The organism is Rhodococcus sp. JVH1, assembly GCF_000280725.2.
GTDB lineage: Bacteria > Actinomycetota > Actinomycetes > Mycobacteriales > Mycobacteriaceae > Rhodococcus_F > Rhodococcus_F jostii_A.
This window is the reverse complement of the sequence record NZ_CP166289.1, coordinates 1,033,196-1,146,684: the sequence shown is the minus strand read 5'-3', so window position 1 is coordinate 1,146,684 and position 113,489 is coordinate 1,033,196. Positions and strand designations below refer to the sequence as shown.

At 68.5% G+C, this 113,489-nt stretch carries 111 protein-coding genes, 2 pseudogenes and 2 riboswitches (2 of these 115 running past the window's edge); of the genes and pseudogenes, 77 read left to right on the top strand and 36 right to left on the bottom strand.

Annotation, left to right across the window (positions count from 1 at the left end; all coding sequences use genetic code 11):
* Positions 1–237, top strand: the final stretch of a protein-coding gene (locus JVH1_RS05490) for a zinc ribbon domain-containing protein (RefSeq protein WP_371112943.1). 1,575 nt of this gene lie to the left of the window's left edge; 237 of the gene's 1,812 nt are visible here — the last part of the coding sequence; its start codon lies off the left edge, out of view; its stop codon occupies positions 235–237.
* Positions 238–392: 155 nt separating this feature from the next.
* On the opposite strand, the gene JVH1_RS05485 is transcribed toward JVH1_RS05490, so the two are convergent.
* Positions 393–845 carry an Lrp/AsnC family transcriptional regulator gene (locus JVH1_RS05485; RefSeq protein WP_009479382.1) on the bottom strand — a complete coding sequence of 151 codons (453 nt, stop codon included), beginning with the start codon at positions 843–845 and terminating at the stop codon, positions 393–395.
* Positions 846–926: 81 nt separating this feature from the next.
* On the opposite strand from JVH1_RS05485, the gene ddaH reads away from it, so the two are divergent.
* From ddaH to JVH1_RS05450, 7 genes are all read left to right on the top strand, one after another.
* A complete protein-coding gene (gene ddaH / locus JVH1_RS05480) occupies positions 927–1,844 on the top strand; it encodes a dimethylargininase (RefSeq protein ID WP_043782131.1) in 918 nt (305 codons plus the stop codon).
* 6 nt (positions 1,845–1,850) lie between these two features.
* Positions 1,851–3,077: an ornithine--oxo-acid transaminase gene (gene rocD / locus JVH1_RS05475; RefSeq protein WP_009479384.1), complete on the top strand. Its 1,227-nt coding sequence runs from the start codon at positions 1,851–1,853 to the stop codon at positions 3,075–3,077.
* A 168-nt stretch (positions 3,078–3,245) separates the two neighbouring features.
* Positions 3,246–3,689 (top strand): 50S ribosomal protein L13, encoded by a 444-nt coding sequence (rplM, locus tag JVH1_RS05470; RefSeq protein WP_005239728.1) that lies wholly within the window; start codon positions 3,246–3,248, stop codon positions 3,687–3,689.
* Positions 3,686–4,222: a 30S ribosomal protein S9 gene (gene rpsI / locus JVH1_RS05465; protein WP_005239729.1), complete on the top strand. Its 537-nt coding sequence runs from the start codon at positions 3,686–3,688 to the stop codon at positions 4,220–4,222. The genes rplM and rpsI overlap by 4 nt, the downstream gene beginning before the upstream one ends.
* 137 nt (positions 4,223–4,359) lie before the next feature.
* Positions 4,360–5,697 (top strand): phosphoglucosamine mutase, encoded by a 1,338-nt coding sequence (gene glmM / locus JVH1_RS05460; RefSeq protein ID WP_009479385.1) that lies wholly within the window; start codon positions 4,360–4,362, stop codon positions 5,695–5,697.
* 119 nt (positions 5,698–5,816) lie between these two features.
* Positions 5,817–6,452 carry a hypothetical protein gene (locus JVH1_RS05455; protein WP_237735294.1) on the top strand — a complete coding sequence of 212 codons (636 nt, stop codon included), beginning with the start codon at positions 5,817–5,819 and terminating at the stop codon, positions 6,450–6,452.
* Complete coding sequence (locus JVH1_RS05450; RefSeq protein WP_009479387.1) at positions 6,449–6,673, top strand: hypothetical protein; 225 nt, start codon at positions 6,449–6,451, stop codon at positions 6,671–6,673. Before JVH1_RS05455 ends, JVH1_RS05450 begins: the two co-directional genes overlap by 4 nt.
* A 9-nt stretch (positions 6,674–6,682) precedes the next feature.
* Here JVH1_RS05450 and JVH1_RS05445 read toward each other — a convergent pair whose 3' ends face one another.
* A complete protein-coding gene (locus JVH1_RS05445; protein ID WP_009479388.1) occupies positions 6,683–7,519 on the bottom strand; it encodes a dienelactone hydrolase family protein in 837 nt (278 codons plus the stop codon).
* A 97-nt stretch (positions 7,520–7,616) separates the two neighbouring features.
* On the opposite strand from JVH1_RS05445, the gene glmS reads away from it, so the two are divergent.
* Positions 7,617–9,479 (top strand): glutamine--fructose-6-phosphate transaminase (isomerizing), encoded by a 1,863-nt coding sequence (gene glmS, locus JVH1_RS05440; protein WP_011598168.1) that lies wholly within the window; start codon positions 7,617–7,619, stop codon positions 9,477–9,479.
* A 37-nt stretch (positions 9,480–9,516) separates the two neighbouring features.
* Here the strand turns inward: glmS and JVH1_RS05435 are convergent, their stop codons facing one another.
* Entirely contained in the window at positions 9,517–9,891 is a 375-nt protein-coding gene (locus tag JVH1_RS05435; protein ID WP_063711559.1) for a cupredoxin domain-containing protein, read from the bottom strand.
* Positions 9,892–9,943: 52 nt separating this feature from the next.
* On the opposite strand from JVH1_RS05435, the gene JVH1_RS05430 reads away from it, so the two are divergent.
* Genes JVH1_RS05430 through tsaD form a run of 7 tightly spaced genes read left to right on the top strand, consistent with a single transcriptional unit; the run spans position 9,944 to position 16,410 of the window.
* Positions 9,944–11,425, top strand: a complete 1,482-nt coding sequence (locus JVH1_RS05430) for a bifunctional ADP-dependent NAD(P)H-hydrate dehydratase/NAD(P)H-hydrate epimerase (protein WP_009479392.1) — start codon at positions 9,944–9,946, stop codon at positions 11,423–11,425.
* A gap of 17 nt (positions 11,426–11,442) precedes the next feature.
* Positions 11,443–12,645 carry an alanine racemase gene (gene alr / locus JVH1_RS05425; protein ID WP_009479393.1) on the top strand — a complete coding sequence of 401 codons (1,203 nt, stop codon included), beginning with the start codon at positions 11,443–11,445 and terminating at the stop codon, positions 12,643–12,645.
* A 3-nt stretch (positions 12,646–12,648) separates the two neighbouring features.
* Positions 12,649–13,713, top strand: a complete 1,065-nt coding sequence (locus JVH1_RS05420) for an alpha/beta fold hydrolase (protein WP_009479394.1) — start codon at positions 12,649–12,651, stop codon at positions 13,711–13,713.
* A complete protein-coding gene (gene tsaE / locus JVH1_RS05415) occupies positions 13,703–14,191 on the top strand; it encodes a tRNA (adenosine(37)-N6)-threonylcarbamoyltransferase complex ATPase subunit type 1 TsaE (protein WP_011598171.1) in 489 nt (162 codons plus the stop codon). Before JVH1_RS05420 ends, tsaE begins: the two co-directional genes overlap by 11 nt.
* A 49-nt stretch (positions 14,192–14,240) precedes the next feature.
* Complete coding sequence (gene tsaB, locus JVH1_RS05410) at positions 14,241–14,900, top strand: tRNA (adenosine(37)-N6)-threonylcarbamoyltransferase complex dimerization subunit type 1 TsaB (RefSeq protein WP_009479396.1); 660 nt, start codon at positions 14,241–14,243, stop codon at positions 14,898–14,900.
* Positions 14,897–15,376 carry a ribosomal protein S18-alanine N-acetyltransferase gene (gene rimI / locus JVH1_RS05405; RefSeq protein ID WP_009479397.1) on the top strand — a complete coding sequence of 160 codons (480 nt, stop codon included), beginning with the start codon at positions 14,897–14,899 and terminating at the stop codon, positions 15,374–15,376. The genes tsaB and rimI overlap by 4 nt, the downstream gene beginning before the upstream one ends.
* Positions 15,373–16,410 carry a tRNA (adenosine(37)-N6)-threonylcarbamoyltransferase complex transferase subunit TsaD gene (tsaD, locus tag JVH1_RS05400; RefSeq protein WP_009479398.1) on the top strand — a complete coding sequence of 346 codons (1,038 nt, stop codon included), beginning with the start codon at positions 15,373–15,375 and terminating at the stop codon, positions 16,408–16,410. The genes rimI and tsaD overlap by 4 nt, the downstream gene beginning before the upstream one ends.
* Here tsaD and JVH1_RS05395 read toward each other — a convergent pair.
* Positions 16,403–18,007: an Hsp70 family protein gene (locus JVH1_RS05395; RefSeq protein WP_043782092.1), complete on the bottom strand. Its 1,605-nt coding sequence runs from the start codon at positions 18,005–18,007 to the stop codon at positions 16,403–16,405. The two genes, tsaD and JVH1_RS05395, sit on opposite strands and share 8 nt — an antisense overlap.
* A 206-nt stretch (positions 18,008–18,213) precedes the next feature.
* On the opposite strand from JVH1_RS05395, the gene JVH1_RS05390 reads away from it, so the two are divergent.
* Complete coding sequence (locus tag JVH1_RS05390) at positions 18,214–18,750, top strand: potassium channel family protein (RefSeq protein WP_009479400.1); 537 nt, start codon at positions 18,214–18,216, stop codon at positions 18,748–18,750.
* Here the strand turns inward: JVH1_RS05390 and JVH1_RS05385 are convergent.
* Positions 18,747–20,465, bottom strand: a complete 1,719-nt coding sequence (locus JVH1_RS05385; protein ID WP_009479401.1) for a TIGR03767 family metallophosphoesterase — start codon at positions 20,463–20,465, stop codon at positions 18,747–18,749. The two genes, JVH1_RS05390 and JVH1_RS05385, sit on opposite strands and share 4 nt — an antisense overlap.
* A gap of 230 nt (positions 20,466–20,695) precedes the next feature.
* On the opposite strand from JVH1_RS05385, the gene groES reads away from it, so the two are divergent.
* A complete protein-coding gene (gene groES / locus JVH1_RS05380) occupies positions 20,696–20,995 on the top strand; it encodes a co-chaperone GroES (RefSeq protein ID WP_003940763.1) in 300 nt (99 codons plus the stop codon).
* Between the two features lie 92 nt (positions 20,996–21,087).
* Positions 21,088–22,701, top strand: a complete 1,614-nt coding sequence (groL, locus tag JVH1_RS05375) for a chaperonin GroEL (protein WP_009479402.1) — start codon at positions 21,088–21,090, stop codon at positions 22,699–22,701.
* A 96-nt stretch (positions 22,702–22,797) separates the two neighbouring features.
* Here groL and JVH1_RS05370 read toward each other — a convergent pair whose 3' ends face one another.
* From JVH1_RS05370 to JVH1_RS05360, 3 genes are all read right to left on the bottom strand, one after another.
* A complete protein-coding gene (locus JVH1_RS05370; RefSeq protein WP_009479403.1) occupies positions 22,798–23,517 on the bottom strand; it encodes an anti-sigma factor domain-containing protein in 720 nt (239 codons plus the stop codon).
* 1 nt (position 23,518) lies between these two features.
* A complete protein-coding gene (locus JVH1_RS05365; RefSeq protein WP_009479404.1) occupies positions 23,519–24,193 on the bottom strand; it encodes a sigma-70 family RNA polymerase sigma factor in 675 nt (224 codons plus the stop codon).
* Between the two features lie 123 nt (positions 24,194–24,316).
* Entirely contained in the window at positions 24,317–24,610 is a 294-nt protein-coding gene (locus JVH1_RS05360) for a WhiB family transcriptional regulator (RefSeq protein WP_005239766.1), read from the bottom strand.
* A 196-nt stretch (positions 24,611–24,806) separates the two neighbouring features.
* Here JVH1_RS05360 and JVH1_RS05355 point away from each other — a divergent pair.
* From JVH1_RS05355 to JVH1_RS05335, 5 genes and pseudogenes are all read left to right on the top strand, one after another.
* Positions 24,807–25,106 (top strand): annotated as a pseudogene (locus JVH1_RS05355) (MerR family transcriptional regulator); the annotation flags it as partial.
* Positions 25,107–25,226: 120 nt separating this feature from the next.
* A complete protein-coding gene (locus tag JVH1_RS05350; protein ID WP_371113086.1) occupies positions 25,227–25,874 on the top strand; it encodes a transcriptional regulator in 648 nt (215 codons plus the stop codon).
* A gap of 34 nt (positions 25,875–25,908) precedes the next feature.
* A complete protein-coding gene (locus tag JVH1_RS05345; protein ID WP_009479407.1) occupies positions 25,909–26,742 on the top strand; it encodes a hypothetical protein in 834 nt (277 codons plus the stop codon).
* A 160-nt stretch (positions 26,743–26,902) separates the two neighbouring features.
* Positions 26,903–27,481 (top strand): sigma-70 family RNA polymerase sigma factor, encoded by a 579-nt coding sequence (locus tag JVH1_RS05340; protein WP_005239770.1) that lies wholly within the window; start codon positions 26,903–26,905, stop codon positions 27,479–27,481.
* Positions 27,465–28,484, top strand: a complete 1,020-nt coding sequence (locus JVH1_RS05335; RefSeq protein WP_009479409.1) for an anti-sigma-D factor RsdA — start codon at positions 27,465–27,467, stop codon at positions 28,482–28,484. The genes JVH1_RS05340 and JVH1_RS05335 overlap by 17 nt, the downstream gene beginning before the upstream one ends.
* 85 nt (positions 28,485–28,569) lie before the next feature.
* On the opposite strand, the gene JVH1_RS05330 is transcribed toward JVH1_RS05335, so the two are convergent.
* Positions 28,570–28,974 carry a DUF5319 domain-containing protein gene (locus JVH1_RS05330; protein WP_005239778.1) on the bottom strand — a complete coding sequence of 135 codons (405 nt, stop codon included), beginning with the start codon at positions 28,972–28,974 and terminating at the stop codon, positions 28,570–28,572.
* A 243-nt stretch (positions 28,975–29,217) separates the two neighbouring features.
* Between JVH1_RS05330 and guaB the strand changes: the two genes are divergently transcribed.
* The 4 genes from guaB to guaA all read left to right on the top strand — a co-directional run bounded on the left by guaB (position 29,218) and on the right by guaA (position 35,502).
* On the top strand, positions 29,218–30,741 hold the full coding sequence (guaB, locus tag JVH1_RS05325; RefSeq protein ID WP_005570999.1) for an IMP dehydrogenase: 1,524 nt from the start codon (positions 29,218–29,220) through the stop codon (positions 30,739–30,741).
* A 33-nt stretch (positions 30,742–30,774) separates the two neighbouring features.
* A complete protein-coding gene (locus tag JVH1_RS05320; protein ID WP_009479410.1) occupies positions 30,775–31,914 on the top strand; it encodes a GuaB3 family IMP dehydrogenase-related protein in 1,140 nt (379 codons plus the stop codon).
* A 209-nt stretch (positions 31,915–32,123) separates the two neighbouring features.
* Positions 32,124–33,866 carry a GMC family oxidoreductase N-terminal domain-containing protein gene (locus JVH1_RS05315; RefSeq protein WP_011598180.1) on the top strand — a complete coding sequence of 581 codons (1,743 nt, stop codon included), beginning with the start codon at positions 32,124–32,126 and terminating at the stop codon, positions 33,864–33,866.
* A 64-nt stretch (positions 33,867–33,930) separates the two neighbouring features.
* Complete coding sequence (gene guaA / locus JVH1_RS05310; protein WP_009479412.1) at positions 33,931–35,502, top strand: glutamine-hydrolyzing GMP synthase; 1,572 nt, start codon at positions 33,931–33,933, stop codon at positions 35,500–35,502.
* Between the two features lie 61 nt (positions 35,503–35,563).
* Here the strand turns inward: guaA and JVH1_RS05305 are convergent, their stop codons facing one another.
* Together JVH1_RS05305 and JVH1_RS05300 are read right to left on the bottom strand one after the other, a co-directional pair.
* Positions 35,564–35,791 carry a hypothetical protein gene (locus tag JVH1_RS05305; RefSeq protein WP_009479413.1) on the bottom strand — a complete coding sequence of 76 codons (228 nt, stop codon included), beginning with the start codon at positions 35,789–35,791 and terminating at the stop codon, positions 35,564–35,566.
* Positions 35,784–37,241, bottom strand: a complete 1,458-nt coding sequence (locus JVH1_RS05300) for a PspC domain-containing protein (RefSeq protein ID WP_009479414.1) — start codon at positions 37,239–37,241, stop codon at positions 35,784–35,786. Before JVH1_RS05300 ends, JVH1_RS05305 begins: the two co-directional genes overlap by 8 nt.
* Before the next feature lie 68 nt (positions 37,242–37,309).
* Here JVH1_RS05300 and JVH1_RS05295 point away from each other — a divergent pair, with 68 nt between their 5' ends.
* The 6 genes from JVH1_RS05295 to JVH1_RS05270 all read left to right on the top strand — a co-directional run bounded on the left by JVH1_RS05295 (position 37,310) and on the right by JVH1_RS05270 (position 41,646).
* A complete protein-coding gene (locus tag JVH1_RS05295; RefSeq protein WP_371112942.1) occupies positions 37,310–38,692 on the top strand; it encodes a PspC domain-containing protein in 1,383 nt (460 codons plus the stop codon).
* Between the two features lie 155 nt (positions 38,693–38,847).
* Positions 38,848–39,351, top strand: a complete 504-nt coding sequence (locus JVH1_RS05290) for a YbaB/EbfC family nucleoid-associated protein (RefSeq protein WP_009479416.1) — start codon at positions 38,848–38,850, stop codon at positions 39,349–39,351.
* Complete coding sequence (locus JVH1_RS05285; RefSeq protein ID WP_009479417.1) at positions 39,348–39,662, top strand: WXG100 family type VII secretion target; 315 nt, start codon at positions 39,348–39,350, stop codon at positions 39,660–39,662. The genes JVH1_RS05290 and JVH1_RS05285 overlap by 4 nt, the downstream gene beginning before the upstream one ends.
* Positions 39,662–40,507 carry a hypothetical protein gene (locus JVH1_RS05280; RefSeq protein WP_009479418.1) on the top strand — a complete coding sequence of 282 codons (846 nt, stop codon included), beginning with the start codon at positions 39,662–39,664 and terminating at the stop codon, positions 40,505–40,507. The genes JVH1_RS05285 and JVH1_RS05280 overlap by 1 nt, the downstream gene beginning before the upstream one ends.
* The gene (locus tag JVH1_RS05275) at positions 40,504–40,947 is read left to right on the top strand and encodes an RDD family protein (RefSeq protein ID WP_009479419.1); all 444 of its coding nucleotides are present in this window, start codon (positions 40,504–40,506) and stop codon (positions 40,945–40,947) included. Before JVH1_RS05280 ends, JVH1_RS05275 begins: the two co-directional genes overlap by 4 nt.
* Positions 40,948–40,986: 39 nt before the next feature.
* Positions 40,987–41,646 (top strand): response regulator transcription factor, encoded by a 660-nt coding sequence (locus tag JVH1_RS05270; RefSeq protein WP_009479420.1) that lies wholly within the window; start codon positions 40,987–40,989, stop codon positions 41,644–41,646.
* Between the two features lie 12 nt (positions 41,647–41,658).
* Here JVH1_RS05270 and JVH1_RS05265 read toward each other — a convergent pair whose 3' ends face one another.
* Positions 41,659–42,870 (bottom strand): serine/threonine-protein kinase, encoded by a 1,212-nt coding sequence (locus JVH1_RS05265; protein ID WP_009479421.1) that lies wholly within the window; start codon positions 42,868–42,870, stop codon positions 41,659–41,661.
* 211 nt (positions 42,871–43,081) lie between these two features.
* Between JVH1_RS05265 and JVH1_RS05260 the strand changes: the two genes are divergently transcribed.
* The 9 genes from JVH1_RS05260 (at position 43,082) to JVH1_RS05220 (ending at position 50,581) form a co-directional block, all read left to right on the top strand.
* A complete protein-coding gene (locus JVH1_RS05260) occupies positions 43,082–43,921 on the top strand; it encodes a hypothetical protein (RefSeq protein WP_029539466.1) in 840 nt (279 codons plus the stop codon).
* Positions 43,918–45,471, top strand: a complete 1,554-nt coding sequence (locus tag JVH1_RS05255; RefSeq protein ID WP_009479424.1) for a DNA polymerase Y family protein — start codon at positions 43,918–43,920, stop codon at positions 45,469–45,471. The genes JVH1_RS05260 and JVH1_RS05255 overlap by 4 nt, the downstream gene beginning before the upstream one ends.
* Positions 45,464–46,066 carry a dihydrofolate reductase family protein gene (locus tag JVH1_RS05250; protein WP_009479425.1) on the top strand — a complete coding sequence of 201 codons (603 nt, stop codon included), beginning with the start codon at positions 45,464–45,466 and terminating at the stop codon, positions 46,064–46,066. The genes JVH1_RS05255 and JVH1_RS05250 overlap by 8 nt, the downstream gene beginning before the upstream one ends.
* Positions 46,067–46,210: 144 nt before the next feature.
* On the top strand, positions 46,211–46,594 hold the full coding sequence (locus tag JVH1_RS05245) for a VOC family protein (protein WP_011598190.1): 384 nt from the start codon (positions 46,211–46,213) through the stop codon (positions 46,592–46,594).
* 28 nt (positions 46,595–46,622) lie between these two features.
* Positions 46,623–47,408, top strand: a complete 786-nt coding sequence (locus JVH1_RS05240) for an alpha/beta fold hydrolase (RefSeq protein ID WP_009479427.1) — start codon at positions 46,623–46,625, stop codon at positions 47,406–47,408.
* Between the two features lie 152 nt (positions 47,409–47,560).
* A complete protein-coding gene (locus tag JVH1_RS05235) occupies positions 47,561–48,535 on the top strand; it encodes a R2-like ligand-binding oxidase (protein ID WP_009479428.1) in 975 nt (324 codons plus the stop codon).
* A gap of 36 nt (positions 48,536–48,571) precedes the next feature.
* A complete protein-coding gene (locus JVH1_RS05230) occupies positions 48,572–49,084 on the top strand; it encodes a hypothetical protein (protein ID WP_009479429.1) in 513 nt (170 codons plus the stop codon).
* 10 nt (positions 49,085–49,094) lie between these two features.
* Positions 49,095–49,673, top strand: coding sequence for a YdeI family protein (locus tag JVH1_RS05225; RefSeq protein WP_009479430.1), 579 nt, complete (start codon positions 49,095–49,097; stop codon positions 49,671–49,673).
* 29 nt (positions 49,674–49,702) lie between these two features.
* Complete coding sequence (locus JVH1_RS05220) at positions 49,703–50,581, top strand: sucrase ferredoxin (protein ID WP_009479431.1); 879 nt, start codon at positions 49,703–49,705, stop codon at positions 50,579–50,581.
* Positions 50,582–50,586: 5 nt separating this feature from the next.
* Here the strand turns inward: JVH1_RS05220 and JVH1_RS05215 are convergent, their stop codons facing one another.
* Together JVH1_RS05215 and JVH1_RS05210 are read right to left on the bottom strand one after the other, a co-directional pair.
* Positions 50,587–52,581, bottom strand: a complete 1,995-nt coding sequence (locus tag JVH1_RS05215; RefSeq protein WP_009479432.1) for an SDR family oxidoreductase — start codon at positions 52,579–52,581, stop codon at positions 50,587–50,589.
* 32 nt (positions 52,582–52,613) lie between these two features.
* Positions 52,614–54,734 (bottom strand): MMPL family transporter, encoded by a 2,121-nt coding sequence (locus JVH1_RS05210; RefSeq protein ID WP_009479433.1) that lies wholly within the window; start codon positions 54,732–54,734, stop codon positions 52,614–52,616.
* 100 nt (positions 54,735–54,834) lie between these two features.
* A riboswitch (cobalamin riboswitch) is annotated at positions 54,835–54,969 on the top strand.
* A 93-nt stretch (positions 54,970–55,062) separates the two neighbouring features.
* On the opposite strand from JVH1_RS05210, the gene JVH1_RS05205 reads away from it, so the two are divergent.
* From JVH1_RS05205 to JVH1_RS05175, 7 genes are all read left to right on the top strand, one after another.
* On the top strand, positions 55,063–56,058 hold the full coding sequence (locus tag JVH1_RS05205) for an ABC transporter substrate-binding protein (protein WP_009479434.1): 996 nt from the start codon (positions 55,063–55,065) through the stop codon (positions 56,056–56,058).
* Positions 56,055–57,143 carry an iron ABC transporter permease gene (locus JVH1_RS05200; RefSeq protein ID WP_009479435.1) on the top strand — a complete coding sequence of 363 codons (1,089 nt, stop codon included), beginning with the start codon at positions 56,055–56,057 and terminating at the stop codon, positions 57,141–57,143. The genes JVH1_RS05205 and JVH1_RS05200 overlap by 4 nt, the downstream gene beginning before the upstream one ends.
* Positions 57,140–57,916: an ABC transporter ATP-binding protein gene (locus tag JVH1_RS05195; protein WP_009479436.1), complete on the top strand. Its 777-nt coding sequence runs from the start codon at positions 57,140–57,142 to the stop codon at positions 57,914–57,916. Before JVH1_RS05200 ends, JVH1_RS05195 begins: the two co-directional genes overlap by 4 nt.
* The gene (locus JVH1_RS05190) at positions 57,909–58,649 is read left to right on the top strand and encodes a (2Fe-2S)-binding protein (protein ID WP_009479437.1); all 741 of its coding nucleotides are present in this window, start codon (positions 57,909–57,911) and stop codon (positions 58,647–58,649) included. Before JVH1_RS05195 ends, JVH1_RS05190 begins: the two co-directional genes overlap by 8 nt.
* A gap of 143 nt (positions 58,650–58,792) precedes the next feature.
* Positions 58,793–62,047, top strand: coding sequence for an error-prone DNA polymerase (locus tag JVH1_RS05185; protein WP_009479438.1), 3,255 nt, complete (start codon positions 58,793–58,795; stop codon positions 62,045–62,047).
* A gap of 23 nt (positions 62,048–62,070) precedes the next feature.
* Positions 62,071–62,964 (top strand): DUF4349 domain-containing protein, encoded by an 894-nt coding sequence (locus JVH1_RS05180; RefSeq protein WP_029539465.1) that lies wholly within the window; start codon positions 62,071–62,073, stop codon positions 62,962–62,964.
* Positions 62,961–63,269: a rhodanese-like domain-containing protein gene (locus JVH1_RS05175; RefSeq protein ID WP_005257071.1), complete on the top strand. Its 309-nt coding sequence runs from the start codon at positions 62,961–62,963 to the stop codon at positions 63,267–63,269. Before JVH1_RS05180 ends, JVH1_RS05175 begins: the two co-directional genes overlap by 4 nt.
* Before the next feature lie 21 nt (positions 63,270–63,290).
* Here JVH1_RS05175 and JVH1_RS05170 read toward each other — a convergent pair whose 3' ends face one another.
* Complete coding sequence (locus JVH1_RS05170; RefSeq protein ID WP_009479440.1) at positions 63,291–64,340, bottom strand: TDT family transporter; 1,050 nt, start codon at positions 64,338–64,340, stop codon at positions 63,291–63,293.
* Positions 64,341–64,429: 89 nt separating this feature from the next.
* Here JVH1_RS05170 and JVH1_RS05165 point away from each other — a divergent pair, with 89 nt between their 5' ends.
* Positions 64,430–65,374 carry a LysR family transcriptional regulator gene (locus JVH1_RS05165; protein ID WP_009479441.1) on the top strand — a complete coding sequence of 315 codons (945 nt, stop codon included), beginning with the start codon at positions 64,430–64,432 and terminating at the stop codon, positions 65,372–65,374.
* Here JVH1_RS05165 and JVH1_RS05160 read toward each other — a convergent pair.
* Positions 65,355–65,822: a tRNA (cytidine(34)-2'-O)-methyltransferase gene (locus tag JVH1_RS05160; RefSeq protein ID WP_025432262.1), complete on the bottom strand. Its 468-nt coding sequence runs from the start codon at positions 65,820–65,822 to the stop codon at positions 65,355–65,357. The genes JVH1_RS05165 and JVH1_RS05160 overlap by 20 nt on opposite strands.
* Positions 65,823–65,865: 43 nt before the next feature.
* Here JVH1_RS05160 and JVH1_RS05155 point away from each other — a divergent pair, with 43 nt between their 5' ends.
* The 3 genes from JVH1_RS05155 to JVH1_RS05145 are packed head-to-tail and all read left to right on the top strand — an operon-like array spanning position 65,866 to position 67,651.
* The gene (locus JVH1_RS05155; protein ID WP_009479443.1) at positions 65,866–66,471 is read left to right on the top strand and encodes a pentapeptide repeat-containing protein; all 606 of its coding nucleotides are present in this window, start codon (positions 65,866–65,868) and stop codon (positions 66,469–66,471) included.
* Positions 66,472–66,504: 33 nt separating this feature from the next.
* Entirely contained in the window at positions 66,505–67,365 is an 861-nt protein-coding gene (locus tag JVH1_RS05150; RefSeq protein WP_192817881.1) for a bifunctional methylenetetrahydrofolate dehydrogenase/methenyltetrahydrofolate cyclohydrolase, read from the top strand.
* A gap of 1 nt (position 67,366) precedes the next feature.
* The gene (locus JVH1_RS05145) at positions 67,367–67,651 is read left to right on the top strand and encodes a DUF3017 domain-containing protein (RefSeq protein WP_043782102.1); all 285 of its coding nucleotides are present in this window, start codon (positions 67,367–67,369) and stop codon (positions 67,649–67,651) included.
* Positions 67,652–67,682: 31 nt separating this feature from the next.
* On the opposite strand, the gene JVH1_RS05140 is transcribed toward JVH1_RS05145, so the two are convergent.
* A complete protein-coding gene (locus JVH1_RS05140) occupies positions 67,683–68,807 on the bottom strand; it encodes a homoserine O-acetyltransferase (RefSeq protein ID WP_043782105.1) in 1,125 nt (374 codons plus the stop codon).
* Positions 68,804–70,087, bottom strand: coding sequence for a bifunctional o-acetylhomoserine/o-acetylserine sulfhydrylase (locus JVH1_RS05135; protein ID WP_005257028.1), 1,284 nt, complete (start codon positions 70,085–70,087; stop codon positions 68,804–68,806). Before JVH1_RS05135 ends, JVH1_RS05140 begins: the two co-directional genes overlap by 4 nt.
* 114 nt (positions 70,088–70,201) lie before the next feature.
* Positions 70,202–70,322, bottom strand: a riboswitch (SAM riboswitch).
* Positions 70,323–70,596: 274 nt separating this feature from the next.
* Here JVH1_RS05135 and JVH1_RS05130 point away from each other — a divergent pair.
* The 5 genes from JVH1_RS05130 to yhjD all read left to right on the top strand — a co-directional run bounded on the left by JVH1_RS05130 (position 70,597) and on the right by yhjD (position 76,199).
* Positions 70,597–71,820 carry an NADP-dependent isocitrate dehydrogenase gene (locus JVH1_RS05130; protein ID WP_009479447.1) on the top strand — a complete coding sequence of 408 codons (1,224 nt, stop codon included), beginning with the start codon at positions 70,597–70,599 and terminating at the stop codon, positions 71,818–71,820.
* A gap of 198 nt (positions 71,821–72,018) precedes the next feature.
* Complete coding sequence (locus JVH1_RS05125; protein ID WP_009479448.1) at positions 72,019–73,242, top strand: MFS transporter; 1,224 nt, start codon at positions 72,019–72,021, stop codon at positions 73,240–73,242.
* Positions 73,243–73,277: 35 nt separating this feature from the next.
* Entirely contained in the window at positions 73,278–74,084 is an 807-nt protein-coding gene (locus JVH1_RS05120; protein ID WP_009479449.1) for an exodeoxyribonuclease III, read from the top strand.
* 52 nt (positions 74,085–74,136) lie between these two features.
* On the top strand, positions 74,137–75,171 hold the full coding sequence (gene trpS, locus JVH1_RS05115) for a tryptophan--tRNA ligase (RefSeq protein WP_011598206.1): 1,035 nt from the start codon (positions 74,137–74,139) through the stop codon (positions 75,169–75,171).
* Entirely contained in the window at positions 75,168–76,199 is a 1,032-nt protein-coding gene (gene yhjD, locus JVH1_RS05110) for an inner membrane protein YhjD (protein ID WP_043782109.1), read from the top strand. Before trpS ends, yhjD begins: the two co-directional genes overlap by 4 nt.
* 18 nt (positions 76,200–76,217) lie before the next feature.
* Here yhjD and JVH1_RS05105 read toward each other — a convergent pair whose 3' ends face one another.
* The 6 genes from JVH1_RS05105 to sdhC form a co-directional block, all read right to left on the bottom strand.
* Positions 76,218–77,498 carry a D-alanyl-D-alanine carboxypeptidase family protein gene (locus JVH1_RS05105; protein WP_009479452.1) on the bottom strand — a complete coding sequence of 427 codons (1,281 nt, stop codon included), beginning with the start codon at positions 77,496–77,498 and terminating at the stop codon, positions 76,218–76,220.
* Between the two features lie 118 nt (positions 77,499–77,616).
* Positions 77,617–78,612, bottom strand: a complete 996-nt coding sequence (locus tag JVH1_RS05100; RefSeq protein WP_009479453.1) for a malate dehydrogenase — start codon at positions 78,610–78,612, stop codon at positions 77,617–77,619.
* A 155-nt stretch (positions 78,613–78,767) separates the two neighbouring features.
* Positions 78,768–79,547, bottom strand: a complete 780-nt coding sequence (locus JVH1_RS05095) for a succinate dehydrogenase iron-sulfur subunit (protein WP_005256985.1) — start codon at positions 79,545–79,547, stop codon at positions 78,768–78,770.
* Positions 79,547–81,298, bottom strand: coding sequence for a succinate dehydrogenase flavoprotein subunit (gene sdhA, locus JVH1_RS05090; RefSeq protein ID WP_005256984.1), 1,752 nt, complete (start codon positions 81,296–81,298; stop codon positions 79,547–79,549). Before sdhA ends, JVH1_RS05095 begins: the two co-directional genes overlap by 1 nt.
* Before the next feature lie 15 nt (positions 81,299–81,313).
* The gene (locus JVH1_RS05085) at positions 81,314–81,757 is read right to left on the bottom strand and encodes a succinate dehydrogenase hydrophobic membrane anchor subunit (RefSeq protein WP_005239887.1); all 444 of its coding nucleotides are present in this window, start codon (positions 81,755–81,757) and stop codon (positions 81,314–81,316) included.
* A gap of 1 nt (position 81,758) precedes the next feature.
* Positions 81,759–82,163 (bottom strand): succinate dehydrogenase, cytochrome b556 subunit, encoded by a 405-nt coding sequence (sdhC, locus tag JVH1_RS05080; protein ID WP_005239889.1) that lies wholly within the window; start codon positions 82,161–82,163, stop codon positions 81,759–81,761.
* Positions 82,164–82,417: 254 nt separating this feature from the next.
* Between sdhC and JVH1_RS05075 the strand changes: the two genes are divergently transcribed.
* Genes JVH1_RS05075 through JVH1_RS05065 form a run of 3 tightly spaced genes read left to right on the top strand, consistent with a single transcriptional unit; the run spans position 82,418 to position 85,205 of the window.
* Positions 82,418–82,822 (top strand): cytidine deaminase, encoded by a 405-nt coding sequence (locus JVH1_RS05075; RefSeq protein WP_009479454.1) that lies wholly within the window; start codon positions 82,418–82,420, stop codon positions 82,820–82,822.
* Positions 82,815–84,110 (top strand): thymidine phosphorylase, encoded by a 1,296-nt coding sequence (locus JVH1_RS05070; protein WP_009479455.1) that lies wholly within the window; start codon positions 82,815–82,817, stop codon positions 84,108–84,110. The genes JVH1_RS05075 and JVH1_RS05070 overlap by 8 nt, the downstream gene beginning before the upstream one ends.
* Before the next feature lie 9 nt (positions 84,111–84,119).
* Positions 84,120–85,205 carry an adenosine deaminase gene (locus tag JVH1_RS05065; protein WP_009479456.1) on the top strand — a complete coding sequence of 362 codons (1,086 nt, stop codon included), beginning with the start codon at positions 84,120–84,122 and terminating at the stop codon, positions 85,203–85,205.
* 19 nt (positions 85,206–85,224) lie between these two features.
* Here the strand turns inward: JVH1_RS05065 and JVH1_RS05060 are convergent, their stop codons facing one another.
* On the bottom strand, positions 85,225–86,469 hold the full coding sequence (locus JVH1_RS05060; RefSeq protein ID WP_009479457.1) for a hypothetical protein: 1,245 nt from the start codon (positions 86,467–86,469) through the stop codon (positions 85,225–85,227).
* A gap of 179 nt (positions 86,470–86,648) precedes the next feature.
* Here JVH1_RS05060 and JVH1_RS05055 point away from each other — a divergent pair, with 179 nt between their 5' ends.
* A complete protein-coding gene (locus JVH1_RS05055) occupies positions 86,649–87,950 on the top strand; it encodes a peptidoglycan DD-metalloendopeptidase family protein (protein WP_009479458.1) in 1,302 nt (433 codons plus the stop codon).
* A gap of 3 nt (positions 87,951–87,953) precedes the next feature.
* On the opposite strand, the gene JVH1_RS05050 is transcribed toward JVH1_RS05055, so the two are convergent.
* Entirely contained in the window at positions 87,954–88,196 is a 243-nt protein-coding gene (locus tag JVH1_RS05050; RefSeq protein ID WP_009479459.1) for a YbaB/EbfC family nucleoid-associated protein, read from the bottom strand.
* A gap of 115 nt (positions 88,197–88,311) precedes the next feature.
* Between JVH1_RS05050 and JVH1_RS05045 the strand changes: the two genes are divergently transcribed.
* Complete coding sequence (locus JVH1_RS05045) at positions 88,312–89,454, top strand: RNA-guided endonuclease TnpB family protein (RefSeq protein WP_043782115.1); 1,143 nt, start codon at positions 88,312–88,314, stop codon at positions 89,452–89,454.
* Between the two features lie 203 nt (positions 89,455–89,657).
* Positions 89,658–90,281 (top strand): uracil phosphoribosyltransferase, encoded by a 624-nt coding sequence (gene upp, locus JVH1_RS05040; RefSeq protein WP_043782117.1) that lies wholly within the window; start codon positions 89,658–89,660, stop codon positions 90,279–90,281.
* An 8-nt stretch (positions 90,282–90,289) separates the two neighbouring features.
* On the opposite strand, the gene JVH1_RS05035 is transcribed toward upp, so the two are convergent.
* Both JVH1_RS05035 and JVH1_RS05030 read right to left on the bottom strand, forming a co-directional pair.
* Positions 90,290–91,879 (bottom strand): phospho-sugar mutase, encoded by a 1,590-nt coding sequence (locus tag JVH1_RS05035; RefSeq protein WP_009479463.1) that lies wholly within the window; start codon positions 91,877–91,879, stop codon positions 90,290–90,292.
* The gene (locus tag JVH1_RS05030) at positions 91,876–92,658 is read right to left on the bottom strand and encodes a purine-nucleoside phosphorylase (RefSeq protein ID WP_029539462.1); all 783 of its coding nucleotides are present in this window, start codon (positions 92,656–92,658) and stop codon (positions 91,876–91,878) included. Before JVH1_RS05030 ends, JVH1_RS05035 begins: the two co-directional genes overlap by 4 nt.
* A gap of 20 nt (positions 92,659–92,678) precedes the next feature.
* Between JVH1_RS05030 and JVH1_RS05025 the strand changes: the two genes are divergently transcribed.
* Genes JVH1_RS05025 through JVH1_RS05015 form a run of 3 tightly spaced genes read left to right on the top strand, consistent with a single transcriptional unit; the run spans position 92,679 to position 95,698 of the window.
* Positions 92,679–93,377, top strand: coding sequence for an enoyl-CoA hydratase-related protein (locus JVH1_RS05025; protein WP_009479465.1), 699 nt, complete (start codon positions 92,679–92,681; stop codon positions 93,375–93,377).
* A gap of 12 nt (positions 93,378–93,389) precedes the next feature.
* Positions 93,390–94,550 carry a M20 family metallopeptidase gene (locus JVH1_RS05020; protein WP_011598215.1) on the top strand — a complete coding sequence of 387 codons (1,161 nt, stop codon included), beginning with the start codon at positions 93,390–93,392 and terminating at the stop codon, positions 94,548–94,550.
* Positions 94,547–95,698 carry a M20 family metallopeptidase gene (locus tag JVH1_RS05015; protein ID WP_011598216.1) on the top strand — a complete coding sequence of 384 codons (1,152 nt, stop codon included), beginning with the start codon at positions 94,547–94,549 and terminating at the stop codon, positions 95,696–95,698. The genes JVH1_RS05020 and JVH1_RS05015 overlap by 4 nt, the downstream gene beginning before the upstream one ends.
* 19 nt (positions 95,699–95,717) lie before the next feature.
* On the opposite strand, the gene JVH1_RS05010 is transcribed toward JVH1_RS05015, so the two are convergent.
* Positions 95,718–96,179, bottom strand: a complete 462-nt coding sequence (locus tag JVH1_RS05010; RefSeq protein ID WP_011598217.1) for a gamma-glutamylcyclotransferase — start codon at positions 96,177–96,179, stop codon at positions 95,718–95,720.
* 116 nt (positions 96,180–96,295) lie between these two features.
* Between JVH1_RS05010 and JVH1_RS05005 the strand changes: the two genes are divergently transcribed.
* Together JVH1_RS05005 and JVH1_RS05000 are read left to right on the top strand one after the other, a co-directional pair.
* Entirely contained in the window at positions 96,296–97,699 is a 1,404-nt protein-coding gene (locus JVH1_RS05005) for an NAD(P)H-quinone dehydrogenase (protein WP_043782120.1), read from the top strand.
* A 169-nt stretch (positions 97,700–97,868) separates the two neighbouring features.
* Entirely contained in the window at positions 97,869–99,053 is a 1,185-nt protein-coding gene (locus tag JVH1_RS05000) for a PLP-dependent aminotransferase family protein (RefSeq protein WP_009479468.1), read from the top strand.
* Here the strand turns inward: JVH1_RS05000 and glpK are convergent.
* Positions 99,038–100,531: a glycerol kinase GlpK gene (gene glpK / locus JVH1_RS04995; RefSeq protein ID WP_009479469.1), complete on the bottom strand. Its 1,494-nt coding sequence runs from the start codon at positions 100,529–100,531 to the stop codon at positions 99,038–99,040. The genes JVH1_RS05000 and glpK overlap by 16 nt on opposite strands.
* Before the next feature lie 50 nt (positions 100,532–100,581).
* Here glpK and glpD point away from each other — a divergent pair, with 50 nt between their 5' ends.
* Positions 100,582–102,324, top strand: coding sequence for a glycerol-3-phosphate dehydrogenase (gene glpD, locus JVH1_RS04990; protein ID WP_011598221.1), 1,743 nt, complete (start codon positions 100,582–100,584; stop codon positions 102,322–102,324).
* On the opposite strand, the gene JVH1_RS04985 is transcribed toward glpD, so the two are convergent.
* Both JVH1_RS04985 and JVH1_RS04980 read right to left on the bottom strand, forming a co-directional pair.
* The gene (locus tag JVH1_RS04985) at positions 102,302–102,838 is read right to left on the bottom strand and encodes a hypothetical protein (protein WP_009479471.1); all 537 of its coding nucleotides are present in this window, start codon (positions 102,836–102,838) and stop codon (positions 102,302–102,304) included. The genes glpD and JVH1_RS04985 overlap by 23 nt on opposite strands.
* 184 nt (positions 102,839–103,022) lie before the next feature.
* Positions 103,023–103,982: an oxygenase MpaB family protein gene (locus tag JVH1_RS04980; protein ID WP_011598222.1), complete on the bottom strand. Its 960-nt coding sequence runs from the start codon at positions 103,980–103,982 to the stop codon at positions 103,023–103,025.
* 53 nt (positions 103,983–104,035) lie between these two features.
* Between JVH1_RS04980 and JVH1_RS04975 the strand changes: the two genes are divergently transcribed.
* Together JVH1_RS04975 and JVH1_RS04970 are read left to right on the top strand one after the other, a co-directional pair.
* Positions 104,036–104,614, top strand: coding sequence for a TetR/AcrR family transcriptional regulator (locus JVH1_RS04975; RefSeq protein WP_009479473.1), 579 nt, complete (start codon positions 104,036–104,038; stop codon positions 104,612–104,614).
* A gap of 7 nt (positions 104,615–104,621) precedes the next feature.
* On the top strand, positions 104,622–105,353 hold the full coding sequence (locus JVH1_RS04970) for a DUF1353 domain-containing protein (protein ID WP_043782146.1): 732 nt from the start codon (positions 104,622–104,624) through the stop codon (positions 105,351–105,353).
* Here the strand turns inward: JVH1_RS04970 and JVH1_RS04965 are convergent.
* Both JVH1_RS04965 and JVH1_RS04960 read right to left on the bottom strand, forming a co-directional pair.
* Entirely contained in the window at positions 105,350–106,099 is a 750-nt protein-coding gene (locus JVH1_RS04965; protein WP_009479475.1) for a DNA-formamidopyrimidine glycosylase family protein, read from the bottom strand. The two genes, JVH1_RS04970 and JVH1_RS04965, sit on opposite strands and share 4 nt — an antisense overlap.
* Position 106,100: 1 nt before the next feature.
* On the bottom strand, positions 106,101–110,609 hold the full coding sequence (locus JVH1_RS04960; RefSeq protein WP_009479476.1) for an ATP-dependent helicase: 4,509 nt from the start codon (positions 110,607–110,609) through the stop codon (positions 106,101–106,103).
* Between the two features lie 102 nt (positions 110,610–110,711).
* On the opposite strand from JVH1_RS04960, the gene JVH1_RS04955 reads away from it, so the two are divergent.
* From JVH1_RS04955 to JVH1_RS04945, 3 genes and pseudogenes are all read left to right on the top strand, one after another.
* Positions 110,712–111,467, top strand: coding sequence for a DUF222 domain-containing protein (locus JVH1_RS04955; protein WP_237735297.1), 756 nt, complete (start codon positions 110,712–110,714; stop codon positions 111,465–111,467).
* A pseudogene (locus tag JVH1_RS04950) lies at positions 111,464–111,517 on the top strand (hypothetical protein); the annotation flags it as partial. The gene JVH1_RS04955 and the pseudogene JVH1_RS04950, both read left to right, overlap by 4 nt.
* Positions 111,518–111,547: 30 nt before the next feature.
* Entirely contained in the window at positions 111,548–111,925 is a 378-nt protein-coding gene (locus tag JVH1_RS04945) for an HNH endonuclease signature motif containing protein (protein ID WP_157174086.1), read from the top strand.
* 14 nt (positions 111,926–111,939) lie between these two features.
* On the opposite strand, the gene JVH1_RS04940 is transcribed toward JVH1_RS04945, so the two are convergent.
* Positions 111,940–112,071 (bottom strand): hypothetical protein, encoded by a 132-nt coding sequence (locus JVH1_RS04940; RefSeq protein WP_009479479.1) that lies wholly within the window; start codon positions 112,069–112,071, stop codon positions 111,940–111,942.
* Positions 112,072–112,166: 95 nt separating this feature from the next.
* Here JVH1_RS04940 and JVH1_RS04935 point away from each other — a divergent pair, with 95 nt between their 5' ends.
* Positions 112,167–112,559, top strand: coding sequence for a hypothetical protein (locus tag JVH1_RS04935; RefSeq protein ID WP_043782126.1), 393 nt, complete (start codon positions 112,167–112,169; stop codon positions 112,557–112,559).
* On the opposite strand, the gene JVH1_RS04930 is transcribed toward JVH1_RS04935, so the two are convergent.
* Positions 112,556–113,489, bottom strand: partial view of an acyl-CoA dehydrogenase family protein gene (locus tag JVH1_RS04930; RefSeq protein ID WP_009479481.1) — the 3' portion only. 71 nt of this gene lie beyond the right edge of the window; 934 of the gene's 1,005 nt are visible here — the last part of the coding sequence; the start codon falls outside the window, past its right edge; the stop codon is at positions 112,556–112,558. The two genes, JVH1_RS04935 and JVH1_RS04930, sit on opposite strands and share 4 nt — an antisense overlap.

The window sequence follows — 113,489 nt, the reverse complement described above, 5'->3', positions numbered from 1 at the left end:
TGCCGCGACAAAACCGGTCCGACCCCGAGCAGGCCCCGGCATCGCCGGGTCCGCCGCAGCCTGCCCACCGCACCACGGCGGTTGGGGGTGAATCCGAAACAGCATGTTCCTGCACCACAAGCGTCGGTGTGGGACACGGTCCAACCCACACCACCGCACGGTGACGCGGGTAGCCGTGACACACGTCCATCTCAGGCGCCCGCCACACCAGTGGCAGACAGTCCGAGATGTACGTAGACGCTACGTCAACGGTCTCGAAGGCCAGGAGGGCGCCGTCGATATGCAGACCGCGGAAGACCAGAACGTCGCGGCCTGCTCTGATCCTCGCGTGACAGGTCGAGTGCCCCAGCATTTTGCTGAGGCACTGTCGTCTCGGACGAGGGATCGAGTGATCAGTCGGCGGGCGGTATCAGCCGGCTGAGGACGACGCTGCTCTTGGTCTGAAGTACGGCCGGCTCCGACCGCAGATTCTCCAGCGTGCGTTCCAGGTGTGCCGTGTCGGTGGTGCGGACGCGGAGGAGGGCGTTGGCATCCCCGGTGACGGTGTATGCCTCCTGAACCTCGGTGTGACGAGAAACGATCCGTGCGATCTCGACGGCCGAGGTGCGGCCGCTGCAGTACAACTCGACGAAGACCTCGACGCCGTGGCCGAGAGCACGCGGATCGAGCGCCGCATGGAATCCGGTGATCACTCCGGACTCGATCAGTCGATCGACCCGACGCTTCACGGCGGGTGCGGAGAGCCCGACCTCGGCGCCGATGGTGGCGAAGCTGGACCGCGCATTGCGCTCCAGCCGCGCAACGATCCGCCGATCGAGCCCGTCCAGACGCAATGAATCATCCATGTGATGGAACGCTAGCGCATTGATCAGGGCTTTTGGTGGGTGGATACTGATTTCACCGACACCGACCGAGGGGGAGTGGAGATGGCGCCCACTGCTGGTATCGAGTCCGAGAACCCGTACGAAGAGACGGCAGAGGTGCGGGGCGACGCCGCCCGCGTGGCCCGGCGTGCTCACTCGCGGAGTTACCTGATGTGCCCGCCCACGTATTTCGACGTCGTCTATGCCATCAACGACTGGATGCGGCCCGAGGAACCCGTGGACCGGGATCGTGCCATGTCGCAGTGGTCGGCGCTCGCAGACACGTACCGGCGACTCGGACACGAGGTCCTCACGATCGACCCTGTCGAGGGGCTCCCGGACATGGTGTTCGTCACCGACAGCGGACTCGTCGTCGACGATGTCGCGCTCGGCGCCCGCTACCGGTCCGCCGAGCGGCGGGCCGAGGCCGACCACGTGTTCCGGTGGTTCCTGGACAACGGGCTGGTCAGGCCCACCCTGCCGCGGTATGTCAACGAGGGGGAGGGTGACTTCCTCGTCGTCGGCGACGTGATCCTCGCCGGAACCGGATTTCGGTCCGACCCGCGGTCACACGCCGAGGCCTCGGCCCACCTCGGCCGCCCGGTGATCACGTTGAACCTGGTGAATCCCCGCTACTACCACCTCAACACCGCGCTGGGTGTGCTCGACGACTGGACCATCGCCTACCTGCCGGCGGCGTTCTCGCCGGACAGTCGCGCTCTGCTCGAGGAGATGTATCCCGACGCGGTGATCGCGGCCGAGACGGACACCGACTGGCTCGGACTGAACCTGGTCAGCGACGGTGCCAATGTGGTGCTACCCGTGCAGGCTTCGCACCTTGCAGACCAATTGTCCGCTCGCGGGTACGAGCCCGTGCCGGTCGACTATTCGGAGTTCCTCAAATCCGGTGGCGGAATCAAGTGCAGCACTTTGGAGCTCCGCGGATTCCGCGGGCTCCGGGTCGTGGAAGATCAGGGGTGACCAGCAATGTCGGACGGTGTCGTTTCCGTGTCGGATGCCACGCGTGAACAGCTGATCAGGGCCGACGAGCACAGCGCACACAACTACGCGCCGCTGCCGGTCGTGATCGAGTCGGGCGCGGGCTCGTGGGTGAAGGGAATCGATGGCGTCGACTACCTGGACGTACTCGCCGGATACTCGGCTCTCAACTTCGGCCACGCGCACCCCACCCTCGTCCGGGTGGCACGCGAACAACTCGGCCGGCTCACCCTGACCAGCCGCGCCTTCCAGCACGATCGGTTCGCGTCCTTCTGCGAGGACCTGAGCAGGCTGTGCCGGAAGGACGCCGTGCTGCCGATGAACACGGGCGCCGAAGCCGTGGAGACCGCGCTGAAACTGGCCCGCAAATGGGGTTACGACGTCAAGGGAGTGCCGCCGGGGCGTGCCGAGGTGATCACGTGCGCCGGGAACTTCCACGGTCGCACCATCTCGATCGTCGGGTTCTCGTCCGATCCGGACGCGTACACCGGATTCGGTCCGTTCCCGGCGGGCTTCGCGTCCGTCGAATACGGGAACGCGAATGCGCTCGAGGCCGCGATCACGGAGAACACCGTGGCGGTGCTCCTCGAACCGATCCAGGGAGAGGCCGGGGTCCTGGTGCCACCGCCCGGCTACCTCGCAGCGGTCCGGGACATTTGCACTCGTCGCGGGATCCTGATGGTCGCCGACGAGATCCAGAGCGGGCTCGGGCGGACCGGCGACACGTTCGCGTGCGACCACGAGAACGTCACCCCCGATGTGTACGTCCTGGGCAAGGCACTCGGGGGTGGTCTGATACCGGTTTCCGCCGTCGTCGCCGACTGGCCGGTGATGGCGGTGATCGGCCCCGGACAACATGGGAGCACGTTCGGGGGCAACCCCCTCGCCTGCGCGGTCGGGAGCGCCGTCGTGGACCTGCTCGAGACCGGCGAGTACCAGCAGCGAAGCCGCGACCTGGGTGCCTACCTGCACAGCATGCTGTCGCAACTGCCCCCCGACCACGTCTCGGAGGTGCGTGGGCGCGGACTGTGGGCCGGTGTGCAGCTGGCCGACGGTATGCCGTCCGCTCGAACGATCTGTGAAAGACTTCTGGCACGCAGGGTCCTCGCGAAGGACGCGCACGAGGGAACGATCCGCATCGCCCCGCCGCTGGTGATCGAACGGGACGAGCTGACGTGGGCGGTCGAACAGCTCGCCGATGCGCTCGCCGAGTGAGTTTTGACCCTGGGCCTCACCGACCGGTATTGTTCTCCGTTGGCGTGCCGTGCGCCGCTGCGTCCTCGTGTCGCAGTGGCTGGCGGTTCTCGGGTCTCAACTGGCCGCCGGGAATCGCTCGACGATACGCAATGGCCAGCAGCGGATTGAACAAGACGAGGAAGTTCTGTGTCTACGTACACCCCGAAGGCCGGAGATGTGACCCGCACGTGGCACGTCATCGACGCCACTGACGTGGTGCTCGGCCGCCTTGCCGTCCAGGCAGCCAACTTGCTGCGCGGCAAGCACAAGCCCACCTTTGCACCGCACGTTGACGGCGGCGACTTCGTCGTCATCATCAACGCCGAGAAGGTTGCCATCAGCGGCAACAAGCGTGAGGGCAAGTTCCTCTACCACCACTCCGGACACCCCGGTGGTCTGAAGTCCCGCTCCGTCGGTGAGGTTCTCGACAAGAACCCCGACCGCCTCGTGGAGAAGGCCATCGTCGGCATGCTCCCCAAGAACAAGCTGGGTCGCGCCATCAGCAGCAAGCTGAAGGTCTACGCGGGCCCGAACCACCCCCACGCCGCGCAGCAGCCGGTGCCATTCGAGATCAAGCAGGTGGCCCAGTGACGGCGCCGGAGGAGCAGAACGTGTCCAACCCCGAAGAGATCACCGAGGCTGTCGAGGTCGCGGCGGACGAGTACGTGTCCGTCGAGGAGCCCGAGGTCGCCGAGGACATCGAGGCCGCTGCTGCACCGCAGGCCCCGATCGTGATCGATCGCCCCATCCAGACCGTCGGTCGTCGTAAGGAAGCGGTTGTCCGCGTCCGTCTGACCCCCGGTTCGGGCGACTTCAAGCTCAACGGCCGCACCATCGAGGACTACTTCCCGAACAAGGTGCACCAGCAGCTGATCAAGGCTCCACTGGTGACGGTCGAGCGTGCCGAGTCCTTCGACATCGTGGCGCTGCTGCACGGTGGTGGACCGTCCGGACAGGCCGGCGCACTGCGTCTCGCCATCGCCCGCGCGCTCATCGAGGTCACCCCCGAGGACCGCCCGGCTCTCAAGAGCGCCGGCTTCCTCACGCGTGACGCCCGCGCCGTCGAGCGCAAGAAGTACGGCCTGAAGAAGGCCCGCAAGGCATCTCAGTACTCGAAGCGCTGATGTGTCGCCGAAGCCGCCCTCCGGGGTCGGCTTCGGCACCTGTTCTTCCCGAGAGCAGGCGTCCATCGTTACCGGACGCCTGCTCTCGTGCTTTATCCGAGATGTAGTGGGTTTCCTAGGTGCGAGGAGTCTGGTCTATGGGTCGATTGTTCGGGACGGATGGGGTTCGTGGTCTCGCGAATACCGAGCTGACCGCCGAGTTGGCGTTGCAGGTGGCCTCCGCCGCCGCGACGGTGCTGGCGTCGCCGGGTTCGGGGGGACGCAAGACGGCTGTGGTCGGTCGCGACCCGAGAGCCAGCGGTGAAATGCTCGAGGCGGCGGTCGTCGCGGGCCTGACGTCGGCCGGTGTCGACGTTCGGAACGTCGGGGTGCTGCCGACACCCGCGGTGGCCTACCTGACCGCGGCGCTGGACGCAGCTCTCGGTGTCATGATCTCCGCCTCGCACAATCCCATGCCCGACAACGGCATCAAGATCTTCGCGGCCGGTGGACACAAACTCGACGACGAGGTGGAAGACCGGATCGAGGCCGTCGCCGCCGGGACCACGACACGGCGGGCGCCGACCGGTGCGGGGATCGGACGTGTCCGCACGGTGCCGGATGCCGCGGAACGGTATCTGCAGCACCTGGCCACCGCACTCCCGAACAGCCTCGACGGGCTGACCGTGGTGGTGGACTGCGCGCACGGCGCGGCATCGGGCGTCGCTCCCGCCGCCTATCGGGCCGCCGGCGCCACCGTCGTCGCGATCAACGCCGAACCCGACGGACTCAATATCAACGAGAACTGCGGGTCGACTCACCTCGAAAGCCTGCAGAAGGCGGTCGTCGAGCACGGCGCCGATCTGGGGCTGGCGCACGACGGGGATGCGGATCGGTGCCTTGCCGTCGACGCCGCCGGTTCCCTCATCGACGGCGACGCCATCATGACCGTGCTCGCCCTCGGTATGCGCGACGCAGGCGAACTGGTGGACAACACCCTCGTCGCGACGGTCATGAGTAATCTCGGTCTGCACATCGCGATGCGGGAGGCCGGGATCACGCTGGTCACCACTGCCGTCGGTGATCGCTACGTCCTCGAAGGACTCCGGTCCGGTGGCTTCAGCCTGGGCGGCGAACAGTCCGGACACGTCGTGTTCCCCGCCTTCGGCACCACCGGCGACGGAGTGTTGACAGGACTGCGGCTGATGGGCCGGATGGCGGAGACCGGACAGGCGATCGCAGATCTGGCGTCGGCGATGACGACGCTCCCGCAGGTTCTGGTGAACGTGAGGGTCGCCGACAAGCGCGCCGTCGCCGCGTCCCCGGTGGTGCTGGACGCGGTCGTGGCCGCCGAGCGCAGCCTGGGCGACAACGGCCGGGTGCTGCTGCGGCCGTCGGGAACCGAACAACTCGTCCGTGTGATGGTCGAGGCGTCGGACATCGAAGTAGCCCGTAAACTCGCCGACGAACTGGCGGGCACCGTCGCCTCCGTGTGAGTGGACAACCGCACCGATGACTGCTGCGGCGCCTCCGATGACTACTGCCCCGGGCCCATGCCCGGCCCGGGTGATTGGTGCGTCAAGGTCTGGCGGATCTCGGTTCGATCCTTTGCCCGTTGATCGAGGACACCGTCTCGGCCCGCACCGGCAGGGACGAGGAGCGGAACACTGAGGATCTCGGCGAAGAACTCGGTGATCCGCGGGAGGACGACGGCGAGTCGGCCGACGGCACGTCACACGACAAGAGCCTCGAACTGAACCTCGACGGACAGTCGTGGACCCTCGCCATGGATGCCGACGGCCAGGGAATTCATCTCGAGCTGAACGACGGACAGGGCGGGACAGCCAGGTTCGGAGTCGAGATCGGCCCGAATGGTCTGCCGCAGATCACAGCGGGAACCGCTGCGGGCGAAGGAGACTCCGCAGATGCCGACTGCGCGCCCGCCTCGCCGACCCCGGAATCACAGGTCAGCGGTGATACCGAGGCCGCCCCGGACGCGACATCCGAGGAACAGCCGACGCCCGGCCGACCGGCCGCGGACGCCGTGCCGGACCACGAGAACACACCGGCCCTTGCATCGGCCGGAGACGCCACGGCCGACCCGCAACCACAGGCGGTGTCAGTGCAGCAGGAGCCGGCTCCCGTCGCGCCCCCGCCGCTACAGGAATCGCGGTCCGCGCCCGAATTGGCCACAGGTCCCGTGGGCGGATTCGACAGCGGCGCCGAGTTGGCCGAGGCGGGGCCACTGTGAGCCACCGAGCCGCAGAGTTGCGCGCGCAACGGGCACAGATGCGGGCCGACCTCGACATGTTCCGGGAACGGATCGACGAGCGCAGAGCCCGAGACGAGGAAGCCGCGGCGAACCGGTCCGGCCGTAGCCGGACCGAGCCTGCAGCGGCATCACCCGCTGCTGCGCCACCGGAAACACTCGACGACGACGAGTTCTATCGTCCGCGCAGCTGGCTGGTGTGACCGGAGAACTCAAATGTGCGGGAGCACACCCTCGAAGCCGGCGTCGGTGTGCTCCTCGTGCGGATCGACGAGCGTGGTGTGGGGAAGTTCGGCGTCCGCCTTCGCGAACACCTCGTACTTCTTGTCCTCGGTGAGGTGATAGAGCAGGAAGCCGGTGAGCAGCGCGCGCGTGATCTGCTGGGTCTTCCGCTCGGAACCGCCGATGCCGAGTGCACCCAGGAGGCGGCGTCCCTCGGTGAGCCCGGACTCCTTGGCGCCGTTGACGGCGCGCAGGACGTGTTCTCCGCCCCACGCCTCGGCCAGCGCCTTGGCGTTGCTGTTCATGGTGTCGATGTCGGCACCGGCGACGACGAGCCCCGGCGCTGTGATCTTGGACGCATATCTCTCGGCCTTAGGTGCGGTCGGTGCCGGGAACAGGGCGGCGACCGCCGATACGTCCCGTTGCGCGGCAGCGAGCACTGCCACACCCGCACCCATCCCGTGTCCTGCGAACGCGACGCGGTCGGGCCGCACGCTGATCTGGCCGGGACCGAGACGCACACCCACACAGATGTCGAGGGTGGCCCGCAGGTCGGTGGCGAGGCCCAGGTGAGAGGGCACGGGACCCCGCTCGCTGTTGGGGGCGGCCACGACGATTCCCCACGACGCCAGATGCTCGAGCGTCTTCCGATAGTGGTCGGCACCTGCCATCCAGCTGTGCGCGAACGCGACGGCGGGCAGGTTGAAGCCTGATTCGGGCGTGTATACGACGCCCGGCTGTCCGGCGAGTGCGAGGTCACCCCGCAGCACGCGGTGCGGTCCTCGCTTGGACAGTTCACGGGCCAGTGTCTTCGGTTTCGGCGCCACGGGGAGAACGTTATCCGATTCGCGGGCCGGCGATAGAGCCGATGGGGCCCATACTCCGACTTCGTCGCGTCGCCCGGTCCAAGTACCCTGATGAACCATGTGCGGAATCGTGGGATACGTCGGCCACCGGCAGGCTCTGACTGTTGTGGTGGAGGCCTTGCGGCGAATGGAATACCGCGGATACGACTCCGCCGGTATCGCCGTGCTCGACGGCCACGGCGGCATGGCGGTCGAGCGGAAGGCGGGTCGTCTCGCGAATCTGGAGGCCGAACTCGACGAGGTCGGGGCCGAGCACTTCACCGGGAGCACCGGGATCGGTCACACGCGGTGGGCCACGCACGGCAGGCCGACCGACCGCAACGCGCACCCGCACCGTGATGCGGGTAACACGGTTGCCGTCGTGCACAACGGCATCATCGAGAACTTCGCCCCCTTGCGGGCCGAACTCGAACACGACGGAATCGACTTCGTCAGCGACACCGACACCGAGGTCGCGGTGCACCTCGTCGCGCGGGCCTACGCCTCGGGCGAGACGGCCGGTGACTTCGTCGCGAGCGCGCTGAGCGTGCTGCGCAGGCTCGAGGGCGCGTTCACGCTCGTCTTCACGCATTCGGACCACCCGGACACCATCGTCGCGGCGCGTCGCTCGACGCCCCTCGTCATCGGTGTCGGCGAGGGAGAGACGTTCCTCGGGTCCGATGTCGCGGCGTTCATCGAGCACACCCGTGACGCGGTCGAGCTGGGGCAGGACCAGGTCGTGGTGATCACCGCGGACGGGTATTCGATTCTGAACTTCGACGGATCCGAGGCGCAGGGCCGCCCGTTCCGCATCGACTGGGACCTCGCCGCCGCCGAGAAGGGCGGCCACGACTACTTCATGCTCAAGGAGATCGAAGAGCAGCCGGCCGCGGTCGCGGACACCCTCCTGGGGCATTTCGCGGACGGGAAGATCGTTCTCGACGAGCAGCGACTGTCGGATCAGGAGCTGCGCGACGTCGACAAGGTCTTCGTCGTCGCCTGCGGCAGCGCCTACCACTCGGGGCTGCTCGCGAAGTACGCCATCGAGCACTGGACCCGGCTTCCCGTCGAGGTCGAGCTCGCCAGCGAGTTCCGCTACCGCGACCCGGTCCTGGACCGGTCGACGCTGGTCGTGGCCATCTCGCAGTCCGGTGAGACAGCCGACACTCTCGAGGCCGTGCGCCACGCCAAGGACCAGAAGGCGCGGGTGCTGGCAGTGTGCAACACGAACGGCGCCCAGATTCCCCGCGAGGCCGACGCCGTCCTCTACACCCGGGCAGGTCCGGAGATCGGTGTCGCGTCGACCAAGGCGTTCCTCGCGCAGGTCACGGCGAACTACCTGGTCGGCCTGGCCCTCGCCCAGGCCCGCGGCACCAAGTACCCGGACGAGGTCGCACGCGAGTACGCCGACCTGGAGGCCATGCCCGACCTGGTGAGCCGGGTACTCCAGACGGTCGAGCCGGTGCGGGCGCTGGCTCGGGAGCTGGCGTCGTCGTCGACGGTGCTGTTCCTGGGCCGCCACGTGGGGTACCCCGTGGCGCTCGAGGGTGCGCTCAAGCTCAAGGAGCTGGCGTACATGCACGCCGAGGGCTTCGCGGCCGGCGAGCTCAAGCACGGGCCGATCGCGTTGATCGAGGACGGGTTGCCGGTGATCATCGTGATGCCGTCGCCGAAGGGGCGCGCGGTGCTGCACTCGAAGCTGCTGAGCAACATTCGGGAGATCCAGGCCCGCGGTGCGCGGACCGTTGTGATCGCGGAGGAGGGCGACGAGGCCGTGCGCCCGTTCGCCGATCACCTGATCGAGATCCCGGCGGCCCCGACGCTGCTGCAGCCGCTGCTGTCGACGGTGCCGTTGCAGGTGTTCGCGGCGGAGGTCGCGCAGACGCGCGGCTACGACGTCGACAAGCCGCGCAACCTCGCGAAGTCCGTCACCGTCGAATAACAACCACCGTAGGGGCGTGGCCGGGCCGGCTGCGCCCCTACGGGGTGACGACGACGGTGCCCGTCATCTCGGGGTGCAGCGAACACGTGTACTCGTAGGTCCCCGGTTCGGTGAACGTGTACGTGAACGTGCCGGTCTGCATCAACCGGCTCCGCAGCACACTTTTCGCGGCGCCGACACCCACCACGTCGTGGGTGACACCCCGGTCGTCGAAATTCCAGGTGACGGTATCTCCTGCCTTCACGGTGAGCGTTGCGGGCGCGTACGCCATGTTCGCGACCTGCACGACGGGTCCGGTCGGGGCCTCGGGCGCCGCGGTGTCCGGCGAACTGCACCCGGACACGACGCCCGCCATCGAAATGCTTGCGGCGAGAGCCACTCCGGCGATCCACGAGCTTCCACGTCCACGCATGACGTCGAGCGTAGTCTGACCCGGTACCGACCCTTCTCGACGAGGAGTTCCCATGCGGGGCTACTACACCGCTGACGAGGTTCGAGCTGCAGAGGCGCCGTTGCTGGCGTCTCTTCCCGACGGCGCGCTGATGCGACGCGCAGCGCATGGGCTCGCCACGGTGGTGGCGGCGGAGCTGCGAGCGCGGACCGGGGGCGTCGCGGGTCGAACGATCACGGTGCTGGTGGGGTCCGGGGACAACGGCGGGGACGCGTTGTGGGCGGCGTCGATGCTGCGGGGGCGTGGCGTCGCGGCCACCGCGGTCCTGCTGAAACCGGAGAAGGCGCACGAGGCGGGGCTGGCCGCGTTCACCGCGGCAGGCGGCCGGGTGGCCGCCCCGTCCGAGGAGCTGGGCCTGTCCGATCTGGTGGTCGACGGGATCGTCGGAATCTCCGGCAGGGGGCCGCTGCGACCCGATGCTGCCGCGCTGGTCGACCGGATCGAGGCTCCGATCGTGTCGGCCGACCTGCCGAGCGGTGTGGACCCGGACACGGGTGCGGTCGACGGGCCCGCCGTGCGCGCCGCCGTCACCGTCGCATTCGGTGCCCTCAAACCGGTCCATGTGCTCGGCGCCGCGTACTGCGGCCGAGTCGAGCTCGTGGACATCGGCCTGTCGCTCGGCGATGCCGGGATCACCGCCCTCGACGCCGCCGACGTCGGTGCTGCGTGGCCGGTGCCGGGGGCGGACGACGACAAGTACTCGCAGGGCGTGGTGGGGGTTGTCGCTGGCAGCGACGGCTACCCGGGTGCCGGTGTGCTGTGCACGGGCGCCGCGGTCACGGCCACGTCGGGGCTCGTTCGCTACGCCGGGCCGTGCACGCACGAGGTGCTCGCGCACGCGCCGGAGGTGATCGCGACCGCCGATCTCGGGAAGGCGGGACGTGTCCAGTCGTGGGTGGTCGGGCCGGGCATGGGAACCGACGACGCCGCCCGTCGCACGTTGCGGACGGTGCTCGACTCCGACGTGCCCGTGCTGGTCGACGCGGACGGTCTGACCCTGCTCGCCGAGGACCCGGATCTGGTGCGGTCGCGGACCGCAGCGACACTGCTGACCCCGCACGCCGGGGAGTTCGCCCGGCTGACGGGGACGGATCCGGGTCCGGACCGGGTGGCGTCGGTACGCGCTCTCGCGGCCGACTGGAACGTTCACCTGCTGCTCAAGGGGCGGGCTACGGTGATCGCGGAACCCGGTGGCCGGATCTTCGTCAACGAGGCGGGCGGGTCCTGGTCCGCCACCGCGGGGGCGGGGGACGTACTCGCCGGGATCATCGGCTCACTCATGGCTGCGGGTATCGGCCCGGCCCGGGCCGCGGCGGTGGGTGCGCGAGCGCACTCGCTGGCCGCGAACCTGGCCGCCCGAGGCGGTGGCGCGGACCTCTCCGCAGGTCGCGGAACAGCACCGATCTCCGCCGGGACGCTGCTCGCGCACCTCAGGGAGTCGATCAGAGTTCTTCGTGCGGGGGTGTCACCCGAAGAAATGCCGGCCTCATCGTGAATGGCAGGATCGAACATATGACGCTTGCTGAAGCAGTACCGGCCGACGACCACGGACACAGCGAACCCGCAGCGCCCACGCAGGCGCCGGCACCGCAGGCCGAGGCCGTCGTCGATCTGGACGCGATCGCACACAACGTCCGCATCCTGCGCGACAGCGCCCGGGACGCGGCGATGATGGCCGTCGTGAAGGCGGACGGCTACAACCACGGCGCCGTACCCGTGGCACGCGCCGCGCTGGCCGCCGGAGCGTCGGAACTGGGCGTGACGACGGTGTCGGAGGCGCTGACTCTGCGCCGCGCGGGCATCGACGCACCCGTCCTCGCCTGGCTGCACACCGTCGACGCCGATTTCGCCCCCGCGATCGCGGCCGGAGTCGAACTCGGTGTCTCCTCGCCCCGTCACCTCGCCGCGGTGGTCGCTGCCGCCCGGAGCGTCGGCACCACGGCGATCGTCACGATCAAGGTCGACACCGGACTGAACCGCAACGGGGTGGCGCCGGACGAACTGGCGCAGGTCCTCGTCGATCTGGCGCGCGCACAGGCCGAGGGCTCGGTGCGGCTGCGCGGCATCTTCTCGCATCTGGCCCACGCCGACGAGCCGCACCACGCCTGGATCGATTCCCAGCGCGATCGGCTGATCAGCGCGATCGCGGATGCCAAGCGTCAGGGACTGGTCCCCGAAGTGGTGCACCTGTCCAATTCCGCGGCCACCCTGACCCGTCCCGACCTGCGGTTTGACATGGTTCGCCCGGGAATCGCGATATATGGGTTGTCGCCCGTACCCGAACTCGGTCAGTTCGGGTTGCGCCCGGCGATGACACTGCGATCGAGGGTGGCTCTGGTGAAGAAGGTAGCGGCAGGTGAAGGCGTGTCCTACGGGCACCAGTGGGTGGCCCCACGGGATACGACGGTGGCGCTGCTGCCGTTCGGGTACGCCGACGGGCTGCCGCGCTCGCTCAGCGGCCGATTCGAGGTCCAGCTGGGCGCGCAGCGACGGCCGGGTATCGGACGCGTCTGCATGGACCAGGTGGTCGTCGATCTCGGACCGGACGGCGGCGGAGTCCGGGAGGGGGACACCGCCGTGTTCTTCGGCAACGGAGACCTCGGCGAACCCAACGCACAAGCGTGGGCCGATGAACTCGACACCATTCACTACGAGGTGGTGACAGGGGTACGCGGACGCACGGTGCGCAGTTACGTCGGCGGGACGGGCACCTAGATCATGGGGTTGTCGAAGCGGTTGGGGCTCGTCGGCGGCCTGCTGAGCGCGTTGGCCCTCGGTTCGGTCGCCGGCGTCAACGCGCTGCGCACCGCGACCCGGCCGGGCCGCGAGATCTACGGTGACGAGGACTTCACGCTGATGTCGCGGGACCGGCGCAGCGTCGTGGTCACCGAGGACGGCGTCGCGCTCGCGGTCCGCGAGGTCGGCCCCGAGGACGCGCCGGTGACGGCGGTGTTCGTGCACGGCTATTGCCTGGACATGACGTCGTGGCATTTCCAGCGCCGCCAGCTCGCCGAGCGGTGGGGCGACGACGTGCGGATGGTGTTCTACGACCAACGCGGGCACGGCGATTCGGGTGTGCCGTCCACGGCGAGCTGCACCATCGCTCAGCTGGGCGCCGATCTCGCGACCGTGATCGAGGCTAAGGCCCCCACCGGACCGGTTGTGCTCGTGGGGCATTCGATGGGCGGGATGACGGTCCTGGCCTTCGCCGGGCAGCGGCCCGAACTGGTGGCGTCGCGGGTGGTCGGTGTGGGCCTGGTGGCCACGGCCGCCGCGGGTCTCAGCGAGACCGGATTGACGCGGAACCTGCAGAACCCGGTCATCGACGGCTTCCGGATGGCCGTCCGGACCTCGCCCGAACTCGTCCAGCACGCGCGCGGCGCCGCCCGCGTGCTGATCACCCCGATTCTGCGGGCGGCGTCGTACGGCACGGACGTGAGTCCGCGGCTGCACAAGTTCTCCGACTCCATGCTGGACCGGACGTCGGTGGTGACCATCGTGAACTTTCTGCGCACACTCGAATTGCACGACGAGTCCGCGTCACTCGAGGCGATCGAGCGCACCCCGTCCGTCGTGGTGTGCGGAGACAGCGACATGATCATCCCGTTCGGCAGCTCCCGGAAACTGGCAGCGGACCTTCCGGAGTCCGAACTGGTGCGGGTACGCGGTGCCGGCCATCTGGTGCAGCTCGAATTCCCGTCCGTGGTGTCGGACGCCGTCGACCGGGTGCTGCATCGTGGCCTGAAGACGTACGAGTCGCGTGAGCAGTCCGATGTCGGCTGAAGAAGGAGTGTTGCCCGTGAGCGGGACCGTGGTGTTGCCGACGGCGGAGGACACCGAGCAGTTCGGCCGAGATCTCGCCCGGGGCCTCGTCGCCGGGGATCTCGTGGTCCTCGACGGACCCCTCGGTGCGGGGAAGACCGCACTGACGAAGGGGATCGGAGCCGGGCTCGGCGTGCAGGGGCGGGTGACTTCGCCCACATTCGTGATCGCGCGGGAGCACCGGGCGGGCACGCGGCCCGACGGGGGCACCCCGGTCGGGATGGTGCACGTGGACGCGTACCGACTGGGCGGAAGCGGCCCGCATGCGCTGGACGAACTCGACGCGCTCGACCTCGACACCGACCTGGCTGCAGCGGTTGTCGTCGTCGAATGGGGCGAGGGCATCGCGGAGCAGCTTGCCGATCGTCATCTGCGGGTACGCCTGCGCCGCGAGCCGGAGACGGACGTCCGCACCGCCCACTGGGAGTGGATTTCCTGACGGGTCGGGTGTCGGGAGCGGTTCTGACGTGCGAGTACCCTCAGTTACCGTGCTTGTTCTCGCCATCGACACGTCCACGCCTGCCGTGACCGCCGGAGTCGTCCGGGTTTCGGCCGATTCCGCATCGGTGGAGGCGGTGGACACCCTCGCGGTGCGCGTGACGGTCAATCCGCGCGCCCACGCGGAAGTGCTCACCCCGCACATCCTGGAATGCCTCACCGAGTCGGGGCACGTCGCCACGGACCTCGACGCGGTGGTGGTCGGCGCCGGACCCGGGCCGTTCACCGGATTGCGCGTGGGGATGGCCACCGCCGCCGCGTTCGCCGACGCCCTCGGCATTCCGGCCCACGGCGTGTGCAGCCTCGACGCCATCGCCGCACAGGTGGACGGTGACCGGAATCTGCTCGTCGTCACGGATGCACGGCGGCGTGAGGTGTACTGGGCGCGCTATTCGGCAGGGGTGAGGGTGGAAGGTCCCGCGGTGGTGAAGCCGCGCGAACTCGAGCCGATGCCGTCCGAGGTGGTGGCGGGATCGCCGTCACACGTCGACTTCTTCGATCTGCCGGTCGAGCCCGTGGAAACACCGTCGCCCGCAGGACTGGTCGCGGTGGCCGCGGGGGCCCTGTTCAGTGATGCTGCCCCGGCGGCGCTCGTACCGCTCTACCTGCGGCGCCCGGACGCGGTCGAATTGGCGGACCGGAAGAAATGACTTTCCGCATCGAACCGATGGCGGCCGCCGACGCCGAACGGTGCGCGGAGCTCGAGACACTCCTCTTCGCCGGTGACGGACCCTGGAGTGCAGGCGCATTCAGGGCGGAACTGGCCGCCCCGCACGTGCACTACACCGTGGCGCGGGACGACACCGGCCACGTCGTCGGGTACGCCGGAATCGCCCTGCTGGGTGACGGTTCACATCCTGAATCCGAGATCCACACGATCGGAACGGATCCGGCGTGTCAGCGGCGGGGGATCGGCGGGGCTCTCCTCGACGAACTCCTCCGAGTGGCCGACACCCGGGGTGGCCCGGTGTTCCTCGAAGTGCGCACCGACAACGACGCGGCGATCGCCCTCTACCGACGTGAAGGATTCGAGATCGTGGGAACCCGTAAGAAGTACTACCAACCGAGCGGTGCGGACGCCTTCACGATGCGTCGCCCCGGATCGGGTGAGGAGCCGGTGCAATGATCGTCATGGGGATCGAAAGCTCTTGTGACGAGACCGGAGTCGGCATCGTCCGGTGGAACGGTGACGGAACGTGCGAACTCCTCGCGGACGAGGTCGCATCCAGCGTCGAAGAGCATGCACGGTACGGCGGGGTGGTGCCGGAGGTCGCGTCCCGTGCGCACCTCGAGGCGATCGTCCCGACGATGCGGCGGGCCCTCGCCGCCGCCGGGATCGCCAAGCCGGACGCTCTCGCCGTCACCATCGGACCCGGTCTGGCCGGCGCCCTGCTCGTCGGTGTGGCGGCCGCGAAGGCCTATGCGGCGGCATGGGACGTCCCGTTCTACGCGGTGAACCACCTCGGCGGTCACGTCTCGGTCGACACGCTCGAACACGGACCGATGCCGCCGTGCGTGGCGCTGCTCGTGTCCGGCGGTCACACCCACCTCCTGCACGTCGAGGATCTTGCGAAGCCCATCGTCGAACTCGGCACCACCGTGGACGACGCCGCCGGCGAAGCCTTCGACAAGGTGGCCCGCCTCCTCGGCCTCGGATTCCCCGGTGGCCCCGCTCTCGACGCCGCGGCGCAGGACGGGGACCGCAACGCCATTCCCTTCCCGCGCGGTATGACCGGGCCCCGGGACGCCCGGCACGACTTCTCGTTCTCCGGGCTGAAAACGGCTGTGGCACGGTACGTGGAGTCCAAGGAGCGGGCAGGGGAGGTGTGCTCGGTGCCGGATATCGCCGCGAGCTTCCAGGAGGCCGTGGCGGACGTGCTGACGATGAAAGCGGTGCGCGCAGCCCGCGACGTCGGCGTGGACACACTGGTTCTCGGTGGCGGTGCCACGGCCAACTCCCGCATCCGCGCACTCGCCGAGGAACGTTGCGCCGACGCCGGACTGACCCTGCGGGTACCGAAACCGCGCCTGTGCACCGACAACGGAGTGATGATCGCCTCGCTCGGCGCGCATCTGATCGCCGGCGGCGCCGCGCCGTCCCTGCTGACCGTGGCCAGCGACCCCGGACTGTCGGTGGCGACCAGTCAGGTGTTCAGCTGACTGGAATCGTGACGGTCTGCGTGGCCGGGGGAGTGAGCGCCGCACCGGGCTGAGCACCACTCGGTTGCGACGCATCGGGATTCGGAGCGACCGTGCCCGGCGCCGGGACCATCGGGAAGAGTCCCTCGGGTGTCGCGGGTGTACTGGGTTCCGCGGGAGCGGCGGGCGTCTCCGCAGGCGGCGGTGCCGCCTCGGGAACGTCGGGTGCGGGCGCGACGGGGCTCGGTTCGTTCGGCGTGGATTCCCCCGGAACCTGCGGCCACAGCGGCGGAATCGCGGGCCACTCGATGTGCGGCCACGAGGGCTGCGACGGGTTCGTTCCCGGCAGCGTCGGACGCGGCGGCGCCGTGGGCGTCGGCACCGGGGTGGTGGTGCGCGGTGTCGTGGTCTCGCTCGTCAAATCGGGCGTCTGCTCGGAGGTCCGGTCCGTCTGCGGTTCGGACGTGGGCGGCGCAACCTGATTCGGGTAGAACTCCGACGTCGGCGTCGGATCGTACGACGGAATCCGCGTGGCGGGAGGTTCGTCCGTTGTCGTGGTCGTGACCTGCTCGGTGGTCTGGAACATGTCGGTCCCCGCGGGGGAGACATTGGGATCCGGCGCGGGCGCGAGTTCCTTGACGCCGTACCCGAGAACGAGACCTCCGACCACGAGGGCGCCGACGAGTGCCCCCGACACCTTGGCAGTCGAACCGGGTCGGTTCGACTCGGTGGCCGGGTAGTCGCGGATGGCGGAGGAGACGGCGAGCAACGCCGCACCTTTCGCGGTCGCCGTGTCGGGTTCGGGCATCACGACGACCCGTGCAGCGAACGCGTCGGTGACGGCGGCGGTGATCGCGGGAATGTTCGCGCCACCACCGACGAGGGCCAGGGCGTCCGGTTGACGTGGGGAGTCGGCGACGGTGGCACGGATGAACTCCACCGCGACCCGGACAGTGGGTGCGGCGATCTCGTCGAACCTGGTGCGGCTGATCTCGATCGGGCGGATGCCCTGCAGGTCGATGTCGACGTGTGCGTTCGGCTCCGAGGACAACTGCTCCTTGGCGACGCGGCACCGCGCCGAGAGCAGGTCGCGGTCCAGGTGCCGAAGGGGATGCGGGGTCGAGAGGCTGCCGACGACGTGGTGGAAGACGAGGTCGTCGATTCCGGTGCCGCTCACACGGCTTGTGCGGTCGGTGTGCAGGACGGTGCCGTCGACCTGATCGACGACGGCGACGGACAGTCCGGACTCGCCGAAGTCGACGATCGCGACCGTGGCGTGCTGGGCGACCTCGCCGGTGTGCCGCAGGTAGGTGAGCGTTGCGGCGGTCTCGGGCACGAGATGCACGCGGTGCCGCTGCCTGCTGACGGCGCTGCGGATCGAATGCGCCTGTTCCGCCGTGCGGTACGCGACGGCGAACGCGTCGGGAGTGGTGGGGTCGGCAGGGACCTGGGTGGTCATCAGCGAGATCGACGAGCGGACCAGGTCACCGAGGTCGGTGTGCGCCTGATCGGCGGACAGGTAACGGAACTCGACGTTCTGCGAACCGTTGGAGGCCGTGGTGACGAGGGCGGAACCCACACCGGACGCACCGGTGGACATCCCCAAGGACATCCCCATCACACACCCCCTCACGTTTTCGACGCGTGACCTGCCATCTCTGTCGGAACGCCCCTGTTCAGCGGGGAATCCCTGCCCGTTGAATCGGCGACTGTTATCTGAACGTTACAGAAAACAAACGGATTTCGCTTCCGACTTTCGGCCGCACAAGACGAGGATGGCGCTCGATATCCGGTCTCACCTGCACAGTTGTCCAAAGGAATCTCATGCGACGCGCCAGCGATTTTCGTAACCTCACGAGACGCGAGCGCAGACGGCTTGTGCTGCGTGCACTTCTGCGCCCGCTGGTCACGGTCCTCCTGTGCCTGGTGGTCTACTTCGCCCTGCCGTGGACCTCGTTCGGGGACATGTCGGGCGTGTTCTTCCTGGCCGGCGGTTTGCTCGTGGTCGCGGCGGTCGCGGTCTGGCAGATCCGCCGGATCGTCCAGTCCGACATACCGGCGCTCCAGGCGATCGAAGCAGTGGCCCTGATCCTGCCGATCTACCTGCTCGGGTTCGCGGCCGGCTACTGCCTGATGTCCGAAAGTGATCCGGGTTTCTTCTCCGAACCCCTCACCCGCATGGGTGCGCTGTACTTCTCGCTCACCGTCTTCTCGACCGTCGGGTTCGGCGACATCGCCGCGACGACCGATCCGTCACGAGCCGTCGTGAGTGTGCAGATCATCGGCAACCTGATCCTTCTCGGCGTCGGCATCCGCGCGGTCGTCGCGGCCGTCGGCTGGGCCCGCAGGCGCCGGGTCTAGCGACCCGACGCCAGCATCAGTTCGACGTTCCTGTCGGGTGTCCCGCCGAGCAGGTCGGGGTCGGCGTGAATGTCGTTGAACGACAACTCCCGGTACAGCGACGCCAACCCGAGCGGTGAGAGATCGGTGTGGTCGACGGCGTAGGGACTGTCGGCCTCGAACAGCGTCGTGAGCAGAGACACGGTTCCGTCGACGTTGTCGACCACCTCGATGATCCGCCCGTGCTGGGGGAAGTCGATGTGCGAGGCCGTGTTGATCTCCCAGAACGACTGCTCCGGAGTCGATCCGGGCCACGGGGTGATCCGGTTCTCGTGGGTGTGTCCGTTGACCCAGGCGAGGACGTTCGGGAATCGGTGCAGCAGATCCACCAGTCGCGAACCACGGATCCGGGGTTCCGCCGGGGCGAAGGGATCGGGGACGACGTTGTCCATGCTGCCGCTGGTGTGATGGCTGAACAGGACGAACCAGGTGTCGCTGCGTGCCTGCGTCACCGGATTGCCGGCCGTGTCGAAGTACCGGCTGCTACCGGCCACCAGAGTGTCCTCGATCCATCGGAACTGCTCCGCACCGAGCGAGCCGTCGACGAACCCCGCCCGGTTGGTGGAATCCATGCTGATGCCGACCACGCCGGGTGCGATCTCGAACGAGTAGTAGCCGATCCCGGTCTCACCGGCGTCCGGTGCGAAACCGTGGCCGACCGGTCCGGGACCGGTGTTGGCCGGGTCGAGGTGGGCGGCGATGAACTGGCGGGGCGTGAACGGGGCGCGTGAAGGGTCGGGTGTGACGACCCGCGGCGGTGTCGTGAATGCGGACAGGGCGGCGGGAATGGCGCCGGGGTCGAACCTGGTTGCGATGTCGACTGCCTTCGCCTGCTCCGGCGAGCCGGGGACCTCGAATTTCAGCGAACCGGTGTACATGGCTTCGAGCGGTGGGATACCGCTCGGGACTGTGCCTTCCACCGAGTCGTCGTGATTGCCGAAGACGCAGTACCAGGGCGTGCGCAGGCCGGGGCTCGTGACTGGAGCGATCGCCGCGCCGAGCAGACCCGGTATCTCGGGGAACCCGGCTTTCTTGTACATGTCCTGGATGGAGGACTCCGGGTTCCAGTACAGATCCGCACCCGAGTTCTGCACGCCTTCGTAGCGGTCGGGTGCGCCCGTGTTGGGGACGATGGTGCCGCCGTTGAGTGCGGTGAGGAACCAGCCGAGTTCGGCGAACTCCTTGTTGTCGGTGTTGTCGCCGGTACTCACGACCGCGTCGAAGGGGCGCTGGGTGTGCGGGCCGGACGCGAGCGCGTTGACGCGCGCGACCAGCGCGACGAGGCCCTGTGCGGTGAGTGTCTCGTGCGGGCGGAACGCGGAACCGGTGAAGGGGTGGACGTATTCGAACCGCATCGGGGACTGGGCGTCGACCAGGTGGACGTCCGTGAGCTGGACGAGGGAGGCGAGGGCGGTGCGCCGGTCCTCGCGCCCGCTGCGCGCCTCGGCGAGTTCGGTGCGGACGATCGTCGGCCACCCCGGTCCCGCGCCGAGCCTGCGGTAGCCGGAGCTGCCGAGGGGGACGGCCACCGTTTCGAGGGTGGTGCCGGCCCCGGATGTGGGAAGAGGCGCCGCGCCCGCGTACTGCAACCCCCACGGGCGTGCTCCGAATCCCACTGCCCCGATCGCCCCGAGTCCGGCAAATGTCAGGAATTTACGCCGATTGATGTCAGACACCTGAGGAACCTTAGGTGACGACCCGTGAGACAGGCCGACATTCAGCTCGGCGCGGTTTACCACCCCCTTGTCCTTGAGCGTTGGCACTCTCACGTATAGAGTGCCAAGTGGCGCCGATCGAGCTCCGGCACCCGCGACGACGGGGCTGTGTGAAGTGCCGTAAACGGAACACTCAAACAGGAGTCCGGAGAAGTCTCCGGATCCGCATACCCCAAAGTGGAGGGCTCATCGTGGCGAGCGTCAACATCAAGCCGCTCGAGGACAAGATCCTCGTCCAGGCCAACGAGGCTGAGACGACGACTGCCTCCGGCCTGGTCATTCCCGACACGGCCAAGGAGAAGCCCCAGGAGGGCACCGTCGTCGCAGTCGGCGAAGGCCGCGTCAACGAGCAGGGCAACCGCATCCCGGTCGACGTCAAGGAGGGTGACACGGTCATCTACTCCAAGTACGGCGGAACCGAGATCAAGTACGCCGGCCAGGAGTACCTGATCCTGTCGGCACGCGACGTGCTGGCTGTCGTCTCCAAGTAAGCCATACGTGATCCGCCCCGGAGTCCCCACAGGATCCCGGGGCGGAGTGCGTTCACGCGCGTAACCCTGAGATCCAGGAGAAGACAGAACACATGTCCAAGCAGATTGAGTTCAACGAGGTCGCACGCCGGTCTCTCGAGCGTGGAGTCGACAAGCTTGCCGACGCGGTCAAGGTGACCTTGGGTCCGCGTGGCCGCCACGTAGTACTGGCGAAGGCCTTCGGCGGCCCGACCGTCACCAACGACGGCGTCAGCATCGCCCGGGAAATCGAGCTCGAGGACCCGTTCGAGAACCTCGGCGCGCAGCTCGTCAAGAGCGTCGCCACCAAGACCAACGACGTCGCAGGCGACGGAACCACCACCGCGACCGTGCTGGCTCAGGCCATCGTGCGGGGCGGTCTGAAGAACATCGCCGCGGGTGCGAACCCGATGGCGCTCGGCATCGGCATCAACGCCGCGGCCGACAAGGTCGTCGAGGCACTCCTCGCCGCCGCGAAGCCGGTCGAGGGCAAGACGTCCATCGCCCAGGTCGCGACCGTGTCCTCGCGTGACGAGGAGATCGGCGAAATGGTCGGCGAGGCGCTCACCCGCGTCGGCACCGACGGCGTCGTGACGGTCGAGGAATCCTCGACCCTGGCGACCGAGCTCGTCATCACCGAGGGCGTCCAGTTCGACAAGGGCTACCTGTCGCCGTACTTCGTCACGGACCTCGACGCACAGAAGGCCGTGTACGAGGACGCTCTCGTGCTGCTGTACCGCGAGAAGATCACGTCCCTGCCCGACTTCCTGCCGCTGCTGGAGAAGGTTGCCGAGAGCGGCAAGCCCCTCCTCATCATCGCGGAGGACGTCGAGGGTGAGGTCCTCTCGACGCTCGTGGTCAACTCCATCCGGAAGACCATCAAGGCCGTCGCCGTCAAGGCGCCGTTCTTCGGTGACCGCCGGAAGGCGTTCCTCGACGACCTCGCCGTCGTCACCGGTGGCACGGTCATCAACTCCGACGTCGGCCTCACGCTGAAGGACGCCGGGCTGGACCTGCTCGGCAGCGCACGCCGCGTCGTGGTCAGCAAGGACGAGACCACGATCGTCGACGGCGCCGGAACAGACGACGACATCAAGGGTCGCGTCGCGCAGCTGCGCCGCGAAATCGAGAACACCGACTCCGACTGGGATCGCGAGAAGCTCGAAGAGCGTCTGGCGAAGCTGGCCGGTGGCGTCGCCGTCATCAAGGTCGGCGCGGCCACGGAGACGGACCTCAAGGAGCGCAAGTTCCGCGTCGAGGACGCCGTCAACGCCGCGAAGGCTGCTGTCGCCGAGGGCATCGTCCCCGGTGGCGGTTCCGCCCTCGTCCAGGCGAGCACCGAGCTGGCCGACAACCTCGGTCTGACCGGTGACGAGGCCACGGGCGTCAAGGTCGTGCGCGAAGCACTGCAGGCGCCGCTGTACTGGATCGCCAGCAATGCCGGTCTCGACGGTTCCGTCGTCACCAGCAAGGTTGCCGAGCAGCCCAAGGGCCACGGTTTCAACGCCGCGACCCTGACCTACGGCGACCTGCTCGCCGACGGTGTCGTCGACCCCGTGAAGGTCACCCGCTCCGCGGTCGTCAACGCGGCTTCGGTCGCGCGGATGATCCTCACCACGGAGAGCGCCGTAGTCGAGAAGCCTGCGGAAGAGAACGAGCAGCAGACCGGTCACGGGCACAGCCACTAGGCTCTGCCGTCGCGACCGATCGGCTTCGACCGTTCGAGCGAAGAAACCCCCGTGCGGATCACCGCGCGGGGGTTTCTTCTGTCGGCAGGCGCCGGATCAGCTCAGTTTCAGCACCGCGAACGGTTGCGACGTCGGCTGGGGTGATCCTCCGGGCGGTTCGACGGTGACGGCCAGGTTCGACATCGACCCCACGTCGTCGAGGACGATCGTCGTGGTCGGCTGCACTTCTCCGGGGGAGAGGGTTCCGGCGGGCACCGGCGCGGCCCCGGACGCAGGCATCAGCCACAGCTGGTACACGGTGTCGGCGTTGGGCGGGGCGACACCGTCCAGCACGAACACCACGGCGTCCTGCGACTTCGAGTAGTTGGCGGTCGCGGACCCACCGGCCGCGATCGCACTCGTCGACGAGTGCACGTCGGAGGCGTCGAGAACCTGCTCCGCCACGGTCGGCGCCGGACCTTCCGTGAGATGCCGAACGATCACCGTTCCGCCGGCGAGCAACCCGACGGCCGCAGCGGCGGCGACGGCGACCCGCCAGCGGCGCCTGCGGGAGCGGCGTTCGGTGAGCGATGTCGGCCCGGACGCGGATTTCCTGACCTCGTCGAGGACTCGTGTCCGCACCCGGGGCGGGGGTTCGACGGCTCCCACCGCGCTCACCACCGCGAACGCTTCGCGGATCCGCCGAACCTCGTCGGTGAACGTGGAGCGGGTGTCCTCGTCCGTGACGGCGAGATCGGTGTCGAGTTCGCGGCGCTCACTGTCGTCGAGCACATCGAGTGCGTACGGGTAGGCCATGCCCACGAGTTCGTCGTTCATGTCACAGACCTCCCAGGCACCCGCGAAGTCGCGTCAGTCCGTCACGGATGCGCGTCTTCACCGTGGACAGGGCGACCCCCAGTTGGGAGGCGACCTCTCGGTAGGTGCGGCCGTCGTAGTACGCCATCGCGACGGACTCACGTTGCGTGTCCGTGAGCGAGTCCAGGCAGGCGAGCACCGATTGATGCTCGAGCCGGCGGGTCACCTCCTCGGTGACGTGGTCGAACGGCCCGGCGATGTTGGTGGCCTCGTAGAGCGCCTCGCGGTCGGTGCCCGCCTGCTCCGACCGCACGCGGTCGACCGCCCGGCGGTGCGCGAGCGTCATCAGCCAGGACAGTACGGAGCCGCGGGCCGGATCGAAGTTCGATGCGGTGCGCCACGCCTGGAGGAAGACCTCCTGCGTCGTCTCCTCCGCGTACCCGGGGTCGCGTAGGACCCGCAGAACCATGCCGTGTACTCGGGCGCTCGTCCGGTCGTAGAGTTCGGCGAACGCGTCGGCGTCCCCGTTCGCGACGCGGGCCATAGTGTCGTGGAGTTTGGTGGATTCGGTGGTTCGGGCCCTGTGTGCGGCGGCTGCATCCGCCGAGCACACGTCTTCCGCTGGAGTGTTGCCCTCGGGGTTCGTCACCGGAAGTCGTCTCGCTTCATCGAGAACCACGGTAGCGTGCACATCCACTCATCTCCTCCAGCCGGTAGGCATTCGGAGACCGCGTCGCGGTGGATGGGTGTCGAGGGTGTCGATGTGACGCGGGGAACCCCCGTGCGGCGACGAGGGTTCCCGGTGAGTGTGGTCGAGCGGTCAGACGGCTATCCGGCCGCGTCTGTGCCGGGCGTGCATTTCGCGTTCCGTCTCGGACATTCCGCCCCAGATCCCGTACGGCTCGGACACGCTCAGCGCGTGATTGCGGCACTGGGCGAGGACCGGGCAGCGTCGGCACATTTCCTTGGCGCGGGTCTCCCGCTGCGCGCGCGCCCGGCCACGCTCTCCGTCGGGATGGAAGAACATCGAGGAGTCGACCCCGCGGCACAGGCCGTGCATCTGCCAATCCCAGATATCGGCGTTCGGGCCGGGCAGGTGGTTGGGTGCAGGCATGTGGACTCCTTAGCTGCAAGCTCGCCTCGGGCGACGAGCGGACCGTAGGCTCGTAGGTACGTTCAAGCCACTAATCATTCACGTCGCTAACCGTAGAGTCGGTTGTGAAATCGCGTCAATAGTTGTTCACAGTGGCGATTTACATATCCCACGAGCTGAAAGTTAACCTGGAAAATATTTACTTTCCCGCGGTTCCGTGATTCCGTTTCGGGTTGAAAGACCCCCGGTCACGGGTGACGATGTGCGGGTGCCCCAGCCCGCGGAGCCTGACACCCAGCCCCTTTCCGGACCCCCGGACGAGGGACCCACGATCTCGGTATCTGCCCTGGCCAGAAAGCTCGGGGTCGCTCCGTCGACGCTCCGCACCTGGGACCGCAGATACGGCATCGGACCCTCCGTGCACGCGCAGGGAAGTCACCGGCGATACACGCCGCGCGACGTCGCCCGGCTCGAATGCATGCAACACGCTCTGGACGGTGGTGCAAACTCCGCGGAGGCCGCGAGATATGCGATTAACGCAATGGCTACATATTCGTCAGAAAGCGACCACCGGCCGGGTGTGAAAAATCTGGGTGACAACTCGGTGAACAGGACGAAAACAGACCCGTCGAACCTTTTGTCATCCTTTTCCGGCCTCGGCGGCGCCGAGGCGTCCGTCCGGAATTTATCGGGTGCGTTGCTGGCGCGAGACGTCGTGACAATCCGGCGGATCGTCGTGCGGGCCGTCGCGGAGCGGGGATTCGTCTCCATGTGGACGACCCTGGTCGTTCCGGTGCTCGAATGGGCGGACGAGGGGAGGAATTCGGACGCTGCGGCTGCGAGTGTCCGCGTCTTCGCCGAATGCGTCGCGGGGATTCTGTCCACGATGACGCTGGACGCGCCGATCGGCGGCGGCGGCCGTGTCCTGCTCGTGCACCTGCCGGCGGACCCGCCGGACGCGGTTCCCGCCGACCCGTACGGTCTCGAATTCCGGGCGCTGGGCGCCGCCCTGGCCACGGGCTCGGTGGACACGAGGATCGCGCTGCCCCTGTGCCGGTCGGCGCTGCTCGCTGCCGTGACCAACGCCGAGCCGGACGTGATCGTCCTGTGGTTGCCCGCCGCCGGAGGCGACCTCCCGTCTCTCCTGCGGGCGATTCGCCGCAGGCGCACGGGCCTGACGATGCTCGCGGGCGGCCCCGGATGCCGGACGCGGTCGCTGCCCCGATCGATCGCGGTGCTGGGCACGCTGGACGAGGCCGTGCACGCCGTCACCGCGGTCACCTGACCGCGGGGCGCCCGGACGATGCGATGATCTCGGCGTGCCCGACTCCAGTCTCCGTTCCGACGCCACGAATTCGTTGATCCGCGCGGCTTTCGGCCCCGATCCGGGCGGGTGCCCGCTGCCGGCGTCCGACGTTCCCGTCGAGCGCTGGATGCGAGCGGTGGCGTGGGGCGCCCGGGGGCACTACGCCCGATCCCGCGCAGAGCTGGACGCACTGACGCGGGGCGGGGTGGCCGGGCCCGCGGTCGCCTCGCTCGCCTGGAGCACGCAGGCGTCGCTGCTGAGGCAGCTCGGCTGGCACGGTGTGGCGTCCGGGTTCGACGGCCGGGCACTGGCCGTCGTCGGGACCCGTCCCGACGACGAGGACGGCGTCCTGGTTCGCGAAGCTCGGTGCGACGCGCTGACGGGGCTGGCCGCCGACGCGCTGGGGTGCGGCCGGTTGGCACTGGGCCGGCGGCTTCTCGGCAGGTGCTCCGAGCACCTGGACGAGACTGCTCCCGACGACCTGTGGCGGCAGCGCGTCCGCAGGCACTGGGTGAGCGCGGAGTTGCTTCTCGCGGGCGGAGAGTTCGCCTCGGCGCGCCGCCACGCCGAGACCGCTGCGGAAATTTCGGAGGCCGCCGGATCTGCGCGGCACCGCGTCAAATCGGATCTGCTCCGGAGCGCGTCGATGACGGGGGAGTCCGATTCGGGTCCGGCGGCACGGCTTGCCGCGGATGTGCTCGACCGGTGCGATCGGTACGGCTTGATACCTCTGAAGTGGGCAGCTGCGATGTTGCTGAGTGGTGTGACTTCCGACTCACGTGCGGAGGCCGTGCGTACGGAGTGCGAAACCGTCATCAGGGCGCGAGGTGGGCGCTTCCGAATCTGACTCCGCTGGTCGGGCCCCGTACGGCCGGGTTGCGCGCGAATCGCTGCGAATCCGGGCGAATACCGTTCGGTCCGCACCGTTACTCTTGGAGTGTTCCGCTGAGAGCGGGAGCACACCCATCGGGGGAGGTGCCACTGTAACGCCAGGATATTCAGCAACGATGACTAATACGAGCGAGGAGTTGGACTCCGCAGTCGCCGCTGCAACGCAGGGTGACCGGGCCGCTTTAGCTCTGGTCCTGGAAAACATTCGGCCCTTGGTTGTGCGTTACTGCAGAGCCAGGGTCGGTGCTGCGGAGAGGGGACAACTCTCCGCGGACGACGTGGCGCAAGAAGTGTGCCTCGCCGTGATGACGGCCTTGCCTCGCTACGAGGATCAAGGCCGGCCGTTCATGGCATTCGTCTACGGGATCGCCGCACACAAAGTTGCCGACGCGCATCGGAACTCCGCCCGTAACAAGTCGGAGCCCGTCGCCGAAGTACCGGATGTCGTAGCCAACGATGACGGACCCGAACAGAGGGCGCTGGACTCGGAAGCGAGCAGGCAGATGAACGAACTGCTGAGCACGCTGCCGGAGAAGCACCGGGAGATCCTGATCCTCCGCCTCGTGGTCGGTATGTCAGCCGAGGAGACGGCCGCGGCCGTGGGTAGTACCGCGGGAGCTGTCCGCGTGGCTCAACACCGAGCCATAGCGAAACTGAAAAAAGAAGTGACGAGGGCAGGTGAGAGGTTTGGCTAGGGGCATCAAGCGCAACGGCAATCCCGATGCCGATCTCCCAGGAGACGACGCACCGGTGAACGTCGCGGCAGTGCGCCGCGACGACGCTTTGATCGACGCGATCGCCGGCGGCGGTCCCGTCGCAACGGATTCGCCGGAGCAGTACGAGCTCGCGCTTCTGCTGACCAATTGGCGCGCCGACATCGTGGCGACGCCGATGCCGACCGGGCCGCTGCTCGACGACGTGATCGCGGCGATCGACGCCTCGGACGCCCGTTCCGCACGCAGCGCCGCCCGCAGCAAGCTCCGCTTGTTGCGACCCATCGCAGGCGCCGCCGCCGCGATCGCGGTCGTCATGGGTGGCGCCACCATCTTCTCGTACAACGCCGCACCCGGCGATCCGCTGTGGAGCGTCAAGTCGGTCGTGTTCAGCCAGCAGGCCGATTCGACCGTCGCGCAGATCGACACCACGTCGCAGCTGCAGGAGGCCGAGCGGCTGATCGCCGCGGGCGACGCGGCGGCGGCGAAGAACCTGCTCGAGGGCGCCGCCGACCGTTCCGGCGGGGTACGTGACGCCGACATGCGCAACGAACTCGACGTGTGGCGGGCGAAGCTGGCCGCGGAGGTCGAGAAGATCGCTCCCACCACGCCGCCTGCGACGACGACGCCCGGTACCACCACCACCGGCGCGCCGACGCAGACCACCGAGTTGCCCGCCACCGTGCCGGGCACACCCGGTTCGACGACACTGCCGGGAGTCGGGCCGTTGCCGGGAACCCTGCCGACCGACCTGCAGATTCCGGGACTGCCGCCTATTCCGCTGCCACAGCTGCCCACGCTGCCGCCTCCTCCGCCCGAGACGGTGCCGTCCCCGAGCCCGGATCCCACGATCATGTTGGTTCCGACGCTGCCCTCGGACATCCCGGCGACGGAGCCGTCCACCCAGCAGCCGCCGCAGGAGCCTTCGACGGTGCCGCTGCCCACCACCACGACCCCGGTCCCGGTGTTGCCGCCCACCAGCTAGCGGTTCGGCGGCCCTCCCGCACAGACCACTGTGGCCCGACACTTCGCGTGTCGGGCCACAGTGGTCTGTATCGGGTTGTGCCGGATCAGGCGTCGAAACCGTCTCCGTGCAGAGCGTCGTTCATCGAGGCGTCCGCGTAGCCGCGGCAGTAGTCCCAGGTGACGTATGCCTCGGGTGTCGGGTCGTAGGCGGGCTCGTGCGGGCGCACGGTGCCGTCGACCAGAAGCTGAAGGAGGTTGGCACGAAGCATGTCCCAATCGTGGTAGTGATCTTGCTGGCAGTCCTCGCAGCAGACGACGAGACCGCGGATCCCGCGATGTGCCAGCAGCGCCTCGTACACGGCGAGGTCGGCCAGATCTTCCTCCACGGCGAGACGCTCGTGGGGGTCGAGTGGTTGGCCCGGTTCGATCGCGTCGAGAGCTGCGGACGGGTCGGCGGGGTCGCCGGCGAAGGGGTCCGGGGGCAGACCTGGAGGCAGTTGATCGCGCACAGCACCACGGTACGCAGGTCAGCCCGGTCTGCGCCAGCCGTTCGGCGTACGCCCAGCGTGGGTGGGCTCCGTGGTGATCGCGTCGAGCCGATATCATGGTTTGTGGAGCTGGGAATATCGATCGTCGCTCCGGCCTTTTTCCTGTATCCGTGTTCCCGAAAGTTTCCACCAGATCGAAGATCTGAATGTCCGCAGACGGCGCCACCGGCGCCGCATCTATGTTCCATGGAGGGCCCGAACCGCATGACAAGTTCAGCAGGGCATGTACACACCGGCGGTGACGACCCGAACAAGGTCGCGATGCTGGGTCTCACGTACGACGACGTCCTGCTCTTGCCGGCGGCGTCGAATGTCATCCCCGGCCAGGTCGACACGTCCAGCCAGCTGACCAGGGACATCCGGCTGCGAGTGCCGCTCGTCAGCTCCGCGATGGACACCGTCACCGAGGCGCGGATGGCTATCGCCATGGCCCGCGCCGGTGGCATGGGCGTGCTGCACCGCAACCTGTCGGTGGAGGCCCAGGCCGGGCAGGTGGAGACGGTCAAGCGGTCCGAGGCGGGAATGGTCACCGACCCGGTCACCTGCAAGCCGTCCGACACTCTCGCCGAGGTCGACGCGAAGTGCGCCCGCTTCCGGATCTCCGGACTTCCGGTCACCGACGAGGCCGGGCAGCTCGTCGGCATCATCACCAACCGCGACATGCGCTTCGAGGTCGACCAGAACCGCGCCGTGTCCGAGGTCATGACGAAGGCGCCGCTGATCACCGCCCAGGAGGGTGTCACCGCGGAGGTGGCGCTGGGTCTGCTCCGCCGCCACAAGATCGAGAAGCTGCCGATCGTGGACGGTCAGGGCAAGCTCACCGGCCTCATCACGGTCAAGGACTTCGTGAAGACCGAGCAGCACCCGGACGCCACCAAGGACCGCGACGGCCGGCTCCTCGTCGGTGCTGCCGTGGGTGTGGGTGACGAGGCGTGGAGCCGCGCAATGGCTCTCACCGACGCCGGAGTGGACGTGCTCGTCGTCGACAGCGCCCACGGTCACTCGGCCGGCGTGCTGGACATGATCTCGAAGCTCAAGGCCGAGGTCGACGAGCGCGTGCAGATCATCGGCGGCAACGTCGCCACCCGCAGCGGTGCGGCCGCTCTCATCGAGGCCGGTGTGGACGCGGTCAAGGTCGGTGTCGGCCCCGGCTCCATCTGCACCACCCGTGTCATCGCCGGTGTCGGCGCCCCGCAGATCACGGCGATCCTCGAAGCAGTCGCCGCGGCCAAACCGCACGGTGTGCCGGTGATCGCCGACGGTGGACTGCAGTTCTCCGGCGACATCGCGAAGGCCCTGGCTGCAGGCGCGTCGACGGCCATGCTCGGTTCGCTGCTCGCGGGCACCGCGGAGTCGCCGGGTGAGCTGATCCTGGTGAACGGCAAGCAGTACAAGAGCTACCGCGGAATGGGTTCCCTCGGCGCGATGCAGAGCCGTGGCGCCGCGAAGTCGTATTCCAAGGACCGCTACTTCCAGGACGACGTGCTGTCCGAGGACAAGCTGGTTCCGGAGGGCATCGAGGGCCGGGTCGCGTTCCGCGGTCCGCTGTCCCAGGTCACACATCAGCTCACGGGCGGTCTGCGGGCTGCCATGGGCTACACGGGAGCGTCGTCGATCGAGGAACTGCAGAACGCGCAGTTCGTGCAGATCACCGCTGCGGGTCTGAAGGAGAGCCACCCGCACGACATCACGATGACGGTCGAAGCTCCCAACTACACCGCTCGCTAGCAACCAGTCACGATTCACGAGAAAGGGGCGCGCGTGCGCGACCTCGTTGAGATCGGCATGGGCCGAACAGCCCGACGAACCTATGAGCTGGACGACATCGACATCGTCCCCTCCCGCCGGACCCGCTCCTCCAAGGAGGTGTCGACGTCCTGGCAGCTCGACGCATACCGGTTCGACATCCCTGTGCTGGCGCATCCGACCGACGCGCTCGTGTCGCCGTCGTTCGCGATCGAACTCGGCAAGCGTGGTGGCCTCGGGGTCATCAACGGTGAGGGTCTGTGGGGCCGGCACGCGGACGTCGAGGCGAAGCTCGCCGAACTCGTCGCGCTGGCGGAGTCGGACGTCGACGTCGAGGCGCCGATCAAGAAGCTGCAGGAACTGCACGCGGCGCCGTTGCAGCCGGGACTTCTGGCTGCTGCCGTGGCCCAGGTCCGCGACGCGGGTGTCACGACCGCGGTGCGGGTCAGCCCGCAGAACGCCCGGGCGCTCACCCCGCAGCTGCTGGAGGCGGGCATCGACCTGCTGGTCGTGCACGGCACGATCATCTCCGCTGAGCACGTCGTGCACGGCGACAGCGAGCCGCTGAACCTCAAGACGTTCATCTCCGAGCTCGACGTCCCCGTCGTGGCCGGTGGGGTGAGCGATCACCGCACCGCACTGCACCTGATGCGTACGGGCGCGGCCGGTGTGATCGTCGGATACGGCTCCACCGAGGGTGCAACGACGACCGGTGAGGTGCTGGGCATCGGTCTTCCGATGGCCACGGCCATCGCGGACGCCGCTGCGGCCCGCCGCGACTACCTCGACGAGACGGGCGGACGCTACGTCCACGTCATCGCGGACGGCGACATCACGTCCTCGGGCGACCTCGCCAAGGCGATCGCCTGTGGCGCGGACGCCGCAGTCCTGGGCGCACCGTTGGCCGTTGCGGCGGAAGCTCCCGGCGGCGGCTGGTACTGGCCGTCGGCCGCGGCGCATCCCTCGGTTCCGCGCGGCACGATGCTGCCGGTCTCGTTCGGTGCCCGTCCGTCGCTCGACCGGGTCCTCACAGGTCCGTCCGACGACCCGTTCGGTTCGTTGAACCTCGTCGGCGGTCTGCGCCGCTCGATGGCGAAGTCGGGGTACTCGGATCTGAAGGAGTTCCAGAAGGTCGGCCTGACCGTCCGCGCATGAGGTGTCCGTTCGTCGCCGCTTCTCTCGTCGCCCAATGTCACATCGGTGCAGTTCAACTGCATTGGTGAGGCATTGGGCGACGTGCGTTTGCGGGTATCTCGACCGTTCCTGATACCTCTCGTTACAGTTAGGTGACCCTTGTGGCAGCTGTCACAACCGAGGGGTGCATACTGGCGAGTAATAACTCAGGTTTCGTTGGAGGTCGAGTGATGAGTAAGCAGCGCGCAACGGAGTACGACGTCCTCATAGTCGGGTCCGGATTCGGTGGCAGTGTCACCGCACTCCGATTGGTCGAGAAGGGCTACAAGGTCGGAATCCTCGAAGCGGGCCGTCGCTACGCCGACGCGGACTTCGCGAAGACCAGCTGGGATCTCAAGAAGTTCCTCTGGGCGCCCGCCCTCGGGTTCTTCGGCATCCAGCGTGTCCACCTGCTGCGCGACTGCCTCATCCTCGCCGGTGCCGGCGTCGGTGGCGGTTCGCTCAACTACGCGAACACGCTCTACAAGCCGCCCGCCTCCTTCTTCCAGGACAAGCAGTGGTCGCACATCACCGACTGGCACGACGAGCTCACCCCGTACTACGAGCAGGCTCGCAAGATGCTGGGCGTGGTTCAGAACCCGCACATGACCCCCGCCGACGAGATCATCAAGTCGGTCGCGGAGGACATGGGCGTGGGCGACACGTTCATCCAGACCCCGGTCGGTGTCTTCTTCGGTGAAGCGGGCAAGACCGTGCCGGACCCGTACTTCGGCGGCGTCGGCCCCGACCGCACCGGGTGCATCGAATGCGGCGAATGCATGACCGGATGCCGGCACGGCGCCAAGAACACCCTGCTCAAGAACTACTTGGGTCTCGCGGAGAAGGCGGGCGCCGAGATCATCCCGATGACCACGGTCACCGGTCTGCGCGAGGCGTCCGACGGCACCTGGGACGTCTTCACCCGGCGCAGCGGGCCGCGCAAGAACCGGAACCGCAAGACGTACACCGCCGCGAACGTCGTCCTGGCCGCGGGCACGTGGGGCACCCAGCATCTGCTGTTCGACCAGAAGGAGACGGGCGCGCTGCCCAAGATCTCCGACCGGCTGGGTGTGCTCACCCGCACCAATTCGGAGTCGATCCTCGGCGCCGCCAAGAACAAGGTGGATCCCGCGCTCGAGCTCACGAAGGGCGTCGCCATCACGTCGTCGTTCCACCCGACGTCCGACACCCACGTCGAGCCGGTGCGCTACGGCAAGGGGTCGAACTCGATGGCCCTACTGCAGACGCTGCTGACCGACGGCGGCGGCCGGCGGTGGATGACGTTCCTCAAGGAACTGGCGAAGGATCCGACAGCACTGAAGGTCCTCACCCCGTACAAGTGGAGCGAGCGCACCATCATCGCCCTGGTGATGCAGAACCTCGACAACTCCATCACCACGTACACGAAGAAGGGCCTGTTCGGTCGGCGCAAGGTCACCAGCAAGCAGGGCCACGGCCAGCCGAACCCCAGCTGGATCCCGGCAGGCAACGAGGCGACCCGCCGGATCGCGGAGAAGATCGACGGTCGCGCGGGCGGCACCTGGGGCGACGTGTTCAACATCCCGCTCACCGCACATTTCCTCGGCGGGTGCACGATCGCGTCGGAACCGTCGAAGGGCGTCATCGACCCCTACCACCGCGTGTGGGGTTACCCGACGCTGAGCGTGGTCGACGGGTCGGCCGTGTCCGCGAACCTGGGCGTCAACCCGTCGCTGACGATCTCGGCGCAGGCCGAGCGTGCGGCCTCGCTCTGGCCGAACAAGGGCGAGAAGGACCTGCGCCCGGCGCAGGGGGAGGGATACCGGCGCCTGAACCCGGTCGCCCCGATCGCGCCGGTCGTCCCGGAGGGGGCGCCCGCCGCGCTGGTGCTGCCGATCGTCGAGATCCGCAACAGCGCCGTGGTGCCCGACGCGCAGAAGCACGGCGTTGCATAAGGCGCGAGAGGGCCGGGTCATGGGGTCGCGCAGACCACAGAGCTGCGCCGATTAGACTGACCCGGTGGCAGATATCGAGCAACAGAGACCGGTCCTCGTCGTCGACTTCGGCGCGCAGTACGCGCAGCTGATCGCCCGGCGGGTGCGTGAGGCCAAGGTCTATTCCGAGGTGGTTCCGCACACCGCGACCGTCGAGGAGATCGCGGCCAAGAATCCCCTTGCCGTGGTGCTGTCGGGTGGGCCGTCGAGCGTCTATGCGGACGGTGCGCCGCAGCTCGATCCGGCGCTGTTCGATCTGGACATTCCGGTGTTCGGCATCTGCTACGGATTCCAGGCCATGGCCGGCGCACTCGGCGGGACGGTGGCACACACCGGCACCCGGGAGTACGGCCGCACCGACCTCAAGGTGCAGGGCGGTCTGCTGCACGAGGGGCTGCCGGCCAGCCAGCCCGTGTGGATGAGTCACGGCGACGCGGTCACCGAGGCCCCGGCGGGTTTCGAGGTGACGGCTACGAGCGAGGGCGCACCCGTCGCCGCGTTCGAGGACCGGGCCCGCAAGCTCGCGGGTGTGCAGTACCACCCGGAGGTGCTGCACTCGCCGCACGGTCAGCAGGTGCTCAGCCGGTTCCTCCACGAGATCGCCGGCATTCCTCCCGCATGGACGGCCGCGAACATCGCCGACGCCCTCGTCGAGCAGGTCCGCGAGCAGGTCGGCGACGGCAAGGCGATCTGCGGGCTCTCCGGCGGTGTCGACTCCGCTGTCGCGGCGGCGCTCGTGCAGCGCGCCATCGGCGACAACCTGACGTGTGTGTTCGTCGACCACGGTCTGATGCGTGCGGGCGAGCGTGCCCAGGTCGAACAGGATTTCGTTGCCGCGACCGGCGCAAAGCTGATCACGGTCGACGCCGCCGACACCTTCATCGGTGAGCTGGCGGGCGTGTCCGACCCGGAGACCAAGCGCAAGATCATCGGCCGCGAGTTCATCCGCAGCTTCGAGGGCGCGGTCAGCGACGTGCTGGGCGAGAACGCCGCGCACGGCGACACGGTCGAATTCCTCGTGCAGGGCACGCTGTACCCGGACGTCGTGGAATCCGGCGGCGGCACCGGCACGGCCAACATCAAGAGCCACCACAACGTCGGCGGACTGCCGGAAGACCTGCAGTTCACGCTCGTGGAACCGCTCCGCCTGCTGTTCAAGGACGAGGTCCGGGCGGTGGGGCGCGAGCTGGGTCTGCCCGAGGAAATCGTGGGACGCCAGCCGTTCCCCGGTCCCGGCCTGGGCATCCGCATCATCGGCGAGGTCACGCAGGACCGGCTCGACATCCTGCGTCACGCGGATTCCATTGCGCGCGAAGAGCTGACGGCCGCCGGGCTCGACGGTCAGATCTGGCAGTGCCCCGTGGTGCTGCTCGCCGACGTCCGCAGCGTCGGCGTGCAGGGCGACGGACGCACCTACGGCCACCCGATCGTGCTGCGCCCGGTGTCCAGCGAGGACGCGATGACCGCGGACTGGACGCGACTGCCCTACGACGTTCTCGAGCGGATCTCCACCCGGATCACCAACGAGGTGCACGACGTCAACCGTGTCGTGCTGGACATCACGAGTAAGCCTCCGGGCACCATCGAGTGGGAGTGACGCACTGTGCGCGGTGAGTGAGTCCGAGGACCCGCTCACCGCGCACAGTGCGCTTGCGCCTCTACTTTCGCCGGTTGGGTGCGAACACGAGCACAACGCCGACCAGCACCGCGACCACCACGAACAGCCAGCGGAACTCGACGTTCGCGAGCGGTTCCAGCGAGAACGGCCCCGCAAGTGCCCAGCCGCTCACCAGGAGTGCTGCCAATCCTGCGAGGAGCAGTAGTGGCGACGGGCGCTTCCGCGTCCGGGTCTGTTCGTTGCCGTGAGTGTCGTCGATGTCATCCACGGCGCACCTCCACACTTCCGAATCGGACATCGGCGTTGAGGGTCAGGACGTGACCGTCCGTGCCGTCGACGCCACCGTCGAGACCCTCCGGGAGGCACTGCGCGTCACCGAACTGGGTGGTGCAGTGGTTCTCGACGTTCATACCGGGCGGCAGGAGTACCACGACCTCACCGAACTGCCCGCTGACGTCGACCGTCTTGTCCTCGGTGAGAGTGACGTTCCGGAGGTCGAGCGTGAAGCTGCCGAATCCGCCGGAGTAGGCGGGCTCGACGGCGGCCGCCGTCGCCGGGTTCCAGGTCCGATCGCCCATGTTCTCGCTGTTCAGGTCGAGTGAACCGACGAGCGAGGCGAGGATCACGAAACCGATCAGCGGTCCGGCGACGACGAGAAGTCCGTAGCCCTTGCGCAGGAATCCGCCGATCAGCAGCCCCACTGCGATGACGGCGAGCGCGACCGCGCCGATGCGACCAGCGTTCAACCAGTCGGATCCGGTGGCGACCGACAACGCGGTCGCCGCCGCGGCCGCGAGGATCGCCAACCCGATCACCATTGTCGTCAGGCGGGAGTGGGTGCGGTCCGGTTGTACTGCGGGCGCTGTGGTCCTGGCCGGTTCGGGCAGATCCCATGCGAACGGGGCGACCCCGAGCGGGTCCCATGCCGGCGGTCGCGGTTCGAGCGGCGCGAACGGGGCCGAGGGTGTGTCGACCTGCGGACCGGGGGTCGGGGTCTTCTCGAACGACACCGGAACGGTTTCGCCCGCAGCAGTTTCGGGCTTCAGTGCCTCGGTGGGCGCGTCGGCCGGCTTCTCGTCCGAGGTGGGCGGCGTGCTCGGCGTGTAGGAGTCGGGAAGCTTCGTGTACGGACCGTAGGCATTCGGACCGTACGTGCCGGGGCCGAACGGATTGGCGCCGAACTGACCGGGCGAGAAACTCGTCCCGGGATACCCGGTCCCGACACCCGGGGCAACGGCGCCGGCGGGCAACGGTGGGGGTATCGGCTGCCGCTGGTACAGCAGCCACAGGCCGCCGAGCATCAACGCCATGCTGACCAGCCCGGAGCCGCCGAGCCCGACACCGAAGGGACCAACGGTGCTCAGCGCGATGGCCAGTGCGACGAGAAGGACGATGGTCTTGGTGCCCGAGTCGGAGCTGTGACCACGTCCCACCAGCGACTCCGCGGGGGAGGCCGGGTCGCCCGACTTCGTGAGGGCGAGCCAGCACGCCAGGTAGAGGAGCACGCCGGCGCCACCGAAGATGGTGGACACGACGAAGGCGACTCGTATCAGTACGGGATCGACGCCGTAGCGGTAGCCGATTCCCGCACAGACACCGGCGACGTGACCACGGCCCGGCAACCGCACCGGCCGGGTCCGCCACAGATCCTGTATCTGCTCTTGGAAGCTCCCATTGCTCATACGACCATCGTTCCGGTCGGCGCGGCGCGCGTACATCGGGAACTACCCTGATCTTTCCGGTCGGGGTGGGCCGGAACGCGGGCCGAAGTCAGGGTTGGACCCTGATGCCGTGGCCAGGGGATCGTGCCAGTATCGAACATGTGCAACCTGTGTCGAACACGTCCGCGGGCGGTGCCCAGTACGCGGGCGCCGTGACCGCACCTGCCCCGCCCGACGGCATTCCCATGCCGCGGCTCGAACGCCGGACCGGTGGTCGCATCGTCGGCGGTGTCGCGGGTGGTATCGCCGATCAGCTGGGCGTCGACGTGATGAAGGTGCGGGTCGCGTTCGCGTGTCTCGCCGCGCTCGCCGGCGCCGGCATCGTCGGCTACGGACTGTTGTGGATCTTCACGGCCGCAGGTTCCGACACCGAGAAGCCCAGTGCCTCCGAGCGACGGAGAGCGTACGGACTGATCGCGATCGGCCTTGCCGGTGCGTCCGCGTTGTCGTGGTTGTTCAGTGGCCGCGTCGGTTCGGTGATCGCGCCGATCATCGTGGTGGCGGTCGGCGCGGCTCTGGTGTGGCGCGAGTTCGATTCGGAAGGTCCGCGCACCGTCATCGGGCTGCCGCAGCGTCCGACCGTCCTCACCTGGGCGCGGGTCCTCGGTGGCGTGACGTTGATCGTGTCGGGTCTCGGTGTGGTGATCCTCGCGCAGGTCGACTTGGCTGCGCTGCGTTCGTCGTTGCTAGCTGTGGTGGTCACCCTGGTCGGCGCCGGGCTGCTGACGGTGCCCCTGTGGTTGCGACTGTGGCGCGCGCTGGGCGCGGAGCGTGCCGCCAGGATCCGCAACGACGAGCGTGAGGAGATCGCGTCACACCTGCACGATTCCGTCCTGCAGACCCTGGCGCTGATCCAGAAGCAGGCCGACCATCCTCAGGAGGTCGCGCGGCTTGCCCGGGGTCAGGAACGAGAACTGCGGAAGTGGTTGTTCGGTGGGGGAGACGCCGACCATTCGAGCCTCGCGGAGGCGTTGCGCATCATCGCGGGCGAGGTGGAGGACCACCACGGCGTCACGGTGCGGCCGGTGACGGTCGGCGATGTGGCGCTCGACGTCGAGGGCACGGGTGAGGGCCTGTCGAAGGAGAGTTTCACGGCGGTGCTCGGTGCGACGCGGGAGGCTCTGGTCAACGCGGCCAAGCATTCCGGGGAGACGGACATCAACCTGTTCGCCGAAGCCGAGCACGAACAGGTCAGTGTGTTCGTCCGGGACCGCGGCGTCGGATTCGACGTCGACGAGGTGTCCCCGGACCGTCAGGGCCTGGCGAAGTCGATCCGTGGACGGATCGAGCGGCGCGGCGGGCACGTCGACGTGCGGTCCGCACCCGGCAAGGGCACCGAGGTGCGAATCCACATGCCGCGGAACGGCCGGACGTGGGCGACAGCGGCCACCGCCGAGGACACGGACACTGCCGGCGTCGAGGACGTGCCGTTCAGTCAGGGTGCGTGAGCACCACTTTCGCCGTGTCGGCGCACTGGTGCGCGGTGTCTGCTCGCATGCTGTTCCAGTGAGGGGGTAATGTTCGCCGGCGACACGACTGTGGGGGTCGTGTGGTCGCACCGTGTTGCGGCGGGGTGGGACGCGAGATGTCAAGGGGGGATTTCATGTTCGACCGTGAGGGTCTGCGCGTGCGCGAGCACGAGTTGCAGGATCAGATCGATTCGATGCTGGCCGCGCTCGACCGGCAGACGCAGGAACTGCATGCCGCTCAGCAGCAGGTGGCGCAGCTGCGGGTGAGTGGGGCGTCCACAGACGGACTGGTGCAGGTGGTGGTGAACTCGGTGGGCGGCGTGGTGGACGTGCGCCTCGCGCCGGACGCGTTCCGGCGGTCCACCCCCGAGTCGCTGGGACGTGCGATGACCGAAGCCGCCCGGCGTGCGGGCGAGGCCGCGCACACCGAGTCGGTGCGCATCATGGGATCGATCGTGGCCGCGACCGAGACCCTGCCGGATCTGCCGGACCTCGTCCCCGGCGCTCCGAGCCTGCGGAACTTCCTCCCGCGCCTCGAGCCCGAAGTCGGTAGCGTCCCGGCCGATCGGGAACCGGACCCGGACGATCCCGACGACGCGCGGTGGAATCGGCCGGTCCTGCGGGACGGGTGGCAGTGAGCGCGCAGCTGTGGGTGGACCCGGCGCATCTGCGCAGCGTCGCACCCCGATTCGACGCACTGTCGCAGCGGATGGCAGCGGTCGCCGCCACACTGCACTCGACCCTCGAGGCCGAGGGTGAATGCTGGGGCGGCGACGAGACCGGGACGACGTTCGCGAGCGGGTATCTGCCGTCCGCGGACGCGGCCGGGCAGTCGCTGGGGTTCGCCGTCGGGGCGCTGGCCGCGCTCGGATCCAGACTCGGAAGCACCGCCGACTCGTTCGATGACACCGACCGCGGCACCGCATCCAGCCTCGCCGGGCTGTTCTGATGGGCATCGAGGTTCCGGGCAGTGTCCGGTGGTTGGCGGAGAAGGTCGTCGGGGCGGACTGGCCCGACGCGGACGAAACGGCGATGGAGCGGCTCGGGCAGGGGTGGAAGGACGCCGGTGCCTCGCTCGACGACATCATCGAGGAGGCCGACGCCGCGATGCGGTCGGCCATGTCCGGGGTGAGTGGTGACGTCGACACCGCGATGGCGCAGCACTGGGCGCGGATCGGTGCGGACGGGGCACTACGCGAGTTGTCGGGGTTGCTCCACGAACTGGGCGACACCCTCGACTGGTCGGCCGATGACATCCGGGTCGCGAAACTGTCGATCATCGCGGCCCTGGTGGCACTGGCGGCCGAACTCGTCGCGGTCGCGGTGGCCAGCGCGATGACGTTCGGCGCGGCGAGCCCGGCCGCGTTCGCGGCGGAAGCGGCCACACAGGTCACCGTCCGGATGATCATCCGGCAGCTGATCACCTCGATCCTCACCCGCGCCGCGACGGGCGCGGCGGCCGGCGCCGGAGCCCAGGCGGTCCTCGAGGCTGCGTTTCAGAAGTACGAGATACACGTGGGTCGGCGCGACAGCATGGATTGGGGCAACGTTGCAGAGGCGGGCGGCAAGGGTGCGGTTCAGGGAGGCGTGAAGGGGGCGGTCAACGGCGCGTTCGGGCTGAAGTTCACCGACCCTCGTTCTCAGTTCGGGGGCATGCTCGGCTCCTACGTGCAGGAGGAGACGGTCGGCACACCGCGGTTCAGCGGCGCCGTCGTCGACGAGGTGCTGGACCGGACCGGACTCGACGACGACGTCCGGCGTGCCCGCGACGAGATCGACGGGCGTCTGCCGTGAACGGGGCCGACAGCCGGCTGCGGGTCCGGCCCGCCGGTCACCTCCGGCGTGGTGTCGCCCTGGTGCTGGACCTCGTGTTGCACGCACTCGTCGGGGCCGTGGTCGGGGTCGTCGTCTACATCGTGCAGACGGCCGGACAGTCGGTGCCGCCGAACGCGGCGGAGGGAACGGCGGGGTTCGCGGTGATACCGGCGTGGCTCGTGTTCTCGTTCGTCCACCGGACCGCGATTCAGGCGCGATTCCATGCGACGTTCGGCAAGTGGATGACGGGTCTCTGCGTCGTGCGGCCGGAGGACGGAACGTGGCCGAGCTTCGGATATCTGGTGAAGGCCTGGTTCCGCAGTGCCGGTGCGGCTCTCCAATCGGATACCGCCACCGACGGGGAAGACGGGATGCCGGCGGTGGTGCGGCGACAGAGCGAATCATTCGACACGCTCTAGAGTGGGGTGACACTACCGCCCACGCGAGGAACAGCTGCAGTGACTTTGCCTGAAACACCCCCGTACCGTGTCTTTCTCGTCGATGATCATGCCGTTTTCCGTTCCGGGGTCCGCGCCGAACTCGGCAGGGAAGCGGACATGGAGGTGGTGGGCGAGGCGGGCGGTGTCGCGGAGGCGGTGGCCGGGATCAACGCCACCTCGCCGCACGTCGTGCTGCTCGACGTCCACATGCCCGACGGCGGCGGTGTCGCCGTGCTGCGGGGCATCGAGTCGGGTCCGGTGTGCCTGGCACTGAGCGTGTCCGACGCCGCCGAGGATGTGATCGCCGTGATCCGTGCCGGGGCACGCGGGTACGTCACCAAGACGATCTCGGGCGCGGAACTGGCCGACGGCGTGCGCCGGGTCGCCGGCGGTGACGCCGTGTTCAGCCCGAGGCTCGCGGGATTCGTGCTGGACTCCTTCACCGGGCGTTCCAATGCTCCTGAGCCGCAGCTGGATCCGGAGCTGGATTCGCTGACGCCGCGGGAGCTGGAAGTGCTGCGGCTGCTCGCGCGGGGGTACACGTACCGCGAGATCGCCGAGGAACTGGTGATCTCGGTGAAGACGGTCGAAACGCATGCGTCGAACGTGCTGCGGAAGACGCAGCAGTCCAACCGGAATGCGCTCACGAGGTGGGCGCACCGCCGGCGGATCGACTGACCTCCCGGGGTGTCAGGGCTGGGCGAGGAGGACGATCACGGCCACGAGCACGGCCAGGATCAGGATCGCGACCATGACACCCATGGCGATCGGCGCCCACGCCACCACCTGATCGCGGACGGTGGGGGCCGGCGAACCGGGAGCGGGTTTCGTCGGGCGCGGCGGCCACTGCAACCGGCCGAGCGGACGCGGCACGTTCTTGAGCGGGGTGCTCTGAGGCACGGCGGGCAGACCGGCCTGGGTGGAACTCACCAGCTTGCTGCGCCGGCGTGAGTCGGGCAACGGGGTCGAACGGTGTGCCCACGCCGGGATGGTGCCGTCTGCGGAATAGACGGGCGAGCCGACGAGGTGCGCGACGTTCCCGTCCCCGGACATGGCCACCCGGGCCAGGGCGTCGCGGGCCTCGGCCATCGTCGGACGACGCGCCGGGTCCGGCTCGAGCAGGTGCAGCAGCGTGTCGGTGAGCGGTCCGGCCTTACTGGGACGGTAGATCTCGGCCTTCGCGACCCGGTGCAGGAGTGCGATGGAATCGGAGTCGATCCCGAACGGCGGCTGGCCCTCGACGACGGTGTACAGCGTGGAACCGAGCGAGAAGACGTCGCTGGCCTCGGTGGGGTCCTGACCGCGGGCGACCTCGGGGGAGAAGTACGCGGGTGTGCCGGTGATGACCCCGTTCGTGGTGTCGGCGGAGTCGCCCTTGGCGCGGGCGATGCCGAAGTCGCTGATCTTGACGGTGCCGAGTTCGCGGCCGCGGTCGGCGACGAGGATGTTGCCCGGCTTGATGTCCCGGTGCACGATCCCGGCGGCGTGGGCGGCGGTGAGCGCGTCGGCCACCTGCGCGCCGATCTGGGCGACCTCGAGCGGGGGCAGTGTGTCGGCGATGTTCATCGCCTGGGCGAGGCTGCGGGACGGCAGGTACTCCATGACCAGCCAGGGCTCGCCTGCCTCGAGCGCGACGTCGTACATCGCGATGGAATGGCTGTGGGTGAGTTTGGCGGCGTTGCGACCTTCCCGCATGGTGCGTTCGCGGACACGACGGGCCTCGTCGGGGTCGAGTCCGGCCGTCGTGGTGACCTGTTTGATGGCGACGTCGCGGTGCAGCAGGGTGTCCCGTGCGAGCCAGACCGCGCCCATTCCACCGCCGCCCAGTTTGGACCGCAGGCGGTACCTTCCGGCCACCAGGTATTCGGGTCCGATGCCCCTTTCGCTCTGCTCCTGCTCCATCACGCGTTCAGGTTAGAGGATTGCGCGGACACGGGATGCGCGACGGTCCTGACCTGGCCGTTCGGGGTCCACTTGACGGGCCTCCACCGACCGGCTTTACTTGAAATGAGTTCGAAAATACGTTCGAACAAAGCGTCTGTTCGAGCCGCGTCTTCCCCGTGGTTGCCGACCGCTGTTGGTGCCGAGTGTCAGGGGTGTCGAGTTGGCTGAAGTGGCCGGCGAGCCGGGGTTTCCGGTGCCGGGGACTCCCGAGTTGTCCGGGCTGTCCCGGCAGGAGCGTCTGGACTACCTCCGACGACGGATGGCCGCTGTTCCCGCGCGCGGTGAATCGGTGGCGAGCCGCGCCCCGGTGGAGAGTGCGCTCCCCACGACGGGCACGTCCGCAGCGCCCGATTCCCATGCCGCCGGGGTGCTTCCGGTTCCGGCTGCGCTGGCCGAGCTCCTTCCCCGAGGCGGGCTGGTGCGCGGTTCGGTGGTGTCGGTGTCGGGTGCCACCTCGCTCCTGCTGGGTTTGGTCGCGTCCGTGACCGCGGGCGGCGGACACGTCGCGGTGATCGGACATCCCCGGCTCGGGGTGCTGGCAGCGGTCGAGATGGGGGCGCAGCTGGAACGGCTGGCCCTGATCCCCGATCCGGGCGCCGATCCGGTGGAGATCGCCGCGGTGCTCCTGGACGGAATGGATCTGGTGGTGCTCGGACTGGGTGGGGCGTCGGTGGCGCCGTCCCGGGCGCGTGCGGTGGTGGCCCGGGCCCGGAGCAAGGGGTCGACCCTGGTCGTCACGGACGGGCACTGGGACGGCGCGGAGATGCGGCTGGAAGCCCGGGTGCACGGTTACGCCGGACTGGGCAACGGATCTCAGGACCGGGGATGCGGGCGGTTGCGTTCCCTCAGCCTGGCGGTGTGCGCCCGGGGGCGGTCGTTCCAGCCGCGCACCACCCGGTTGGACGTGCGGTCGGCGCAGGGCCGGGTGGAATGGGTGAGCGCACCGGAACCGGTGGCGCCCCTCGAGGTCGCCCCCTTCCCGGCGCCGGTGGAGGTGGTGGGTCTGTGAGCCGGGTGCTGGCGTTGTGGTGCCCCGACTGGCCCGCGGTCGCGGCGGCCGCTGCCGCGGACCTCCCGCCGACTCACCCGGTGGCGGTGACGTCGGGCAATCGGGTGATCGCCTGCTCGGCACCGGCCCGCGCGGACGGGGTGCGCAGAGGCCTGCGCCGCCGCGAGGCCCAGGCCCGGTGCCCCCGGTTGCACGTGGTGACCGCCGATCCCGACCGCGACGCGCGGCTGTTCGAGCCGGTCGCCTCGGCCGTCGACGCGGTGGCGCCCGGTGTCGAGGTGCTGCGACCCGGTCTGGTGGTGCTGTCCGCTCGCGGTGTCGCCCGGTACTTCGGTTCGGAGGAAGCCGCCGCGGAGCGGTTGGTGGACCAGGTGTCGGCGGTGGGGGTGGAGTGCCAGGTCGGCATCGCCGATCAGCTGTCCACGGCCGTGATCGCCGCGCGCAGAGCAACTCTCGTGCCGCCCGGTGAGGGGACGGCCTTCCTGGCGCCGCTCCCGATGCGGGAACTGGCCGCCGAGCCGAGCCTCGCGGCACCCCATCGCGGTGAGCTGGTCGATCTGCTGCACCGGCTCGGGTTGCGCACGATCGGCAGTTTCGCCGCGCTGTCGGCGGGCGATGTGGCGTCGCGGTTCGGAACCGATGCGGTGCTGGCGCATCGCGCTGCGCGGAGTGAACCGGAGCGTCCGCCGTCGGGCCGGTCGCTGCCTCCCGACCTGGAGGTCGAGGAACGGTGCGATCCCGTCATCGAACGGGTCGACGCCGCCGCCTTCGCGGGGCGTGCGCTGGCGGAGAAGCTTCATCGCACACTGTCGGACGCCGCGGTGGCCTGCACCCGGCTGTCGATTTCGGCGAGCACCGGCAACGGTGAGCAACTGTCCCGAATCTGGAGGTGCGCGGAACCGTTGACGCCGGAGGCGACGGCGGACCGGGTGCGGTGGCAGCTGGACGGGTGGCTGACCGGGCGCAGCGAGAAGCGGCCCACCGCCGGTATCGCCGTCCTGCGGCTCGAACCGGTGGAAGTGGTGGCCGCCGGCGCCCTGCAGCTGGGACTGTGGGGTGGGGTCGGCGACCGGGACGAGCGGGCCCGGCGGGCTCTGGTGCGGGTGCAGGGTCTGCTCGGCGGGGAAGCCGTGCAGGTGGGTGTCCTCAGCGGTGGGCGGGGCCCGGCGGAGCGCATCACGTTGCTGCCGTTGGGCGACGAGCTGATTCCGCGCAACGATCCGTCGGAGCCGTGGCCGGGCACGTTGCCGGAACCGGCGCCTGCCGCGGTGCTGACCGCGTATCCGGAGGTGTGGATGTCGGACGAGCGGGGTATGGCTGTGACGGTCACGGAACGGGGTGTGTTCAGCGCGCCTCCCGCGCGGTTGCGGTGGGGGAGCCGAGAGTGGGCGGTGTGCGGATGGGCCGGACCGTGGCCGGTGGACGAGCGGTGGTGGGACCCTCCGGCCGCCCGGACGGCGGCCCGGGCCCAGGTGCTGCTGGAAGAGTCGCGGGCGCTGCTGGTGATCTGCACGGCAGGCCGCTGGTCGGTGGAGGGAATCTATGAGTGACACGGAGCGGGACGCACCGCACCGCAGGATCGTCGTCCAGGAATTGACGAGCCTCGACGGGTTCGTCGCCGGACGGTCCGGCGAGCTGGACTTCTTCGATGCGGTGCCGGATTACGGTGAGGTGGACCGATACAACCTCCGTCTGCTCGCCGACACGGACCTCGCCCTGCTCGGGCGAAAGACGTATCAGATGTTCTCGGACTACTGGCCCACCGAACAGGCGCAGGGTGAGGTCGTGGCCGAGGCCGTCAACTCGATCCCGAAACTCGTGTTCTCCTCGACGCTGGACAGCGCCCCGTGGGGGGATCGGGAGCCGGCGCAGCTGTGGCCGGGCGACGCCGTCGAGCGGGTGCAGCACCTCCGGCAGGAGCCCGGTGGCGACATGATCGTCTGGGGGAGCATCACCCTCGCGCGGGCACTGCTCGCCGCCGAGCGGGTCGACGAAATCCAGTTGCACGTGGTGCCGATCCTGCTGGGGCACGGCCGCAGGCTCCTCGACGAGGACACCGGGATGCATGCGCTGACGTTGCTGGAGTCGAAGGGGTACGACTCCGGGGTGGTCACGTTGCGTTATCGGGTGGGACGGGCGGCGTAACCCACCCGGCGACCTGTCTTGCGAACCGACCGTTCGAAATGCTTTGCTGTGCAGAGGGTCGCGTGCCGGTGGCGGACAGCGTCAGGCATGGAGGCCGGCCACGGCCGCATCGTCGGGTCGTGGCATACCTCGAAAGGGTCGACTGTGACCATTTCTTTCAACCACACGATTGTCGCTGCCAAGAACAAGCAGGAGTCGGCGACATTCTTCACCACGTTGTTCGGACTGCCGGACGCCGTGCCTGCCGGCCATTTCCTGGCGGTCGCCCTCGACAACGGGGTGTCTCTCGACTTCGCGGAACCGCCGGTCGAATTCCCGCCGCAGCATTATGCGTTCCTCGTCGGTGAGGACGACTTCGACCGGATCTACGGTCTGATCGTCGAGTGGGGGCTCGATCACTGGGCGGATCCGCGGCAGACGCTGCCGGGCACCATCAACACCAACGACGGCGGGCGGGGCGTCTACTTCCTCGACCCGTCCGGTCACTATCTGGAGATCATCACCCGCCCGTACGGGTCGGGCGGGTAGTCCGTGGCGGTCGCTAGTCTGGATTCTCGTGGAGACGAGCAGGACTACCCCGACGCGCGCCGGTATCGAGATCGCCTACCGGGACAGCGGCGAGTCCTCGGTGCCGGGGACGTCGGGCGTCCATCCCGTGCCGGTGGTTCTGGTGCACGGGATGGGCGGTGACGGCGGCACCTGGGACCGCTTCGCCCGCGCACTCGTCGCCCGCGGGCGCCGCGTCCTCGTCGTGGATCTGCGGGGGCACGGTCGCAGTGCCCGCGCCGCGTCGTACCTTTTCGAGGAGTTCGGCGCCGACGTGGTGGAGGTGTGCGACAACCTCGGGCTGACGCGGGTGGATCTCGTCGGGCATTCGCTCGGTGGTCATGCGGCGTCGCTCGCGGCCCAGACCCGGCCCGGGCTGGTTCGCCGGCTGGTGATCGAGGAGGCCCCGCTCCCGTTGCGTCCCGGTGACCCGGAACAGGTTTTCGCGAATCGGCTGCCGTCGCTGCCGGAACTGTGGCACGCGACGACGAGCCTGATCCGGCATCCGCGGGCCGCGTTCGCGTTCGACCGGTCGATGACGGGCTCGGCGCTCGAGCAGTTCCGCCGCCCGGATCCGTTGTGGTGGGACAGATTGCCGGACATCGAGGCCGACACGCTCATCCTGCGGGGCGGTCTGGGCGGAATGGTGGATCCGCGCAGACTCGAGTCCGCAGTGGCGGCGATACCGAACTGCCGGGTGGTGGTGTTCCGTAGCGGGCACAGCATTCACCGCGACCGTTACGACGACTTCGCGGCGGCGGTCCTGCCGTTCTTGACGAAGCTCGAGACGAGCTGACAAAAAGTCCCGAAATGTAAACCGCGACGGCGTCGACAGGACTAGCGTGGGAACCGAAGCGGGGGCTCGGAACGGGCCGGTTGTCACGATGAGCACCCCGAAGCCGCGGGGCGTCCGACGACGTCTTCCGCACGTCCGGAAGAAGGCCAACGATGTCGACACTCACGCCTGGACGCCCCTATGCGCCCGGCAGGCAAGGGTTCAGCTCGCTCCGCGCCGGGGGCCTCAACTGGGACGCGTTCCCGTTGCGGCTGTTCACGAAGGGCAACGCCAAGTTCTGGAATCCCACGGACCTCGACTTCAGCCGGGACGCGGAGGACTGGGAGGGGCTGAACTCGGAGCAACAGCGCAACTCCACGTATCTGGTCGCACAGTTCATCGCCGGTGAGGAAGCGGTCACCGAGGACATCCAGCCGTTCATGAAGGCGATGGCCGCCGAGGGGCGTTTCGGGGACGAGATGTATCTGACGCAGTTCTGTTTCGAGGAGGCCAAGCACACCCAGGTGTTCCGGTTGTGGATGGACGCGGTGGGCCTGACACGCGACCTGCATCCCTTCGTCGCCGAGAACCCGTATTACCGGCAATTGTTCTACGAGGAGCTGCCGGGATCGCTGAAGGTGCTCGAGACCGATCCCAGTCCGGTCAATCAGGTGCGGGCCAGCGTCACCTACAACCATGTCATCGAGGGCAGTCTCGCACTCACCGGGTACTACGCCTGGCAGAAGGTGTGCACGACGCGCGGGATCCTGCCGGGCATGCAGGAACTCGTCCGCAGGATCGGCGACGACGAACGACGCCACATGGCGTGGGGGACGTTCACCTGTCGCCGGCACGTGGCCGCCGACGACAGCAACTGGGGTGTCGTCCAGGAGCGGATGGCGGAGCTGATGCCGTTGGCACTGGGCATGATCGACTGGGTCAACAAGCAATTCGAGGTCCAGCCGTACGGGCTCGACGACCAGGAGTTCATCGCGTACGCCGCGGACCGGGCGCAGCGCCGGCTGGGGGCGATCGAGTCTGCGCGGGGCCGCCCGGTCGAGGAGATCGATCTGGACTATTCACCGGAGGCCCTCGAGGAGAAGTTCGGCGAGGAGGACGCCAAGGCGATGTCCGAGGCCGCCGGCTGAGGCACGCGTCGCGGTGGGAGATGGCAGGATCGGCTCATGGCGCTCACCGCACTCGACCGCAGACTCCTCGGCTGGTCTGCAGCATTCGTGATCTCGCAGGCGAACATCATCCGGCTGCTCGGCCCGGTGGCACCCCGGCTCGCCGATATCCAGACCGCCCGGTCCGCCCGGTCCTACACGGCGATCCTCGACGGAATGTCCGCCGCCGACAGGGCGCGCTACCGCAGCCACTACTACCCGGACTTCGTCCATCCCGTGATCTACGCGGTCGCGTTGCGCACGGGCGCACTACGTCTGGCGGAGCTGACACCACTCTCGGCGAGAACGCAGAAAGTGCTGGCGGCGGCCCCGGTGATCTCTGCGGCAGGCGACTACGCCGAGAACGTCGTCGGGCTGTATCTGCTGTCTCATCGCGAGCACATCACAGACGCGACCGTGCGCACCACCAGTGCGGTCAGCGTCACCAAATGGGTGCTGGCGCTCGGGACGCTCGGATATCTGTCCCAGGGATTCGTCCGGGTCTGGGCGGGAAAGCTGTTCTCCCGCTAGATTCGGGCACATGTGTGCTGCCGAGCTCAGCGTCGAGTACTTCTCCGGGCAGGCCGAGTTCCGGGAGTGGCTCGGCGCTCATCACGACTCCTCACCGGGCATCTGGCTGAAGATGGCCAAGAAGGGGTCGGCGCATTCGTCGATCAACTACGACCAGGCTCTCGAGGTCGCGCTGTGCTACGGCTGGATCGACAGCCAGGTCCGCCGCGTCGACGACGACTTCTTCGTGCAGCGGTTCACCCCGCGGTCGTCGCGGAGTCCGTGGTCGAAGCGGAACCGGGAGTTCGCGGAGAAACTCGCCGAGGCCGGTCTCCTCGAGCCCGCGGGCGCGGCGGAGGTGGAGCGGGCCAGGGCCGACGGCCGCTGGGACCGCGCGTACGCGGGACAGAAGGCGGCGGCGATACCGCAGGACTTCCTGGACGCCCTCGCGCAGAACCCCGAGGCCGAGGCCTTCTACGCGACGCTCGACAGCCACAACCGGTACGCCGTCTACTACCGCCTGCAGGACGCCACCCGCCCGGAGACACGTGCCCGCCGCATCGAGAAGTTCGTCCAGCAGTTGTCGGAGCGCAGGAAGTTCCATGAGTGATCGATTTTCGCGGCTGACACAATGGCACCGTGCCTGACACGATCACCGCCACCTGCTCCGCTCTGTCCGCGACCGACGAACCTCTCGCGGGCACCGCTGCGCATGTCGCGGGCTGGGTGTGCCTGGAGTTCCCGGGTGCGTGGGGCCGGGACGTGCTCGACGGCACCGCGCTCGGACCGGATCTGGCCCGTGAGCTCGACGCCCGCGCCGACGCGGCCGGGGTGCGGGTCATGTTCATCCGCCGGCCGGGCCGCAGCACCGCGGACCCGGATCGGCGGACGGTGCTGCTGGCGCAGTCGCACCCCACGCGGTCGTGGTGCGAGCGGCTCGAGATCGCCTTTCCGGAAGACCTGCTCGACCTGGACCTCGGGCTGATCGCGGGGACCGCGCCCGGTCTGGGCACACCGGTGACGGACCCGGTCGTGCTGGTGTGCGCGCACGGGAAAAGGGATCAGTGCTGCGCCGTCCTCGGGCGGCCGGTCGCGGCCGGCCTGGCCGCGGAGTTCGGGGACGCGGTGTGGGAGTGCTCGCACACGGGTGGGCACCGGTTCGCTCCCTCGCTGATCCTGCTGCCGACGGGTTACACCTACGGCCGGTTGTCGACGCAGGAGAGTGTCGACGCGGTCCGCGCCGCCGCCCGGGGCGAGGTGTACCCGACCGGGCTGCGCGGCCGCAGTTGCTGGGACGCGCCGGGGCAGGTGGCGGAACTGGCCGTCCGCGATTTCGTGGACGCGGCCGCGGACGAGCTCACGGTGGACGCGAATTCGGTTGTCGCGCATCGCGACGGACGCCGTTGGGTGGTCGACCTGGAGCAGCGGGAGCTGCCGCCCCGGCCGGCGAGTTGCGGGGCGGCGCCGAAGCCGGTGCGACCCGTCGTCGCCACCGGAGTTCGCGCCCTCGCCCCCTGACTCGGTCACCAGTGGGTGCCGGGCACCAGCCTTCCGACCTTCCGGGCCGCGCGGCCGAGCACCGACGACGTGTGGTGCCTGGGTTCCGGTGTGTGCTGAGGTGCCGGCGCCGCGTCGTCCGTGCTCTGCCCCTTCGCCGCCGGGGAATCGGGGAACATGCGATACATCTGGTGCATCACGCGATCCTTGACGGCGGGTGCGAAGACGTGGCCGAGTTCCCCGAGCGTGCCGGTCGGGACGTCGATGCGCTTGGGGCGTTCGATCAGCGCCCGGACGACCATTGCCGCCGCCTTCTCCGGGGAGGTGATCGGTCCGATGTTGTACCGGCCGGTGGGCGCGATCATCGGCGTCTCGACGAGTGGCATGTGGATGGTGGTGAACGTGATTCCGTCCGAGAGGGTTTCGGACGCCGCGACGTCGGTGAAGCCGTCGAGGGCCGACTTGCTGGCGACGTAGGCGGCGAACCGCGGCGTCGCGCCCTGGACCCCGGCGCTGCTGATGTTGACGATGTGCCCGAACCGCCGCTCGCGCATCTGCGGGAGGAAGGCGAGGACGAGCCGGACCGCGCCGAAGTAGTTGACGGCCATGGTCCGCTCGAAATCGTGGAGCCGGTCCGTGGAGTGGTAGAGGCCCCGCCGGATCGACCTGCCGGCGTTGTTGACGAGCATGTCGACGTGATCGTGTTCGGCGAGAACGGCTTTGACGGTGTGCTCGACCGACTCGTCGTCGGTGATGTCGCAGGGGTAGCCGTAGGCGTCGCCGCCCGCCGCGCGGATCTCGGCCACCACGGCGTCGAGTTCCTCGGTGCGCCGGGCGAGGAGAATGACCTTCGCGCCCTTGCGGGCCGTCGCGATCGCGGAACTCCGGCCGATGCCGGACGACGCCCCGGTGATCACCACGTGCCTGCCCACGAGCGGTCCGGCCGGGTGGGGCCTGCGCGCTCGGTCCGGGTCGAGGTTCTCGCGCCAGTACGACCACAGCCTGTCGGCGTACGACGCGAACCGCGGGACGTCGATGCCTGTGCCGCGCAGCGCCTCCCGGGTGTCGTCGTTCACGAACACCGTGGGCAGTGTCATGTTCTCGACGAGCACGGGCGGGATGCCGAGGGCGCCGAGCACCACTTTGCGGCCCGTGTCGAGGGCCGAGTCGGGGGTGGGAGTGAGGAAGGGGCGGACGAGTCCGCCGGGTAGTCCGGCCGCGGGATGCGGTGCACCGGCGGCCTCGGCGAGCGCGGCGTAGATCTCGCGGACCGGCTGGGGGCGCGGATTGACGAGATGGAACGTCCGGCCGTCCCGTCCCGGTGCCGACATCAACTCCACGATGGCCGCGGCCACGTAGTCGACGGGGACGACGTTGGTCGATCCGATCCGCGGGACAGCCACGGGCAGGGCCGCGGGGAGTTTCGCGAGCGCCGCGATGGCGGGGAAGAGGTAGTACGGGCCGTCGATCTTGTCCATCTCGCCGGTGACCGAACTGCCGACCACCGCGGAGGGGCGGTAGATGCGCCACCGCAGGCCGTCGGCCTCCCGGACCAGCTTCTCCGCCTCGAACTTGGTGCGGTGATACGGGGTGGGGAAACCCTGCCCGAGATCGAAATCGGTTTCCCTGAACGGACCTTCGTGATCCCCCGCGACGGCGATGGACGAGACGTGGTGCAGCGTCGCATCCAATTCCCGGGCCAGTGCGATCACCGAGCGGGTGCCGTCGACGTTCGTGGTGGCCTGTTCGTCGCCCGCCGTGAGGTCGTAGATCGCGCCGAGGTGCAGGACGTGGTCGGCCGCCGGCGCCGAGGTGAGTCCGAGGCCGGGCTCGGTCAGGTCGCCGATCAGCGGATGCACGCGTTCGCCGCACGGCATGCCGTCGACGAGCGCCTCCCACCGCGCGACGGACGAGCGCCGGACGAGGACGTGGATCTCGGCTGATTCATCGCGGTCGAGGATCAGGGGCAGCACGTGCCGACCCAGGAAGCCGGTTCCGCCGGTGACGAGGTAGGTGGCCATGACCCGAACTTACTCCAAAGTAAGATAATGCACTAGTGGCCCAGACCCACCTTGGCGTGCACCTTCTTCATCCAGGCCGGAGCCCACCAGTTGGCCTCGCCCATCAGCTTCACGAGGGACGGAACGAGGAGCATGCGAACCACCGTCGCGTCGACGAGGAGCGCGACGATCATCCCCACACCGAGGAACCGCATGATCGACAGACCGGAGATGGTGAACGCTCCGGTCACCACCACGAGCAGCAGCGCCGCGGCCGTCACGATGCGGCCCGTGCGCTCGGTGCCGAAGCGCACCGCCTCTTCCGTGGTCGCGCCTGCCTCGTGCGCCTCGACCATCCGTGACATCAGGAACACCTCGTAATCGGTCGACAGGCCGAAGACCACGGCGAGGATGAGGACCACGAACGTCGCCTCGAGCGGTGCCGGACTGACCCCGAGCAGACTCGCGCCGTTGCCCAGCTCGAAGATCCACGTGAGCACACCGAACGTGGCGGCGAGGCTCAGCCCCGCCATCGCGACCGCCTTGATCGGCAGCACCACCGAACCGAACGCCAGGAACAGCAGCACGAGCGTCGACCCCACCATGATCGCGATCATCACCGGCATCCAGTGCACGATCGCCGCGTTCCCGTCGTCGACGGTCGCCTGGCCGCCGCCGACGAGGAGTTCGGTTCCCTCGGGTGGCGTGATGGCGCGGAGACCATCGACCGCCGCGCTCTGGTCGTCGGTGGTGACACCCTCGGAGTAGACGGCCTGGACGGCGACCAGTTCGTTGCCGGACGCGACGACGGTGGCCGCCCCGATGCCCTCCACCTGGCCGGCGGCCTGGGCAACCGCGGCACCGTCGGCCGCGGTCGGGGCGGTGCCGTCGGTGCCCCGGAGAATGAGGGTGGCGCCGTTTCCGGTGGTCGGAAATTCGGTGGTGAGAGTGTCGGTGGCGATGCGGGCGGGGTCGTTCTCCGGCAGCGCCGTGTACGTGACCTCGCCGAGCGACGCGCTGAGCAGGGGCGAGGCGAGGACCAGCAGCCCCGCGACGATGCCGACCGCGATGGCGACCGGCCGCCGCATCACCCAGGTGACGACGGAGCCCCAGAACTTGCGGGCGCGAACCTCCCCACGCTGCGAAGCGTCCTTGTGCCAGGTCAGTGCGTTGATGCGATGCCCCAGGATCGCGAGCAGCGCCGGAACCGCGGTGAGCGACAGCAGCGCCGCGCTCGCGACCGCGGCCATCGCACCGAACCCCAGAGACTTGATCACGTCCTGCGGAAACACGAGCATGCCCGAGAAGGCGCACACGAGAAGCAGACCGGAGAACAGCACGGTGCGGCCCGCGGTCAGCACGGTGCGCCGGGTCGCCTCGGCGACGTCGGCGCCGGACTCGAGTTCCTCGCGGAAACGTCCGACGACGAACAGGCCGTAGTCGATCGCGAGCCCCAGGCCGAGCAGGGACGCCACGTTGATCGCGAACGAGCTGACATCGGTGAACAGGGTCAGCAGGCGCAGGGTGGCCAGGGCACTGAAGATCGAGAGCAGCCCGACGAACACCGGAACGGCCGCGGCCACCAGTCCGCCGAAGATGAAGACCAGCAGCACGAGAGTGATCGGGAGCGCGATCGCCTCGGCCAGCACCAGGTCCTGTTGCAGCCGGTTGTTGAACGCCACACCCACCACCGAATTGCCCGCGAACTCGGTGTCGATGCCCTCCACCTCGAGCCTCGGCAGCAGGTCGTCGAACGTGGCGGCCGTGATCCCGGCGTCCGGGTCGACGGTGATCGCGGCCGACGCCTTGGTGCCGTCCTCCGACACCATCAGCTGCTTCCTCGCCGCGTCCGCGGTCCAGTACGACGTCACCGAATACGTCGGCACCTCGGCGGCGAACCGGTCGAGACTCGCGGTCACCTCGGGGCCGATGTCGTCCAGGGTCTTCCCGTCGGGTGCGGTGTAGATCGCGATGATGTCCGGTGTCTGCGGACCCAGGTTGTCCTGGACGATCCGGGCCACCTCCGCGGATTCGCTACCGGGATCGGTGAACCCGCCCGAGCTGAGTTTCGCGAAGACACCGGTGCCCCACAGGCCGCTCACCAGAACGGCGACGACGGCGAGGCTCAGGACCCACCATTTGCGTGAAACAACGGTCGAGGCCCAACGTGTCATGCGTCATCTCCGGCGTGTCGGGGGCGGGCAGCTGCGACTGCCGACTGTAGTGCGGATCGGGGTGTCACCGACGGGGGTGTGATGCGGCTCCCGGCAAATCGTGCATACTCGGCATCGCACTTGCAGCCACACGCACGGGGGAAGCCGGTCCGAATCCGGCGCTGACCCGCAACGGTAGGCCACCAGATCCTTTCGGTGGCGAGCCCGATTACCCGGCGTGGGGTGTGCGACATCCTTTTCGTCGTGGTCTACGAAGCGGAGTCCTGCAGGCGCCGCACCGGCGTCTGCTGACTTCTCATTCGTGGCTCTGAGCCGCAATGAGGTTTACATGCACGGTCAGTTGTTCAGAAGTACCGGTCTGGTCACGCTCGCGGTGGCCGCGCTGGTGGTCGCCGGCTGTTCGCGCGGGGAGTCCGTGGGGCAGACCGCTTCCGCCGAATCCTTCGCCGAGCCGGTGTCCGTCACCAACTGCGATCGAACGGAGACGTTCGACGCCCCGCCCCAGCGCATCGTCAGCATGAACGATCACGTCACCGAGGTGCTGATCGAGATGGGGGCCGGCGACCGCATCGTCGGCACAGGGTACGGCGACGCGACCCCGCTGCCGGAGTTCGCGGACTCCTTCGGGAAGATCCCGAAACTCGCGAAGGAGTACCCGACCCGGGAGCAGATCCTCGACCTCGACCCCGACCTGGTGGTCGGCGGAATGCGGAGCGCATTCGACGAGAAGGAGGGGCGGTCGCGTGAATCCCTCGGCGACCAGGGCATTCCCACGTTCCTGTTCTCCGAGTACTGCGGGCACGGCTTCCCGGACATCGGTTTGCTGCGCAGCGACTACCAGCAGCTCGGCGAGATCCTCGGAGTCCCGGACCGGGCGCGGGCGATCACCGACCGGGTGACGTCCGGGTTGCAGGCCGTGCGCGACGAGATCGCGGGCGCCGCCCCGGTTCCGACGTTCTTCTACGATTCCGGCGAGGACGTCCCGCTGACGATCGGCGGTGTGGGAGTCGGCCAGCTCATCGCGGACCACGCGGGCGCGGCCAACCTCTTCGCCGAGGGCGAGAAGCCGTATTCGAAGTCCACCTGGGAGATCATCGGTGAACGCGCCCCGGAGGCGATCGTCGTCCTCGACTACGGCACGACGAGTGCGCGGGCGAAGATCGACTTCCTGAAGTCGCACCCGATCATGTCGACGACACCCGCCGTGAAGGCCGGCCGCTTCGTGGTGGTGCCGCTCGACGACTTCTTCGAGAGCCCGCGCCTGGTGCGGTCGGTGGAGACGATCGCGCGGGCACTGCATCCGGACGTCGTCGGCGCGCGATGACCGTTACCGCAGCACGCGCGGCACCGCCGGCGCAGGCACCGCACCCGGCCCGCGCACGCCTCGGTTTCGCGGGCCTGATGGTGGCGCTCGCGCTGACGACCCTGTTCGTCGTCGGCCTCGCGGTGTCGTTCGGTTCCGTGCGCATCCCGGTCGGCGACGTGTGGGCGATCGTCGCGCACCGCGTGGCCCCCGGCGCATTCGAGTCCTGGTGGTCACAGGCGCGGGAGTCGATCGTCCTCGACTCCCGGCTGCCGAGGGCGCTGACCGCGGCAGCCGTCGGTGCGGCGCTGGCCCTGGCAGGCGCCGTGGCGCAGGCGGTGACCCGCAATCCACTGGCCGACCCCTATCTGCTCGGCGTGTCCTCGGGTGCCGGTTTCGGCGTGGTGGTGGTGACGGTGCTCGGGCTCGGGGTGGGAGCGCTCGGCGCGTTCACCGTCCCCGTCGCGGCGTTCCTGGGCGCGATGGTGCCGCTGTTCCTGTCGCTGGCGATCGGCGGACGGTATCCGCAGCCGACGGCCGTCATCCTCGTGGGGGTCGCCTCGGCGCAGGTGTTCTCGGCCCTCATCACGTTCTCGATCCTGGTCGTCGCGGACGAGCATCAACTGAGTTCGGTGATGCACTGGCTGGCGGGCGGTTTCGGCGACTCGCGCTGGTCGACGGCGATCTTCCCGGCCGTGGCACTCGCGACGGTCGGGGCTGCGATGATGCTGAGCGCGAGCCGAATCGACCTGCTGCAGGCGGGAGACGACGGCGCCGCCGCCCTCGGCATGCACGTGCGACGCTTCCGCGTCGTGCAGTTGCTCGGTGTGTCGATGCTGGCCGGGGCCGCCGTGTCCGTCGCAGGCGGCATCGGCTTCATCGGTCTGCTGGTGCCGCACCTGGCCGGGTACGTCGTGGGCGCCCGGGCGGTCAGGCTGCTGCCCGTCGCCGCATTCCTCGGCGCGATCGCGATGGTCGCGGCGGACACGGCCGCGCGGTCGGTCGCGCACAGCATCGAGGTCCCGGTGGGCGTCGTCACCGCGCTCGTGGGAGCGCCGATCTTCGTGTGGATGCTCTACCGGCAGTATCGGAGGGCCGAACAGTGACCGCGCTGAGCCTGCAACGTGTCCGCGCCGAACTCGGGTCGCGGGAAGTGCTGCACGGCATCGACTTCTCCGTGCGCCCCGGGGAGGTGCTGGCGTTGGTCGGGCCCAACGGTTCCGGCAAGACCACCGCGCTGCGCTGCTGCTACCGCGCGCTCACCCCGACCGGGGGCGCCGTCGTCGTCGACGGAACGGACACCGCCGATCTGGGCCGGCGGGAACTGGCCCGCACGATCGGGGCGAGCACCCAGGAGCCGCGGGTGTCCGCGGGACTGACCGTGCGCGAATCCGTTTCGCTCGGACGCATCCCGCACCGGGGCTGGTTCGAGCGGGCGACCGGCGCCGACGGTGAGATCGTCGAGACGTGCATACGTCAGGTCGGGCTGGCCGAACTCGCGGGTCGCGACGTCCAGGCGCTGTCGGGTGGGGAGCGTCAACGGGTGTCGATCGCCCGGGCGCTCGCGCAGCAGCCGAGAGTCCTGCTGCTCGACGAACCCACCAACCACCTCGACCTGCGGCATCAGCTGACGGTGATGAACCTGCTGCGTGACCTCGCGTGCGACGGTCTGGCGATCGTCGTGACCATGCACGACCTCCGGCTGGCCGTCGAGTTCTGCGACACGCTGGCCGTGATGCACGATGGACGGGTGATCAGCACCGGTCCGCCCGCCGACGTGCTGGACGACACCGTGCTCGGCGGGGTGTTCGGCATCCGCGCCGTCGTGCGGTCGGCGCCGCGGCTGTCGATGGAGATCCTGGGGTTGGCCGATGGATGAGCAACTGCGGCGTGCGTACGAGCTGACCGCCCGCCGCGTCCCGATGATCGCCGACCAGATCGGGCAACCCGGAGCCTCCTCGTTCCCGGCCGTGCGCCTGACCGATCCCGGCTGGCTCGCGGACCGCGTCGCGGACACGCGGCGGTGGGGCAGCGACGATCCCCGGGTCAACGGCACCCTGTGGTGGTACTCGGCCAGCTCGACACTGACCGGGATTCCGATCGCGACCGCGCTCGTCACCGGGGTCGCCGCCCGGCCTCGGCTCGTCGACGCCGTGGCATTCCTGCGGGACGACGGGTATCTCGGCGGCCTGACCGCGTCGTCGGCACTGCCGGTCACCGAGGGGCTGTCCGAGCTGGCGTCCGAGCTGGCCGCGGCGCTGACGCCGATCATCGACGCTCTCGCCGCGGCGTCCGGGGTGCGGCAGGCGGCGATGTGGGCGATCACGACGGATTCGATCGCCAACCGGGCACTCGACGCGGGAACGGCGTGCGGCGATCGCGAACGCGGCAGCATCTTCGCCCGGGGGCTGGTGGACGCACTCCGCCGCGTCGGTGCGGTGCTGCCGGACCCGCGGTTCGTCGAGGTCCGGGCCGGGGCACTGTCACGCCGGTTCACGCAGCGGGCGTCGTGCTGCTTGATCTACGAGACCCCCGGGTCGGGCAAGTGTGTGAGCTGCCCGAGGAGGCCGGCCGAGGACCGTCTGCGAGGTCTGGCCGCGCTCGTGACGTGAGTCCGGGTGGCCCGCGTTGACCGGTCTGCGGGTGTGATGGCAGACTGACAGCGTTCGAACTCCCGTTCGAATGATGCGTCTTCCCCAGCGGCATCTTCCATGGTTTCGGCACGGCACGTGCGCGACATGAAGAGGTGTGCCAGATGGGTTGGGGAAACGGTCCGCCGACGTGGTCCGAGATGGAGCGCGTCCTGTCGGGCAGGCCGGGGCGGGTCAGCCCGGAGTCGCTGTACCCGGGCGACGGCGGCGACAGCCCCGCGTGGTCTCGCAAGCGGGGTGAGTACCGGGCGGGCCCGCAGGAGCGGGCCGGCTCCACCGTTCCGTACGCCGAACTCCACGCGCATTCGGCGTTCAGTTTCCTCGACGGCGCCTCCCCGCCGGAAGAGTTGGTGGAGGAGGCCGTCCGGCTCGGTCTCGAGGCCATCGCACTCACCGACCACGACGGGTTCTACGGTGTGGTCCGGTTCGCGGAGGCGGCGAAGGAACTGAACATGCGCACCGTGTTCGGGTCCGAACTGACGTTGGACGACGCGCACCTGCTGGTGTTGGCGCGAGGCCAGGAAGGGTACCGGCGGCTCTCCCGGGAGATCGCGGCGGCCCATCTCGCGGGCGGGGAGAAGGGCAAGCTGCGCTACGACCTCGACCGTCTCACCGACGCGGCCGGGGGGCACTGGCAGATCCTGACCGGGTGCCGGAAGGGGCATGTGCGTCAGGCGCTGGCCGACGGTGGCCCGGACGCCGCGGCCGCCCGGCTGCGGGAGCTGATCGACCGGTTCGGGGCCGACCGGGTCACGGTGGAACTCACCCATCACGGCATCGCGGAGGACGCCGAGCGCAACGCCTCCCTCGCCGAACTCGCACAGCAGCACGGACTTCCTGTGATCGCGTCCACGGCGGCGCACTTCGCGGGACCGCCGCGCCGGAGACTGGCCATGGCGATGGCCGCCGTCCGGGCCCGGCAGAGCCTCGACGACGCGGCCGGGCACCTGGCGCCCGCCGGGGGAGCGCACCTGCGGTCCGGTGAGGAGATGGCGCACCTCTTCGCCGCGTACCCGGAAGCCGTCCGCGGTGCCGCGGACCTCGGCCGGGAGTGTGCGTTCGACCTGCGGCTCATCGCGCCGCAACTGCCACCGTTCGACGTGCCCGACGGGCACACCGAGGCGAGCTGGCTGCGGCAGCTCACGATGGACGGGGCCCGCCGACGTTACGGTGCGCCTGCGGACCGGCCGGAGGCCTACCGGCAGATCGAGCACGAACTGGACATCATCACCGGGCTGAACTTCCCGGGCTACTTCCTGGTGGTCCACGACATCGTGTCGTTCTGCAAGAACAACGACATTCTCTGCCAGGGAAGGGGTTCGGCGGCCAACTCCGCCGTCTGCTACGCCATCGGCATCACCAACGTGGATCCCGTCCGCAACAAGCTGTTGTTCGAACGTTTCCTCTCGCCCGAACGCGACGGCCCGCCGGACATCGACGTCGACATCGAATCCGATCGGCGGGAGGAGGCCATCCAGCACGTCTACGCCAAGTACGGACGCCAGTACGCGGCGCAGGTGGCGAACGTCATCACGTACCGCGGAAAGTCCTCGGTGCGGGACATGGCCCGGGCGCTGGGTTTCTCGCAGGGGCAGCAGGACGCGTGGAGCAAACAGGTCAGCCGCTGGGGCGGCATCGGGAAGGAGGTCGGCACCGACATTCCGCCCGCCGTCCTCGAACTGGCCGCCCAGATCGAGGGGTTTCCGCGGCACCTCGGCATCCACTCGGGCGGCATGGTGATCTGCGACCGGCCGATCGCCGACGTGTGCCCGGTGGAGTGGGCGCGTATGGAGAACCGCAGCGTTCTGCAGTGGGACAAGGACGATTGCGCGGCGGTGGGTCTGGTGAAGTTCGACATGCTGGGTCTCGGCATGCTCTCCGCGCTGCACTACATGATCGACCTCGTGGCCGAGCACAAGGGGATCGAGGTGGATCTGGCGCAGCTGGACCTCTCCGAGGAAGCCGTCTACGAGATGTTGCAGCGGGCGGACTCGGTGGGGGTGTTCCAGGTGGAGTCACGGGCCCAGATGGCCACCCTGCCGAGGCTGAAACCGCGGAATTTCTACGACCTGGTGGTGGAGGTGGCGCTCATCCGTCCCGGTCCGATCCAGGGCGGATCGGTGCACCCGTACATCCGCCGCCGCAACAAGCTCGAACCGGTGACCTACGACCACCCGTCCCTGGAGAAGGCGCTGAAGCGGACGCTGGGTGTGCCGCTGTTCCAGGAGCAGTTGATGCAGATGGCGGTCGACGTCGCGGGTTTCAGCCCGGCCGAGGCCGACCAGCTCCGCCGGGCCATGGGGTCCAAGCGGTCGCCCGAGAAGATGGAACGGCTGAGGGGGCGGCTCTACCAGGGCATGCGGGAGTTGCACGGGATCGGCGACGACGTGGCCGACCGGATCTACGAGAAGCTGTACGCCTTCGCGAATTTCGGTTTCCCCGAAAGTCATTCGCAGAGTTTCGCCGCCCTGGTGTTCTATTCGTCGTGGTTCAAGCTGCATCACCCGGCGGCGTTCTGCGCCGGTCTGCTGCGGGCGCAGCCGATGGGGTTCTACTCGCCGCAGTCGCTGGTGGCCGACGCCCGCAGGCACGGGGTGCCGGTGCACGGCGCGGACATCAATGCGAGTCTCGCGCACGCCACCGTCGAGGCGGGCGGGACGGAGGTGCGTCTCGGGCTCGGGGAGGTGCGGCACATCGGGACCGCGCTGGCCGAGCGGATCGTCGAATCCCGCGGCGACGGAGGTCCGTACACGTCGTTCCTCGACCTCACCGGCCGGGTGGAACTGAGTACGGCGCAAGCCGAATCGCTGGCTACCGCAGGTGCTCTCGACAGTTTCGGGTTGTCCCGCCGGGAGGCGTTGTGGGCGGCGGGCGCCGCGGCGGGGGAGCGCCGCGACCGGCTGCCGGGGATCGGGGCATCCACCCGCGCGCCGACCCTGCCGGGGATGAGCGATCTCGAACTGGCCGCGGCGGACGTGTGGGCCACCGGGGTGTCACCGGACACGTACCCCACCCAGTTCCTGCGCCCGCAACTCGACGCGCTGGGGGTGATCCCGGCGGCGGGCCTGCTCGATGTTCCCGACGGCGACCGGGTTCTGGTGGGTGGGGCGGTAACCCACCGGCAGCGCCCGGCGACGGCCGCGGGGGTCACGTTCATCAACCTCGAGGACGAGACCGGGATGGTCAACGTGGTGTGTTCGGTGGGGTTGTGGGCGAAGTACCGCAAGCTCGCCAACACGGCGCCCGCACTGCTGGTGCGCGGCAAGGTGCAGAACGCGGAGGGGGCGGTGACGGTGGTGGCGGATCGGCTGCAGCTGATGGATTTGCGGGTGTCCGCCAAATCCAGGGACTTCAGGTGAGCAGGCACCGCTAGCATTCGGACATGAGGAGATACGTCGTGTCGGTGATCGTCGTGGCTTCGCTGGCGCTCGCGGGGTGTGGTGGTTCCGGCAGTGATTCCTCCCAACCGTCGCTCGCCCCGACACCCGGGGACTCGAGCCAGATGGAAATCGGTGGCGCGGTACAGCAACCCGCGAAGGACCAGGCGCCCACCGACCGCCAGGAGATCATCACCGGTCAGGTCGCGCTCACCGCGGACGACCCGGTGGCGGTCGGCAGGCAGATCGTGGACAAGGTCGACGATCTGGGCGGACGCGTCGACCAGCTCACCGAACAGCCGGGCTCCGACGACCAGGACGCGAGCAGTTCCCTGACCATCCGGGTGCCCGCCGACTCGCTCACGCAGACGTTGGACGATCTGCGGGAACTGGGCAAGGTCACCAGCGTCAGCGTCACGAAGAGCGACGTGACGATGCAGTCGCAGGATCTCGACGCCCGGATCGGCGCGTTGACGGCGTCCGTCACCCGGCTGCAGGGGCTCATCACGTCGGCGGCGAACACCGCGGATCTGATCGAGGCCGAGAGGGCGTTGTCGGAGCGTCAGGGCGAACTGGACAGCCTCACCGCTCAGAAGCGGTCGCTGAGCGACCAGGTGGCACTGGCGACGCTCATGATCGACGTCACCGCCACGGATGCCGAGCAGCCCAGTCCCGGTCCGGACAACTTCTGGGAAGGTCTCGTGGCGGGCTGGCACGCCCTGCTGTCTGCGATCAAGGGCGGTGCCGTGGTCGTGGGGGCGCTGATTCCCTGGTTCGGTTTCGTGGCCGTCATCGCACTGGTCGTGTACGGCGCGTACCGTCTGCGCCGGATGTACAACAGGCCGGCCGGCCCACCGCCGGGCCCGGCGCCGGAACGAGAAGAGGCGAAGACGCAATGATCGAAGTCGACCTGAATGCCCTGGACGGTGCGTTGGCGTCGGGTGCCCCCGTCATCGATGTGCGCGAGGCCGACGAGTACGCCCAGGCGCGGGTGCCGGGTGTGACGCTGATTCCGCTCAGTGAGTTCGTCGCGCGCGTGGACGAGATCCCGGAAGCCGAGGTCGTCTACGTGATCTGCGGGGTGGGCGGCCGGAGCCTGCAGGCGGCGGAGTACCTGAACGCGCGGGGGATCAACGCCGTGTCGGTCGCGGGCGGGACGTCCGCGTGGATGCAGTCCGGACGCCCCGTCGAGTCGGGCGCCTGACACCCGGATCAGGGTTCGCGGTCAGCGCGCCGCGCTGAGGGCGTGCCCCGCGGAATCGTCGCGGACCGAGCGCCCACCCCGTTGCCCGGCGGCGTGCCGCACTGTGCGCACCGCGACGGTGCTCCAGATCAGGACCAGCGCGCACCACAGGGTCATGCCCGCGCCGACGATCACCACCGAGTCCAATGCGACGCCGAGCGAGTTCGCGCCCAGCGCGCACGTGCCGACGGGGAACGTGAAACTCCACCAGCCGGGCGTGAACCCCAGTCCGCGGCGAAAGGCCCTGACGGTCACGGTGACCAGCGTCACGAGGGCGAGGACGCCGAGCGCGCCGACGGTGGTCCCGTAGACCACGCCCACCGAGTGGAGCCAGGCGTGGCCGGATACCCCGCCGAGCAGATTGATCGCCGCCACCGACTGGCCGATCACGCCGAGCGGAATCCAGAGGGTGGGCACGAGTGGGGTGTCGGGGAGCCCCTTGCTCAGCAGATGGCGTCCGACGACGACGGCGACGGTCAGCGCGGCGCTCAGCGCCAGCGCGAACAGCGTGTAGCAGAGCGCCAGCATCGCGATCTGGGGCGCGCCTTCCGGGAGGTGCTTGACCAGCGCGGCACCGGTGGCGGCCGACACCATCGGCGGCACGACGGGCATCAGCCAGGACGGCACCGGAGTCACCTGGTGAGGCCGGGTCAGCCGGCGCGCCATCACCACGTAGGTGACGAGCCCGATGACGGTCCCGATCGTCCACAGGGTGGCCGACGCGGTGACGGCGACACCGCCGAGAAGTGCGCGACCCGCGGATCCGGTGCCGGCGCCGACTGTCAGCACCGCCATCGACACCGCGCCGTAGAACGGGAACATCGTATGGCTGCGCGCGTCCGCGAGTGCGTCGTCGCGGCGACGGATCCAGTGCCGCACCAGTGCGGTGGTCAGCACCACGAGCAGCGTCGCGGCGATCAGCCAGAAGATCTCGGCGGCCGTCCGGGCCACCGGACCGCCTGCCGGAAATGCCGCGGCGACGACTGCGACGATGCCGGTGCCCATCACTGCTGCGAACCAATTCGGGGTCATACCTAGAGCTTGCCGACGCATCGTCGTGGCCGGTAGAAGGCTTGTCGTTGAATACCCACAAATCGCGTTTGTGGGACTAGCCTTGGGTTGTGCCGCTGTCTCCCCGAGTACCCGAACTCAGTGCCCTCGACGTCCTGCTGTCCGTCGAGCGGCTCGGAAGCATGGGGGCGGCGGGGCGTGAACACGGGCTCAGCCAGCAGGCCGTCAGCGCCCGGGTGCGTTCGGCCGAGCGTCAGTTCGGCATCAAGGTGTTCAGCCGCGGCGCCAGCGGGGTGCGGCCCACGTCGGAAGGCGCGCTCATCCTCGAATGGGCGAGTCACATACTCGCCACGGCCGAGGAACTGGCGTCGGGAGTCGCGGCGCTGCGCGGCGAACGGCAGGCCGGGCTGACGGTGGCGGCCAGCATGACGATCGCCGAGTACCTGGTTCCCGGGTGGACCGTCGCGATGCGGCGCAAGTACCCGAACGTGGTCACCAACGTGCGGCTGCTCAACTCGTCCGAGGTGACCGCCCGGGTGCTGTCCGGTGAGGCGGATCTCGGGTTCGTCGAGGGCCCGGACATTCCGGCGGGACTGCAGGTACGGGAGATCGGCCGCGACCACCTGGTGGTCGTGGTGCCGCCCGAGCACGAATGGGTCCGCCGGTCACCGATTTCCGTGTCCGAACTCGCCGCGACGCCGATGATCCAGCGTGAGTCCGGTTCCGGGACGCGCACCACCCTGGAGAACGCGGTGCCGCAGTGCGTTCCGCCGTTGCTGGAGCTGACGTCGTGCACGGCGGTGAAGGCGGCGGTCGTGGCGGGTAACGCTCCGGCGGTTCTGTCCTCGCTGGCGGTGGCCGCCGACCTGACGGACGGCCGCCTCGCCTCCGTTCAGGTGGAGGGGTTGACGCTTCCGCGGCGGCTCTCCGCCGTCTGGGACCCGGTGCGCGGCGTTCAGGGTGCGGCGCGCGACTTCCTCGACATCGCGCTCGGTGCCAGCGCGGCCGCCGGTGTCGGGGCCGCAGTCGTCGGAGCTACAGCGCAGCCCCGCTGAATCCGTGCTGGCGCCACGCCTCGTACGTGACGAGGGCGGCGGCGTTCGACAGGTTCAGCGACCGGCGGCCGGGAAGCATGGGGATGCGGAGCCGCTCCGTCACGTGGGGATCGGCCAGCACCTCCTCCGACAGTCCGGTGGGTTCGGGACCGAACAGCAGAACGTCGCCGGGCTGGTAGGCGATGTCGGCGTACGACACGGTGGCGTGCGCGGTGAACGCGTACACCCGCGCGGGCTCCAGCGCAGCCCAGGCCGCCTCCAGGTTCTCGTGCACGGTCACCGACGCCAGGTCGTGGTAGTCGAGTCCGGCACGTTTGAGTTTCGGCTCGGACAGGTCGAATCCGAGTGGACCCACGAGGTGCAGCTCGCACCCGGTGCCTGCAACCATGCGGATGGCGTTGCCGGTGTTGGGTGGGATTCGGGGTTCGTGGAACATCACTCGGAACACCCGCACAGCTTAGGGGCACACCGCGAGGCGGCATGATGGACGCATGGATCCGGCAGAAGAGGTGGTGGGTGAGGACTACGGCGACGCACGACTCCCCGCGCAGAACTGGCGGCGGCGGCACTACACGAAATGCAACTTCCGCGACGCCGACCTGAGTGAACTCCGCACCGAGTCGGTGATCTTCACCGAATGCGATTTCACGGGCGCCGACCTCGCCGAGTCGAATCATGTGGGGACGGCGTTCCGCTCGTGCTCGTTCACCCGAACAACGCTGTGGCACAGCGAGTTCCGTAACTGCAGCTTCCTCGGGTCGGAGTTCGACAACTGCCGGCTGCGCCCGATGGTCTTCGACGAATGCGATTTCACGCTCGCGTCGCTGGGCGGCGCCGACCTGCGCGGACTCGATTTCACGGACTGCCGGTTCCGGGAAGCCAACCTCGTCCGCACGGACCTCCGGCGCGCCGTGCTCCGGTCGGCGGATCTGTTCGGCGCCCGCACCGGCGGCGCGAAATTCGACGGCGCGGACCTGCGCGGGGCCCACGTCGACGCGAACCTGTGGACGGCGGTCTCGCTGGACAAGGCGCAGATCGAACTCACCCAGGCCATCGCGTACGCGACCGCCAACGGGCTCGTGGTGGAACCGACCTGACGCGTGTATGGCGAACCTGAGAGAATGGGGCACGTGACTGCAACGATCCTCGATGGCAAGGCGACCCGCGACGAGATTTTCGAAGACCTGAAGGTGCGGGTGAGCGCCCTGAAGGACAGGGGCATCACGCCCGGTCTCGGCACCGTTCTGGTGGGGGACGACCCGGGGTCGGCCGCCTACGTGCGCGGGAAGCACAACGACTGCGCGAAGGTCGGGATCACCTCGATCCGCCGCGACCTGCCCGGCGACATCACGCAGGAGAAGCTCGACGCCACCATCGACGAGCTCAACGCCAACCCGGACTGCACCGGCTACATCGTGCAACTCCCGCTGCCGAAGCAGCTCGACGAGAACGCCGCCCTCGAGCGCATCGACCCCGACAAGGACGCCGACGGCCTGCACCCGGTCAACCTGGGCCGGCTGGTGCTGGGCAAGGAAGCGCCGCTGCCGTGCACGCCGCGCGGAATCCTGCACCTGCTGCGCCGGTACGAGGTGCCGATCGAGGGGGCGCACGTCGTCGTCGTCGGTCGCGGTGTCACCGTGGGCCGCCCGATCGGTCTGCTGTTCACCCGGCGCAGCGAGAACGCCACCGTCACCCTCTGCCACACCCGCACGCGGGACCTCGGAGCGGAGGTCCGCCGCGCCGACATCGTGATCGCGGCGGCCGGTGTTCCCGGTCTGATCACGGCCGACATGGTCAAGCCCGGTGCCGCGGTCCTCGACGTGGGTGTGAGCCGCACCGCGGACGGGCTGCGCGGCGACGTGGCGGCGGATGTCGCCGAGGTCGCCGGCTTCCTGTCCCCGAACCCCGGTGGCGTCGGGCCGCTCACCCGTGCCTTCCTGCTGACCAACGTCGTGGAGCGGGCCGAGCGTGTCGCAGCGTCTCTCGGCTGAGATGGCCGACTGGGGGCAGTTCGCGAAGAAGAATCTGCCGATGCTCGCAGTCCTCGTCGTCATCCTCGTCGCCGTCGTGTTCGTGCTCGCGGATCGGTGGCGGCGAGGCGCGTTCGTGTTCGGCGTGGCCACGCTGCTCGCGGCGGTGTTCCGGTTGATGATGCCGTCGGAGCGCGTCGGACTGCTCGCGGTGCGCAGCAAGCCTTTCGACGTGGGTGCGCTGGTGGCCGTCGGGGGCGCGATCGTGTGGCTGGCCGTGTCGATCGACCCGCTCGGAACCGACTAGCGGTCCGAGCGGGTGTCGTCCCGCACGGGGGTCAGCGTCCCGCGCGGGCCAGTTGCATCGTCTCGGAGAGCAGTTTCGCGACGGCGGCGGCCTCGGTGAGGAACCCGTCGTGGCCGTCCCGTGAGTTGAGCACCCGCAGACCGTCGCAGGTGGGGATGTCGTTGGCCAGATCCTCCTGCAGGCGGATCGGGTACAGGCGGTCGGAGTCGACGCCGCCCACGATGACGGGTGCGGTGATCGTCCCCAGCGCCGCGGCGATGCCACCGCGACCGCGGCCCACGTCGTGCCGGTTCATGGCCTCGGACAGCAGCACGTACGTGCTCGGGTCGAACCTGCCGACCAGCTTGTCGGCCTGGTGCTGCAGATAGCTCTCGACGGAGTACCGGCCGCCGCGCCACGGGTCCTCGCCGTCCTGCGGCGAGTTCGCGAACCGGGAGTCGAGTTCGGCCTCGCTGCGGTAGGTCAGGTGCGCGATCCGGCGGGCGATGCGCAGTCCGGCCCGGGGGATCCGGCCGGTGCCGTGATAGTCGCCGCCCTGCCAGTCGGGGTCGCTGGTGATGGCCGCGATCTGAGTGGTCTGCGTGCCGATCTGGTCGGCGGTCGCGCGGGCGCCGACCGCGAGAATGAGCGCGGACGCCACCTGGTCCGGGTAGGTGACGGCCCACTCGAGCGCGCGCATTCCGCCCATCGAACCGCCGACGACGGACGCCAGCTTGTCGATGCCCAGCAGGTCGGTGAACTTCTTCTCGGCCGCGATCTGGTCGCGGATGGAGATCTCCGGGAAACGGCTGCCCCACGGGCGCCCGTCCTCGGCGATCGAACCGGGACCGGTGGTGCCGCGGCAGCCACCGAGGACGTTGGTCGCGATGACGCACCATTCGTCGGTGTCGATCGGCGCACCCGGACCGACCATCCCGGTCCACCAGCCGGGGGAGGGGTGTTCGTCGGTGACGGGTCCGGTGACGTGGGAGTCGCCGGTGAGGGCGTGCTCGACGAGCACCACGTTGTCCCGGTTCGGGGACAGCTCACCCCATCGCTGCACGGCGAGGGACACCGACGGGATCACTGTTCCGCTCTCGAGTTCGAGCGATCCGATGTCGATGGTGCCGAGACGTCCGTCCGCCACGGGCAGGTTCTGTACAGCGCTCACGGTCAAGATGCCGCCGCCGTGAGTCCGGTCTCGATATCGGCGATGATGTCGTCGATCCCTTCGATGCCTACAGCCAGGCGGACCAGTCCGGGGGTGACGCCGCTGGCGGCCTGCTCCTCGGGGGTCAGCTGGGAGTGTGTGGTGGACGCCGGGTGGATCACCAGCGAGCGGACGTCGCCGATGTTCGCGACGTGGCTGTGCAGGGTGAGCGCGTTGACGAACTTCTTGCCGGCGTCGATGCCGCCGGCGAGTTCGAACGTCACGATGGCGCCCGCACCCCGCGGCGCGATCTGCTTCGCACGGTCGTGCCAGGGCGAGGACGGAAGCCCGGCGTATCCGACGGACACGACCTCCGGCCGCGCCTCCAGGTACTGGGCGACGGCGGTCGCGTTGGACACGTGCCGTTCCATCCGAAGGCTCAGCGTCTCGAGACCCTGGGCGATGAGGAACGCGTTGAACGGGGAGATCGCCGAGCCGAGGTCGCGGAGCAGCTGCACGCGCGCCTTGAGGGCGAACGCGGGCGGTCCGAGTTCGGAGTAGACGACGCCGTGGTAGCTCGGGTCCGGGGTGGTGAAGTTGCCGTGGCGGCCCTGGGTCCAGTCGAACGTGCCGCCGTCGACGATGACTCCGGCGATCGCCGTGCCGTGGCCACCGAGGTACTTGGTGGCGGAGTGCACCACGATGTCCGCACCGTGCTCGAGGGGGCGGATCAGGTAGGGGGTGGCCACCGTGTTGTCGACGATCAGCGGGAGCCCGTGCTGATGTGCGATCCCAGAGATGCCCGGCAGGTCGAGGACGTCGTTGCGGGGGTTGGAGATGGTCTCGCCGTAGAACGCCTTCGTGTTGTCCCGGACCGCGTCCTTCCACTGCTCGAGGTCGTCGGGGTCCTCGACGAACGAGACCTCGATGCCGAGCTTGGGCAGCGTGTAGTGGAAGAGGTTGTAGGTGCCGCCGTACAGCCGCGGGCTGGAGACGATGTGGTCGCCAGCCTCGGCGAGGTTCAGGATCGCGATCGTCTCGGCGGCCTGCCCGGAGGACAGCAGCAGCGCGGCGACGCCGCCTTCGAGGGCGGCGATGCGCTGCTCGACCGCGTCCTGGGTGGGGTTCATGATGCGGGTGTAGATGTTGCCCGGCTCGGCCAGACCGAACAGCGCGGCAGCGTGATCGGTGCTGTCGAACGTGTACGAGGTGGTCTGGTAGATCGGCAGCGCCCGCGCCTTGGTGGTCGCGTCGGACGTCTGCCCGGCGTGGATCTGCTTGGTCTCGAACGACCAGTTCTCGGTCATGTGCTGTCTACTCCAGTGGTCTGACGAGGCGCGACAGAGTTGCTGGTTCGTTCGCGCGCAGGGCTTGTCTGGGGTCTATCTACGACAACAACACATCATGAACCTCCGATGTCGGACCCGCGCTTGTCACCCGACTGTTGTATGAATCAGGGAACCAGGTCATCACCCGGGGCACCCCACCGCGGTGGAGGGTTGCCGGCCAGCTAGCCGGGGCTCGTTGCTGGCACTCATGACCTGGAGTGAATCTTAGCGGCTGGGGTGGAACGACCGGAAACGGCACCGATTCACGGCCACTAGCAGGGAAAAGTTACCCGCGAGTAGGGACGGCCTGCGTGCCCCACGTGTTGCGAGCGTGGCGCATAGCAGTACGCTTGTCTTGTTTACGTGCGGTCTCCCAGCGGCCGCCTCGACCGTCTACGTTTGAAAAGCGAACCGTTCGCGGACCCACTCACAAAGTGCGCCCGCAACCGTGTAACCAGGGAAACTTCCTAGGAGGACGCGAAGCACCCATGTCCAAAATCAAGGTTGAGGGCACCGTCGTCGAACTCGACGGCGACGAGATGACGCGCATTATCTGGCAGTTCATCAAAGACAAACTGATCCATCCTTACCTGGATGTGAATCTCGAGTACTACGACCTCGGCATCGAATACCGGGACGAGACCGACGACCAGGTGACCATCGACGCGGCCAACGCCATCAAGAAGCACGGCGTCGGCGTCAAGTGCGCGACCATCACCCCGGACGAGGCACGCGTCGAGGAGTTCGGTCTCAAGAAGATGTGGCGGTCGCCCAACGGCACCATCCGCAACATCCTCGGTGGGACGATCTTCCGCGCGCCGATCATCATCTCCAACGTTCCGCGACTGGTTCCGGGCTGGACCAAGCCGATCATCATCGGCCGTCACGCCTTCGGCGACCAGTACCGCGCCACCGACTTCAAGGTCCCCGGCCCCGGCAAGGTGATGATCACCTACACGCCCGAGGACGGCAGCGAGCCGATCGAGCACGAGCTGGTGAACTTCCCCGAGGGTGGCGGCGTCGTCCAGGGGCAGTACAACTTCACCAAGTCCATCGAGGACTTCGCGCGCGCCTCGCTCAACTACGGCCTGCAGCAGAACTACCCGGTGTACCTGTCGACCAAGAACACCATCCTCAAGGCGTACGACGGCGCGTTCAAGGACATCTTCCAGCACGTCTACGAGACCGAGTTCAAGTCGGAGTTCGACGCGGCAGGACTCACCTACGAGCACCGACTCATCGACGACATGGTCGCGTCGGCGCTCAAGTGGGAGGGCGGCTACGTCTGGGCCTGCAAGAACTACGACGGCGACGTCCAGTCGGACACCGTCGCGCAGGGCTTCGGGTCGCTCGGCCTCATGACCTCCGTGCTGCTGACCCCGGACGGAAAGACGTGTGAGGCCGAGGCCGCACACGGCACCGTGACGCGTCACTTCCGTCAGCACCAGCAGGGCAAGCCGACGTCCACCAACCCCATCGCGTCGATCTTCGCGTGGACCCGTGGACTCGAGCACCGCGGCAAGCTGGACAACACCCCCGACGTCATCGGCTTCGCCCAGAAGCTCGAAGACGTGGTCATCAAGACCGTCGAGGGTGGCCAGATGACCAAGGACCTCGCGATGCTGGTCGGCGGCGACCAGGGCTACCTGACCACCGAGGAGTTCCTCGGTGCGCTGGACATCAACCTCCAGAAGGCCATCGCCGAGCAGTAGGCATCGAGCCACAGCGCTACCGACGGGACGTCCCTCACGGGGCGTCCCGTTCGGCGTCTCCGGGCCCGGGTGAGTCATCTCACGGTCGCTCGATGCGCCAAAAGCGGAATCCGGGGAAGAGAATTTCGATGTGGGTCGTTGCGCAACGAGGCGCCGTGCGCCGCGTAGCCGTCTCCCTGCCTAGTCGAAAGTTCTTCTGTGAGCACTTCCACCCCCGTCCGCCCCGAGCACCTCGGTGTCATCGCCCAACATCCGTCCGTTCGCAAGCTCGCCATGATCGCGCTCGCGCTCGGTGGCTTCGGGATCGGGACCACCGAGTTCGTGGCGATGGGGCTGCTGCCCGAGATGGCGTCGAGTCTCGGGATCACCGAGCCGACGGCCGGGCACGTCATCTCGGCGTATGCGCTGGGTGTGGTCGTGGGCGCGCCACTCATCGCCGCGCTGACCGCGCGGGTGCCCCGTAAGACGCTGCTGATCGCGCTGATGGCGGCGTTCACGATCGGCAACGCCGCCACCGTGTTCGCGCCGAACTACGGTGTGCTGATGGCCGCGCGGTTCGTGGCGGGCCTCCCACACGGCGCCTACTTCGGTGTCGCGGCCCTCGTGGCGGCGCACCTCGCGGACCGCGGCCAGCGGGCCAGGGCGGTCGCTCTCGTGATGATGGGACTGTCGGTGGCCAACGTCGTCGGCGTTCCCGTCGCGTCGTGGCTGGGCCAGACGCTCGGCTGGCGCAGCGCCTTCGCTCTCGTGGCCGTGATCGGTGTGGCGACACTGGGCGCGATCTGGTCGTGGGTGCCCGCGCTCGCCGCCATGAGGATGTCGAATCCCCTCACCGAACTCGGTGCCCTGCGCCGCGCGCAGGTGTGGATGACGCTGATCATCGGCATGGTCGGGTTCGGCGGCATGTTCGCCGTCTACACGTACATCAGCACGACGCTCACCGACGTCGCCGGCCTGTCGCGGTCGCTGGTGCCGCTGGCCCTGATGATCTACGGGCTGGGCATGGTCGCGGGCAATCTGATCGGCGGCCGGCTCGCCGACCGGGCGCTGCTTCCCGGTCTCTTCGTATCGATGACGGCGCTCGGGGTGTTGCTCGGCATCTTCGTGATCGCCTCCCACAACCCGTACACGGCGCTGCTGCTGGTCTTCTTCGTCGGCGCGGCGGGTGCGTCGATGGTTCCCGGTTTGCAGACCCGGCTGATGGACGTCGCCGCCGACGCCCAGACCCTCGCCGCCTCGCTCAACCACGCGGCCCTCAACATCGCGAACGCGTTCGGGGCGTGGATCGGCGGTGTCGTGATCGCGGCCGGCCACGGCTACACGGCGCCCGCCGCGGTCGGTGCGCTGCTCGCCGTGGCGGGGCTCGTGGTCCTCACCGTGGCGGTCGCGATGGAACGCCGCAGCGCCCGTTCGTCTCGGTAGCCGCGCTGTCGTACGCGTCCGCTACGGTGCTTGCCGTGCCACACATCATCACCACCGTCAATGTCAACGGCGTTCGCGCCGCCGCCCGCAAGGGGCTCACCGAGTGGATCGAGCGCACGGAGGCCGACGTCGTGTGTCTGCAGGAGACGCGGGCGTCCGACGAGCAGCTCGCCGAGACGCTCGTGCCCGCTCTGGAGGGCGGATGGAACCTGGTGTCCGCGGAGCCGTCGTCGAAGGGGCGCAACGGCGTCGCCATCCTGTCCCGGAAACCTGCCGACGCCTTCCGCGTCGGCCACGGTGACGACGAGTTCGCGACCGCGGGCCGCTACCTCGAGGCAGACTTCGACGACCTGACCGTCGCGAGCCTGTACCTGCCCTCCGGGGAGGCCCAGACACCGCGGCAGGAGGAGAAGGAGCGGTTCATGGACTCCTTCGCCCGGTACCTCACCGCCACCGCAGCGGCCGCCGTCGCGGCAGGCAGGCACGTCGTGGTCTGCGGCGACTGGAACATCGCCCACACCGAACTCGACCTGAAGAACTGGAAGACCAACAAGAAGAACTCCGGTTTCCTCCCGAACGAGCGCGAGTGGCTCGGGGCACTGTTCGCCGAGGACGCGCACTGGACCGACGTGGTCCGGCAGCTCAATCCCGACGTCGCCGGGCCGTACTCCTGGTGGTCGTACCGTGGGAAGGCGTTCGACAACGACTCCGGCTGGCGCATCGACTACCAGATCGCCACCCGGGAACTGGCGGAGCGGGCCAAGCAGGCCGTCGTCGAGCGCGCCGAAACCTACGACCAGCGGTGGTCCGATCACGCGCCGGTCACCGTCCAGTACCGGTGACGGCCGGTATCTGATTCGTGTCGTCACGGCGCACGTGAAAAGATCAGTACTCATGTCGACCCCTGCAGCTCAGAAACCCACCGCGAAACCGCGGGTGCTCTCCGGCATCCAGCCCACCGCCGACTCGTTCCACCTCGGCAACTTCCTGGGTGCTCTGCAGCAGTGGGTGCCTCTGCAGGACGACTTCGACGCGTTCTACTTCATCCCCGACCTCCATGCGATCACGGTGGCGCAGGACCCGAAAGAGCTGCGCCGTCGCACGAAGATCGCGGCGGCGCAGCTGCTGGCGCTCGGAATCGACCCCGACCGCGCCACGCTGTTCGTGCAGAGCCAGGTGCCCGAGCATGCGCAGCTGGCGTGGGTTCTCAACTGCATCACCGGTTTCGGTGAAGCGAGCCGGATGACGCAGTTCAAGGACAAGTCGGCCAAACAGGGCAGTGAGAACGCGAGCGTCGGCCTGTTCACGTATCCGGTGCTGATGGCTGCCGACATCCTGCTCTACCGTCCGCAGCGCGTCCCCGTCGGCGAGGACCAGCGTCAGCATCTCGAACTGTCCCGCGATCTCGCCCAGCGGTTCAACACCCGGTTCGGGAAGGCGTTCGTCATTCCCGAGGCGCAGATCATCAAGGGCACCGCCAAGATCTACGACCTGCAGGATCCGACGTCGAAGATGAGCAAGTCCGGTCCGAGCCCCGCGGGGCTGATCAACCTTCTCGACGACCCCAAGGTGTCGGCGAAGAAGATCAAGTCCGCGGTCACCGACAACGAGCGGGAGATCCGCTACGACCCGCAGGCCAAGCCCGGTGTGAGCAACCTGCTCACCATCCAGTCCGCGCTGTCCGGCACGCCGGTCGAGACGTTGGTGGCCGGGTACGAGGGCAAAGGGTACGGCGACCTGAAGACCGATACGGCCGATGTCCTCGCCGAATTCGTGACACCGTTGAAAGCGAAGGTGGAGGGGTACCTCTCGGACGAGGCAGAACTCGATCGGATCATCGCCGCCGGTGCCCACCGCGCCCGTGAGGTGTCGTCGCAGACTCTGGCGGCCGTATACGAGAAGGTTGGGTTTCTGACACCGAAGGGATGAGCACTGTGGCTGACGAACCGAGTTTTCTCGACAGGCAGCGGGCAGCGCGCCCCTGGTTCGACCATCTGATGCGGGCCGCACAGCGGTATCAGCAGCAGAAGGGCGACTATTACGCGGCGGGGATCACGTATTTCAGTGTGCTCGCACTGATTCCGATCCTGATGGTCGCGTTCGCCATCGCCGGTTTCGTCCTCGCCGGTCAGCCGGAGTTGCTGCAGGAACTGCAGGACAGCATCACCAAGAACGTTCCCGGAAGTCTGGGTGACACGCTCAACACGGTCATCGATTCGGCGATCGCGTCCCGTGCCAGCGTGGGTGTACTCGGCCTCCTCGGTGCCGCCTACGCGGGACTCGGGTGGATGGCGAACCTGCGCGACGCGCTGACGGCGATGTGGGAGAGCCAGCGCGAGTCGAAGGGATTCGTGCGAACCAAACTGGGCGACGCGGCCGCTCTGCTCGGGCTGGGTCTGGCGATGGTGGTCTCTCTCGGATCCTCCGCGCTGAGCAGCGGCCCGGTGGCCCGCACGGTGGTCGAGGTGCTCAATCTCGACGACGTGCCCGGCGTCGACGCCGGGTTGCGCGCACTGTCGACCGTGGTGTCGCTGGTCGCGACGTGGGCGGTGTTCGCCTGGGTGATCGCCCGACTGCCCCGAGAGCCCGTGACATTCCGCAGTGCGCTCAAGGCGGCCCTGCTCGCGGCCGTGGTGTTCGAGATCTTCAAGCAGGTCGGTGCCATCTACCTCTCGGCGGTCACCGCGGGTCCCGCCGGTGTCGCGTTCGGTCCGATCATCGGTCTGCTCGTGTTCATCTACCTGACGTGCCGGATGCTGCTCTTCTCGACGGCGTGGGCCGCGACCAGCCGCGCCAGCCTTGCGCTCGCTTTCGTGCCGCCGCCGGATCCGGCCGTCATCAACCCCCGGATCGAGGTGCACGAGGGTCCGGGTGTGCGTGGGGGACTCGCACTGGTCGGTGTGGGCGCCATCGCTGCGCTCGGACTGTCCGGACTGTTCACCCGCAACAGGCGCTGAGCCGGGCGCCGGTGTTCGTCAGCGCCTGCGGGACAGCCGACGCGCGCCGAGCACGAGCATGAGCACGACGGCCGTCCCCACGATCCCCACACCCGCCCGCAGGGCGAGTGTGTTGTGGGGGTGGTCGGAACCCGACGCGACGACGGAACTCGTCGCGGCGGCCGAATCCTGTTGCGGCGGTGCGGCAAGCACCGCGGCGGAATCGGATTCGGCCGGATACAGGTCTTCGAGTGATCCCACCTGGGCGTCGCGGTCGAGGGCGAAACCGTAATCCAGCAGTCGTGCCGCCTGCTCCCACGGCCGGATCGGCTGGGCTTCGGCGCCCATCAACGTCACCATCAGGCGGCGACCGTCGTGATCGGCGCCGCCGACATACGTGTGGCGGGCGTCGTCGGTGAACCCGGTCTTGCCGCCCAGTGCGCCGTCGTAGTTGTAGAGCAGCTGATTGTCGTTGGCCAGTGCGAACGGGGGCCGGTCCTGATCGTCCGGGATCGCCGGATCCTTCGGGAAACCCGGGAACTGCACCGTCTCGGTGGAGATCAGCTCCGCGAACGTCGGGTTCTTCATCGCGGTATGGAAGATGAGTGCGAGGTCGAACGGTGAGCTGCTCATTCCGGGGCCGTCGAGCCCCGACGGGGTCGCGGTCCTCGTGTCGTGCGCGCCGAGGGTGTCGGCGAGGTGGTTCATCTTGTCGACCGTGGCGGCGTCGCCGCCGAGTTGCCGGGCGAGGAGGTGGGCGGCGTCGTTCCCCGACGCCATCACCAGGCCCTGCATCAGCTGCCGGTTCGTGTACTGACCGTTCTTGCCGATCCCGACGGCGCTGCCCTCCACCGCGGCGTCCTCGGCGGTGGCGGTCACGGTCTTGTCGAGATCCAGTTCGCTCAGCGCGACGAGAGCCAGCAGCATCTTGATCGTGCTCGCCGGCCGGTAGCGGCCGTGCGGGTCTTTCGCCGCGAGCACGTCGCCGGTGTCGATGTCCGCGACCACCCAGCCGGACGCCGCGATGTCGGCGGGTAGCGCGGGCGCGTCGTCGGGAAGGATCACCCCGCACTCGGCCAGCTTCGGCCCGCCCACCGGCTCGTCGGGCACGGACACGGCGCTGGGTGCCGGATCACCCGGCTGGGGTACCTCGGACAGGTCGATCGCAGGCGCGGGGGCCGACCTGTTGGGGCAGTTGTCGGTGTTCGGGGTGGCGAACGGTGTGGAGGTGGGGGAGGAGGGCGCTGCAGGCGGAATCGCCCCGGCAGCACTCACCGAGAGTCCGGCCAGCAGGGTTCCGGACACGACCGCGGTACACACTCGACGCCACATCATCGAAGAGGCAGCGTATGCGACGACCGGTCGACTTCCGAAAACGGACACGTGTCGACACGATTTCGTGACGTCGGCGCGACCGTTCCGGAAGGCGAACGTCGGATCAGATGAATCCCATGCCCCGGACGGCGTCGCGTTCGGATTCGAGTTCCGCGACCGACGCGTCGATCAGCTTCCGCGAGAAGTCGTCGATCTCGAGCCCGTCCACGATCTGCCAGGACCCGTCGACCGAGCGAACCGGGAACGAGCTCACCAGTCCCTCCGGCACGCCGTAGGCGCCGGTGGAGGGCAGCGCCACCGACGTCCAGTCGTCGTCGGGGGTGCCGAGCACCCAGTCGTGGACGTGGTCGATCGCGGCGTTGGCGGCGGAGGCCGCGGAGGATGCGCCGCGAGCTTCGATGATCGCGCTGCCACGGTTCGCGACCGTGGGAATGAAGTCGCCGGTGAGCCATTCGCGGTCGGCGGCGAACTCGGCACCGGACCGGTCACCGACCCGCGCATGGAAGATGTCGGGGTACTGGGTGCTTGAGTGGTTGCCCCAGATCGCGACGCGGCGGATGTCCTTCACCGCGGCGCCGGAGTGCCGTGCCAGCTGGGCGATCGCGCGGTTGTGGTCGAGCCGGGTCAGCGCCGTGAACCGTTCCGCCGGGATGTCGGGGGCGTTGTTCGCGGCGACCAGGGCGTTGGTATTGGCCGGGTTGCCCACGACCAGCACCCGGACTCCGTCCGCGGCAACCTGGTTGAGCGCGCGACCCTGCACGGTGAAGATCTGCCCGTTCGCGGCCAGGAGGTCGCCACGCTCCATGCCCTTGGACCGGGGACGTGATCCGATGAGAAGGGCGACGTCGGTGCCGTCGAAACCCCGCTTCGGGTCGTCGTGGACCTCGATGTCGCGGAGCAGCGGGAAGGCGCTGTCGTCGAGCTCCATCGCGGTGCCCTCGGCGGCGGACACGGCGGACGGAATCTCCAAGAGACGCAGCCGGATCGGGGTGTCGGGTCCGAGCATCTCGCCGGCGGCGATCCGGAACAGCGACGCGTAGCCGATGCTGCCTGCCGCTCCGGTGACCGTGACCACTGCGGGAGGGGGCGACTGCGCCATGGGTGAACCTCACTGTCCGTCGGGAGCATCTGTTCTCGACACTAGCGCGGAGATTTCACCGTGTGACCGCTCGGACAGTGAGGTTGGACACGACGCAGGGCGCCCCCGACCGGTGCGGTCGGGGGCGCCCTGGAACGTGCTCGGCAGACCTGGGGTCAGCGTGCGAAGAGCAGCGCGCGCTTGACTTCCTGGATCGCCTTCGTCACCTGGATGCCACGCGGGCACGCGTCGGTGCAGTTGAACGTGGTCCGGCAACGCCAGACGCCGTCCTTGTCGTTGAGGATGTCGAGACGTTCCGACGCACCCTCGTCACGGCTGTCGAAGATGAACCGGTGAGCGTTGACGATGGCAGCGGGACCGAAGTAGCTGCCGTCGCTCCAGTACACCGGGCACGACGTGGTGCAGCAGGCACACAGGATGCACTTGGTGGTGTCGTCGAAACGTGCCCGGTCGTGCTGCGACTGGATGCGCTCACGGGTGGGCTCGTTGCCGGTGGTGATGAGGAACGGCTTCACGGCGCGGAACGCGTCGAAGAAGGGCTCCATGTCGACGACGAGGTCCTTCTCCACCGGCAGGCCCTTGATGGGCTCGACGGTGATCGTGACCGGCTTGCCGTCCTTGGGCAGCATGTCCTTCATGAGGAGCTTGCAGGCCAGACGGTTGACGCCGTTGATCCGCATCGCGTCCGAACCACACACGCCGTGGGCGCAGCTGCGGCGGAACGTCAGGGTGCCGTCGAGGTAGCCCTTCACGTACAGGAGCAGGTTCAGCATGCGGTCCGTCGGCAGAGCCGGAACCTGGAAGCTGTCCCAGTGCTGGCCCTCGCCGGACTCCGGGTTCATCCGAGCGATCTTGAGGGTGACCATGACGGCGCCCTCGGGCACGGGAGGGAGATCCGACTTGTTCTCGCTCTTGTCGACTGCAGGTGCGCTCATCAGTACTTACGCTCCATCGGCTCGTAGCGGGTCTGGACTACCGGCTTGTAGTCGAGACGGATGTCGGAGAGCAGGCCGTCGCCCTCCTTGTATGCCATCGTGTGCTTCATGTACTCGGCGTCGTTGCGGTCCGGGTAGTCCTCGCGGGCGTGGCCGCCGCGCGATTCCTTGCGGTTCAGCGCGCCGACGACGGTGACCTCCGCCATTTCGAGGAGGAAGCCGAGCTCGACGGCCTCGAGCAGGTCGCTGTTGTAGCGCTTGCCCTTGTCCTGCACCGTGATGTGGTTGTAGCGCTCCTTGAGTGCGCGCACATCCTTGAGGGCCTGGGTGAGGCGCTCTTCGGTACGGAACACGGAGGCGTTGTTGTCCATGGACTGCTGCAGCTCGCTGCGGATGTCCGCGACACGCTCGTGACCGTGGTCCGACAGGATGGTGGCCATCCAGTCGTCGACCATCTTCTCGGGCGCCTCGGGCATGTCGACGAACTCGCTGTTGTTGGCGTGCTCGGCGGCGGCGATGCCGGCGCGGCGTCCGAAGACGTTGATGTCGAGCAGCGAGTTGGTGCCGAGACGGTTCGCGCCGTGGACGGAGACGCAGGCGCATTCGCCGGCGGCGTACAGGCCCTGGACGATCTCGTCGTTGTTGCGCAGGACCTCACCGTTGATCCGGGTGGGGATACCGCCCATGACGTAGTGGCAGGTGGGGTACACCGGCACCGGTTCCTTGACCGGGTCCACACCGAGGTAGGTGCGGGAGAACTCCATGATGTCGGGGAGCTTCTCGTCGAGGACTTCCTCGGGGATGTGGGTCACGTCGATGTAGACGTAATCCTTGTTCGGTCCCGCGCCGCGTCCCTCGAGGACCTCGAGGACCATCGACCGCGCAACGATGTCACGGGGTGCGAGGTCCTTGATGGTGGGGGCGTAGCGCTCCATGAACCGTTCGCCGTCGGCGTTACGGAGGATGCCGCCCTCACCGCGCACGGCCTCGGAGATGAGGATGCCGAGCCCCGCGAGGCCTGTGGGATGGAACTGGTGGAACTCCATGTCCTCCAGTGGAAGGCCCTTGCGGAAGATGATGCCCATGCCGTCACCGGTGAGGGTGTGCGCGTTGGACGTCGTCTTGTACATGCGTCCCGAGCCGCCGGTGGCGAACACGATGGACTTCGCGTGGAAGACGTGGATCTCGCCGGTGGCCAGCTCGTAGGCGATGACGCCGGTGGCGACCGGGCCGTTCTCCGTCTCGGTGATCGCGATGTCGAGGGCGTAGAACTCGTTGAAGAACTCGACGTCGTGCTTGACGCAGTTCTGGTAGAGCGTCTGCAGGATCATGTGACCGGTGCGGTCCGCGGCATAACATGCGCGGCGCACGGGGGCCTTACCGTGATCGCGGGTGTGACCACCGAAACGGCGCTGGTCGATCTTGCCCTCGGGCGTGCGGTTGAACGGCAGACCCATCTTCTCGAGGTCGAGCACCGCGTCGATGGCCTCCTTGGCCATGATCTCGACGGCGTCCTGGTCGGCGAGGTAGTCGCCGCCCTTGACCGTGTCGAAGGTGTGCCACTCCCAGTTGTCTTCCTCCACGTTCGCCAGCGCGGCACACATGCCGCCCTGGGCCGCACCGGTGTGGCTGCGGGTGGGGTAGAGCTTGGTCAGTACCGCGGTGCGGGCGCGGGGACCGGCCTCGATCGCTGCGCGCATGCCGGCGCCGCCGGCACCGACGATGACCACGTCATAACGGTGTTCCTGCATGAAATCTGTGCTCCCCTAGCTCGCCGAGATATTGGGGTCGAAGGTGAAGATGACGTACGTGCCGAGGCCCATGATCAGGATCATCGAGAGAACGAGGATCGTGGTCAGCCAGAAGCGCGTGGAGTCCTTGCGGGAGTAGTCCGCGATGACCGTGCGGAGTCCGTTTCCGCCGTGCAGCTGGGCAAGCCACAGCATGGTGAGGTCCCAGAATTGCCAGAACGGGCTGGACCAGCGGCCTGCGACGAACGCGAAGTTGATGCGGTGCACACCGTCGTCGAGCATCAGCATGATGAAGAGGTGGCCGAGCACGAGGAAGATCAGTGCGAGTCCGGAGAACCGCATGAACAGCCAGGCGTACAGCTCGAAGTTGTTCTTCGAGGTCCGGCGCGGAGAGCGCGGGTTGTCCAGGCTGGCGGGACGGTCGTAGGTCTTGCCGAGACTCTTGGCTTCTGTCGTCATGTCAGTGCCCCGCAAACATGTTGTAGAAGATGCGGCCTGCGCCCGGGATCATCACCAGGAACCAGATCGCAAGGATTACCCAGAGCATCAGGCGCTGGTACTGCGGTCCCTTGGACCAGAAGTCCACCAGCATCACCCGGACGCCGTTCAGTGCGTGGTACAGCACCGCGGCGACGAGCGCGAGCTCCATGAGCCCGACGATCGGGTTCTTGTAGGTCTCGATGACACTGTCGTACGTGTCGGGATTCACACGCACCAGCGCGGTATCCAGCACGTGCACGAATAGGAAGAAGAACGTCATTACGCCTGTGATCCGGTGCAAAACCCAGGACCACATTCCGGGGTCGCCCCGGTAAAGCGACCGTGTGCGCTCCTTGGCCGGAGCGGCTTCAGTCGTAGTACTCATCGAGTGCTGTGCCTCCAACGTCATTGGTGGACGTGTCGAGTCTGCGCAGCGTTGCGGACATACCACAACTGGGGACCCGACGTGATCCTGAACCGACTTCTCTGAACTCTAAACCCAACGGAAACGGGGGAACTAATTCGAGTCGGGGTTCGTACGGCCCTTTCAAATGAAGTTAGGTTTGCCTCTCCAATGCGGATGGGCCGTACCGAGCGAATCTCTGCATCCATTCAGCCCACGTGATTGGATGGGGAACCATGGTCGAGATCGATTGGAAGCTGTTGCGCGCCAACGCGCGTGAGGTGATGGGCCAGGCCTATGCGCCCTACTCCGGGTTCGCGGTGGGAGCGGCGGCGCTGGTGGACGATGGGCGAATCGTCGTCGGATGCAATGTGGAAAATGTCTCATACGGTTTGGGGCTCTGCGCCGAGTGTGTACTGGTCGGTAACTTATTTGCGGGCGGCGGCGGGCGATTAATCGCCTTCACCTGCTGTGACGCGAGTGGCGACATACTCATGCCGTGCGGACGCTGCCGGCAGATTCTCTTCGAGCACGGCGGCCCCGGACTGCTCGTCGACCACCGGGCCGGCGTGCGCCCATTGGAACAGCTGCTGCCGGACGCTTTCGGTCCGGAGGAGAAGGGGAGAATCAGCCATGCATGACGCCTCGTCGATCATCGCCGCCAAGCGCGACGGCAGGGAACTGTCCGGTGCAGAGATCGACTGGGTGGTCGAGGCATTCACCCGGGGGGTCGTGGCCGACGAGCAGATGTCGGCGCTGGCCATGGCGATCTACTTCCGCGGGATGACGCGCGAGGAGGTGAGCCGCTGGACCACGGCGATGATCTCGTCCGGTCGACGCCTCGACTTCACCCACCTCGGGCGCCCCACCGTCGACAAGCACTCGACGGGTGGTGTGGGCGACAAGACCACGCTCCCGCTCGCACCGCTGGTCGCGGCATGCGGCGCCGCGGTGCCGCAACTGTCGGGACGCGGGCTCGGTCACACCGGCGGAACCCTCGACAAGCTCGAGTCGATCCCGGGCTGGCGCGCCGACCTCGACACCTCCGAGATGGCCGAGATCCTGTCCGATCCCGCCGTCGGAGCCGTCGTCTGCGCCGCCGGCGCAGACCTGGCGCCGGCGGACCGGCGGTTGTACGCGCTCCGCGACGTCACCGGGACGGTCGAGTCGATTCCCCTGATCGCCAGCTCGATCATGAGCAAGAAGATCGCCGAGGGCACCGGCGCGCTCGTGCTCGACGTCAAGGTCGGTTCGGGCGCGTTCATGAAGAAGCTCGACGACGCGCGGGAGCTCGCCCAGACGATGGTCGACCTCGGGAACGACGCCGGAGTGCGGACGATGGCTTTGCTCACGGCAATGGACGCGCCCCTCGGTCACACCGCGGGCAACGCACTGGAGGTGCGGGAATCGCTGGAGGTGCTGGCCGGAGGCGGCCCGTCCGACGTCGTGGAACTGACTCTCGAGCTCGCGCGAGAAATGTTGAAGGCAGCCGAAATCGACGGAGTCGACCCTGCCGACAAACTCCGCGACGGATCCGCCATGGACCGCTGGCGGAGGATGATCGCCGCCCAGGGCGGCGACCCCGACGCGCCGCTGCCGACAGCCAGGCACACCGAGGTGCTGCTCTCCGAGTCGGACGGGGTGGTGTGCGGTCTCGACGCCATGGCGGTCGGGCTCGCCGCATGGCGGCTCGGCGCGGGTCGGGCGCGACAGGGCGAGCCGGTGCAGGCGGGGGCGGGCATCGAGTTGCACGCGAAGCCGGGGGAGACGGTGTCGGTGGGCACCCCGCTCGTCACGCTGCACACCGACACGCCCGAACGGTTCGCCGCGGCGAAAGCCGTACTTTCCGAAGCCTGGACCGTCGTGGCCGACGCGCCGTCGGTGACCACGCCGCTCGTCATCGAGCGGATAGAGGATCCCTCACGCTAACGTCGACGCATGACCGCACTGGATCTGTCGGCCCTGCGCCGAGCGCCGAAGGTGTTGCTGCACGACCATCTCGACGGGGGTCTCCGGCCCGAGACGGTTCTCGAACTCGCCCGCGACTGCGGCTACGACGCGCTGCCCGCCGACACCGCGCCCGCGCTGGCCACGTGGTTCCGGGAGGCCGCCGACAGCGGTTCGCTCGAGAGATACCTCGAGACGTTCGCCCACACGGTCGCGGTCATGCAGACACCCGTCGGGCTCGAACGCGTCGCCCGTGAATGCGCCGAGGACCTCGCCGCCGACGGCGTGGTCTACGCGGAGGTCAGGTTCGCCCCGGAGCAGCACCTCGAGGAGGGGCTGACCCTGGACGAGGTGGTGGAGCAGGTCCTGCTGGGATTCGAGGCAGGGGAGTCGGCGGCGGAGGTGCGCGGCCAGAACATCCGGATCGGCGTACTGCTCACCGCGATGCGGCACGCGGCGCGGTCCCGGGAGATCGCGGAACTGGCGATCCGGTTCCGGGACCGCGGCGTCGTCGGTTTCGACATCGCCGGGGCCGAGGCCGGGAATCCGCCCAGCCGCCACCTCGACGCCTTCGAGTACATGCGGGGCAGCAATGCGCACTTCACCATTCACGCGGGTGAGGCGTTCGGTCTGCCGTCCATCCACGAGGCCATCGCGTTCTGCGGGACGGACCGCCTCGGGCACGGGGTCCGGATCACCGACGACATCACGATCGGCGACGACGGCGTCCCGGTGCTGGGCAAGCTTGCGAACTATGTGCGGGACAAGAGGATTCCCCTGGAACTGTGTCCCAGTTCCAACGTTCAGACCGGGGCCGTGGACGCGCTCGAGAATCATCCGTTCGACCTGCTTGCCCGGCTGCGGTTCCGGGTGACCGTCAACACCGACAACCGGCTGATGAGCGACACCAGCATGAGCATGGAGATGCTGCGCCTCGTCGAGACGTTCGGTTACGGCTGGACGGACCTCGAGCGCTACACCATCAACGCGATGAAATCGGCTTTCATCCCGTTCGATCAGCGGCTGCAGCTGATCGACGAGGTGATCAAGCCGGGATTCGCCGTGCTGGTGGGCTGAGCGTCCCGAATGCGGGCGCTCAGACCTTCCGCAGGCGGGCCTCGAACTCCCGCTCGAGCGTCCGCCACGCCTCCGCCTCGGCGTCGAACGGTGCGCTGGGCGCCATCCGCGTCGGATCCGGGTTGAGGACGAACGAGACGTACCAGCCCAGCGGCTCGGACGTCGCGAGTGCGGTTTCCACCGAGTCGTCGTCGGCGAAATCGGCTGCATCGGTGAACAATTCGACGGCGAGGTCGAGCTGGTCCGCGTCGACGGACTCCGGACCGGCGGCCAGGTCGTCGGCGAGACCGGGGAGAACGTACACGTTCTCGTCGGTGACCTCGACCTCGAGCGATCCGTCGACGGCCGCCACCTGGATCTCCTCGTACGTGCTCACCTGCGCGAGCGCGTGCTCGTGGTTGTCGGCAAGGTAACGGGCCAGCGCGCGTTCGGACGTGAAGACGAAGATCGCGCCGTCACGCCCGAGGAAGAGCGCGTCGTCGTCGAGGTAGCAGCGGAGCGTGAAGTAGGTCTCCCCGGACGTGATGATCTTGACGGGGTCGACACCCACCGCACCCCAGAACGAGTCGTCCTCCTCTTCGTCCTCGGTGTCGAGGTCGAGCGCGACGAACTCCTCGTCTTCCTCCGCCTCTTCGGCCACGTCGTCCACGTCGACGGTGTTCTCGTCGGCGGCCACCAGTTCGGCCTCGGCGACGGCTACCGCCTCGGCGTCCACCTCGGGGGTGGCGACGATGTTGTCGACGGCGTCGAGGACGTCATCCCAGCCCTTCGCGATGGCGGTACCGATCTGGGCCCACAGTTCCTCGCCCTCGCGGCCCTCGAACGCGCTGACGCCTGCGGGCAGCGCGCCGAGAATGGGGTTCGCGTTGAAGAACTTGGTGACCGCGTCCAGTTCGCAGACCTCACCGATGTTGCGCACCATGTTGAGCGTGTCTTCGAGTTCGCTCACGACAAGAGCCTCGGGGTCGCTCGCGGCAAGCTCCGGCACACCGATGAGATCGAAGCAGAAGTTCTCGTCGGGCTCGAGTTCGGCGGCGGACAGCCCGGACACCACACTCCACGCGGGATGCTCGACGAGATCGTTGTCGGTGTTCGTGCGGATGAAGGCAGCGAGTTCTGCCACTGATTCGAACCCGTAGAGGTCTTCCTCGTGACCAAGGAATGCTTCCCACTCGTCGTCGCCCTCACGCCACCGTGGTGCCCACAGTGTCACGAGGTCGCCGTCGGTGAGACCGAGTTCGATCGGGACGATGTCTCCAGCCATGGCGCGAAGCCTATCGACCCCGCGGCCAAAGTTGTACCCGGGCTGTGTGCGGAGCGTTTCCGGCGCCCGTCGCCGCCGTGTCGCGGCGGCCGCGACCTAGTCGGCCAAACGGGGCGAGCGGCGCGTATCGGGGCCCTACCATGACGTTCACTGTGCGTCGAGTCGTTCGAGGAGGCTGCATGTTCCGGATCGGCAATGTGACGGGAAGCCCCCGGCGGCGACGGTCGCTCGCCGCCTCGATCGCAGTGCTGGGGATGTGCGCGACGACGGTCGCGTGCGGCACGTCGGACGCCTCCGGGTCGGATTCGCCGGAGTGGGGGACCGAATGGTCCAGCGCCGAACGGCTGTCGTCGACCGCTGAGCTCGACGGACCCTCGCCTGTCGCGCTGTCCATCCCGTTCGCCCCGTCCCCCGTCGCCGCGACGGACGGTCGCAACCATCTGACGTTCGAGGTCCACGTGACGAACACCGCGGCCGTTCCCTTGGTCGTGCAGCGCGTGCAGATCGACTCGGCCGACGGAGCGGACGGCGTCCTCGCGAACTACGAGGGTGCGTCGGTCGCGGCGAACATGAACCTCGTGGGTGACAACGCGACCCCGACCGATCGCCTGCAACCCGCCCAACTCGGCGTCTTCTTCGTCGACGTCGCCCTGGACGAGGCGACCCCGGTGCCGGACGGGGTGCAGGCGACGGTCTCGGTCCGCGCCCAGGGCACGCCGCCGCCCGATCAGCCGATTCCCGGCCTCGCGGGCATGGTCGACGAATCCGGTGGTCCCGTGCCTGCCACCCTCGACACGTCGGTGACCATCCCGGTCTTCGACGGAACGGTCCCGGTGATCGGCCCGCCGCTCCGCGGAGACGGATGGGCGGCGATGGAAGGCTGCTGCGCCGACAACACCCATCACCGCCGCGGTGTCTGGTCGGTCGACGGACGGCTGCTGAACTTCGAGCGGTACGCGATCGACTTCCTGGGGGTGGACCGCGAGGGTTACGCGTACCGGGGCGACAACACCAAAGAGAACTACGTCGGGTACCGGGCCGACGTGGTCGCGGTGGCCGACGCGGAGGTCGTCTCGGTTCTCGACGGCCAGGAGGAGAACGTGATCGGGGAACCGCAGCCCGAGCGCAACCTCACCGAGGCGACCGGCAACCACATCGTCCTGGACCTCGGAAACGGTGTGTACGCGTTCTACGGCCACTTCGTGCCGGGCAGCATCGCCGTGAAGGAGGGCGATCGCGCCGAGAAAGGGGCGATGCTGGGCCAACTCGGCAACAGCGGTCAGTCGACGGCGCCGCACCTGCACTTCCATCTGATGGACAACACGAATCCCGCGTTGGCCGAGAGCGTGCCGTTCGAGTTCGACGCGTTCGACCTGGCAGGGCACGCGACACTCGACGACGTCACGTATCTGCCCACACCCGAACCCCGTACCGACGAAATGCCGCTCAGCCAGACGGTCATCGACTTCGCCGGGGAATGACGGTCACACCCTCCCGAACCCGTCCTGCAAAGTCGTCATCACCCGGGTGCGCTGTCCGGTGGCGAGCCGGGCGGCCTCCTGCGTGGTGCTCGTGATCATCGTCGCGAGTGTGCGGGCGTCGAGGGTCGAGATGGAGTCGTCGATCCAGAGACCGGTCAGCGTGCGGTTCCCGTCTTCTGCGGCCGTAACGTGATCGGACTCACTCGACTCGGCGATACTCGCGGTAGCCGCCCTCAAGTCGTTCATCGTCATCCCCCCAGTCGGATTTGATCCGTGAATCTTTCGGGGGCAAACCAGGTCGGACAGGTCCGGGATAGCCGATCCCCTGCAACTGGAATTTTAGGATGTTAGTCTCTCAGGCATGGCGGGGAGGGTGGTGAAGCGGGCGTTCAAGTACCGCTTCTATCCGACTGCGGTGCAGGCGGAACAGCTAGCTCGGACGTTCGGATGCACCCGGTATGTCTACAACCGGGCGTTGGCCGAGCGCTCGCGTGCCTGGTCGCAGGAGCAGCGACGGGTGACCTACGCGGATACCTCGAAGATGCTCACCGGATGGAAGCGGGACACCGAAACCGAGTGGTTGTCGGAGCCCTCGAAGGGACCGCTGCAGGAGTCGCTGCGGCAGTTGCAGGGCGCGTTCGACAGGTTCTGGCGCAAGCAGTCCCGCTACCCGCAATTCAAGAGGAAGGGCCGGTCGAAGGATTCGGCGACCTACTACTCGAACTGCTTCACCTACCGCGGCGGGCAGATCCGGTTGGCGAAGCAGTCCGAACCCCTGGACATTCGGTGGTCGAGGCCGTTACCGGAGGGGGCCGTACCGTCGCAGGTGACGGTGTCGCGCAATGCTCGTGGTCAGTACCATATCTCGATCCTCGTCGAGGACACGATTATCGAACTCGAGTCGACCGATCGGGTGGTCGGACTCGACGCCGGGATCACGAGCCTCTACACGCTCTCGACGGGGGAGAAGATCACCAACCCGCGTCATGAGCGCAAGGACCGTGAGCGGTTGGCGAAGGCGCAGCGGGTGCTGGCCAAGAAGGAGAAAGGATCCTGTAACCGGGCTAAGGCCCGACAAAAAGTCGCGAAGATACATGGCCGGATCACCGATCGGCGTCGCGATTATCTGCACAAACTCTCCACTCGACTGGTGCACGAAAACCAAGTGATCGCCATCGAGGATCTGAGTGTGCGGAACATGGTGAAGAATCGGTCGTTGTCTCGGGCGGTCTCCGATGCGAGTTGGTCCGAGTTCCGGTCGATGCTCGAGTACAAGGCCGACTGGTACGGGCGGCGGGTGGTGGCGATCGACCGGTTCTATCCCTCGTCGAAGACCTGCTCGGTGTGCGGGGCAATCGCCTCGACGATGCCGCTGACCGTGCGGGAGTGGACGTGCCGATGCGGCGCCCTCCACGACAGGGATGTGAACGCGGCGAAGAATATTTTGGCCGTCGGACTGACGGTGGCAGCCTGCGGAGATGGTGTGAGACCGCCCCGCACATAAAGTGTGGGGAGGCAACTATCTGTGAAACAGGAACCTCGGGACGCGAGTCTCGAGGGGAATCTCGGTCGTTCACGGCCGAGAGGACGTCAAACCGGTCACCATATTGGTGGACGCCGCCGGTGAGACCGATTCGGTTCCGCCCCCGATTCGCCGAGAATTGCTCTCCTGCGAAATCTAGCCCCGCGCCCCCTTATCCTTCGAGAATGAACACGCACGTCGTCGACCACCCGCTCGCAGCGGTCCTCCTGACAACGATGCGCGATGCGCGCAGCGAGAATGCCACATTTCGCGCCGCCATGCGAAGGCTGACGCACATGTTGGTGTACGAGGCGATGCGCGAGGCTCCGGTCGAGACGTTCGACGTGGTCACTCCCATCGCGACGACTGACGGGGTGCGGCTCACTCATCCGCCGTTGCTCGTTCCCGTCCTGCGCGCCGGACTGGGCATGGTCGAGCAGGCCAGCAGCCTGATCCCGCAGGCGCGAGTCGGTTTCGTCGGGATGGCTCGGGACGAGGAGACGCATCTGCCGGTGCCATACCTCGAGTCGCTCCCCGCGGATCTGTCCGGGATCCCGGTGTACGTTCTCGACCCGATGCTCGCGACCGGCGGTTCGATGGTGCACACGATCGAGTTGCTCGTCGCCCGCGGCGCCACGGACGTCACGGCCGTGTGCGTCGTCGCGGCGCCCGAAGGTGTTGCCGCCCTCTCGGCGTCGGGTTATCCCGTGCGACTCGTCACCGCTGCGGTCGACGAGGGGCTCAACGAGGACGCGTTCATCGTGCCCGGCCTCGGCGACGCCGGGGACCGTCAGTTCGGACCGCGCTGACGCCTCGGCTACAGGGCTTCGGCGAACTCGCGCAACAGGTTCAACCGGGTTGCGGCCGTCTCGCGGGCTGAGGGTAGCGCCGATTGATCGGGCACCGGGACTATGACCTCCAGGTAGCACTTGAGCTTGGGTTCGGTTCCCGAGGGACGCACGACCATCCGAACGGTGGACCCGGCGAGGACGACGGCGTCGGTGCGGGACGGCCCCCGCAGTTCCGCCAGGTCGGTGGCCTCGACGGGTTCGCCGGCCAGTTCGGTCGGCAGTTCCGACCGCAAGCGCTGCATCATCGCGGTGATGTCCGTGAGGTCGGTGACACGTCGCGACACCTGGTCTCCGGCGTGCAATCCGAATTCGAGCGCGTAGTCGTCCAGCCTGTCGAGGAGTGTCGTCCCCTCTGCTCGCAGGGTCGCGGCGAGATCGGCGGCCATCACCGCGGCGGAGATACCGTCCTTGTCGCGCACCGACTCCGGGTCGACGCAGTGACCGATCGCTTCCTCGTACGCGTACACGAGACCCTCGCCCGCTCGGACGAGCCACTTGAAGCCGGTGAGGGTGCGGGCGAAGCGGGCGCCGCGGGCTTCGGCGAGCTTTCCGAGGAGGTCGGACGAGACGATCGTCGTCGCGACGAGCGAATCGGCAGGGGCGGAGGCAAGGACGTGCTCGCCGAGCAGGACCCCTGTCTCGTCGCCGCGGAGCATCCGCCAGCCGTCCGGCCCGCGCACGCCGACCGCGCACCGGTCGGCGTCGGGGTCGAGGGCCAGCGCGATGTCGGCGCCGACGTCCGCGGCGAGAGCGAGGACGGCGTCCGAGGCGCCCGGCTCCTCGGGATTGGGGAATTCGACGGTCGGAAAGTCCGGGTCCGGGTGGAACTGTGCGGCGACGGTGTGGACGTCGGTGAATCCGGCGGATTTCAGTGCGGTGACCGCGGTCTCGCCGCCGACGCCGTGCATGGCGGTGATCGCGATGCGCAGGGTCCGCGACCGTCCCGTCGGCAGGGACGCGACCCGCTCGACGTAGCGGTCGAGGAGTTCCTCGGACGTCGGTGTCACCGGGGTGCGGGGCACGAGATTCGCCGGCCCGACCCGGGCGATCGATGTTTCGATCTCCTTGTCGGACGGCGAGATCAACTGGGCGCCGCCGTCGAGGTAGACCTTGTACCCGTTGTCGGCGGCGGGGTTGTGGGAGGCGGTGATCTGCACGCCGGCCGCGGCGCGGAGGCGGCGGACCGCGAACGCGACAATCGGTGTGGGGAGCGGGCGGGGGAGGAGGACGACCGAGAATCCTGCGGCCGCCAGCACTTCCGCGGCGGCGACGGCGAACTTCTCGGATCCGTGCCGCGCGTCGCGCCCGACGACGACGGTGGAGCCGCCCGGGCACCGGTCTTTCAGCCACGCGCTCAGCCCGGCCGTCGTGCGGATCACCACGGCGTGATTCATGCCGTTCGGGCCTGCCCGTACCGGCCCGCGCAGACCCGCGGTCCCGAAACTCAGCGGAGCGGCGAAGCGGTCGGCGAGCTCGTCGGCGGAGAGATTTGCGAGTTCCGCCCGGGTTTCGGGGTCGGGATCGGCGTCGATCCAGTCCGCGATCGGATCGCTCACAAGCGTTCCACCAGTTCTCGCAGGAGACCGCCCATGCGGTCGGCGGACGCTCGGCCCGCGGCGAGGACCTCCTCGTGGTTCAGGTGCTCGCCGGTGATGCCGGCCGCGAGATTCGTCACCATCGAGATCCCGAGGACGCGGGCGCCCAGTGCCCGTGCCGCGATCGTTTCGTGGACGGTGGACATGCCGACGAGGTCCGCACCGATCGTCCGCAGCATGCGGATCTCGGCGGGGGTCTCGTAGTGCGGACCCGGCAGACCGGCGTAGACGCCTTCGGTCAGCGACCCGTCGATGTCGCGGGCGAGGGCCCGCAGTTCGGGGTCGTACGCGTCGACGAGGTCCACGAACTCCGCGCCCACGAGCGGTGACCGGGCGGTGAGGTTCAGGTGATCGCTGATCAGCACGGGCTGTCCGACGGTGAAGTCCTCGCGGATTCCCCCGGCGGCGTTCGTCAGGATGACGGTCGTCGCTCCCGCGGCGATGGCCGTGCGTACCGGGTGGACGACGGACGACAGGGGATGGCCCTCGTAGGCGTGGGTGCGGCCGAGGAGGACGAGGACCCGTGTGCCGCCCACGTCCACGGAGCGGATCGTTCCGGCGTGACCCGCGGCGGACGGCGGTGTGAACCCCGGTAGATCGGCCATCGGGACGGTGCAGAGTGATTCGCCGAACCGGTCGGCGGCGGCATTCCACCCCGATCCGAGGACGACGGCGATCGAGTGTTCGGCGCAGTTCGTGTGCGCGGCGAGCGCGGCGGCCGCGGCGTCTGGCGTTCCCATGAGGCGATAGTCTTCCATTCATGCCCTATCTCGATCGCGACGGCGACGTATTCATCCTGTACCTCGGCAACGAGGGCGAGGCGGACAACGAGAACCGCTTCCATCCGGACTGGATCGACGCCACCCACGCCGCGCTGGACGAGGTGGAAGCCCACGAGGGTCCCGCCGCACTGGTCACGACCGCGACGGGCAAGTTCTTCACGAACGGCCTGGACACCACGTGGATCTTCGCCAACACGGACAAGCTCCCGGAATATCTCGACCGCGTGCACACGATCTACAGCCGCCTCCTCGCGTTCCCGATGGCCACCGTCGCCGCCGTCCAGGGGCACAGTTTCGGTGCAGGCGCGATGCTCGCCACGTCGCACGACTTCCGGGTCATGCGCGCCGACCGCGGGTTCTACTGCCTCCCCGAGGTGTCGCTGAACATGCCCTTCACCGTGGGGATGTCGGCGCTCCTGAACACTCGTCTGCCCAAGCAGGCCGCGGTCGAGGCGATGACGACGGGCCGCCGCTTCGGCGGCTCCGATGCGCTCGCCGCGGGCATCGTCGACGAGGTCGCGGACGGCGACGGCGTCCTCGCGGCCGCCGTGACACGGGCCGCTGCACTCACCGCCACCCGCGGCGCCAACCTCGCCGGGATCAAGCGCGGAATCCATCACGACGCCCTCGCCGCGCTCGCCACGGTGACGGACAAGAGCAACTTCAGCTTCGGGTGAGAGAATGAGCACGTGAATGCGGATGTCGAGGCGGCGGTCAGGTCAATCGAGACCGATCTGATCGCGCTGTCCCATTCGATCCACAGCGAACCGGAACTGGCGTTCGAGGAGTTCCGGAGCGTCGCGAAGATCACCGAACTGCTCAAACGCAGCGGGTTCGACGTGCGGTCGGGCATCGCGGACCTGCCGACGGCGTTCGACGCCACGTTCGGCAGCGGCGACCTCGTCATCGGTATCTGCGCCGAGTACGACGCGCTCCCGGAGATCGGTCACGCGTGCGGGCACAACATCATCGCGGCGTCCGCGGTCGGTGCCGGCGTCGCGCTCGCCACGGTCGCCGACCGGCTGGGGATCACGGTGCGGGTCATCGGGACGCCCGCCGAGGAGAGCGGCGGGGGGAAGATCGCCATGCTCGAGAAGGGCGTCTTCGACGATGTCGCGGCCGCCCTGATGGTGCATCCGGGTCCGATCGACATCACGGGAGCGACGTCGCTCGCGCTGGCCGACATCGCGGTCACGTTCACCGGCCGCGAAGCGCACGCGTCGGCCGCACCGGAGTTCGGGCGCAACGCCGCCGACGCCGCGACCGTCGCCCAGGTCGGGATCGGCCTGCTGCGCCAACACCTCTCGCCGGGGCAGCAGATCCACGGGATCGTCTCCGACGGCGGCACCGCGCCCAATATCGTTCCCGCACGCTCCGAAATGCTGTACTACCTGCGCGCCGAGACGGCGTGGGCGCTGTCCGAGCTGACGACACGCGCGGAGGCGTGTTTCGCGGCAGGCGCACTCGCCACCGGGTGCACGCACGAGATCCGCACGGTTTCGCCGACGTACACGGAACTGACGCCGGACCCGTGGCTGGTCGCGACGTACCGGGAGCAGATCATCGACATGGGACGGACACCGTTGCCGCTCGAGTGGGAAGGCGTCCGTCCGCTGGGCAGCACCGACATGGGCAACGTCACCAACGTCCTGCCCGGAATTCATCCCGTCATCGGCCTCGATTCGGACGGCGCGGTGACGCATCAGCCTCGGTTCGCGGCGGCGTGCATCACCGAGTCCGCCGACCGCGCCGTGATCGACGGAGCGATTGCGCTGGCTCGCACGGCAGTTCGCGCGGCGACGGACGACACACAGCGGGTGCGGTTGTTGGAAGGAGTTGATCGCCGGTGAACGCGGCAGTCGACAAATGGATTCTCGCTCACACCGACGAACTCTCCCAGTGGCGTCGACACATCCACGCCAATCCCGAACTCGCGCGACACGAATACGCGACGACGGAATTCGTGGGGACCCGGCTGGCCGCGGCCGGTCTGTCGCCCGAACTGCTGCCCGGCGGAACGGGCCTCACGTGTGATCTCGGACCGTCGAACGGTCCCCGCATCGCGTTGCGCGCCGACATCGACGCCCTTCCGTTGCAGGAACTGACCGGCGCCACGTACTCGTCGACGGTGCCGGGCGTGTCGCACGCGTGCGGCCACGACGCCCACACCACCATCCTCCTGGGAACCGGTCTGGCGCTCAGCGAGATCCCCGACCTCCCGGTGGGTGTCCGGCTGATCTTCCAGCCCGCCGAGGAGGTCATGCCCGGCGGTGCCCTCGAGGTCGTTGCCGCCGGACGGCTCGAGGGGGTGTCGAGGATCTTCGCCCTCCACTGCGATCCGCGGCTCGCGGCCGGGCGGGTCGGGGTGCGGCTCGGTGCGATCACGTCCGCGGCCGACACGATCGAGGTCGTGCTCGACTCACCGGGCGGCCACACGTCGCGTCCCCACCTGACCACCGACCTCGTGTTCGCGCTGGGCACCGTCGTGACCGGGTTGCCGGGCATGCTCAGCAGACGGATCGACCCGCGCACCGGCACCGTGATGGTGTGGGGTGCTGTGAGCGCAGGCCGGGCGCCCAACGCCATTCCGCAGACCGGCATGATGACCGGCACCGTGCGGACCGGCGATCACGAGACGTGGGAGATGCTCGAGCCACTGGTCCGGGAGATCGTCCATGGTCTGCTCGCGCCCACCGGGGTGCGTTACCAGCTGAACTACCGCCGCGGCGTTCCGCCCGTCGTCAACGACGAGGTGTCGACGCGCATGTTCGAGGACGCCATCCGCACGGTCGGCCCGGACGCCCTCGCCGACACGCCGCAGTCCGGCGGCGGCGAGGACTTCTCCTGGTATCTCGAAGAGGTTCCCGGTGCGATGGCCCGGCTCGGCGTCTGGTCGGGCGTCGGCGATCAGCTCGACATTCACCAGCCCACGTTCGATCTGGACGAGCGGGCGCTGGGCATCGGGGTGCGGGTGCTGTCGAGCCTCGTGCTGGGCTGAGGCGCGGCGTCAGGCGGTTCTATTCGGTGCCTGGTCCGACGTTGCGGCTGTTGCGGGTGCGCAGGTCGCGCACGTAGTCGGCGGGCGCCCCGGCGATCTCTGCGGCGTCGGCCATCACCCCGAGGTAGCGGGCGGACGGCAGACCGCCCTCGTACGCGTCGAGCACGTACAACCAGGCGAGCGCGGGTTCGCCCTCGGTGTCCACGCGGACGCGGATTTTGCGGTGGATGCCGAGTTCGGAGCCCTCCCATCGGTCGAGGCTGACCTCGTCCTCTTCGGGAACGTCGTAGAGCACGACGAACACCTTGGAATCGGGGTCCTCGACCACGGTGGCGAGTGCGCCCTCCCAGCCGATGTCCCCGCCACTGAACGTCAGTCGCCAGCCGTGCAGCCAGCCCGTCCCCGCCATCGGCGAGTGTGGGCAGCGCTGCAACATCTGCTCGGGATGCATGTTGGACCCGTAGGCGGCATAGATCGACACGGCGGCAAGCCTAAACGGTGGCTAGTAATCTGTTGCATGCAGTGCACGACACGACGCGCTGCGATTGCAGAAAAAGCCGGCCGGAGACCCCGGTCGACAGTTGAATTGGAGGACAGATGACCCGAATCGTGATCATTGGTGGCGGGCCTGCCGGATACGAGGCAGCGTTGGTGGCCGCACAGCACGGCGCCTCCGTCTCCTTGATCGATTCGGACGGGGTGGGCGGCGCCTGTGTTCTGTTCGACTGCGTGCCGTCCAAGACGTTCATCGCCTCCACCGGCGTGCGCACCGACATGCGGCGCGCCTCCGACCTGGGCATTGCGCTCGATCCCGAGCAGGCCACGGTCGCCCTGCCGCAGATCCACGCCCGCGTGAAGAGCCTCGCGCAGGCGCAGTCCTCCGACATCCGCACCCGCCTGCAGACGGTGGGTGTCGAACTGCTGTCGGGCACCGCCGAGATCGCCGACCCACGACTGGGCATGGCGTCCCACCAGGTGTGTGCGACTCTTGAGAACGGCGAGAAGAAGACGCTCGACGCGGACGTCGTCCTCATCGCCACGGGTGCGAGCCCCCGGGTGATCCCCGGCGCGGAGCCGGACGGCGAGCGCATCCTGACGTGGCGTGACCTCTACGACCTCGACGCGCTGCCCACGCACCTCGTCGTCGTCGGTTCCGGTGTGACCGGTGCCGAGTTCGTGTCCGCCTACACCGAGATGGGCGTCAAGGTCACACTGGTGTCCAGCCGCGACCGCGTCCTCCCCGGTGAGGACGCCGACGCCGCCCTCGTGCTCGAGGACGTCCTCGCGGAACGCGGCGTCACCCTGGTCAAGCACGCCAGGGCCGATGCCGTGAAGCGCACCGAGGACGGCATCGTCGTCGTGCTCGCCGACGGCCGGACGGTCGAGGGCAGCCACGCCCTGATGACCGTCGGTTCGGTTCCCAACACCCAGGGTCTCGGACTGGAGAAGGTCGGCATCGAGCTCGACAAGGGCGGATACCTGCGCGTGGACCGTGTGTCGCGGACGCCGGTGTCCGGGATCTACGCGGCGGGCGACTGCACCGGACTGCTGCCGCTGGCGTCCGTCGCCGCCATGCAGGGCCGCATCGCGATGTACCACGCGCTCGGTGAGGGCGTGAGCCCCATCAAGCTGAAAACCGTGGCCTCGGCTGTGTTCACCCGCCCCGAGATCGCCACCGTGGGCGTCAGCCAGGCCGCGATCGACGACGGCGAGGTGCCTGCCCGTACCGTCATGCTCCCGCTCAACACCAACCCGCGCGCCAAGATGTCCGGCCTGCGCCGCGGCTTCGTGAAGATCTTCTGCCGTCCGGCCACCGGTGTGGTCATCGGCGGCGTGGTGGTCGCCCCCAACGGGTCGGAGCTGATCCTGCCCATCGCCATCGCCGTGCAGAACAATCTCACCGTCAACGATCTCGCCGCGACGTTCTCGGTGTACCCGTCGCTGACGGGTTCGATCACCGAGGCGGCACGCCAGCTGATGCGGCACGACGACCTGGACTGATCCCGAAGTGTGGGATTCGTATTTCACATAGTGGCTCCTCCGGTGAGATAGTCGAGGCACGGTTCGAAATCATCGACCCGTGCCTCGGCGCTCTCCCGCCCCGCAGACCCAGGACGGACAGGGTGTTCCTCACCTGATCCCTGCTTTGACGTGCCTCCTGGGAGTCGACATGCCGCAATCACTTGCCCGCCGCATGGATGGTCTGCACAGCTCCGCCATCCGTGACCTTCTCACCCTCACCGCCCGGCCCGACGTGGTCAGCCTCGCAGGCGGGCTTCCCGACCCCGAATTCATTCCACGGGAACGGATCCGGAAGGAAGCCGAACTCGCGCTCACGGATCCGGCGTCCGTCCAGTACGGCGAGACCACCGGGCTGCGCCGGCTCCGCGACGTGCTCGCCGCACGGGAGGGCGCCAGGATCGGCCGGCCGCTGGGCGCCGCCGACGTCGTCGTCACCCACGGCTCGCAGCAGGCATTGAGCCTGCTCGCGCAGGTGCTGCTCGATCCCGGCGACGTCGTGATCGTCGAGGAACCCGCCTACACCGGAGCGCTGCAGGTGTTCCGGGCCGCCGAGGCCGACGTCCGGTCCGTCGCACTCGACGCCGACGGGATGGACACCGCCGCCCTGCAGGGCATGCTCGAGGACGGGCTGCGGCCCACCGTGGTCCACACGGTGAGCAACTTCCACAACCCTCGCGGCGTCGTCCTGACGCCCGGCCGCCGGGAACATCTCGCCGCACTGGCCGACCGCTACGGATTCTGGGTGATCGAGGACGACCCGTACGGCGAACTCTTCTTCGACGGACCACCGCCCGCGCCCGTCGCGGCGCTCTCGGACCGGGTGATCCGGCTGTCCAGCGCGTCGAAGATCCTGGCACCGGCGCTGCGGGTCGGGTGGCTGCACGGCGACCGGCGGGTGTGCGAGGCCGTCGAGCTGCTCAAGCAGGGCGCGGATCTCTGCGGGTCGTCGCTGACGCACCAGATCACCGCCGGACTGCTGTCGGACGAGCCGTGGCTGGATCTGCACCTGGAGACGCTGCGGGCCCGCTACGGGTCCCGGGCCCGGGCGCTCGCGGACGGCGTCACCTCGACGTTCGGCGACCGCGTCCGCGTGTCTTCGGCGGCGGGCGGGATGTTCTGCTGGACCGAGTTCACGGACGCGGACCTCGACACGGCGGCACTGCTGCAGACCGCCGTAGACCACGGTGTCGCCTTCGTCCCCGGATCGGCTTTCGGTGTCGCTGCGGAGCACCGGAGCGCTGTGCGGCTGTGCTTCGCGACCTGCTCGGAGGACGTGCTGACGGGTGCGGTGGCGAGACTCGGTGACGCGTACACCGCTCACGCCCAGTCGTAGGTCCGTTCGACCGCCTTGTTCCACTCGGCGTAGAGCCGGGTGGACTCGGCCTCGTCCATCGCGGGTTCCCACGTCTTGTCCACGGCCCAGTTCGCGCGGATGTCGTCCTCGCTCTCCCAGAAACCGACGGCCAGCCCCGCGGCGTATGCGGCGCCCAGCGCCGTCGTCTCGTTGACGACGGGACGGATGACGGGCACGGCGAGAATGTCGGACTGGAACTGCATGAGGGTCTCGTTGACGACCATGCCGCCGTCCACTTTGAGGGAGGCGAGTTCGACGCCCGAATCGGCGCGCATCGCCTCGATCACCTCGCGGGTCTGATACGCGGTGGCCTCCAGGGCGGCCCTGGCGAGGTGGCCCTTGTTCACGAACCGGGTGAGCCCGACGATGGCCCCGCGGGCGTCGGGCCGCCAGCGTGGGGCGAACAGTCCGGAGAACGCGGGCACGAAGTAGGCGCCGCCGTTGTCCTCGACCGACTTGGCCAGATCCTCGATGTCCTTGGCGGACTCGATGATTCCCAGGTTGTCGCGCAACCACTGCACCAGTGAGCCGGTGACGGCCACGGATCCCTCGAGCGCGTAGACGGCCGGCGCGTCACCGATCTTGTAGCAGACGGTGGTCAGGAGGCCGTGCTTGCTGTGCACGGGAGTGGTCCCCGTGTTGAGCAGCAGGAAGTTCCCCGTTCCGTACGTGTTCTTCGCTTCGCCCTCCGACAGGCAGGCCTGACCGAACGTGGCGGCCTGCTGGTCGCCGAGGATTCCGGCCACCGGCACACCGGGCAGCGTCCCGTGGGGGCGTCCGACGCCGTAGATCTCGGAAGAGCTGCGGATCTCGGGCAGCATCGACATCGGGATGCCGAAATCGGCGCAGATCTCCGGATCCCAGTCGAGGGTCTCGAGATTCATCAGCAGGGTGCGGGAGGCGTTGGTGACATCCGTCACGTGGGTGCCCTCCGTGATGTGCCACAGAATCCAGCTGTCGATCGTGCCGAAGCAGAGCTCACCCGCGTCCGCCTTCTCACGGGCGCCGTCGACGTTGTCCAGAATCCACCGGACCTTCGGCCCCGAGAAATACGTGGACAGCGGCAGCCCGGTGCGCTTCTGGTACCGGCCGGAACCCTCGTCGCCGCCGAGTTCAGTGCACAGTTCGTCGGTGCGCGTGTCCTGCCAGACGATGGCGTTGTACACGGGTTCTCCGGTGTTGCGGTCCCACACCACCGCCGTCTCCCGCTGATTGGTGATGCCGATCGCGGCGATGTCGCGTTTGGTGAGATCGGCCTTCGCGAGCGCGGACGCCACCACTTCGCGGGTGTTGATCCACAGCTGTTTCGGGTCGTGCTCCACCCAGCCTGCGCGCGGAAAGAACTGCTCGTGTTCCTTCTGGGCGACGCTGACCACGGCGCCGTCGTGATCGAAGATCATGCAGCGGCTGGAGGTGGTGCCCTGGTCTATCGCGGCGATGTACTGAATCACACGCATGAAGCTACTAGCCTGGCAGAGAATCCGTCGTCATCTCACAGGAGCCCGAGTTGAGTAGTCAGCCAGGTGTGCAGTTCCTCGGTCCCCGGCAGCGTGATGCCGCATGGGACAAGCTGCAGACCGAACAGTTCGACGTCGTCGTGATCGGCGGTGGTGTGGTCGGAGCCGGTGCGGCCCTCGACGCGGCCACCCGTGGGCTGAAGGTGGCGTTGGTGGAGGCACGCGACTACGCGTCCGGGACGTCGAGTCGCTCGTCGAAGATGTTCCACGGCGGTCTGCGCTATCTCGAGCAGCTCGAGTTCGGGCTGGTCCGGGAGGCGCTCCGGGAGCGTGAGCTCTCGCTGACGACCCTCGCACCGCACCTGGTGAAGCCGCTCAAGTTCCTGTTCCCGATCACCCACCGCGTGTGGGAGCGCCCCTACATGGCGGCGGGCATCTTCCTCTACGACCGGATGGGCGGGGCCAAATCGGTTCCGGCGCAGAAGCATCTGACGCGGGCGGGTGCGCTGCGGATGGCGCCGGGGCTCAAGCGCAACTCGCTGACCGGCGGCATCCAGTACTACGACACCGTGGTCGACGACGCCCGCCACACCATGACCGTCGCCCGCACCGCCGCTCACTACGGGGCGGTCGTGCGCACGTCCACGCAGGTGGTCGGATTCCTCCGGGAGGCGGACCGGGTCTCCGGAGTGCGCGTCCGGGACTGCGAGGACGGCCGCACGGCGGACGTGAAGGCGCACGTCGTCATCAACGCCACCGGGGTGTGGACCGACGAGATCCAGGCGTTGTCGCGGCAACGCGGCCGGTTCCGCGTCCGCGCGTCGAAGGGCGTCCACATCGTGGTGCCGCGCGATCGGATCGTGAGCGACGCCGCGATCATCCTCCGCACCGAGAAGTCGGTGCTGTTCGTGATCCCGTGGGGCAGCCACTGGATCATCGGCACCACCGACACGGACTGGAATCTCGACCTCGCGCACCCGGCGGCCACCAAGGCCGACATCGACTACATCCTCGGTCACGTCAACAAGGTGCTGGTGACGTCGCTGACTCACGACGACATCGACGGCGTCTACGCGGGTCTGCGCCCACTGCTCGCGGGGGAGAGCGACGAAACGTCGAAACTCTCGCGGGAACACGCCGTCGCGCGCGTGGCGCCGGGTCTGGTCGCCATCGCGGGCGGCAAGTACACCACCTACCGGGTGATGGCCGAGGACGCCGTGGACCTCGCCGCCGACGACATTCCCGCGCGGATGGCACCGTCCATCACGGAGAAGGTGCCGCTCGTCGGTGCGGACGGCTATTTCGCGCTCGTCAATCAGACCGTCCATCTCGGAGAGATGTACGGCCTGCACCCGTACCGCGTGAAGCATCTGCTGGACCGATACGGTTCGCTGATCGACGAAGTCCTCGACCAGGCGCGCGGGAAACCGGAACTTCTCCAGCCCCTCACGGACGCGCCCGCCTACCTGCAGGTCGAGGTCGTGTACGCGGCGGCGGCCGAGGGTGCCCTGCATCTCGACGACATCCTCGCCCGGCGCACGCGCATCGCCATCGAGTACTCGCATCGGGGTGTGAACTGCGCCGAGCAGGTGGCGCAACTGGTGGCCCCGGTCCTCGGCTGGGATGCCGACGCCGTCGACCGCGAGGTGAAGACGTATCAGGCGCGGGTGGAGGCGGAGGTGCAGTCGCAGGCACAGCCGGACGACCTGTCGGCCGACGCGTTGCGGGCTGCGGCGCCCGAGTCGCGGGTCGAACTGCTCGAACCACCGGTCAGTGTGTCAGAAATACCTTGATGACCACGATGATCGTCGCAATTACGGCGAGGCCGAACGCGGCGAGGTGCGTGCCGTTCGTGACCCTTTCGCGGCGGAGACGGCTGATCACGTAGCTGATCGACCCGATACGGGCGATCATCACGATCTCGGCGATCAATTGCGCGGTTCTCGGTTCAAGCCAGCCCAGCAGGGCTGTGCAGAGGATCACGGCAGGCACCACCGCGGACGTCAGGACGGGGACGCTGTCCCGCAGTTCCCGTACGCGTTCGGTGCCGGACAGTGATCTGCCCAGCCGGAGCGTCTGGCCGACGGACTCGGCGAACACGTGGGCGAGAAACGTGGACAGGGCGGCACCGAGGACGATGGCGATGCCCAGGGTCTCCTGGGATTTGGTCACCGGAATGAGCGCGGCGAGCACCAGAATGTTGCCGTAGATGTAGGCGCTGATCCGGCTCGCCGCATGGTCGGGCGACAGCGGCTCGTCGCTGGTCAGCGGCGGGCGGTTCAAGAGCCTCGGAAGGTCCCACTCCATCCTCCGAGCATTCCACGATTCCGTCGGTCAGCGGGTGTGGACGAGCGATTTCGGGGCGTGGGTGGCGACGACTCCCGACAGGGCCATGACGACGAGGGCTGCGACAGCGATGAATTCCATGTGATCGAGCATCGTCCCGGAACCCGTGAGCGATGTGGGCGTTGTCTGTGAGCTCCCTGGGAACTCAGGCCTTCGGGCTGTAGTGCTGGGGGTCGTCGCGCCTGCCGAGCGGGGGAAGATTGCGCCGGGGCGTGTGGACGAGCGGAGCGTGCGCGGGGGCGCGTCCGGTCTCGCGATCCCAGCCTGCGCGGGCGCGCGGGTGGTAGCGGTATCGCCAGGGGACGAGACGGAAGACCGCGTCGACGGCGCGACCGACGACGGTGTGCAGGCGCTCGTCGCGCGCGGTCCAGCGATAGTCGAGGAGGTCGCGGACCGGTTGGTCGTACATGCCGACCGTCAGCCACACGAAGCCCTTCGCCACCGGGATGCGGAGGACCGCCCAGATCGGGGCGGGTAGCCACGACAGGAACGGGGGAACGCCGAGACCGGACAGGTCGAGGACGTCCCGGGTGGCCTTGTTGTCTTCGAGGACGTTGCGGCACATGTGATCCCAGTACTCCTGGAACGCCTCCCAGGTTTCCGGGACGGGGCGCATGCTCATTCCGTACAGGCGGTACCACTGGATGTGCTCGGTGAACAGGCGGCGCTTCTGGTCTTCGGTGAGGCCACCCATGAAATGGTCGCCCGTGAGGATGGTGCCCATGAAGAACGTGGCATGCGCCCAGTAGAACGTGTCGGGGTCGAGGGCGTGATACCGGCGGCCGTGTTTGTCGATTCCCTTGATGTTGTCGTGATACCCCCGCACCTGCTCCGCGGTCTGCTGGGCGCGTTCGCCGTCGAAGACGACGCCGCCGATCGGGTACAGCGACCGGTAGAGCCGCTCCCAGCGCTCGTCGAAGAAGCGGGAGTGTTCCTCGACGCCGGCGCCGAGTCCGGGATGCATGTTCTGCATCGAACCGGCCCAGACGCCCTGCAGCATTCCGCGCCAGTCGCCGAAATACTTCCAAGTCAGGGAGTCGGGGCCGAGGGGGACGGGAGCGGAGGTCGGGACGGGCGTACCGTCCGCGTTCAAGTGACTACGCACGTTGTCAGACTAGGATCTGACAACACACGTAGTCAAGGATCGGAGCGAGAAGAGTGACGCTGGAGGACCGGCGGGAAGCACGGCGGAATTCGCTGCTCCGTGCGGGCGTCGCGCTGCTCGGAGCCCCGGACGGTCCCGCGGTGAACGTGCGCGCGGTCTGCCGTGCCGCTGCGCTGACCGAACGGTACTTCTACGAGTCGTTCCGGGACCGGGACGAGTTCGTGCGCTCGGTCTACACCGCCGTGGGCGACGAGGCGCAGGCCGCCCTCGTGGAGGCGGTGGCGTCCACCGAGACCGCGCGCGAACGGGCCGAAGCCGCCGTGGATGCATTCGTGAAACTAATGGTCGACGATCCCGCCATGGGACGGGTGCTGCTGCTCGCACCGTTGTCCGAACCCGCGCTGAGCAGGCGCGGCATCGACCTGATGCCCGGCTTCGTCGCACTCGTGCACGACCAGCTGTCCGCCGTCGACGACGAGGTGGAGAAACAGCTCGTCGCGGTTGGTGTGGTGGGAGCCCTCACGACGCTGTTCATCGGATATCTCGACGGAACTGTTGCCGCGTCGCGCGAGCAATTCGTCGCTCATTGCGTCACTCTGGTGGTGGAGGCAAACAAGGCCGGCCACGAGTGAGGTGCGCATGCCGTTCCAGGTATCCGTGGACGATCCGACTCGCCCGCAACCCGAGCTCCGGGTACTCGACCGCAAGTTCTTCCAACTCGTCGGGGAGTTCGTCTACGTCCACGGCGACACGGTGGTGACGGTGCCGGGATGCGCCCCCATGCCGTGCCTTCTGCGCACGGATCTGGCATCGATCCCCGCGCCGCTGCAAGGCCTGCTCACCCCGTACGGCCGGCAGCTGCTCCCCGCGATCATGCACGACGACCTCTGCAAACGTGCGAGTGCGCAGGGACCGGACGGAAACACGCTGCGCCGGCACGCGGACGAACTGTTCCGGCTCGCCCTGCTCGACGAGGGCGTCGGACCGTTCCGCAGCCGCATCTTCTGGGTCGGCGTCGAGGTCGGCCGGTTCTGGACGTTCACCGACGTCGCCCGGTTCCTGCTCATCGCGCACCAGGTGCTCGGAATGGTGTGCTGGGTGGTGGGCGTGCCCTGGGCGACGGCGACCTCGCACTTCGGCCTGGCCGCCCTCTTTCTCGTGCTTCCGGTCGTGCTGTCGCTGTTGTGGCGCAGAGACTTTCCCGTCGCGCTACTCGGGTGCATCTTCCTGCCCGTCATCGCGCCGACATATCTGCTGACGATCGCCACGGCCGCGGTGCTGTGGGTGCCGGACGGTGCCGCGTGGTTGCTCGGCCGCAGACGGACTCGCAGGCCGCCGCCGCTCGGGCCGCCGACCACCGTCCTCCGCTAGCCCACGATCGGTGGTTGGCAGTACGTGCAGAAGAAGATCTGCTGCTGGCCGAGGTCGTGGCCTTCGATCACCGTCCCGCACCGGCGGCAACGTTTCCCGGCACGCCCGTACACCCACGGCCGATGGCGGATCGAGTTGTTCTTGTCGATGTGAATCATGCGATGCGCGAGCGTGACCAGCGCGGGCAGGTCGGCCACCTCGCTCGACGGCGTGTAGGGGTGGACACCGCGGAGGAAGCACACTTCGTTGCGGTACACGTTGCCGAGACCGGCCAGGTTGCGCTGATCGACCAGGGCGAGACCGATGGGCTGGTCGCCGGCCGCCCGGAGATTGCGGATCGCTCTGTCGGCGTCCCAGTCCGGTCCCAGCAGGTCGGGGCCGAGGTGGCCGACCGCGGACTCTTCGTCGTCCCGCCCCAGGATCTCGGTGATGCCCAGCGAGAATCCGACCGCCACCCTGTCTTCGGTGGCGAGCACGATCCGGGCCTGGTGAGTGGGACGGCGCCACTTCGTGTCCGGCGCGTAGATGTGCCACGCGCCTTCCATCTTCAGGTGGGTGTGGATCGAGTAGTCGCCGACCCGGATGAGGAGGTGTTTCCCGCGGCTGACCACCTCGTCGACGAGCTGGCCGGACAGGTCGACGGTGGCGTACCGGGGGACGCGCACGTCGCAGCGGGTCAGCACCTTGCCCTCGAGGGCGTCGCGAAGCGAGTTGGCGGTGCGCCAGACGGTGTCGCCTTCGGGCATCTCAGGCTCGCAACCGGAATCCGCGAGGGGTGGGCGAGAAACCGGCCTCGGTCAGGATCGGCGCGAAGTCGCTGCCGTGGATGGTGTCGCCGTCGACCTTCTCGACCACGATCTTGTCGATCCCGCCACGCTTGACCACACCGGCGAGTGTGACCGCCGCGGTGCGGAGCACACCGGGGTCGTCGGTGAAGGTGAGGATCGTGCGGCCGCCGCGTTCGACGAACAGGATCAATTCACCCTCCACGAGCACCACCAGGCCGCCGGCCTTGCGTCCCGGCCGGTGCGCGGGCGCGTCGTTGCCGCGTTTCGGCCAGGGGAGAGCCGCCCCGTACGGGTTCGCGGGATCGCTGGCGGCGAGAGTCACCGCGGGCAGGGTCGTGTGCCTGCCCTCGAGCGAGTCGCCGTAGCTGCGGAGTCGGTCCACCACGGGCGGAGTGGAGAACTGTGCACCGCCGAGCGACTCGACGAAATGTCCGCGCCGGCAGCGGCCGTTGTCCTCGAACGTTCCCAGGACCTTGTACATCAGCGCGAATCCGCCGGGCACGTTCTCGGTCATCACGGACCCACGCGTCACCACCCCGTACCGCTCCAGCAGGAGTTCGGCGGTGGCGCTGGCACGCAGCGTGGCATCGGATTCGGCGGCGGGGAGTACCGACCACCGTCCCCCGACCGTGGGCGGTGCGGTCCGCACCGGAACGGTCAGGCTGCGGTACGCGCGGGCGCGCGGCGGTCGTCGCGGCGACCGGTGGCTCGTGGTGGTCCTGGACGTGTCCGACAGCAGGGCACGGACCGGGGCAAGCGTGTCGTTACCGATGTGGCCCAGCCACACCAGATCCCACAATGCCGTGGCCAGCGCGGTGTCGTCGGACATCTCGAGGGTGTCCGCGAGTTGCCGGAAGAAGTACGCGCCGCCACCGGACAGCGTGTCGAGCACCCGGCGCTGGACATCGGACAGGTCCGACTCCGCGGGCGTGGTCAGCGTGAGCGGTGCGGTGTCGGCGGGGTGGAGGCACACCCACCCGTCCTTCCCGGAGATGCTGCCCGCGCCCGACCACAGCACCTCGCCGGTGGAGGTGAGTTCGTCCAGCATGGCGGGGGAGTAGTCGGCCACCCGGGACGGCAGGATCAGCGACTCGAGTGCCGAGGCGGGCACCGGGACACCGGCGAGCTGTTCCGCCACGGTCGCGACGCCGTCGATGCCGCGCAACGTGCCCCCGACGTGCTGCCAACCCGGGAGGAAGCGGCCGAGCGTCGCGGTGCTGACCGGTTCGACCTCCTGACGCGCCGCGGCCAGCGAGCGCCTGCGGAGACGCCGCAGAACCTCGGCGTCGCACCATTCGCTTCCCGTCGCGCCGGGACGGAACTCGCCCTCGACCACCCGCTTGCCCTGCGCGAGCCGCTGCAGCACGTCGCGGGCCACGGCGGAACCGAGCCCGAAACGGGCGGCGGCGTCGGTGATGGTGAACGGACCGTGGGTGCGGGCGTACCGGCTGATCAGGTCGGCCAGCGGATCGTCGACGGGTTCGATGAACGCGGCGGGAACACCGATGGGCAGCGGCACCCCGAGCCCGTCGCGCAGGCGCGCCGCATCTTCGATGGCCGTCCACCATTCGCGACCCGCGAAGGAGACGGCGAGCGCCCGCTTCGCGCGGACGAGTTCGTCGAGCCAGGGGATGGGATCGCTGGCCGACCGTGCGGCGACCTCGTCGGAGGTGAGCGGACCCAGGAGGCGCAGCAGGTCGGCGACGCCCTCGAGATCCTTCGCCTTGCGGTCGGGAAGCAGGCGCTGCAGTTCGAGTTCGGCGTGTGCGATGACGTCGGCGTCGAGCAGTTCACGCAGCTCCACCCGGCCGAGCAATTCCGCCAGCAGCGTCGAATCCAGGGACAGGGCCGCCGCCCGGCGTTCGGCGAGCGGGCTGTCGCCCTCGTACATGAACTCGCCGACGTAGTTGAACAGCAGGGCGCCGGCGAACGGTGACGGCGACTGCGTCTCTACCTCGACGATGCGGATCTGGCGACGCGCCAGCCGGCGGAGCAGGTCCTTCAGGGCCGGTAGGTCGTACACGTCCTGCAGGCACTCACGGACGGTCTCGAGCAGGATCGGGAACGTCGGATACTTGCGGGCCACGTCGAGCAGCTGGGCGGACCGCTGCCGCTGCTGCCAGAGCGGTGCACGCTTTCCCGGTGTGCGGCGCGGCAGCAGCAGCGCCCGGGCCGCGCACTCACGGAACCGGGAGGCGAACAGCGCCGACCCGCCGACCTGTTCGGTGACGATGTCCTCGATCTCGTCGGTGTCGAAGGCGAAGAGGTCGGCGCCGGGCGGGGTGTCCTCCGTGTCGGGAAGGCGCACGATGATGCCGTCGTCGGACGCCGTCGCGTTCGAGTCGAGGCCGTAGCGCTCGCTCAGCCGCGCACTCACGGCCAGCGCCCACGGAGCGTGAACCCGCTGGCCGTACGGCGAGTGCAGGATCAGACGCCAGTCGCCGAGCTCGTCACGGAATCGTTCGACCACCAGGGTGCGATCGGTCGGGACCTGCCCGGTGGCGGTCTTCTGCTCGGCGACGAGCTGAACGAGATTGTTCGTGGCGTTCTCGTCGAGCCCGCCGGTGCGGCAGCGTTCCTGCACCTCGGTCTCGTGCCCGAGTGAGATCTCCCGCAGGAACTGCCCCAGCGCCTCGCCCAGTTCCGCCGGCCTGCCGAGACCGTCACCGTGCCAGAACGGCAGCCGCCCCGGCTGCCCGTACGCGGGGCTGACCAGCACCCGGTCGAACGTGATCTCCTCGATCCGCCAGCTGGTGGCCCCGAGCGCGAAGACGTCGCCGACCCGCGATTCGTACACCATCTCCTCGTCGAGTTCGCCGACGCGGGACGCCTTCTCACCGACCATGTAGACCGTGAACAGACCGCGGTCGGGGATGGCGCCGCCCGACGTGACCGCCAGCCGCTGCGCGCCGGGGCGTCCGGTGAGCGTGTTGGCCTCGCGGTCCCAGACGAGGCGGGGCCTGAGCTCGGCGAACTCGTCGGACGGATAGAGGCCCGCGAGAAGGTCGAGGGTGGACTCGTACGCCGAGCGCGGCAGCGTCGCGAAGGAACCGCTGCGCCGGACCGTCTCGAACCAGTCGTCCACGTCGAGCGGCTCGAGTGCGGTGGCCGCCACCGTGTGCTGGGCGAGGATGTCGAGCGGGTTGGCGGGGACGGCGAGCGCCTCGATCTTGCCGGTGACCATGCGCTCGACGGTGACGGCACAGTGCACGAGGTCGGTGCGGTGCTTCGGGAACACGACACCCCGGGAGATCTCCCCGACCTGGTGTCCTGCGCGGCCGACCCGTTGCAAGCCGTTCGCCACCGACGGTGGTGCCTCGACCTGGATCACCAGATCGACCGCGCCCATGTCGATTCCGAGTTCGAGGCTGCTCGTCGCGACCACGCACCGCAGCCGCCCCGACTTCAGGTCGTCCTCGATCAGGGCCCGCTGGTCCTTGCTGACCGACCCGTGGTGGGCGCGGGCGAGCAGAGGGTCCGCGCCGAAATTGACCTCGGACGGCGTGCCGATCTGTGAGGCCGGTTTCGGGTTCTTGTCGACGGCGGTCCCGGCGCGTTCGGCGTAGATCTCGTTGAGCCGCGCGGTCAGGCGCTCCGCGAGCCGCCGGGAGTTGGCGAACACGATGGACGACCGGTGCGCGAGAACGAGGTCGACGATCTGTTCCTCGACGTGCGGCCAGATCGACCCCGCCTGCGGGGTCGCCGACGCGGAACCCTCGGCGGGTTCGGCGAGTCCGAGTTCGGTCATGTCCTCGACCGGCACCTGCACGGTGAGGTCGAACGTCTTCGGCGACGGCGGTGCGACGATCCGGATGGGCGCCGAACCGGACAGGAACCGGCCCACCTCCTCGTGTGGCCGCACCGTCGCAGACAGCCCGATGCGCTGCGCCGGGGTGGCGAGCAGCTGGTCGAGGCGTTCGAGCGACAGGGCCAGGTGGGCGCCGCGCTTGGTGCCTGCCACCGCGTGCACCTCGTCGACGATGACGGTGTCGACCTGGGTCAGCGTCTCGCGCGCGGCGGACGTGAGCATGAGGAACAGCGACTCGGGGGTGGTGATGAGGATGTCGGGCGGATTCTTGATCAGGGCGCGCCGATCGCCCGCCGGTGTGTCGCCGGAGCGGACGCCCACCGAAATCTCCGGCGGCGTGAGCCCGAGCCGCTTGGCCGTCTGCGTGATCCCGACCAGTGGGGCGCGCAGGTTGCGTTCGACGTCGACACCCAGGGCCTTGAGCGGAGAAATGTAGAGGACCTTGGTCTTGCGGTCCTTCCCGTCGGTGGCGGCGAGTTGGTCGAGGGACCACAGGAACGCGGACAGCGTCTTGCCCGAACCGGTCGGTGCCACGACGAGCGTGTGCGCCCGGCTGGCGATCGACTCCCACGCACCGAGCTGCGCGGCCGTCGGCGCCGGGAAGGCGCCGTCGAACCACTCGCGGGTGGCAGCGGAGAACCTGCCCAGGACGTCGGTCACCGTTCCATAGTGCACCGGGGGTACGACAGGCAGCGGGAACATACCGTGCGGTCCACAACCCGGTTCGGCGAACGTGTCGGTGGGGCGCAGTATTATTCGAACATGAGTTCGACTGGGGGGTTGGCGTCAGATCAGGTGAGGGAACACCTGACGGCGTTGGACGATGCCGTGTCAGGCCTGCTCGACGCAGACCTCAGTGCTGTGTCGGATTCTGACGTGGTGCTGATCATGCAGCAGCTCGAGAAGTCCCTCCGCCGCGCCGGTGCAGTCTCGCTACGGCTGATCGTCGAGAGTGCCGAGCGCTCGTTACCCGCGACGCTCGGGTACAACTCACCGAACAAGCTCCTGGTCGAGGTGCTGCGCGTGTCGGCGGCAGACGCGTCGGCACGGGTGGCGGCCGCCCGCGACCTCGGTCTGTTTCATACAACTTCGGGCGAGCAGATGGAGGCAGCGCTGCCGGAAACCGCCTCCGCGCAACGGGATGGCGACATCGGTGCCGACCATGCACGCGTAATCCGGAAGATCATGCGAAAGATCCCGCATGCGGTCACCAACGCCGACGTCGCATCGGCGGAGTCGATCCTGGCGCAGTGTGCGAGAGGAGGTACGCCCGAAGATGTCGAGAGTGCCGGCCACCGACTCCTCGCTCATCTCGATCCCGACGGAAACCTGGGTGACGATCGTGAGCGCTCCCGGCGGCGTGGTGTTTCGTTGGGCCGTCAAGATTCCGAATCCGGGATCCTGGGCCGGCATCGGGGTCTGCCCGTCACGGTGATCGTCACCACGACCCTCGACCAACTCGAGAAGGCGGCAGGCGGCATGACCACGGCGGACTCCTTCCCCTCGGCGACGCGCTGAAGCTCGCCGAACGCGCCCACCCGGCGCTCGTCCTGTTCGAAAACGACGGCCGGCCCCTGCATCTGGGACGGCGCCGACGAGTGGCGAGCACGGACCAACGCCTCGCTCTCATCGGCGCCGAAGGCGAATGCACACGACCTGGTTGCGCGGCCCCGGCCAGCATGTGCGCGGTGCACCACGTGCTGGAGTGGCGCAACGGCGGATACACCGACATCGACTCACTGACGCTCGCGTGCGATGCCTGCCACGCCCAGGTCCACGACGGGCCCACAGGCTGGGCGACCACCCGCGCGCCAGCGGGTGACACGTATGCGGGGCGCACCGAATGGATTCCACCACCGCACATCGACCCGGACAGAAACCCGCGAATCAATCACCGACATCACGCCGGTGAGCTGATCGCTCGCGCTCGCCGGAAAGCCCGTGACCGGGCACGTGCCGAGGACGGTGTGCCCTAGCAGTGCGCCGCCCCTCACGCGGTCGTGAGGTCCGCTGTCGCCGGAACGAACGATGGCGGCGGCAACTCGACGGTGGCGGGCTCGTGCTCGGAGACCACCGCATAGGCGCCCACAGCGAGCAGCGCCAGAGCAACTGCGCGGATCATCCTGAACACGTTGTCTCGCTTCGGTCGAAGGGGCGGTGCGTCACGGGTGGAGCCGTCACACAGTAGGCGAGGGCACCGACAGCTACGGTGGAGCCATGACTGCTGCAGGGGACAGCCATGAACTCGACCGACTCCGCGAGGCCGCGCAAGCCCGCCTCGAGAAGGGGGTGGGAGACGGAAAGCTCACATTGGAGGAGTATTCGGAGCACGCCGCGATCGTCTGGTCACGTGACGTCGACGTCGAGCGTCTTCGGCGGCTGGTTCCCGTCGAGGCTCCGACGGCACCGGTGTCGCGACCTCAGTCCACGATCATCGGAATCTTCGGCGACACCAAGCGTTCCGGCCGCTGGTCGCTCGCCGTGAAGACGCTGGCCCTGCTCGTGTTCGGGGACGTGAAGCTCGACCTCCGGTCGGCCGTGATCGGCGCCCGCACATCGACGATCACGCTTGTCACACTGTTCGGTGACCTGAGGGTCCACACCCGCTAGTCGCGGCCCAGGCGCTGCAGTAACGCCGACTTGATCGCCGGACGTCCCGCCGCGACGAGCGTGAAGGTGGCTTCACGCATGAGACGTTCGGCGGTGTTCCCGGCGAGCAGTGACGAGCTGCCCTTCGCCGTGACGAGGGCGGTGGCGGTGCGGATGGCGAGTTCCGAAGCGCGGGCCCGTGCTTCGGCGATCTCCGCCCGGCCTTCGAGTGCGGCGTTGAGGTCGAGTCGTGCCCGCGCGGCCTGCTCTTCGAACGGGTCGGCGTCGACGCCGAGAGCCTCCAGTTCGCTGATCGCCCGCCGGGTGATCCCCATCGCCATGCACCCGTTGATCCACGACCCGAACAGCTGGCTCTTCGCGAAATCCTCGGGGGAGACGACGGCACTCACCAGATCGCGTGGCACGGCGAGTCCGTCGAATTTCAACCGGACCGTGTTGGACCCGCGGGCCGCGATCAGTGGGAGTTCCTCGGCGGTGAGTCCCCGAAGCGGTTGTGCGGGAATGATGACATGCACGATGGAGTCGTCGAATTCGTCGCGCGCCGACACCTGGAGCAGATCGACGATGCCCCAGCCGGTGACGAACGGCGACACCCCGTCGAGCACGTAGCCGTCGTCGACGCTGCGTGCCCACAGCGTGGGCGGGACGGGAATCGCGCCGGCCAGGGCGACACCGGCCCGCACGGTGCCGTCGACGAGTCCGTCGAGATAGCGATCCTGCAGGGCCGTGTTCGGGGACGCGGCGAGACCGGCGACGACGCCGTGATGCTGCATCCACGTGAACGCCGTCGCGAGGCAGCCGCCGCACAACGTCTCCATCACGTCGACCAGCACCGACGGCGTCACACCTTCTTCACCCGGTGCCGCCAGTCCGTAGAAGCCGTCGGCGGCAAGAGTCTCGAAGTGACTGTCGGGAATCTCGCCGTCGGCA

Excerpts from the sequence above, each read along its gene's own strand:
- JVH1_RS05485 (WP_009479382.1), bottom strand. The coding sequence starts at position 845 with ATGGATGATTCATTGCGTCTGGACGGGCTCGATCGGCGGATCGTTGCG.
- ddaH (WP_043782131.1), top strand. The coding sequence starts at position 927 with ATGGCGCCCACTGCTGGTATCGAGTCCGAGAACCCGTACGAAGAGACG.
- rocD (WP_009479384.1), top strand. The coding sequence starts at position 1,851 with ATGTCGGACGGTGTCGTTTCCGTGTCGGATGCCACGCGTGAACAGCTG.
- glmM (WP_009479385.1), top strand. The coding sequence starts at position 4,360 with ATGGGTCGATTGTTCGGGACGGATGGGGTTCGTGGTCTCGCGAATACC.
- glmS (WP_011598168.1), top strand. The coding sequence starts at position 7,617 with ATGTGCGGAATCGTGGGATACGTCGGCCACCGGCAGGCTCTGACTGTT.
- JVH1_RS05435 (WP_063711559.1), bottom strand. The coding sequence starts at position 9,891 with ATGCGTGGACGTGGAAGCTCGTGGATCGCCGGAGTGGCTCTCGCCGCA.
- JVH1_RS05430 (WP_009479392.1), top strand. The coding sequence starts at position 9,944 with ATGCGGGGCTACTACACCGCTGACGAGGTTCGAGCTGCAGAGGCGCCG.
- alr (WP_009479393.1), top strand. The coding sequence starts at position 11,443 with ATGACGCTTGCTGAAGCAGTACCGGCCGACGACCACGGACACAGCGAA.
- JVH1_RS05420 (WP_009479394.1), top strand. The coding sequence starts at position 12,649 with ATGGGGTTGTCGAAGCGGTTGGGGCTCGTCGGCGGCCTGCTGAGCGCG.
- tsaE (WP_011598171.1), top strand. The coding sequence starts at position 13,703 with ATGTCGGCTGAAGAAGGAGTGTTGCCCGTGAGCGGGACCGTGGTGTTG.
- rimI (WP_009479397.1), top strand. The coding sequence starts at position 14,897 with ATGACTTTCCGCATCGAACCGATGGCGGCCGCCGACGCCGAACGGTGC.
- tsaD (WP_009479398.1), top strand. The coding sequence starts at position 15,373 with ATGATCGTCATGGGGATCGAAAGCTCTTGTGACGAGACCGGAGTCGGC.
- JVH1_RS05395 (WP_043782092.1), bottom strand. The coding sequence starts at position 18,007 with ATGGGGATGTCCTTGGGGATGTCCACCGGTGCGTCCGGTGTGGGTTCC.
- JVH1_RS05390 (WP_009479400.1), top strand. The coding sequence starts at position 18,214 with ATGCGACGCGCCAGCGATTTTCGTAACCTCACGAGACGCGAGCGCAGA.
- groL (WP_009479402.1), top strand. The coding sequence starts at position 21,088 with ATGTCCAAGCAGATTGAGTTCAACGAGGTCGCACGCCGGTCTCTCGAG.
- JVH1_RS05370 (WP_009479403.1), bottom strand. The coding sequence starts at position 23,517 with ATGAACGACGAACTCGTGGGCATGGCCTACCCGTACGCACTCGATGTG.
- JVH1_RS05360 (WP_005239766.1), bottom strand. The coding sequence starts at position 24,610 with ATGCCTGCACCCAACCACCTGCCCGGCCCGAACGCCGATATCTGGGAT.
- JVH1_RS05340 (WP_005239770.1), top strand. The coding sequence starts at position 26,903 with ATGACTAATACGAGCGAGGAGTTGGACTCCGCAGTCGCCGCTGCAACG.
- guaB (WP_005570999.1), top strand. The coding sequence starts at position 29,218 with ATGACAAGTTCAGCAGGGCATGTACACACCGGCGGTGACGACCCGAAC.
- JVH1_RS05315 (WP_011598180.1), top strand. The coding sequence starts at position 32,124 with ATGAGTAAGCAGCGCGCAACGGAGTACGACGTCCTCATAGTCGGGTCC.
- JVH1_RS05300 (WP_009479414.1), bottom strand. The coding sequence starts at position 37,241 with ATGTACGCGCGCCGCGCCGACCGGAACGATGGTCGTATGAGCAATGGG.
- JVH1_RS05295 (WP_371112942.1), top strand. The coding sequence starts at position 37,310 with ATGCCGTGGCCAGGGGATCGTGCCAGTATCGAACATGTGCAACCTGTG.
- JVH1_RS05290 (WP_009479416.1), top strand. The coding sequence starts at position 38,848 with ATGTTCGACCGTGAGGGTCTGCGCGTGCGCGAGCACGAGTTGCAGGAT.
- JVH1_RS05280 (WP_009479418.1), top strand. The coding sequence starts at position 39,662 with ATGGGCATCGAGGTTCCGGGCAGTGTCCGGTGGTTGGCGGAGAAGGTC.
- JVH1_RS05265 (WP_009479421.1), bottom strand. The coding sequence starts at position 42,870 with ATGGAGCAGGAGCAGAGCGAAAGGGGCATCGGACCCGAATACCTGGTG.
- JVH1_RS05250 (WP_009479425.1), top strand. The coding sequence starts at position 45,464 with ATGAGTGACACGGAGCGGGACGCACCGCACCGCAGGATCGTCGTCCAG.
- JVH1_RS05235 (WP_009479428.1), top strand. The coding sequence starts at position 47,561 with ATGTCGACACTCACGCCTGGACGCCCCTATGCGCCCGGCAGGCAAGGG.
- JVH1_RS05230 (WP_009479429.1), top strand. The coding sequence starts at position 48,572 with ATGGCGCTCACCGCACTCGACCGCAGACTCCTCGGCTGGTCTGCAGCA.
- JVH1_RS05225 (WP_009479430.1), top strand. The coding sequence starts at position 49,095 with ATGTGTGCTGCCGAGCTCAGCGTCGAGTACTTCTCCGGGCAGGCCGAG.
- JVH1_RS05215 (WP_009479432.1), bottom strand. The coding sequence starts at position 52,581 with ATGGCCACCTACCTCGTCACCGGCGGAACCGGCTTCCTGGGTCGGCAC.
- JVH1_RS05210 (WP_009479433.1), bottom strand. The coding sequence starts at position 54,734 with ATGACACGTTGGGCCTCGACCGTTGTTTCACGCAAATGGTGGGTCCTG.
- JVH1_RS05205 (WP_009479434.1), top strand. The coding sequence starts at position 55,063 with ATGCACGGTCAGTTGTTCAGAAGTACCGGTCTGGTCACGCTCGCGGTG.
- JVH1_RS05200 (WP_009479435.1), top strand. The coding sequence starts at position 56,055 with ATGACCGTTACCGCAGCACGCGCGGCACCGCCGGCGCAGGCACCGCAC.
- JVH1_RS05190 (WP_009479437.1), top strand. The coding sequence starts at position 57,909 with ATGGATGAGCAACTGCGGCGTGCGTACGAGCTGACCGCCCGCCGCGTC.
- JVH1_RS05185 (WP_009479438.1), top strand. The coding sequence starts at position 58,793 with ATGGGTTGGGGAAACGGTCCGCCGACGTGGTCCGAGATGGAGCGCGTC.
- JVH1_RS05180 (WP_029539465.1), top strand. The coding sequence starts at position 62,071 with ATGAGGAGATACGTCGTGTCGGTGATCGTCGTGGCTTCGCTGGCGCTC.
- JVH1_RS05175 (WP_005257071.1), top strand. The coding sequence starts at position 62,961 with ATGATCGAAGTCGACCTGAATGCCCTGGACGGTGCGTTGGCGTCGGGT.
- JVH1_RS05170 (WP_009479440.1), bottom strand. The coding sequence starts at position 64,340 with ATGACCCCGAATTGGTTCGCAGCAGTGATGGGCACCGGCATCGTCGCA.
- JVH1_RS05155 (WP_009479443.1), top strand. The coding sequence starts at position 65,866 with ATGGATCCGGCAGAAGAGGTGGTGGGTGAGGACTACGGCGACGCACGA.
- JVH1_RS05145 (WP_043782102.1), top strand. The coding sequence starts at position 67,367 with ATGGCCGACTGGGGGCAGTTCGCGAAGAAGAATCTGCCGATGCTCGCA.
- JVH1_RS05135 (WP_005257028.1), bottom strand. The coding sequence starts at position 70,087 with ATGACCGAGAACTGGTCGTTCGAGACCAAGCAGATCCACGCCGGGCAG.
- JVH1_RS05130 (WP_009479447.1), top strand. The coding sequence starts at position 70,597 with ATGTCCAAAATCAAGGTTGAGGGCACCGTCGTCGAACTCGACGGCGAC.
- trpS (WP_011598206.1), top strand. The coding sequence starts at position 74,137 with ATGTCGACCCCTGCAGCTCAGAAACCCACCGCGAAACCGCGGGTGCTC.
- yhjD (WP_043782109.1), top strand. The coding sequence starts at position 75,168 with ATGAGCACTGTGGCTGACGAACCGAGTTTTCTCGACAGGCAGCGGGCA.
- JVH1_RS05100 (WP_009479453.1), bottom strand. The coding sequence starts at position 78,612 with ATGGCGCAGTCGCCCCCTCCCGCAGTGGTCACGGTCACCGGAGCGGCA.
- JVH1_RS05095 (WP_005256985.1), bottom strand. The coding sequence starts at position 79,547 with ATGAGCGCACCTGCAGTCGACAAGAGCGAGAACAAGTCGGATCTCCCT.
- sdhA (WP_005256984.1), bottom strand. The coding sequence starts at position 81,298 with ATGCAGGAACACCGTTATGACGTGGTCATCGTCGGTGCCGGCGGCGCC.
- JVH1_RS05085 (WP_005239887.1), bottom strand. The coding sequence starts at position 81,757 with ATGACGACAGAAGCCAAGAGTCTCGGCAAGACCTACGACCGTCCCGCC.
- sdhC (WP_005239889.1), bottom strand. The coding sequence starts at position 82,163 with ATGAGTACTACGACTGAAGCCGCTCCGGCCAAGGAGCGCACACGGTCG.
- JVH1_RS05075 (WP_009479454.1), top strand. The coding sequence starts at position 82,418 with ATGGTCGAGATCGATTGGAAGCTGTTGCGCGCCAACGCGCGTGAGGTG.
- JVH1_RS05070 (WP_009479455.1), top strand. The coding sequence starts at position 82,815 with ATGCATGACGCCTCGTCGATCATCGCCGCCAAGCGCGACGGCAGGGAA.
- JVH1_RS05065 (WP_009479456.1), top strand. The coding sequence starts at position 84,120 with ATGACCGCACTGGATCTGTCGGCCCTGCGCCGAGCGCCGAAGGTGTTG.
- JVH1_RS05060 (WP_009479457.1), bottom strand. The coding sequence starts at position 86,469 with ATGGCTGGAGACATCGTCCCGATCGAACTCGGTCTCACCGACGGCGAC.
- JVH1_RS05055 (WP_009479458.1), top strand. The coding sequence starts at position 86,649 with ATGTTCCGGATCGGCAATGTGACGGGAAGCCCCCGGCGGCGACGGTCG.
- JVH1_RS05050 (WP_009479459.1), bottom strand. The coding sequence starts at position 88,196 with ATGAACGACTTGAGGGCGGCTACCGCGAGTATCGCCGAGTCGAGTGAG.
- JVH1_RS05045 (WP_043782115.1), top strand. The coding sequence starts at position 88,312 with ATGGCGGGGAGGGTGGTGAAGCGGGCGTTCAAGTACCGCTTCTATCCG.
- upp (WP_043782117.1), top strand. The coding sequence starts at position 89,658 with ATGAACACGCACGTCGTCGACCACCCGCTCGCAGCGGTCCTCCTGACA.
- JVH1_RS05030 (WP_029539462.1), bottom strand. The coding sequence starts at position 92,658 with ATGGGAACGCCAGACGCCGCGGCCGCCGCGCTCGCCGCGCACACGAAC.
- JVH1_RS05025 (WP_009479465.1), top strand. The coding sequence starts at position 92,679 with ATGCCCTATCTCGATCGCGACGGCGACGTATTCATCCTGTACCTCGGC.
- JVH1_RS05005 (WP_043782120.1), top strand. The coding sequence starts at position 96,296 with ATGACCCGAATCGTGATCATTGGTGGCGGGCCTGCCGGATACGAGGCA.
- JVH1_RS05000 (WP_009479468.1), top strand. The coding sequence starts at position 97,869 with ATGCCGCAATCACTTGCCCGCCGCATGGATGGTCTGCACAGCTCCGCC.
- glpK (WP_009479469.1), bottom strand. The coding sequence starts at position 100,531 with ATGCGTGTGATTCAGTACATCGCCGCGATAGACCAGGGCACCACCTCC.
- JVH1_RS04985 (WP_009479471.1), bottom strand. The coding sequence starts at position 102,838 with ATGGAGTGGGACCTTCCGAGGCTCTTGAACCGCCCGCCGCTGACCAGC.
- JVH1_RS04970 (WP_043782146.1), top strand. The coding sequence starts at position 104,622 with ATGCCGTTCCAGGTATCCGTGGACGATCCGACTCGCCCGCAACCCGAG.
- JVH1_RS04965 (WP_009479475.1), bottom strand. The coding sequence starts at position 106,099 with ATGCCCGAAGGCGACACCGTCTGGCGCACCGCCAACTCGCTTCGCGAC.
- JVH1_RS04955 (WP_237735297.1), top strand. The coding sequence starts at position 110,712 with ATGAGTTCGACTGGGGGGTTGGCGTCAGATCAGGTGAGGGAACACCTG.
- JVH1_RS04940 (WP_009479479.1), bottom strand. The coding sequence starts at position 112,071 with ATGATCCGCGCAGTTGCTCTGGCGCTGCTCGCTGTGGGCGCCTATGCG.
- JVH1_RS04935 (WP_043782126.1), top strand. The coding sequence starts at position 112,167 with ATGACTGCTGCAGGGGACAGCCATGAACTCGACCGACTCCGCGAGGCC.